This window comes from Paraburkholderia sp. BR10141 (assembly GCF_056155635.1).
The window spans coordinates 1-113,902 of record NZ_JBMIQH010000004.1; the positions used below are offsets into that span (position 1 = coordinate 1).

At 65.8% G+C, this 113,902-nt stretch carries 100 protein-coding genes and 2 tRNA genes (1 of these 102 cut by a window edge); 44 read left to right on the top strand and 58 right to left on the bottom strand.

From position 1 onward, the window contains the following. From dnaA to gyrB, 3 genes are all read left to right on the top strand, one after another. On the top strand, nt 1–1,252 hold a 1,252-nt coding region (gene dnaA, locus ACOJB8_RS06575), incomplete at its 5' end, for a chromosomal replication initiator protein DnaA (RefSeq protein WP_475011654.1). 275 nt (nt 1,253–1,527) lie between these two features. Continuing rightward, nucleotides 1,528–2,631, top strand: coding sequence for a DNA polymerase III subunit beta (gene dnaN, locus ACOJB8_RS06580; protein WP_028203240.1), 1,104 nt, complete (start codon nt 1,528–1,530; stop codon nt 2,629–2,631). Between the two features lie 113 nt (nt 2,632–2,744). Further along, nucleotides 2,745–5,219 (top strand): DNA topoisomerase (ATP-hydrolyzing) subunit B, encoded by a 2,475-nt coding sequence (gyrB, locus tag ACOJB8_RS06585; RefSeq protein WP_342949136.1) that lies wholly within the window; start codon nt 2,745–2,747, stop codon nt 5,217–5,219. A gap of 75 nt (nt 5,220–5,294) precedes the next feature. Here gyrB and ACOJB8_RS06590 read toward each other — a convergent pair whose 3' ends face one another. The 5 genes from ACOJB8_RS06590 to adh form a co-directional block, all read right to left on the bottom strand. Next, entirely contained in the window at nt 5,295–5,966 is a 672-nt protein-coding gene (locus ACOJB8_RS06590) for a SagB/ThcOx family dehydrogenase (protein ID WP_069264568.1), read from the bottom strand. Between the two features lie 176 nt (nt 5,967–6,142). Next, nucleotides 6,143–6,271 carry a hypothetical protein gene (locus ACOJB8_RS06595; protein WP_475011656.1) on the bottom strand — a complete coding sequence of 43 codons (129 nt, stop codon included), beginning with the start codon at nt 6,269–6,271 and terminating at the stop codon, nt 6,143–6,145. A 275-nt stretch (nt 6,272–6,546) separates the two neighbouring features. Beyond that, nucleotides 6,547–7,026 carry an AraC family transcriptional regulator gene (locus tag ACOJB8_RS06600; RefSeq protein ID WP_342949134.1) on the bottom strand — a complete coding sequence of 160 codons (480 nt, stop codon included), beginning with the start codon at nt 7,024–7,026 and terminating at the stop codon, nt 6,547–6,549. 103 nt (nt 7,027–7,129) lie between these two features. After that, a complete protein-coding gene (locus tag ACOJB8_RS06605) occupies nt 7,130–7,510 on the bottom strand; it encodes a DUF779 domain-containing protein (RefSeq protein ID WP_342949133.1) in 381 nt (126 codons plus the stop codon). 102 nt (nt 7,511–7,612) lie between these two features. Further along, nucleotides 7,613–9,133, bottom strand: coding sequence for an aldehyde dehydrogenase (adh, locus tag ACOJB8_RS06610; protein ID WP_368682668.1), 1,521 nt, complete (start codon nt 9,131–9,133; stop codon nt 7,613–7,615). A gap of 328 nt (nt 9,134–9,461) precedes the next feature. Here adh and ACOJB8_RS06615 point away from each other — a divergent pair, with 328 nt between their 5' ends. Together ACOJB8_RS06615 and ACOJB8_RS06620 are read left to right on the top strand one after the other, a co-directional pair. Beyond that, the gene (locus tag ACOJB8_RS06615) at nt 9,462–9,656 is read left to right on the top strand and encodes a hypothetical protein (RefSeq protein ID WP_069264575.1); all 195 of its coding nucleotides are present in this window, start codon (nt 9,462–9,464) and stop codon (nt 9,654–9,656) included. Between the two features lie 332 nt (nt 9,657–9,988). Next, nucleotides 9,989–10,246: a hypothetical protein gene (locus ACOJB8_RS06620; RefSeq protein ID WP_069264577.1), complete on the top strand. Its 258-nt coding sequence runs from the start codon at nt 9,989–9,991 to the stop codon at nt 10,244–10,246. 70 nt (nt 10,247–10,316) lie between these two features. Here the strand turns inward: ACOJB8_RS06620 and ACOJB8_RS06625 are convergent. Next, nucleotides 10,317–10,392: transfer RNA gene (locus ACOJB8_RS06625), tRNA-Lys, on the bottom strand. Nucleotides 10,393–10,654: 262 nt separating this feature from the next. Here ACOJB8_RS06625 and ACOJB8_RS06630 point away from each other — a divergent pair. Together ACOJB8_RS06630 and ACOJB8_RS06635 are read left to right on the top strand one after the other, a co-directional pair. Next, nucleotides 10,655–11,059: a PaaI family thioesterase gene (locus ACOJB8_RS06630; RefSeq protein WP_028203232.1), complete on the top strand. Its 405-nt coding sequence runs from the start codon at nt 10,655–10,657 to the stop codon at nt 11,057–11,059. Between the two features lie 48 nt (nt 11,060–11,107). Beyond that, nucleotides 11,108–11,986 (top strand): patatin-like phospholipase family protein, encoded by an 879-nt coding sequence (locus tag ACOJB8_RS06635; protein WP_069264579.1) that lies wholly within the window; start codon nt 11,108–11,110, stop codon nt 11,984–11,986. 63 nt (nt 11,987–12,049) lie between these two features. Here the strand turns inward: ACOJB8_RS06635 and ACOJB8_RS06640 are convergent, their stop codons facing one another. Next, nucleotides 12,050–13,063: a D-2-hydroxyacid dehydrogenase family protein gene (locus tag ACOJB8_RS06640; protein ID WP_368682669.1), complete on the bottom strand. Its 1,014-nt coding sequence runs from the start codon at nt 13,061–13,063 to the stop codon at nt 12,050–12,052. 427 nt (nt 13,064–13,490) lie between these two features. Between ACOJB8_RS06640 and ACOJB8_RS06645 the strand changes: the two genes are divergently transcribed. After that, on the top strand, nt 13,491–15,341 hold the full coding sequence (locus ACOJB8_RS06645; RefSeq protein ID WP_342949130.1) for a phosphoenolpyruvate carboxykinase (GTP): 1,851 nt from the start codon (nt 13,491–13,493) through the stop codon (nt 15,339–15,341). A gap of 315 nt (nt 15,342–15,656) precedes the next feature. Next, entirely contained in the window at nt 15,657–16,766 is a 1,110-nt protein-coding gene (locus tag ACOJB8_RS06650; RefSeq protein ID WP_069264585.1) for a LysR family transcriptional regulator, read from the top strand. A gap of 107 nt (nt 16,767–16,873) precedes the next feature. Here the strand turns inward: ACOJB8_RS06650 and ACOJB8_RS06655 are convergent, their stop codons facing one another. From ACOJB8_RS06655 to dprA, 3 genes are all read right to left on the bottom strand, one after another. Next, nucleotides 16,874–19,531: a DNA topoisomerase III gene (locus ACOJB8_RS06655; protein WP_069264587.1), complete on the bottom strand. Its 2,658-nt coding sequence runs from the start codon at nt 19,529–19,531 to the stop codon at nt 16,874–16,876. Between the two features lie 257 nt (nt 19,532–19,788). Then, nucleotides 19,789–20,166 carry a thioredoxin family protein gene (locus ACOJB8_RS06660; RefSeq protein WP_342949129.1) on the bottom strand — a complete coding sequence of 126 codons (378 nt, stop codon included), beginning with the start codon at nt 20,164–20,166 and terminating at the stop codon, nt 19,789–19,791. A gap of 96 nt (nt 20,167–20,262) precedes the next feature. Further along, a complete protein-coding gene (gene dprA / locus ACOJB8_RS06665) occupies nt 20,263–21,525 on the bottom strand; it encodes a DNA-processing protein DprA (RefSeq protein WP_475011661.1) in 1,263 nt (420 codons plus the stop codon). A gap of 285 nt (nt 21,526–21,810) precedes the next feature. Here dprA and def point away from each other — a divergent pair, with 285 nt between their 5' ends. The 4 genes from def to htpX all read left to right on the top strand — a co-directional run bounded on the left by def (nt 21,811) and on the right by htpX (nt 25,113). Then, nucleotides 21,811–22,314, top strand: coding sequence for a peptide deformylase (gene def, locus ACOJB8_RS06670; RefSeq protein WP_322031547.1), 504 nt, complete (start codon nt 21,811–21,813; stop codon nt 22,312–22,314). A gap of 55 nt (nt 22,315–22,369) precedes the next feature. Further along, complete coding sequence (fmt, locus tag ACOJB8_RS06675) at nt 22,370–23,365, top strand: methionyl-tRNA formyltransferase (RefSeq protein WP_475011665.1); 996 nt, start codon at nt 22,370–22,372, stop codon at nt 23,363–23,365. A gap of 112 nt (nt 23,366–23,477) precedes the next feature. After that, complete coding sequence (locus tag ACOJB8_RS06680) at nt 23,478–24,128, top strand: LysE family translocator (protein ID WP_069264599.1); 651 nt, start codon at nt 23,478–23,480, stop codon at nt 24,126–24,128. Between the two features lie 130 nt (nt 24,129–24,258). After that, nucleotides 24,259–25,113 (top strand): zinc metalloprotease HtpX, encoded by an 855-nt coding sequence (htpX, locus tag ACOJB8_RS06685; protein ID WP_069264601.1) that lies wholly within the window; start codon nt 24,259–24,261, stop codon nt 25,111–25,113. A 55-nt stretch (nt 25,114–25,168) separates the two neighbouring features. Here htpX and ACOJB8_RS06690 read toward each other — a convergent pair whose 3' ends face one another. Continuing rightward, entirely contained in the window at nt 25,169–26,335 is a 1,167-nt protein-coding gene (locus ACOJB8_RS06690) for a hypothetical protein (RefSeq protein WP_368682673.1), read from the bottom strand. Nucleotides 26,336–26,568: 233 nt separating this feature from the next. Between ACOJB8_RS06690 and rsmB the strand changes: the two genes are divergently transcribed. The 10 genes from rsmB (at nt 26,569) to ACOJB8_RS06740 (ending at nt 35,993) form a co-directional block, all read left to right on the top strand. Next, a complete protein-coding gene (gene rsmB / locus ACOJB8_RS06695) occupies nt 26,569–28,107 on the top strand; it encodes a 16S rRNA (cytosine(967)-C(5))-methyltransferase RsmB (RefSeq protein ID WP_475011671.1) in 1,539 nt (512 codons plus the stop codon). Next, nucleotides 28,104–28,697, top strand: a complete 594-nt coding sequence (locus ACOJB8_RS06700; RefSeq protein ID WP_069264766.1) for a DUF4390 domain-containing protein — start codon at nt 28,104–28,106, stop codon at nt 28,695–28,697. The genes rsmB and ACOJB8_RS06700 overlap by 4 nt, the downstream gene beginning before the upstream one ends. Continuing rightward, nucleotides 28,687–31,107 (top strand): sensor histidine kinase, encoded by a 2,421-nt coding sequence (locus tag ACOJB8_RS06705; protein WP_069264607.1) that lies wholly within the window; start codon nt 28,687–28,689, stop codon nt 31,105–31,107. Before ACOJB8_RS06700 ends, ACOJB8_RS06705 begins: the two co-directional genes overlap by 11 nt. Beyond that, nucleotides 31,108–31,806, top strand: coding sequence for a response regulator transcription factor EsaR (esaR, locus tag ACOJB8_RS06710; protein ID WP_069264609.1), 699 nt, complete (start codon nt 31,108–31,110; stop codon nt 31,804–31,806). Between the two features lie 94 nt (nt 31,807–31,900). Then, a tRNA-Phe gene (locus tag ACOJB8_RS06715) sits at nt 31,901–31,976 on the top strand. 266 nt (nt 31,977–32,242) lie between these two features. Then, complete coding sequence (gene queC, locus ACOJB8_RS06720; protein WP_069264611.1) at nt 32,243–32,974, top strand: 7-cyano-7-deazaguanine synthase QueC; 732 nt, start codon at nt 32,243–32,245, stop codon at nt 32,972–32,974. 158 nt (nt 32,975–33,132) lie between these two features. Further along, the gene (queE, locus tag ACOJB8_RS06725; protein WP_368618003.1) at nt 33,133–33,765 is read left to right on the top strand and encodes a 7-carboxy-7-deazaguanine synthase; all 633 of its coding nucleotides are present in this window, start codon (nt 33,133–33,135) and stop codon (nt 33,763–33,765) included. A 31-nt stretch (nt 33,766–33,796) separates the two neighbouring features. Continuing rightward, nucleotides 33,797–34,240 (top strand): 6-carboxytetrahydropterin synthase QueD, encoded by a 444-nt coding sequence (queD, locus tag ACOJB8_RS06730; protein WP_028203213.1) that lies wholly within the window; start codon nt 33,797–33,799, stop codon nt 34,238–34,240. A gap of 248 nt (nt 34,241–34,488) precedes the next feature. Further along, nucleotides 34,489–35,271 (top strand): HpcH/HpaI aldolase family protein, encoded by a 783-nt coding sequence (locus ACOJB8_RS06735; protein ID WP_342949122.1) that lies wholly within the window; start codon nt 34,489–34,491, stop codon nt 35,269–35,271. Further along, nucleotides 35,268–35,993: a tetratricopeptide repeat protein gene (locus ACOJB8_RS06740; RefSeq protein ID WP_083245245.1), complete on the top strand. Its 726-nt coding sequence runs from the start codon at nt 35,268–35,270 to the stop codon at nt 35,991–35,993. Before ACOJB8_RS06735 ends, ACOJB8_RS06740 begins: the two co-directional genes overlap by 4 nt. 106 nt (nt 35,994–36,099) lie before the next feature. Here ACOJB8_RS06740 and rodA read toward each other — a convergent pair whose 3' ends face one another. The 5 genes from rodA to ACOJB8_RS06765 all read right to left on the bottom strand — a co-directional run bounded on the left by rodA (nt 36,100) and on the right by ACOJB8_RS06765 (nt 42,717). Next, nucleotides 36,100–37,266 (bottom strand): rod shape-determining protein RodA, encoded by a 1,167-nt coding sequence (gene rodA, locus ACOJB8_RS06745; protein WP_133183262.1) that lies wholly within the window; start codon nt 37,264–37,266, stop codon nt 36,100–36,102. 9 nt (nt 37,267–37,275) lie between these two features. Then, nucleotides 37,276–39,750 carry a penicillin-binding protein 2 gene (gene mrdA, locus ACOJB8_RS06750; protein WP_342949121.1) on the bottom strand — a complete coding sequence of 825 codons (2,475 nt, stop codon included), beginning with the start codon at nt 39,748–39,750 and terminating at the stop codon, nt 37,276–37,278. Between the two features lie 101 nt (nt 39,751–39,851). Continuing rightward, nucleotides 39,852–40,364 (bottom strand): rod shape-determining protein MreD, encoded by a 513-nt coding sequence (gene mreD / locus ACOJB8_RS06755; RefSeq protein ID WP_069264625.1) that lies wholly within the window; start codon nt 40,362–40,364, stop codon nt 39,852–39,854. Further along, nucleotides 40,364–41,482, bottom strand: coding sequence for a rod shape-determining protein MreC (gene mreC, locus ACOJB8_RS06760; protein ID WP_342949120.1), 1,119 nt, complete (start codon nt 41,480–41,482; stop codon nt 40,364–40,366). The genes mreD and mreC overlap by 1 nt, the downstream gene beginning before the upstream one ends. Before the next feature lie 191 nt (nt 41,483–41,673). Next, nucleotides 41,674–42,717 (bottom strand): rod shape-determining protein, encoded by a 1,044-nt coding sequence (locus ACOJB8_RS06765; RefSeq protein ID WP_004189550.1) that lies wholly within the window; start codon nt 42,715–42,717, stop codon nt 41,674–41,676. A 429-nt stretch (nt 42,718–43,146) separates the two neighbouring features. Here ACOJB8_RS06765 and gatC point away from each other — a divergent pair, with 429 nt between their 5' ends. The 5 genes from gatC to ACOJB8_RS06790 all read left to right on the top strand — a co-directional run bounded on the left by gatC (nt 43,147) and on the right by ACOJB8_RS06790 (nt 48,455). Next, nucleotides 43,147–43,446 carry an Asp-tRNA(Asn)/Glu-tRNA(Gln) amidotransferase subunit GatC gene (gatC, locus tag ACOJB8_RS06770; RefSeq protein WP_028211911.1) on the top strand — a complete coding sequence of 100 codons (300 nt, stop codon included), beginning with the start codon at nt 43,147–43,149 and terminating at the stop codon, nt 43,444–43,446. Nucleotides 43,447–43,637: 191 nt separating this feature from the next. After that, a complete protein-coding gene (gatA, locus tag ACOJB8_RS06775) occupies nt 43,638–45,128 on the top strand; it encodes an Asp-tRNA(Asn)/Glu-tRNA(Gln) amidotransferase subunit GatA (RefSeq protein WP_321922849.1) in 1,491 nt (496 codons plus the stop codon). Between the two features lie 2 nt (nt 45,129–45,130). Then, nucleotides 45,131–46,606 (top strand): Asp-tRNA(Asn)/Glu-tRNA(Gln) amidotransferase subunit GatB, encoded by a 1,476-nt coding sequence (gene gatB / locus ACOJB8_RS06780; RefSeq protein ID WP_069264770.1) that lies wholly within the window; start codon nt 45,131–45,133, stop codon nt 46,604–46,606. Nucleotides 46,607–46,752: 146 nt separating this feature from the next. Continuing rightward, nucleotides 46,753–47,589 carry a PPK2 family polyphosphate kinase gene (locus ACOJB8_RS06785; protein WP_069264629.1) on the top strand — a complete coding sequence of 279 codons (837 nt, stop codon included), beginning with the start codon at nt 46,753–46,755 and terminating at the stop codon, nt 47,587–47,589. An 86-nt stretch (nt 47,590–47,675) separates the two neighbouring features. Further along, nucleotides 47,676–48,455, top strand: a complete 780-nt coding sequence (locus ACOJB8_RS06790) for an exodeoxyribonuclease III (RefSeq protein WP_069264632.1) — start codon at nt 47,676–47,678, stop codon at nt 48,453–48,455. A gap of 30 nt (nt 48,456–48,485) precedes the next feature. Here ACOJB8_RS06790 and ACOJB8_RS06795 read toward each other — a convergent pair whose 3' ends face one another. The 8 genes from ACOJB8_RS06795 to argB form a co-directional block, all read right to left on the bottom strand. Beyond that, the gene (locus ACOJB8_RS06795; protein WP_475011687.1) at nt 48,486–49,595 is read right to left on the bottom strand and encodes a M48 family metallopeptidase; all 1,110 of its coding nucleotides are present in this window, start codon (nt 49,593–49,595) and stop codon (nt 48,486–48,488) included. After that, nucleotides 49,592–50,986 (bottom strand): AmpG family muropeptide MFS transporter, encoded by a 1,395-nt coding sequence (locus ACOJB8_RS06800; RefSeq protein ID WP_342949117.1) that lies wholly within the window; start codon nt 50,984–50,986, stop codon nt 49,592–49,594. The genes ACOJB8_RS06795 and ACOJB8_RS06800 overlap by 4 nt, the downstream gene beginning before the upstream one ends. Before the next feature lie 81 nt (nt 50,987–51,067). Beyond that, on the bottom strand, nt 51,068–51,676 hold the full coding sequence (gene metW, locus ACOJB8_RS06805; RefSeq protein WP_069264642.1) for a methionine biosynthesis protein MetW: 609 nt from the start codon (nt 51,674–51,676) through the stop codon (nt 51,068–51,070). Next, nucleotides 51,673–52,818: a homoserine O-succinyltransferase MetX gene (metX, locus tag ACOJB8_RS06810; RefSeq protein WP_069264645.1), complete on the bottom strand. Its 1,146-nt coding sequence runs from the start codon at nt 52,816–52,818 to the stop codon at nt 51,673–51,675. The genes metW and metX overlap by 4 nt, the downstream gene beginning before the upstream one ends. Before the next feature lie 312 nt (nt 52,819–53,130). After that, the gene (locus ACOJB8_RS06815) at nt 53,131–53,721 is read right to left on the bottom strand and encodes an HdeD family acid-resistance protein (protein ID WP_069264647.1); all 591 of its coding nucleotides are present in this window, start codon (nt 53,719–53,721) and stop codon (nt 53,131–53,133) included. Between the two features lie 65 nt (nt 53,722–53,786). Further along, a complete protein-coding gene (slmA, locus tag ACOJB8_RS06820) occupies nt 53,787–54,473 on the bottom strand; it encodes a nucleoid occlusion factor SlmA (protein ID WP_342949116.1) in 687 nt (228 codons plus the stop codon). 45 nt (nt 54,474–54,518) lie between these two features. Continuing rightward, complete coding sequence (locus ACOJB8_RS06825) at nt 54,519–55,262, bottom strand: pyrimidine 5'-nucleotidase (protein ID WP_069264776.1); 744 nt, start codon at nt 55,260–55,262, stop codon at nt 54,519–54,521. Between the two features lie 52 nt (nt 55,263–55,314). After that, the gene (gene argB, locus ACOJB8_RS06830; protein WP_069264651.1) at nt 55,315–56,214 is read right to left on the bottom strand and encodes an acetylglutamate kinase; all 900 of its coding nucleotides are present in this window, start codon (nt 56,212–56,214) and stop codon (nt 55,315–55,317) included. A gap of 321 nt (nt 56,215–56,535) precedes the next feature. Between argB and ACOJB8_RS06835 the strand changes: the two genes are divergently transcribed. Continuing rightward, complete coding sequence (locus tag ACOJB8_RS06835) at nt 56,536–56,772, top strand: cysteine-rich CWC family protein (protein ID WP_069264653.1); 237 nt, start codon at nt 56,536–56,538, stop codon at nt 56,770–56,772. On the opposite strand, the gene ACOJB8_RS06840 is transcribed toward ACOJB8_RS06835, so the two are convergent. Beyond that, nucleotides 56,762–58,423: a hypothetical protein gene (locus ACOJB8_RS06840; protein ID WP_475011696.1), complete on the bottom strand. Its 1,662-nt coding sequence runs from the start codon at nt 58,421–58,423 to the stop codon at nt 56,762–56,764. The genes ACOJB8_RS06835 and ACOJB8_RS06840 overlap by 11 nt on opposite strands. Nucleotides 58,424–58,540: 117 nt before the next feature. Between ACOJB8_RS06840 and ACOJB8_RS06845 the strand changes: the two genes are divergently transcribed. Together ACOJB8_RS06845 and ACOJB8_RS06850 are read left to right on the top strand one after the other, a co-directional pair. Then, complete coding sequence (locus ACOJB8_RS06845; RefSeq protein WP_475011700.1) at nt 58,541–59,974, top strand: ATP-binding protein; 1,434 nt, start codon at nt 58,541–58,543, stop codon at nt 59,972–59,974. Nucleotides 59,975–59,992: 18 nt separating this feature from the next. Further along, the gene (locus tag ACOJB8_RS06850) at nt 59,993–60,535 is read left to right on the top strand and encodes a response regulator transcription factor (protein WP_069264661.1); all 543 of its coding nucleotides are present in this window, start codon (nt 59,993–59,995) and stop codon (nt 60,533–60,535) included. A 68-nt stretch (nt 60,536–60,603) separates the two neighbouring features. Here ACOJB8_RS06850 and hslU read toward each other — a convergent pair whose 3' ends face one another. The 9 genes from hslU to ACOJB8_RS06895 all read right to left on the bottom strand — a co-directional run bounded on the left by hslU (nt 60,604) and on the right by ACOJB8_RS06895 (nt 70,034). Next, a complete protein-coding gene (hslU, locus tag ACOJB8_RS06855) occupies nt 60,604–61,953 on the bottom strand; it encodes an ATP-dependent protease ATPase subunit HslU (protein WP_069264664.1) in 1,350 nt (449 codons plus the stop codon). Between the two features lie 36 nt (nt 61,954–61,989). Next, nucleotides 61,990–62,526, bottom strand: coding sequence for an ATP-dependent protease subunit HslV (hslV, locus tag ACOJB8_RS06860; protein WP_238465739.1), 537 nt, complete (start codon nt 62,524–62,526; stop codon nt 61,990–61,992). A 339-nt stretch (nt 62,527–62,865) separates the two neighbouring features. Further along, on the bottom strand, nt 62,866–63,285 hold the full coding sequence (dksA, locus tag ACOJB8_RS06865; protein WP_028203189.1) for an RNA polymerase-binding protein DksA: 420 nt from the start codon (nt 63,283–63,285) through the stop codon (nt 62,866–62,868). A gap of 592 nt (nt 63,286–63,877) precedes the next feature. After that, complete coding sequence (locus ACOJB8_RS06870; RefSeq protein ID WP_475012074.1) at nt 63,878–64,948, bottom strand: CobW family GTP-binding protein; 1,071 nt, start codon at nt 64,946–64,948, stop codon at nt 63,878–63,880. A gap of 221 nt (nt 64,949–65,169) precedes the next feature. Continuing rightward, entirely contained in the window at nt 65,170–66,384 is a 1,215-nt protein-coding gene (locus ACOJB8_RS06875; protein ID WP_069264671.1) for a class I SAM-dependent rRNA methyltransferase, read from the bottom strand. Between the two features lie 63 nt (nt 66,385–66,447). Beyond that, a complete protein-coding gene (gene xerC, locus ACOJB8_RS06880; protein WP_368603814.1) occupies nt 66,448–67,350 on the bottom strand; it encodes a tyrosine recombinase XerC in 903 nt (300 codons plus the stop codon). Nucleotides 67,351–67,407: 57 nt separating this feature from the next. Further along, the gene (locus tag ACOJB8_RS06885; RefSeq protein WP_069264673.1) at nt 67,408–68,091 is read right to left on the bottom strand and encodes a DUF484 family protein; all 684 of its coding nucleotides are present in this window, start codon (nt 68,089–68,091) and stop codon (nt 67,408–67,410) included. Nucleotides 68,092–68,221: 130 nt separating this feature from the next. Further along, the gene (gene dapF, locus ACOJB8_RS06890) at nt 68,222–69,088 is read right to left on the bottom strand and encodes a diaminopimelate epimerase (RefSeq protein WP_342949112.1); all 867 of its coding nucleotides are present in this window, start codon (nt 69,086–69,088) and stop codon (nt 68,222–68,224) included. Nucleotides 69,089–69,146: 58 nt separating this feature from the next. Continuing rightward, nucleotides 69,147–70,034 carry a lipid A biosynthesis lauroyl acyltransferase gene (locus tag ACOJB8_RS06895; RefSeq protein WP_342949111.1) on the bottom strand — a complete coding sequence of 296 codons (888 nt, stop codon included), beginning with the start codon at nt 70,032–70,034 and terminating at the stop codon, nt 69,147–69,149. 272 nt (nt 70,035–70,306) lie between these two features. Here ACOJB8_RS06895 and metK point away from each other — a divergent pair, with 272 nt between their 5' ends. Continuing rightward, nucleotides 70,307–71,497: a methionine adenosyltransferase gene (gene metK, locus ACOJB8_RS06900; RefSeq protein ID WP_028203182.1), complete on the top strand. Its 1,191-nt coding sequence runs from the start codon at nt 70,307–70,309 to the stop codon at nt 71,495–71,497. A gap of 123 nt (nt 71,498–71,620) precedes the next feature. Here the strand turns inward: metK and ACOJB8_RS06905 are convergent, their stop codons facing one another. Next, nucleotides 71,621–71,989 (bottom strand): hypothetical protein, encoded by a 369-nt coding sequence (locus ACOJB8_RS06905; RefSeq protein WP_069264679.1) that lies wholly within the window; start codon nt 71,987–71,989, stop codon nt 71,621–71,623. Between the two features lie 525 nt (nt 71,990–72,514). Here ACOJB8_RS06905 and ACOJB8_RS06910 point away from each other — a divergent pair. Then, nucleotides 72,515–73,276: a phytanoyl-CoA dioxygenase family protein gene (locus tag ACOJB8_RS06910; RefSeq protein ID WP_342949110.1), complete on the top strand. Its 762-nt coding sequence runs from the start codon at nt 72,515–72,517 to the stop codon at nt 73,274–73,276. 22 nt (nt 73,277–73,298) lie between these two features. Here ACOJB8_RS06910 and ACOJB8_RS06915 read toward each other — a convergent pair whose 3' ends face one another. After that, nucleotides 73,299–73,505 (bottom strand): DUF3185 family protein, encoded by a 207-nt coding sequence (locus ACOJB8_RS06915; protein WP_069264683.1) that lies wholly within the window; start codon nt 73,503–73,505, stop codon nt 73,299–73,301. A 234-nt stretch (nt 73,506–73,739) separates the two neighbouring features. On the opposite strand from ACOJB8_RS06915, the gene mgrA reads away from it, so the two are divergent. Further along, nucleotides 73,740–74,783, top strand: a complete 1,044-nt coding sequence (gene mgrA / locus ACOJB8_RS06920; RefSeq protein WP_342949109.1) for an L-glyceraldehyde 3-phosphate reductase — start codon at nt 73,740–73,742, stop codon at nt 74,781–74,783. Nucleotides 74,784–74,952: 169 nt separating this feature from the next. Next, the gene (locus ACOJB8_RS06925) at nt 74,953–75,981 is read left to right on the top strand and encodes a fatty acid desaturase family protein (protein WP_475011713.1); all 1,029 of its coding nucleotides are present in this window, start codon (nt 74,953–74,955) and stop codon (nt 75,979–75,981) included. Between the two features lie 138 nt (nt 75,982–76,119). Here the strand turns inward: ACOJB8_RS06925 and ACOJB8_RS06930 are convergent, their stop codons facing one another. From ACOJB8_RS06930 to ACOJB8_RS06950, 5 genes are all read right to left on the bottom strand, one after another. Further along, complete coding sequence (locus tag ACOJB8_RS06930; protein ID WP_028203177.1) at nt 76,120–76,305, bottom strand: hypothetical protein; 186 nt, start codon at nt 76,303–76,305, stop codon at nt 76,120–76,122. A 368-nt stretch (nt 76,306–76,673) separates the two neighbouring features. Next, on the bottom strand, nt 76,674–77,915 hold the full coding sequence (locus ACOJB8_RS06935) for an MFS transporter (RefSeq protein ID WP_475011715.1): 1,242 nt from the start codon (nt 77,913–77,915) through the stop codon (nt 76,674–76,676). 104 nt (nt 77,916–78,019) lie between these two features. Next, nucleotides 78,020–79,576, bottom strand: coding sequence for an efflux transporter outer membrane subunit (locus tag ACOJB8_RS06940; protein ID WP_475011717.1), 1,557 nt, complete (start codon nt 79,574–79,576; stop codon nt 78,020–78,022). Beyond that, nucleotides 79,573–80,835: an efflux RND transporter periplasmic adaptor subunit gene (locus ACOJB8_RS06945; protein ID WP_475011719.1), complete on the bottom strand. Its 1,263-nt coding sequence runs from the start codon at nt 80,833–80,835 to the stop codon at nt 79,573–79,575. The genes ACOJB8_RS06940 and ACOJB8_RS06945 overlap by 4 nt, the downstream gene beginning before the upstream one ends. 10 nt (nt 80,836–80,845) lie before the next feature. Further along, nucleotides 80,846–84,028 (bottom strand): efflux RND transporter permease subunit, encoded by a 3,183-nt coding sequence (locus tag ACOJB8_RS06950; protein ID WP_475011722.1) that lies wholly within the window; start codon nt 84,026–84,028, stop codon nt 80,846–80,848. Nucleotides 84,029–84,575: 547 nt separating this feature from the next. Between ACOJB8_RS06950 and ACOJB8_RS06955 the strand changes: the two genes are divergently transcribed. After that, on the top strand, nt 84,576–84,788 hold the full coding sequence (locus ACOJB8_RS06955) for a hypothetical protein (protein ID WP_069265225.1): 213 nt from the start codon (nt 84,576–84,578) through the stop codon (nt 84,786–84,788). A gap of 125 nt (nt 84,789–84,913) precedes the next feature. Next, on the top strand, nt 84,914–85,966 hold the full coding sequence (locus ACOJB8_RS06960) for a serine/threonine protein kinase (RefSeq protein ID WP_410860160.1): 1,053 nt from the start codon (nt 84,914–84,916) through the stop codon (nt 85,964–85,966). A gap of 15 nt (nt 85,967–85,981) precedes the next feature. Here the strand turns inward: ACOJB8_RS06960 and ACOJB8_RS06965 are convergent, their stop codons facing one another. Continuing rightward, a complete protein-coding gene (locus ACOJB8_RS06965; protein WP_475011726.1) occupies nt 85,982–87,940 on the bottom strand; it encodes a DUF3857 domain-containing transglutaminase family protein in 1,959 nt (652 codons plus the stop codon). A gap of 452 nt (nt 87,941–88,392) precedes the next feature. On the opposite strand from ACOJB8_RS06965, the gene ACOJB8_RS06970 reads away from it, so the two are divergent. Both ACOJB8_RS06970 and ACOJB8_RS06975 read left to right on the top strand, forming a co-directional pair. Beyond that, on the top strand, nt 88,393–89,793 hold the full coding sequence (locus ACOJB8_RS06970) for an L-lactate MFS transporter (RefSeq protein ID WP_069265223.1): 1,401 nt from the start codon (nt 88,393–88,395) through the stop codon (nt 89,791–89,793). Nucleotides 89,794–89,806: 13 nt separating this feature from the next. Next, the gene (locus ACOJB8_RS06975) at nt 89,807–89,935 is read left to right on the top strand and encodes an MFS transporter small subunit (RefSeq protein WP_069265222.1); all 129 of its coding nucleotides are present in this window, start codon (nt 89,807–89,809) and stop codon (nt 89,933–89,935) included. 176 nt (nt 89,936–90,111) lie between these two features. Here ACOJB8_RS06975 and ACOJB8_RS06980 read toward each other — a convergent pair whose 3' ends face one another. The 13 genes from ACOJB8_RS06980 to ACOJB8_RS07040 form a co-directional block, all read right to left on the bottom strand. Next, the gene (locus ACOJB8_RS06980) at nt 90,112–91,134 is read right to left on the bottom strand and encodes an XdhC family protein (protein WP_475011735.1); all 1,023 of its coding nucleotides are present in this window, start codon (nt 91,132–91,134) and stop codon (nt 90,112–90,114) included. Beyond that, nucleotides 91,107–91,679, bottom strand: coding sequence for a CoxG family protein (locus tag ACOJB8_RS06985; protein WP_368603788.1), 573 nt, complete (start codon nt 91,677–91,679; stop codon nt 91,107–91,109). Before ACOJB8_RS06985 ends, ACOJB8_RS06980 begins: the two co-directional genes overlap by 28 nt. After that, entirely contained in the window at nt 91,670–92,980 is a 1,311-nt protein-coding gene (locus ACOJB8_RS06990; RefSeq protein ID WP_368603789.1) for a vWA domain-containing protein, read from the bottom strand. The genes ACOJB8_RS06985 and ACOJB8_RS06990 overlap by 10 nt, the downstream gene beginning before the upstream one ends. 5 nt (nt 92,981–92,985) lie before the next feature. Beyond that, complete coding sequence (locus ACOJB8_RS06995) at nt 92,986–93,873, bottom strand: AAA family ATPase (protein WP_368618024.1); 888 nt, start codon at nt 93,871–93,873, stop codon at nt 92,986–92,988. A 76-nt stretch (nt 93,874–93,949) separates the two neighbouring features. Beyond that, complete coding sequence (locus ACOJB8_RS07000) at nt 93,950–94,747, bottom strand: FAD binding domain-containing protein (protein ID WP_324162975.1); 798 nt, start codon at nt 94,745–94,747, stop codon at nt 93,950–93,952. Nucleotides 94,748–94,760: 13 nt separating this feature from the next. Beyond that, nucleotides 94,761–97,151: a xanthine dehydrogenase family protein molybdopterin-binding subunit gene (locus tag ACOJB8_RS07005; protein WP_475011749.1), complete on the bottom strand. Its 2,391-nt coding sequence runs from the start codon at nt 97,149–97,151 to the stop codon at nt 94,761–94,763. Nucleotides 97,152–97,165: 14 nt separating this feature from the next. After that, on the bottom strand, nt 97,166–97,663 hold the full coding sequence (locus tag ACOJB8_RS07010) for a (2Fe-2S)-binding protein (protein WP_342949615.1): 498 nt from the start codon (nt 97,661–97,663) through the stop codon (nt 97,166–97,168). Between the two features lie 435 nt (nt 97,664–98,098). After that, complete coding sequence (locus tag ACOJB8_RS07015; protein WP_342949614.1) at nt 98,099–99,517, bottom strand: amino acid permease; 1,419 nt, start codon at nt 99,515–99,517, stop codon at nt 98,099–98,101. Nucleotides 99,518–99,840: 323 nt separating this feature from the next. Further along, complete coding sequence (gene rqpR, locus ACOJB8_RS07020; RefSeq protein ID WP_069265214.1) at nt 99,841–100,497, bottom strand: response regulator transcription factor RqpR; 657 nt, start codon at nt 100,495–100,497, stop codon at nt 99,841–99,843. Then, nucleotides 100,494–101,516, bottom strand: a complete 1,023-nt coding sequence (locus tag ACOJB8_RS07025; protein WP_475011758.1) for a sensor histidine kinase — start codon at nt 101,514–101,516, stop codon at nt 100,494–100,496. The genes rqpR and ACOJB8_RS07025 overlap by 4 nt, the downstream gene beginning before the upstream one ends. Before the next feature lie 407 nt (nt 101,517–101,923). Further along, nucleotides 101,924–102,694 (bottom strand): ferredoxin--NADP reductase, encoded by a 771-nt coding sequence (locus tag ACOJB8_RS07030; protein WP_266231559.1) that lies wholly within the window; start codon nt 102,692–102,694, stop codon nt 101,924–101,926. A gap of 785 nt (nt 102,695–103,479) precedes the next feature. Beyond that, the gene (locus tag ACOJB8_RS07035) at nt 103,480–104,280 is read right to left on the bottom strand and encodes an endonuclease/exonuclease/phosphatase family protein (RefSeq protein ID WP_069265212.1); all 801 of its coding nucleotides are present in this window, start codon (nt 104,278–104,280) and stop codon (nt 103,480–103,482) included. A gap of 54 nt (nt 104,281–104,334) precedes the next feature. Then, nucleotides 104,335–104,835, bottom strand: coding sequence for a hypothetical protein (locus ACOJB8_RS07040; protein WP_428996026.1), 501 nt, complete (start codon nt 104,833–104,835; stop codon nt 104,335–104,337). Between the two features lie 571 nt (nt 104,836–105,406). Between ACOJB8_RS07040 and ACOJB8_RS07045 the strand changes: the two genes are divergently transcribed. The 3 genes from ACOJB8_RS07045 (at nt 105,407) to ACOJB8_RS07055 (ending at nt 107,540) form a co-directional block, all read left to right on the top strand. Then, the gene (locus tag ACOJB8_RS07045) at nt 105,407–105,715 is read left to right on the top strand and encodes a DUF4148 domain-containing protein (RefSeq protein ID WP_342949612.1); all 309 of its coding nucleotides are present in this window, start codon (nt 105,407–105,409) and stop codon (nt 105,713–105,715) included. 201 nt (nt 105,716–105,916) lie between these two features. Continuing rightward, nucleotides 105,917–107,023, top strand: coding sequence for an NAD(P)/FAD-dependent oxidoreductase (locus ACOJB8_RS07050; protein WP_069265210.1), 1,107 nt, complete (start codon nt 105,917–105,919; stop codon nt 107,021–107,023). 205 nt (nt 107,024–107,228) lie between these two features. Next, entirely contained in the window at nt 107,229–107,540 is a 312-nt protein-coding gene (locus tag ACOJB8_RS07055; RefSeq protein WP_069265209.1) for a high-potential iron-sulfur protein, read from the top strand. Between the two features lie 80 nt (nt 107,541–107,620). On the opposite strand, the gene ACOJB8_RS07060 is transcribed toward ACOJB8_RS07055, so the two are convergent. Further along, complete coding sequence (locus ACOJB8_RS07060) at nt 107,621–109,135, bottom strand: amidase (RefSeq protein WP_069265208.1); 1,515 nt, start codon at nt 109,133–109,135, stop codon at nt 107,621–107,623. Between the two features lie 167 nt (nt 109,136–109,302). Further along, nucleotides 109,303–110,001, bottom strand: a complete 699-nt coding sequence (locus ACOJB8_RS07065; RefSeq protein WP_368618028.1) for a dienelactone hydrolase family protein — start codon at nt 109,999–110,001, stop codon at nt 109,303–109,305. A 265-nt stretch (nt 110,002–110,266) separates the two neighbouring features. Here ACOJB8_RS07065 and ACOJB8_RS07070 point away from each other — a divergent pair, with 265 nt between their 5' ends. Next, a complete protein-coding gene (locus ACOJB8_RS07070; protein WP_475011763.1) occupies nt 110,267–111,418 on the top strand; it encodes an NAD(P)H-dependent flavin oxidoreductase in 1,152 nt (383 codons plus the stop codon). A 570-nt stretch (nt 111,419–111,988) separates the two neighbouring features. Further along, nucleotides 111,989–113,134 carry a branched-chain amino acid ABC transporter substrate-binding protein gene (locus tag ACOJB8_RS07075; protein ID WP_342949610.1) on the top strand — a complete coding sequence of 382 codons (1,146 nt, stop codon included), beginning with the start codon at nt 111,989–111,991 and terminating at the stop codon, nt 113,132–113,134. 116 nt (nt 113,135–113,250) lie between these two features. On the opposite strand, the gene ACOJB8_RS07080 is transcribed toward ACOJB8_RS07075, so the two are convergent. Then, nucleotides 113,251–113,902, bottom strand: partial view of an MFS transporter gene (locus ACOJB8_RS07080; protein WP_368618030.1) — the 3' portion only. The gene runs 569 nt beyond the window's last position; only the last 652 of its 1,221 coding nucleotides appear in the window; its start codon lies off the right edge, out of view; it ends in the stop codon at nt 113,251–113,253.

The window sequence follows — 113,902 nt, forward strand, 5'->3', positions numbered from 1 at the left end:
CATGAGCGCAGCCGCCGCGCCGCAGCCGGCCGCCGTGACGGGCGGGACGGGACTCGCGGGCATGGTGCATGCCGCGTCGGCCGCCGCCGCGCAGGCCACGGCCGATGACGCCGCCGACCTCGACCTGCCGAGCCTCGACGCCAACGAAGCCGCCGCCGGCCGCCGCACATGGCGTCCGGGCCAGGGCGCGGCTGCGGCCGCTTCGAGCGGCGAGCCGGACCCGACCTACGAGCGCTCGAAGCTCAACCCGGTGCTCACGTTCGACAACTTCGTGACGGGCAAGGCGAACCAGCTCGCGCGCGCGGCCGCCATCCAGGTCGCCGACAACCCCGGCATCTCGTATAACCCGCTGTTCCTCTACGGCGGCGTGGGCCTTGGCAAGACCCACTTGATCCACGCGATCGGCAACCAGCTCCTGCTCGACAAGCCGGGCGCGCGTATCCGCTACATCCACGCAGAACAGTATGTGTCCGACGTGGTGAAGGCCTACCAGCGCAAGGCATTCGACGACTTCAAGCGTTACTACCACTCGCTCGACCTGCTGCTGATCGACGATATTCAGTTCTTCTCGGGCAAGTCGCGCACGCAGGAAGAGTTCTTCTACGCGTTCGAGGCGCTCGTCGCCAACAAGGCGCAGGTGATCATCACGAGCGATACGTATCCGAAGGAAATCTCGGGTATCGACGACCGTCTGATCTCGCGCTTCGACTCGGGCCTGACCGTGGCGATCGAGCCGCCGGAGCTCGAAATGCGGGTGGCCATTCTGATGCGCAAGGCGCAATCGGAAGGCGTGAGCCTGAACGAGGACGTGGCGTTCTTCGTCGCGAAGCACCTGCGCTCGAACGTGCGCGAACTCGAAGGCGCGCTGCGCAAGATCCTCGCGTATTCGAAGTTCCACGGCCGCGAGATCTCGATCGAGCTGACCAAGGAAGCGCTCAAGGACCTGCTGACGGTGCAGAACCGCCAGATTTCGGTCGAAAACATCCAGAAGACGGTGGCGGACTTCTACAGCATCAAGGTCGCCGACATGTATTCGAAGAAGCGCCCGGCGAACATCGCGCGCCCGCGCCAGATCGCCATGTATCTGGCCAAGGAGCTCACGCAGAAGAGCCTGCCGGAAATCGGCGAGTTGTTCGGCGGCCGCGACCACACCACGGTGCTGCACGCCGTGCGCAAGATCGCCGATGAACGCACCAAGGACGCCCAGCTCAATCACGAGCTGCACGTGCTCGAGCAGACGCTGAAGGGGTAAGACGCATCAGGCGGCAGCGCAATGGCCGGGCGGACGTCGTATCCCGAAAGGTTTGCCCTGTTTATTTCGCGGATCGCCCCCAATTTAGGGAAGTGGTCCGTTTTCAGGCACAATATGGGTTTAACCGCCCGGCGGTCCGGGGCGGGAACCACCGCCGCGGCCTGTGCCGCATTAACCGCCTGAGCGGCGCCAAAGCCGCGTGACTTTCGTGGGGTCACGTCGGCAAAACCGGCGCCAGGCGGGCGCGCAGTCCGTCACATCAACGAAGGAACTCTATGCAACTGGTCAAGACCGAACGCGATAACCTGCTGAGGCCGCTGCAAACGGTGAGCGGCATTGTCGAACGCCGCCATACGTTGCCGATCCTCGCCAATCTGCTGATCACCAAAACCGGTTCCGACGTCTCGTTCCTGTCGACCGACCTCGAGTTGCAGATCACCACGACCGCCGACTTCGGCGTCGGCAACGACCAGGTGGCCACGACCGTCGCCGCACGCAAGCTGCTCGACATCCTGCGCGCGATGCCCGACGGCCAGGTCACGCTCACGCTCGCGGACAAGCGCCTCACGGTGCAGTCGGGCAAGAGCCGCTTCGCCCTGCAAACGCTCGCCGCGGACGAGTTCCCCACGGTGGCGCAGGCCAAGGACTTCGGCGCGAACCTCGCGGTGCCGCAGAAGACGTTCCGCCAGTTGCTCGGCATGGTGTATTTCGCCATGGCGCAGCAGGACATCCGTTACTACCTGAACGGCATGCTGCTCGTCGTGGACGGCGACCAGCTCATGGCAGTCGCCACCGACGGCCATCGCCTCGCGTTCTCCTCGATGAAGATCGAAGGCTCGTTCGCGCGCCAGGAAGTCATCATCCCGCGCAAGACCATTCTCGAACTCCAGCGCCTGCTCGAAGACATCGACGACGTGCTGAAGATCGACATCGGTTCGACCCAGGTCAAGTTCACGTTCGGCCAGGTCGAGCTCGTCTCGAAGCTCGTGGAAGGCAAGTTCCCCGACTTCCAGCGCGTGATCCCGAAGGCGCACAAGAACACCTTCCAGATCGGCCGCGAAGAACTGCAACGCTCGCTGCAACGCGCGGCGATTCTCACGTCCGACAAGTTCAAGGGCGTGCGCTGCATCATCGAGCCGGGCCAGCTCAAGATCATGTCGACCAACGCCGACCAGGAAGAGGCGCAGGAAGAGCTGGAAATCGCCTACCAGGGCGACACCATCGACATCGGGTTCAACGTCACGTATCTGCTCGACGTACTCGCGAACCTGAAGGTCGACACGCTGGAAGTGAGCCTCGGCGACGCCAGCTCCAGCGCACTCATCACGATTCCCGAGAACGAGGAATTCAAGTACGTGGTGATGCCGATGCGCATCTAAAAAGCGCGACAGAAGAAGAACACCAGGGGGCGCTGCGCCCCTTTGGCGTTTTTATGGCTTTTTGAAAAAGTCTCGAGCAGTAACACAGGCAGTACGCAGAACCGGAAAATTCCATGACTGATACGAACAACTCGCAACCCGACAACAGCAGCTATGGCGCCTCGTCGATCCAGATCCTCGAAGGTCTGGAGGCAGTGCGCAAGCGGCCCGGGATGTACATCGGCGACACGTCGGACGGCACCGGTCTGCACCATCTCGTCTTCGAAGTGCTGGACAACTCGATCGACGAAGCCCTCGCCGGCTACTGTAACGACATCCGCGTGGTGATCCACGCGGACAACTCCATCTCGATCACCGACAACGGCCGCGGCATTCCCACGGACGTGAAGATGGACGACAAGCACGATCCGAAGCGCAGCGCCGCCGAAATCGTCATGACCGAGCTGCACGCGGGCGGCAAGTTCGATCAGAACAGCTACAAGGTCTCGGGCGGCCTGCACGGCGTGGGCGTGTCGTGCGTAAACGCGCTTTCGAGCTTCCTGCGTCTCACCGTGCGCCGCAACGGCAAGAAGCACTTCATGGAATTTCACCGTGGCGTGCCGCAGAACCGTGTGCTCGAAGAGCGCGACGGCCACACGGTCTCGCCCATGCAACTGCTCGGCGACACCGAAAATCGCGGCACCGAAGTGCACTTCATGGCCGACGAAACCATCTTCGGCAGCGTGGAGTACCACTACGACATTCTCGCCAAGCGTATTCGCGAGCTCTCGTTCCTGAACAACGGCGTGCGCATCCGCCTGACCGACCAGCGCACGGGCAAGGAAGACGATTTCGCTTTCGCGGGCGGCGTGAAGGGCTTTGTCGAGTACATCAACAAGGCCAAGCAGGTCCTGCACCCGAACATCTTCTACATCTCGGGCGAGAAGGACGGCGTGGGCGTCGAAGTGGCGATGCAGTGGAACGACAGCTACAACGAAAGCGTACTGTGCTTCACAAACAACATCCCGCAGCGCGACGGCGGCACGCACTTGACCGGTCTGCGCGCGGCGATGACGCGCGTGATCAACAAGTACATCGCCGACAACGAAATCGCCAAGAAGGCCAAGGTGGAAACCTCGGGCGACGACATGCGCGAAGGTTTGTCGTGCGTGCTTTCGGTGAAGGTGCCGGAGCCGAAGTTCAGCTCGCAGACGAAGGACAAGCTGGTTTCCTCGGAAGTGCGCGCGCCGGTCGAAGACGTCGTGGCGAAGGCGCTCGAAGAGTTCCTGCTCGAAACGCCGAACGACGCGAAGACCATTTGCGGCAAGATCGTCGACGCCGCGCGCGCGCGTGACGCCGCGCGCAAGGCGCGCGAAATGACGCGCCGCAAGGGCGTGCTCGACGGCGTGGGCCTGCCTGGCAAGCTCGCCGACTGCCAGGAAAAGGATCCGGCGAAGTCGGAGGTTTATATCGTCGAGGGCGATTCGGCAGGCGGCTCGGCCAAGCAAGGCCGCGATCGCAAGTTCCAGGCGATCCTGCCGCTGCGCGGCAAGGTGCTGAACGTCGAAAAGGCTCGCTACGACAAGCTGCTGTCTTCCGAGCAGATCGTCACGCTGATCACCGCGCTCGGCTGCGGCATCGGCAAGGACGACTACAACCTCGACAAGCTGCGCTATCACCGCATCATCATCATGACCGACGCGGACGTGGACGGCGCGCATATCCGCACGCTGCTGCTCACGTTCTTCTATCGCCAGATGCCGGAGATGATCGAGCGCGGCTACGTGTATATCGCGCAGCCGCCGCTGTACAAGCTCAAGGCGGGCAAGGACGAGCGTTATCTCAAGGACGATTCGGAGCTCAACGCGCATATGCTGCGTCTCGCGCTGCAAGGCTCGGAGCTCGTGCCGAACGAAGGCGCGACGCCGATCTCCGGCGACGCGCTTGGTGAACTGGCGCGCTCGTACCAGCTTGCGCGCGGCGTGGTGGATCGTCTCTCGCGTCTGTACGACGAGCGTGCGCTCGAAGCGATCATGGACGGCGTGGCGATCGACCTGTCGAGCGAAGCCTCGACCGAGGCTTCGGCGCGTGCACTCGAAGCGCAGCTGCGCGACGATCCGCTCAAGCCTGAAGTGAGCGTCGTGCCGATGTACGACCAGGTGCGCGAGCAACGTTCGCTGCGCGTGGAGCGCCGCCATCACGGCAACGTGAAGGTCTCGGTGATCGACGAGGAGTTCCAGCTCACCGCCGACTATCAGCAGCTCGTGAACACGGCCAATACCTTCAAGGGTTTGATCGGCAAGAACGCCGTGATCAAGCGCGGCGAGCGCAGCATGGCCGTGAACGACTTCAAGAGCGCGATGAAGTGGCTGATCGCCGACGCCGAGCGCAACGTGTCGAAGCAGCGCTATAAGGGGCTTGGCGAGATGAACCCCGGGCAGCTGTGGGAAACGACGATGGACCCGACGGTGCGCCGTCTGCTGCGCGTGCAGATCGAAGACGCGATCGCTGCCGACGGCATCTTCACGACGCTCATGGGCGACGACGTCGAGCCGCGTCGCGCGTTTATCGAAAGCAATGCGCTGCGGGCGGGGAATATCGACGTTTGATCGTCTACGCCTGCATTGAACAACAAACGCCCGGTTTCCCGGGCGTTTGTTTTTTGTACGGCCTCACGCCGCAACTCAAGCCGCGAAACCCACCGGGATGACATAGACGACGCTCTGCCCGGCAGGCAAACCGAGCGCGTGCGCTGCCTGCGGCCCATCGACCGCGCCCACGGGCACGGCGACGAGCCCGAGCGCAACGGCCTGCAGCAGCATGTTCTGGGCGGCGTGCCCGGCCTCCAGATCGCTATACACGCCGGCTCTCCCCCCATACCGCTGCTTGAGCCGGCCGGGATCGGCAGCCACCACGATCAAGGCCGGCGCCGCCCCGACAGACGCCTGGTTGAGTGCAAGCGCTTGCAGCTTGGGGCGCATGTCGGGCGTCGCTCGCGTCTGCGCGCGGTGGCCTTGAGGCACGTAGTGCATCACCTCTGCGGCGGTCACCATGTAGAGTTCAAGCGCAAACAAAGCGCCGGCCGAAGGCGCCGCGCGCTTGCCGTCCGGGCTGGTCACGCCCTGGCCGGCCCACAGCAGCTGGCCGATGGTCTCGACAGGCAACGCGTCGGACCGGAACCTGCGTACGGACCTGCGCCGCTGGATGGCATCCTCGAGAGAGACCGTGCCGGAGACTTTGGGCTTGGGCAGTGCGATCTCATTGGTGTACTTCGCCGGGCTCTCCTGCGCCTGGCTGGTGGAAACCTGGGTCATTGCGCCCGCAGCCAGCGCGGCCAGCAGTTCACGGCGTTTCATCCGGCGCCTCCATGAGTGACGGAGCAGGCCTCGACGGCCTTCGCGATTTTCACTATTTCACGTTTTCGAGCGACACCCGGACCATGGCGCAATTCGATCAATAGTCACCACTGGCCCACTCGCAGAAGTTATAGACCGTAAATTCGAGATTGCGAGGTCCGATTCAACATCGCGATTTACAGCAGCGAAAAAGCGCCCTTGAAGGCGCCATTTTTTTGCGTGGAAGACAGCGGCAATTCGCGTTCTGCACTATCCACAGCCCCCAGCGGATAACTGCCGGAAAACCCCTGGAAATCACTGTGCATGAATCGGGGATAACTTCGTCTGCACGCAAACTGTGGAAAAGTTGCCAGCAGCTGCCTCGTGTTGTCCCGTTAACGCCCGCACGGTTATGGTTTTTCCACAGCCTTGTTTACTCAATGGTTTTCCGGGGTTATCCACAGAATACCCAGGGGCTTGTTAACTATTACTACGTTTACGTATACATACGTTATTAAAACCTTAGAACCCTCGCATCGGAAACGAAGATGCCGCCGTAAACGTCCCGGCGGCATCGTTCGAAGTGTGCGAATCGCCTGCCTTATGCGAGCGGGATATAAAGCTCCGTCTTCAAATCGTCCGGCGCCGCCTCATCGGGCGTATTCAGATAAACCTCGAACGAAGGCGCCGAAAAGTCCGGCGTGCGTCCGAGCTTATTGAGCCCTTCGTTGTAAAACCAGATCCAAGCCTGGCCTAGCGCCTGATACGGCCCCTTGTGCAGCATCATCGCGTGCTCGCCGCCACGCAACTGGAACTTCTCAACGGGCGCCACGATCTCCACGTCGGTTTCGTGCCCCAGATGCAGCGCCGCTTTCGAGCGCAGCTTCGACTCTTCGACCGTATTGGGATCGTCGTAATAGATGCCGACCATCTTCGAGCCGGACGTGCGCACGTTGCGCTCGCCGAGCCATTGCGCGAGCGTGTAGAACGCGTCGCCGATCTTCATGTACGGACCCACGTGGCTGACGGCGAGCAGGTCCATCGGCTCGAGGGTGAGGAGTTTCACGTCGTGGTTTTGCATGATGGCGTCTCCTGGTACGATGGCCGCGCGATGGCGCAGCGCCTGCGAACCAAGATAGCACCACGCCCGGTGCGACGCCCCTGGCGTGCCGGGCGCTCGAGCGTCACAAACTCACGCGTGTCACCGGATGCGCCTCGAGCCACGCGTTCTCTTCGTCGTCGTAGAGCCGCGAGCGCGTGAGAAAGCGCAGGCCCGTGGGTCGTTCGAGCGAAAACATGCCGCCGTTGCCTGGCACGGTGTCGATGATGAGCTGGGTGTGCTGCCAGTATTCAAACTGCGCCTGGGTCATATAGAACGGCATCCCGCCGATTTCTCCCAACTGCACGTCGGCATTGCCGACCATGAACTCGCCGACGGGAAAGCACATGGGCGCGCTGCCGTCGCAGCAGCCGCCCGACTGGTGAAAGAGCAGGGCCCCGTGCTCGCGCGCCAACTGCTCGATCAGCGCGAGCGCGGCCGGCGTGGCGGTAACGCGTTCGACCATGTCGTGACGCTCCTCTCGAGAGGCTACGAAGGGGGCGTCGCGCGCAATTGCGGCCTCTCGATCGCCAACCAACGCGCGCGACGCTCAGGGCACGCAGTGCGTTCAGAAGAACCCGAGCGGCTGCTCGCTATAGCTCACGAGCAGGTTCTTCGTCTGCTGGTAGTGGTCGAGCATCATCTTGTGGTTCTCGCGCCCGATGCCCGACTGTTTGTAGCCGCCGAACGCCGCGTGCGCCGGGTATGCGTGGTAGCAGTTGGTCCACACGCGCCCCGCCTGGATCGCGCGCCCGAAGCGGTAGGCACGCGTGCCGTCGCGCGTCCACACGCCTGCGCCGAGGCCGTAGAGCGTGTCGTTGGCGATTTCCAGTGCTTCCTCTTCGGTCTTGAAGGTGGTGACGGACACCACGGGTCCGAAAATCTCTTCCTGGAAGATGCGCATCTTGTTGTGGCCGCGGAAGACAGTGGGCTTCACGTAATAGCCCTCGCCGAGTTCGCCGGCGAGGCTGTTGCGCTCGCCGCCAATCAGGCACTGCGCGCCTTCCTGCTTGCCGAGGTCGATATACGAGAGGATTTTCTCGAGCTGCTCCTGCGAGGCCTGCGCGCCGATCATCGTCTTCGTGTCGAGCGGGTGGCCTTGCTGGATCGCCGCGACGCGCTTGAGGGCGCGCTCCATGAAGCGGTCATAGATCTTCTCGTCGATGAGCACACGCGACGGGCACGTGCACACCTCGCCCTGGTTGAGCGCGAACATCGCGAAGCCTTCGAGCGCCTTGTCGAAATAGCTGTCGTCATGGTCGAGCACGTCGGCGAAGAAGATGTTCGGGCTCTTGCCGCCGAGCTCCAGCGTCACGGGAATGATGTTCTGGCTCGCATACTGCATGATGAGGCGGCCCGTGGTGGTTTCGCCCGTGAAGGCGATCTTGGCGATGCGCTTGTTCGAGGCGAGCGGCTTGCCGGCTTCGAGGCCGAAGCCGTTCACCACGTTGAGCACGCCGGCCGGCAGCAGGTCCTGAATCAGCTCGGTGAGCACGAGGAACGATGCAGGCGTCTGCTCGGCGGGCTTGAGCACGACGCAGTTACCGGCCGCGAGCGCGGGCGCGAGCTTCCACGCGGCCATGAGAATCGGGAAGTTCCACGGAATGATCTGGCCGACCACGCCCAGCGGCTCATGGAAGTGATACGCGACCGTATCGTGATCGATCTCCGAGATGCCGCCTTCCTGCGCGCGCACGCAGCCCGCGAAATAGCGGAAGTGGTCGGCGGCGAGCGGGATGTCGGCGGCGAGCGTTTCGCGCAGCGGCTTGCCGTTGTCGATGGTCTCGGCCACGGCGAGCTTGTGGAGGTTCTGCTCGATGCGATCGGCAATGCGGTTGAGGATATTCGCGCGCTCGGTGGGCGAAGTCTTGCCCCAGGCGGCTTTGGCCTTGTGTGCGGCGTCGAGCGCGAGTTCGATGTCGGCTTCGCGCGAGCGCGGGATGGACGTGAACGCGTGACCGGTGATCGGCGAAATATCGTCGAAATACTCGCCGCCGAGCGGCGCGACCCATTCGCCGCCGATGAAGTTGCCATACTGCTTCTTGTACGGGAATTCGGTGGTCAGGAATTGCATGTCCGCGTGATTCATCTGCGTGCTCCTCTGTGTTCTCGATCTCGATATGGATGGACGCGGCGAGGCCGCGCTACCGCGGCACGCTAACGCGAGAACCATGCCAGCGCGGCGGCGCAGCGACGCTTTGCCGGGCGGTCGAGGCCCAGCGCGTCATGCCGCGCGAATGCGCTGCGCGCGAGCCTTCAGGTCGGAGAAAGGATTGCGTCAGGCCGGAACAGAAGGGCGGCCAACTGCTCAGGAAGTGAACAGCCTGGGAGCGTAATTGCGGCGGGAGTCGGAGATTTGCGGCGCGCGGGCCGCACTTGCGGTAGGCTTTGCACCCGTAACAGTCAGGAGAGTTTGCATGTCGAGTACATTCGTTTGCCGCAACCAGTCGTGCGGCACCCCGTGGGAACAGAGCGAGGTCGTGATCAAGAACGAAGGGCAGGGGCCCTTGTTCCGGTGTCCGCTGTGTGGCGCCCGTAACTATCTGGAGCAGTTCGAAGACGACGACGGCAACGTCGTCTATGAACAGGTGGACGGCAAGCCGTTCCTCTGAGCGCTGGCGGCTGGACGATCTGGATAGCGAGCGTGATGCCGAAGAGAGTCCGAAAAGCGAAGCATGCGGAGCGGACTTCGATGGTCCGGATTCCGAAGTTTTTCGCCATCCATGGCGTCTCGGACCTGGCAAGCGTGGAAAGTGAAAGACCGGCTTGCCGGTGACCGGCGAAGCGCAAGCGTCGGGCAGCTAGGCGCCGCTTTCAGCGGCGTCCATCCCCAATTTAGTCGGACTATTGGTTACCTATCTATACGGGTAGGCTGGCGAGCGCCCCGGAGCGTCCTACAGTACTTCATACGATAAGAAACCACGGCAGGACAACGGGGAAGGCCATGACATTCGTCGAACAGGAAATCGCGCACATCGCGCGCGTGATGCCACCGTCGCTGGCTGGCGATTTCGAAATGCCGGTGATGGGTGTCGCGTACTGGCGCAAGCGCTTGCACGCGCTTCTCAAGCAAAACCATCTAACCCACGTTCAGCTTTCGACCGTCGATACGCTGCTGCGCCAGCTCGACGGCTTCGAGGCGCTCGGCCGCTGGCTGCCGCGTCCGAAGCGGACGTCGCGTCATGTGAGGCGCGTGAAGTAGTTCAGGCCCGTGGCCGCGGAGAAATGCAAAAAGCCCGATCGCAAGGATCGGGCTTTTTGGCTGAATTCGCTGGTGGGGCGTGAGTGACTCGAACACTCGACCTACGGATTAAGAGTCCGCTGCTCTACCAACTGAGCTAACGCCCCCAACAGAAGAAAGATTATGCAGGACTTTTCCGGGCTTGGCAAGTCCCTTCTGCAAATTATCTGAAAATAGTTTGTCGATGCGGTGCAGGCTCCGTATGCGCGAGCGTTTGTGCCTTTACCACGGGCGCCGTGCCGTCCCGGTATGATGTCGCCACGCTTGGGTCAAACCAGGTTTCGAGCTAGTCGCTGTGCACCGCCCCGGTTCGCCAAGGTCGGCTGCGATCGGCTGGAAACGTCGCACGGCAATCCACAAAGGCAAACGATGGACGACAACGCAATCGACGCGCTGCTGGAGCGCGTGCTGGCCCCTTGGGTGCGCGCGCTCGGGATGAAGCCCGTCGAGGTCTCGGAAGACAGCGCCACCTTGCGCCTGCCGTTTTCCGGCGAGCTGCGCCATTCGGGCGGCGTGATCTGCGGCCAGGTGTTCATGGCGGCGGCGGATACGGCCATGATCGTCGCGATCACGGCCGCGCTCGGCGGCTTCAAGCCCATGACGACTGTTGCGCTGAACACCAATTTCATGCGCGCGGTGCGCAAGGGCGACGTGCTCGTGACGGCGCGCGTGCTGCGCATGGGCCGCAATCTGGTGTTCGGTGAAATAGAACTCTACGACGAAGACGGCCGCATGGCCGTGCACGCGACCTCGACCTACGCGCTGCTCGATTAAGCTTGGCGCTTCCGATCGGTTCCGGTCGCTTCGAAGGACGTAGAAGGCATGTTCGATCAGGTGGTTTTCGCCGGCGGCGGCAATCGCTGCTGGTGGCAGGCGGGGTTCTGGGACATCGTCCAGCCCGAGCTGCGCATTCGCCCGCGCGTCATTACGGGCATCTCGGCGGGCGCGGCCACCGCGTGCATGCTCTACACGCGCGACGCCGACTGGGTCATGCGTTATTACGAGGAAGCGCTGCGCCACAACAAGCGCAACGCCTACTGGGGCAATCTGTTGCGCGGCGAGTCGGTGTTTCCGCATTACCGCATCTATCGCCAGGCGTTGCTCGACATCTACGGCGAGCCGTTCACGCAGCTTCAGGACGCGCCTGAGATCCGCATCGGCGTGTCGCATGTGCCGCGTTGGCTTGGCGCGCGCAGCGCCGTGGCGGCGGGTCTCATCGCGTACAACATCGAAAAACATATCCGCAAGACGCTGCACCCGACGCTCGGGCGCAGGCTCGGGTTTCATCCGGAATTCGTGACGGCGCAGGAATGCGCGAGCGTGGAGGATCTGGCCGATCTCATCCTGCAGTCGTCATGCACGCCGCCGTTCACGCCGGTGCTGCGGCGTGACGGCCGACCGGTGCTCGATGGCGGGATGGTCGACAACGTGCCGGTCGGCGCGCTCGACGACACGCCCGGCCGTGTGCTGGTGATGGTGACGCGGCTCTATCCGCGTCCGCAGATGTTCGTGGTGCGGCATCAGGCAACGCAGGGCGTGCAGCAGCGCCTTTACGTGCAGCCTTCGGCCAGGGTGCCGATCTCGAGCTGGGACTACACGAGCCCGCAGCAGATGCAGCACGCGTACAACCTCGGCCGCGTGGACGGCGAGCGGTTCCTCGCGCGTTTGCCCGAGGTCATGGAAGCGGCCGCTCACGCCTGAGCGCACGCGGCCGCATCGAAATCAGACGGAAAGTCGCACGAAGGGCGGCGCGCGCCGCCCCGCTTACTTGCGGCGGCCGCCCTGCAGCGCCTCGGGGTTCGCGACGCTCGCGTGATCGCCCGCGTCGAACGCGAGGATGTTGCGGAACGCCCCGCTGAAGTACAGCTCGTAGCTCTCGCGCTCCACATAGCCGATGTGCGGCGTGCAGATCACGTTTTCCATGCGCAGCAGGCTGTAGCCCTGCAGGATCGGCTCGCTCTCGTACACGTCGATCGCGACCATGCCCGGCCGGTTGTGCGCGAGCGCGCCGAGCAGCGCGTTTTCTTCCATCAGCTCCGCGCGGCTCGTGTTGACGAGCAGCGACGTGGGCTTCATGCGCAGCAGGTCCTCCTGCTTCACGATCCCGCGAGTGTCATCGTGCAGGCGTAGATGTAGCGACAAGACGTCGCTCTCTTCGAACAGCGCCTCGCGGCTTGCGGCGGCTTCGTAGCCGTCGGCGCGCGCCGCTTCGAGCGAATGCTCGCGGCCCCATACCAGCACGCGCATGCCAAAGGCCTTGCCGTAGCCGGCCACGAGCCGGCCGATCTTGCCGTAGCCCCAGATGCCGAGCGTTTGCCCGCGCATCACCTGGCCGAGGCCGAAGTTGGGCGGCATCGCCGAGGTCTTGAGGCCCGACTGCTGCCACGCGCCCTGCTTGAGGTTGGCGACGTACTGCGGAATGCGGCGCTGCGCGGCCATGATGAGCGCCCACGTGAGTTCGGCGGGCGCGACGGGCGAACCGGTGCCTTCGAGCACGGCGATGCCGCGCTCGGTACAGGCTTCGATGTCGATGTGCGGACCGGCCTTGCCCGTCTGGCTGATCATGCGCAGATGGGGGAGCTTGTCGAGCAGTTGCGAGGTGATGCGGGTGCGTTCGCGAATCAGGACGAGCGCGTCGACTTCGGCGAGGCGGCTGGCGAGTTGGCCGAGGCCGCGGACCGTGTTGTTGAAAACCTTGACCTCGTGGTCGGCGAGCAGTTGAAAGCAGTCGAGCTTGCGGACGGCGTCCTGGTAGTCGTCAAGGATGGCAATTTTCATGGCGGCGGGTTGTTTTGCGTGTTTTGCATCGCGCCTTTCGTAGCGCGACTTCGGTGTTCATCTGGTGGTTATCCCACTATGCAGCGCCGGGAAGGCTGGTATGAATATAGGGAGCCTTCACGTCGCTCGCCGCGTGCAGCAGCAGGCATTGCAATTGCGCAAGCCCGAGGCTACGCACGCAGGTTTTTGACGCGGCAATCAGCCGCGAATTCGCAACTTTTAACAGCTTGTCGGGCTCCGATGCAAGCCGCTTTACAGACGGTTTCGAACCCCAGGCTAGAGGACCTTGACGACCTGCCCAACTGCGCGAACCGATTCGCATGTTGATCTGCCATCGACATCCGGTTCGCAATGAGTTGCGCCTCTCGCGTGCAGCGTTGAAAAGGGCCGATTCTCGTTTTACAGCCCTAAAAATGGAGACAGCTCGATGAACCATCCCGATTACCAAGCCCAGGCCGCCGCACAGGTGCCCGCCTGGGTCCGGCACCGGAAACTGGTCGACTGGGTGCAGAAAATCGCAGCGCATACGCAGCCCGATCGCATCGTCTGGTGCGATGGCTCCCAGGAAGAATACGACCGCCTGTGTGCGCAGATGGTCGAGGCCGGCACGATGCGCCGCCTTAATCCGCAGAAGCGTCCGAATTCGTATCTCGCCTGCTCCGACCCCTCGGACGTCGCGCGCGTGGAAGATCGCACCTTCATCTGCTCGCCCACCAAGGAAAATGCCGGCCCCACCAACAACTGGGTCGCGCCCGCCGAAATGCGCGCGACGCTCGACGGCCTGTTCGCAGGCTCGATGCGCGGCCGCACGATGTATGTCGTGCCGTTCTCGATGGGCCCGCTCGGCTCGCCCATCGCGCATATCGGCGTGGAGCTTTCCGATAGCCCCTACGTGGCCGTGAACATGCGCATCATGACGCGCATGGGCCGCGCCGTGTACGACGTGCTCGGCGAAGACGGCGCATTCGTGCCGTGCGTGCACAGCGTGGGCGCGCCGCTCGCAGCGGGCGAGCAGGACGTGCCGTGGCCGTGCAACAAGACGAAGTACATCGTCCACTTCCCGGAAACGCGTGAGATCTGGAGCTACGGCTCGGGCTACGGCGGCAATGCGCTGCTCGGCAAGAAGTGCTTCGCGCTGCGCATCGCTTCGACCATGGGCCGCGACGAAGGCTGGCTCGCCGAACACATGCTCATTCTCGGCGTGCGTTCGCCGGAAGGCCGCAAGTACCACGTCGCGGCGGCGTTCCCATCGGCGTGCGGCAAGACCAACTTCGCCATGTTGATTCCGCCGCCTGCCATGAACGGCTGGGAAATCACCACGATCGGCGACGATATTGCGTGGATCAAGCCCGGCGCCGATGGCCGTCTCTACGCCATCAACCCCGAGGCCGGCTACTTCGGCGTGGCGCCGGGCACCGGTGAGAAGACCAATTTCAACGCCATGGCGACGCTCAAGGAGAACGTGATCTTCACGAACGTTGCGCTCACCGACGACGGCGACGTCTGGTGGGAAGGCATGACCGACGAACCACCCGCGCACGCGATCGACTGGCTCGGCAACGACTGGACGCCCGCCATCGGCAAGGAAACGGGCCGCAAGGCCGCGCATCCGAACGCGCGCTTCACGGCGCCCGCGTCGCAGTGCCCGTCGATCGATCCCGAGTGGGAGAACCCGAAGGGCGTGGCCATCGATGCGTTCATCTTCGGCGGCCGCCGTTCGACCACGGTGCCGCTCGTGACCGAGGCGCGCGACTGGACCGAGGGCGTCTACATGGCCGCGACCATGGGCTCGGAGACCACGGCCGCGGCCGCGGGGCAGCAGGGCGTGGTGCGGCGCGATCCGTTCGCGATGCTGCCGTTCTGCGGCTACAACATGGCCGACTACTTCGGGCATTGGCTCGACGTGGGCGAGCGCCTCGCCAAGGCCGGTGCGACGGTGCCGCGCATCTTCTGCGTGAACTGGTTCCGCAAGGGGCCGGATGGCAAGTTCGTGTGGCCGGGCTTCGGCGAGAACATGCGCGTGCTCGAGTGGATGGTGCGCCGTATCGAGGGCAAGGCCATAGGCGACGAGCATGCATTCGGCGTGTCGCCGCGCTACGGCGACCTCGACTGGAGCGGCCTGAACTTTACGCAGGAGCAGTTCGAACAGGTGATTTCAGTGGACGCCGACGCCTGGCGCGCCGAACTCGCGCTGCACGCCGAGCTGTTCGACAAGCTCGCTCATGGGTTGCCGCAAGTGTTGAAGGATGCTCGCAAGACGCTGGAAACGCGTCTCTAATGATGTAATGTGAGCGCTCACTATCTGGATGGCCGCCCGAGGGCGGCCATTTTTATTTCCGGGGTCGAATGCATTGGTGCGCTGCAGAGGCACGTCTGTTCGGCGTTAGAGCGACTATTTCGCTGCAACGCGCAAAATTGTTTCGTTCGAAGTAATAATCGGACCTCTGTTAATGCATTTTGGGGTGCAGTCGAAGAAATCGTAAAGAAAATAAGGGCTTCGGAGGCAACTTCTGCACGATTTCTGCTGTCGTAGGAGAATTCGCGGTTTCCTCCGCTGATTAACAGCGGGGTAGTAACAGGCAGGAGTTGTCTCATGGATCATTTGCAGTCGATGCGAGTATTCGTCAAAGTGGCCGACCTCGGCAGTTTCGCCCGGGCCGCTTCCGCGATGGATATCTCCAACGCAGTTGCGACGCGGCACGTTGCCGACCTCGAAGGTCGACTCGGCACGCGTTTGCTCAACCGCACGACCCGCAGTCTCTCCCTGACCGAATCGGGTCAGGTCTATCTCGAGCGCGCCCGCCAGATCCTCGATGAGCTCGAGGATGTCGAACAGATGGTCGTCGCGCGCAATCACGAACCTGTCGGCACGCTGCGCATCGTCGCGCCGGTCGTGTTCGGGCTCCATAACCTCGCGCCGGTGCTGCAGACCTACACGCAGCGCTATCCGCAGGTCATTCCCGACGTCACGCTGGTGGACCGTCAGGTCGATCTCGTCGAAGAGGGCTTCGATCTGGGCGTCGTGACCGCACGCCAGATGCGCAGCGCCAGCATCGTCACGCGCCGCCTCACCACGGGTTGCATGACGGTTTGCGCGACGCCCGCGTACCTCGAAAAGCACGGCACGCCCACGCGCCCCGAGCATCTCATGGAGCACCCGAGCCTCTCGCTGCCCTCCGAGTACTGGGGGGACGAGCGCGTCTTCACGGGTCCGGACGGCGAAATCCGCGTGCGTCCGACCAATGTGATCGTGGCGAACAACACCGAGATGCTGCGCCAGTTCGCCCTGCTCGGCATGGGCATCGCGATCCTGCCGAGCTACCTGATCGGTCGCGACATGACGCGCGGGCGCCTCGTGCGGCTGCTTGGCGACTATCGTCTGCCGCAGGTGGAGATCAACGTCGCGTATCCGAGCCGGCGTCACCTGCCGGCCAAGGTGCGCACGTTCATCGACCATCTCGTCGAGCACTTCAGCCAGACGCCGAACAGCCAGCTTGGCGAGCAGTGGGTCAAGGACGGTCTTGCACGTCCGGCAGTGGCGGCTCGCAACGGCGTTGCGGGCGACGACTACGATGGCGTGCAGCCAGCGCCGGGCGGTAGCCTGCACGACAGCGAGCACAACGGCACGGACGGCGAACGCGCGCCGAAGGCGGCGCGCGCTTCGGCAGCGCGTACCCGGACTTCGGCGATCTCGCCGCTATAAGCCCGATATCGCCGTTCATCGGTCGATAAAAAAGGCGTAGCTTCGAGAGAAGCTGCGCCTTTTTGCCTGTTGCGAGCGGGCCGGCGACGGCCCGGGAAGGGACGGCTTTACGACCCTGTCTTGCGCGCCGGCGTCTTGCGGGCGGCAGTCTTGCGCGCCGGTGCGGCTTTGGCGGCCGCCGTCTTGCGCGCGGGCTTCGCCTTGCCTTCTTCGGCCGAATCCGCCGCGTCGTTCGCGGCATCGTTCGTCGCCTCAGCCGAGGCAGCCGACTTCTTCGCGGCCGTCTTGGCCGCCGTCTTCGCGCTCGGCTCCTTCTTCTCGAACTCGAAGCCGATCTTGCCGTCCGGCTGTTTGACGAGGAAAGCCTTGAAGTTGCGGCCCGTACGCGACGACTTGAAGTTGGTCAGCAAGTCGGTGCGGCCTTCGGCAAGCAGCTTGGCCATCTGGTCGCGCGCGATCTCCTGCTGCAGGATCACCTTGCCCGAGCGGAAGTCGCAGGTCTTCGGATTCGCGACCGAGTGCTCGCACACGTAGCTCATGCCGTGCTCGTACACGCGTGCCTTGCACTTCGGGCACGCGCCCACCGGCTCCTGCTGCGAGAAGTCGGGCGCTTCGCCGTCTTCGGCGCCGGAGTCCTGGCCGAAGTCGAACTCGAGCTTGTAGTTCTTGATTTCGTCGTCGAACGAGAGCTTGAGGATGGCAGAGAACGGCCGGCCCATCTTGCTGCGGAAGCCCGAGAGCGGGCCGATCGTCTTGTTCTGCAGCAGTTCTTCCACTTCGGGGATTTCGAACTGGCGGCCGCCCGGAATCTTCGAGATCGAGAACTCGCACTTCGTGCAGGCGAAGCGGCGATAGTTTTCCTTCACCTGACCGCCGCAATTCGGACACGGCGTTTGCAGCGTCGCGTAGTCGCCGGGGATCGTGTCCGAGTCGTATTCCTTCGCGCGCTTCACGATGGTCTGCGTCATGCGGGCGATTTCCTGCATGAACGCGTCACGCGGGAGTTTGCCGCGCTCCATCTGCGAAAGCTTGTACTCCCATTCGCCGGTGAGTTCCGGCGCGGTCAGTTCTTTCACGCCGAGACCCCGCAACAGCGTCATGAGCTGGAACGCCTTGGCCGTCGGGATCAGTTCGCGGCCTTCGCGCACGAGATACTTTTCGCCGAGCAGACCTTCGATGATCGCCGCGCGCGTGGCCGGCGTACCCAGGCCCTTGGCGGCCATGGCCTCGCGCAGCTCTTCGTCGTCCACGAGCTTGCCCGCGCCTTCCATGGCCGAGAGCAGCGTCGCTTCGTTGTAGCGCGCAGGCGGCTTGGTCACGAGTTGGTGCGCCGCGATCTTGTCGGTCTTGACCTTCTCGTCCTTCTTCACCGGCACGAGATTGGCGTCGTCGCCGCCCGCGTCGCGGCCATAGACCTGCAGCCAGCCCGGCTCGACCAGCACCTTGCCTTCGGTCTTGAAGTGATGCCCTGCGACTTCGGTGATACGCGTGGTGACACGATATTCCGCCGCCGGGAAGAACACGGCGAGGAAGCGCTTCACGACGAGGTCGTACAGCTTCTGCTCGGGCTCCGAGAGCGACTTCGGCGCTTGCAGCGTGGGGATGATGGCGAAGTGGTCGCTGATCTTCGAGTTGTCGAAGATGCGCTTGTTCGGCTTCACCCAGCCCTTGTCGAGCACCTGCTTGGCGTGCGGCAGGTAGTTGTTGCTCTCCTTGAGCATCTCGAGCGTCTCTTTCACCGTGCCCATGTAATCCTCGGGCAGCGCGCGCGAGTCGGTACGCGGGTAGGTGAGCACCTTGTGCTTTTCGTACAGCGCCTGAGCGAGGCCGAGCGTGTTCTTGGCAGAAAAGCCGAAGCGGCCGTTCGCTTCACGCTGCAGGCTCGTCAGGTCGAAGAGCGCGGGCGAGAGCTGGGTGGACGGCTTCGATTCCTCGCTGACCGTGCCTTCGCGGCCATGGCAGGCCGCAACGATGGTCTCGGCGGCCGGCAGGCTCCAGAGGCGCGAATCGCGCTTTTCCGGATCGAACTCGTCCCTCTTGAATTTCGGGTCGTACCAGCGGCCTTCATAGAAGCCGCTCGCGCAGACGAACTCCGCACGCACTTCCCAATAGTCGCGCGGGATGAAGCGGCGGATTTTCTCTTCGCGTTCGACGACGATCGACAAGGTCGGCGTCTGAACGCGGCCAACCGTCGTGAGGAAGAAGCCGCCGCCCTTGCTGTTGAAGGCGGTCATCGCGCGCGTGCCGTTGATGCCGACGAGCCAGTCGGCTTCCGAGCGGCAGCGGGCGGCGTCGGCGAGCGGCTGCATGTCGTGGTCGCTGCGCAGGTTCGCGAAGCCGTCGCGGATCGCCTGCGGCGTCATCGACTGGAGCCACAGGCGCTGGACCGGCTGCTTCGCCTTCGCGTGCTGCGCGATCAGGCGGAAGATCAGCTCGCCCTCGCGCCCCGCGTCGCAGGCATTGATGAGCTGCGTGACGTCCTTGCGCTTCATCAGCTTGTTGAGCACCTTGAGCCGCGATTCGCTCTTGGCGATCGGGTTCAGGTCGAAGTGCGGCGGGATCACGGGCAGGTGAGCGAAGCTCCACTTGCCGCGCTTGACCTCGTATTCTTCCGGCGCTGCGATTTCCAGCAGATGGCCGACTGCCGACGAGAGTACGTAGTCGTCGCTCTCGTAGTACTCGTCATGCTTGGTAAAACCGCCCAGCGCGCGCGCGATGTCGTTCGCGACGGACGGCTTCTCGGCGATGATCAGAGCTTTGGACATGACTGGTTGCTTGTGGGTGTATCCGGTTGGCGCCCCGGGGCCGATGCCGCCTGAATGGGCGCTTGGGCGCGATGCCCGGCGTTGCTGCCCCGCTCGGGGGGCCGTTCTCGACCGCTTTATAGCACATGGCGCGTCGGCGTCGATTTTTGCGTCATCTCATGACGACACCCGCGCACCCGCCAGGGCGCCCAATCATAAGGGCGCGCCAGGCCGCGCGGCAAGCGGTGTGCCTGATCGGGGTCAGATGCTGGGTGCGCTCAAACCGCGCTCAGGACGGGGCGCAGCTTGGGCGCGTCGGACACGCCCGGTAGCGCCGTGAGGTCCGAAAGCATGCGCTCGACCACGGCGGCGTGCGGCAGGACCGTGCCGAAAAAGCGCGTGGCGTGACCGTCCTCGATCAGGATGGTCGGGAAGTTCTCGACATCGAGATCGTCGAAGCGGTCGGCATGGGTTTCGATGTCGATGTACGCAAAGCAGACATCGGGATGCGCCTCGGCGATGCGGTCGAACGTGGCACGGTAGTCGCGGCACGTCCCGCACCATTGCGCGCACAGGCACGCGACGAACAGCGTGTCCTGATTGCTGACGCGCTCGGCGATCTGGTCGGCGTCGGTGTCGAGGTCTAGCGCGGGCATGGTCGTTCCTTGCGTTCTCTTATATATAGAGCGGGGTATTTGGCGCGAATGTATCACGGCGACGCGTGAGCGGTGATGCTCCCCCAATCCGCGGCATCAGCCGCGCGAGGCCCGCACGAACCAGCCGCCGGGCAGGGCGTCGAGGTGTCCCGCGAGCTCGAGTTGCAGCAGCGTGCCTTGCAGCACCGCTTCGGCCATGTCGGTGCGCTGCGCGAGGATTTCAACCGTGGCGGGCGCGTGACCGAGCGCTTCGAGGAGGCGCCGGGCTTCAGCGCCAAGGCTGGCGGGCGATTTTCGTGCTTCAGCGCGATGCGCAGGCGGCGGCTCGGGACGGGGGAACTCGAGCGCCAGCTGTGGCGTCTCGTTTGCGTCGTCGCGCGGCATGCGATCGAACGGAACGGAGACCTTCTCGCGGCGCTGTTCCCGCGGCGACACAGGCGTGCGGCCTGCACTCGAGGGTTGCCCGACATCGAGCGCATCGAGTACCTCTTCGGGCGATTCGACCAGCTGCGCCCCCTGCTTGATGAGCCCGTGGCAGCCGCGCGTGAGCGGCGCGTGAATCGAGCCGGGCAGCGCGAAAACGTCGCGTCCCATTTCGTTGGCGAGCCGTGCCGTGATGAGCGAGCCGGAACGTTGTGCGGCCTCGACCACCACCACGCCTTCGACGAGCGCGGCAATCACGCGGTTGCGCTGCGGAAAGTTCGCGGAGCGCGCCGGGGTGCCGAGCGGCCATTCGGAGACGAGCGCGCCGTGTGCGGCGATCTCCACGGCGAGCGGATGATGGGCCGGCGGATAGACGAGATCCGCGCCGGTGCCGGTCACGGCGACGGTGCCGCCCTGCTCGTGGAGTGCGCCGCGATGGGCGGCGCCGTCCACGCCGAGCGCGAGCCCCGACACGACGGTGAGACCCGACGCGGCGAGAGTGCGTGCGAAGCGCGCGGCGTCCTCGACGGCCTGCGGCGTGGCGTTGCGGCTGCCCACGATGGCCACCGCGCGTGTGTGCAGCAGCTCGAGCCGGCCCTTTGCGTAGAGCAGCGGCGGTGGATCGGGCATATCGAGCAGGCGGGCCGGATAGGCCGGGTCGGCAAGCGTGATGAGCGCGTTGCCGGGCGCCGCGCGCCACGCCTGCAGGGCATCGAGTCGTGCCGCGAAGTCCGGCCGGGGCTCGGCCAGGGCGGCATGGGCGGCTTGCGCACCCGCCACCGCGGCGAGTGCGGCGAACGGCTGGGCCAGCACGTGTTGGGGCAGGCCGAACGCGCCGAGCAGCGCACGCAGCGCAGCGGGCCTCAGGCCGCGCGCGAGGGCGAGGCGCAGCCAGGCGGCCAGTTCTTCGGCAGACAGCGGCAAGGTCGTCGGCATTGCGTTCCCCGGGCGCGGACGGTTTGCCGCACCTCGTGATAAAATTTTCACCATCCGAAATACACCGTGGCGTCCTTACCCGTGGCATTGCGCGCACGCCTTCGCGCGCAGCGCGTCCGCACGGGCGATACGCGCGTTCAACGTTGAATTGCGGCCCTTTCGTCCGAATATGAGGAGATATCCTCCCTATCCGGCCTGGGACCCGCAAGCTGGCCGAATGGCCAGGCCGCGCATCGTTCCCTGTGCCAGGCTCTTTCAGGCGCCCAACGAGAAACCCGTCAAATCATGGCTCTACTGAACATTCTTCATTACCCGGACAAGCGTCTGCACAAGGTCGCAAAGCCGGTCGAGGCGGTCAACGACCGCATCCGCAAACTGGTCGCCGACATGGCCGAAACCATGTACGCCGCGCCGGGCGTCGGTCTCGCGGCCACCCAGGTCGACGTGCATGAGCGCGTCGTGGTGATCGACGTGTCCGACGCGCACGACGAACTGCGCGTGTTCATCAACCCGGAAATCATCTGGTCGAGCGACGAGCGCGAAGTGCACGAGGAAGGCTGTCTTTCCGTGCCGGGCATCTACGATGAAGTCGAGCGCGCGGAAAAGGTGCGCGTGCGCGCGATGAACGAAAAGGGCGAGACCTACGAGGTGGACTGCGAAGGGCTGCTCGCCGTGTGCATCCAGCACGAAATGGATCACCTGATGGGCAAGGTGTTCGTCGAATACCTGTCGTCGCTCAAGCAGACGCGCATCCGCAGCAAGATGAAGAAGCTCGAACGCGCGATGTAATCGCGATCTGACTTGTCTCTTTCTTCATCAACCCGCCGCCACGCACCGAGCGCCCATGAGCCACACCCTTCGCGTCATCTTCGCCGGCACGCCGGAATTCGCCGCCGCGGCGCTCGCGGCGATTCACGAAGCGGGCTTTGCCGTGCCGCTCGTCCTGACCCAGCCGGACCGCCCGGCAGGCCGCGGCATGAAACTCCAGGCAAGCCCGGTCAAGCGCTATGCGCAGGAGCACGGCATGGCCGTCGCCCAGCCGCCGTCGCTGCGCCGGACCGGCAAGTATCCGCAGGAAGCCGCCACGGCGCTGGACCTGCTGCGCGCCACGCCGCACGACGTGATGGTGGTCGCAGCCTACGGGCTGTTGCTGCCGCAGGAAGTGCTGGATATCCCGCCGCGCGGCTGCATCAACATTCATGGGTCCATCCTGCCGCGCTGGCGCGGTGCGGCGCCGATTCATCGCGCGATCGAAGCTGGCGACACCGAAACCGGCATCACGCTCATGCAGATGGACGCGGGGCTCGACACCGGCCCGATGATCTCCGAGGTGCGCACGCCGATCGCGCCGGGCGACACCACGGCGACGCTGCACGACCGCCTCGCGCAACTCGGCGCGCAGCTGATCGTCGACGGGCTCGTCGCGCTCGAGCGCGACGGTGCGCTGCCCGCCACGCCGCAGCCGGCCGAAGGCGCGACTTACGCCGAGAAGATCGGCAAGCAGGAAGCCGCGCTCGACTGGCGCCGGCCCGCGGTGGCGCTCGCGCGGCAGATTCGCGCGTTCGACCCGTTCCCGGGCGGCGCGGCCACGCTGGACGGCGCGCAGCTCAAGCTGTGGGCCGCCGAGCCGGTCGAGCGTCCGGCGGACGCGGCCGGCGAACCGGGCGAGATTCTCGAAGTCAGCCCGGCGGGCGTGGTGGTGGCCTGCGGCGAGGGTGCGCTGCGCCTCACGCAGCTGCAAAAGCCGGGCGGCAAGCGGCTGCCCGCGCGCGAATTCCTGGCCGGTATGCCGCTGGCGGCGGGGCAGCGGTTCCAGCTGCCGGAGACCCCGGCGGCCTGAACCCGGGCTCGCGCCAGCGCGTGAAAACGCGCCGCCAGGCAAAGTGCTGCGCGGTTCCCGGCGCGCTAGAATCAATGGCGTTTGAAGCGCGTTTTTCGATTTTGAGGTTGGCATGCTCGGCATTACCCATTTCGGTTTCTTTCTCGTCGCCGTATTTCTCCTGAACGTGACGCCGGGGCCCGACACGGCCTATATCGTCGGCCGCAGCGTCGCGCAGGGCCGCGGCGCGGGCCTCGTTTCCGCACTGGGTATCTCGGCGGGCTGCTGCGTGCACACGCTCGCCTGCGCGTTCGGTCTGACCGCGCTGCTCGCGGCGTCGGCCACGGCGTTCACGGTCATCAAGATCGTGGGCGCGATCTATCTCGTGTATCTCGGCGTGCGCCTCGTTCTCACGAAGCACGAAGTCAGGCCCGCCGAAGGCGCCCCGCAGGCCACGGCCCCTGCCGCCGCGCCGCGCCCGCTGCGTCAGCTGTTCGTTTCGGGTTTCTGCACCAACGTGCTCAATCCGAAGGTGGTGCTGTTCTTCGTTTCGTTTTTCCCGCAGTTCGTGACCACGGGGACGGAGCACAAGGCGCTCGCTTTCCTCACGCTCGGCGCCGTGTTCATGCTGATGAGCACGGTCTGGAACAGCTTCGTCGCGTGGGTGGCGGGCAGCGTCACGCAGCGCTTCTCGGGCAAGCCGGGCGTCAAGAAGTGGCTCGATCGCACGGTCGGCTCGGCGTTCGTCGGGCTGGGCCTGAAGCTCGCGACCGCCACGCGATGAGATTGAATTTTTCGCATCTGCCCATATCTAACAAATCGCTTACAATGCGCTCGCTCAAAGCTAGCTGACCGGCTGGCGGCGGGCGTTCAACGATCGATTTGATCCCCTGGTGGGTGAAGGAGCACAGCACATGTTCAACTGGGTCAAAACCGCGATGTTGATGGCCGCGATTACGGCCCTTTTCATCGTGATTGGCGGGCTGATCGGCGGGCATCGCGGGATGGTGCTGGCGCTGTTCTTCGCGCTCGCCATGAACTTCTTCTCGTACTGGTATTCGGACAAGATGGTCCTGCGCATGTACAACGCGCAGGAGGTCGACGAGACCACGGCGCCGCAGTTCTATCGCATGGTCCGCGATTTGTCCACGCGGGCGGGCCTGCCGATGCCGCGCGTCTACCTCATCAACGAAGATGCGCCCAACGCCTTCGCCACCGGCCGCAATCCCGAGCACGCAGCGGTCGCGGCGACCACGGGCATCCTGCGCGTGCTGTCCGAACGTGAAATGCGCGGCGTCATGGCGCACGAGCTGGCGCACGTGAAGCACCGCGACATTCTGATCTCGACCATCTCGGCCACCATGGCCGGCGCGATCTCGGCGCTCGCCAACTTCGCGATGATCTTCGGCGGCCGCGACGAGAACGGCCGTCCCGCGAACCCCATCGCGAGCATCGCCGTGGCGCTGCTCGCACCGATCGCGGGCGCGCTGATCCAGATGGCGATTTCGCGTGCGCGCGAATTCGAGGCGGACCGCGGCGGCGCCGAGATTTCCGGCGATCCGCAGGCGCTCGCTTCGGCGCTCGACAAGATCCACCGCTACGCGCAGGGCATTCCGTTCCCGGCGGCCGAAGAGCATCCGGCCACGGCGCAGATGATGATCATGAATCCGCTGTCGGGCGGCGGCTTGCAGAACCTCTTCAGCACGCACCCGTCCACGGAAGAGCGCATCCGCCGCTTGATGGAAATGGCTGCAGGTGGCCAACGCTAACGCGACGACCGGTAGCCGGTGACGAAAAAAACGCCTCCTCGGAGGCGTTTTTTATTCAGCCCGTCGCCGCGGCGTCGCCGTCCATATGTCGGGCGCCCGCTCGCGCCGAAACCCGCAACGCCCGTTGACGCAGCGACACCACGAAGAATACGAAATAAACGCCGATGAACCAGGACACGTCGAGCGCGTAGTAGACGTGCCCGAACTTGACGACGATCCACGCGGCGATGAACGCCAACGGTACGGCGTAGAAAAACACGCGATCCATCCGGTTGTCTTCTTTGCTGCTCTGGAAGAGCGAAACGTAGCAGCACGCAAAAAACGGCGCGATGTCGTATTCCTTCATTCTCGGATTCAGCGCGAGACAGAACGCGAGCACATAGAACAGCCTGCCAGGCACGCTTGCGTTTTCAGCAACCATGAGCCGCCGCCCGCGCAATGGATTGACCGCGTACATGAATAGCGCCACGACCACCAGCTCATAGAGCAGTACGTCGTCCAGGGTCGACAGCGCACGCACGTGTTGTTCGAGTATCCCGAACAGCACGAGTCCGGAATCGTTCTGGGCGAGCATCTGCCAGCGCAGCAGGGTTTCGAAGTCGGTCCACAGGCGCGGTTCCAGCGCGAGCTGCGCGATGGTTGCCAGCGCAACGCACAAGGGCACGGCGATGAAATAGCGCATGCCTTTGGGGATAAAAAAGAACACGACGGCGTAGGTCAGGAAATAGATCTTGATGGAGGCAAACAGGGCGATGAAAAAAGCCAGCGCGCAATACTTTGCCGTCGCGCCACGGCTGTCGTGCGAAGCCGAAGCCGCATAAAAAAGCGCAATGATCAGCAGGTGGCCGAAGATCGCAAAATTGCCCGTGAGGATGCCTCCCACGCCCGCGCCGCCGGTCAGAAACCCAAGCGCGCCCGCGACGATGAAATCCGCATGCCTGATGCTGTAGGCCAGATAGATCAGCGACGCGACAACGAATGCCAGATAGAGCCAGTGAAACGGCACGCGCGAGAACAGATTCAGGAAGATGGGCGGATAGATGAAGGGGAATCCGTGCGGAATATATGGATTCGCGCCGCGCTTGAATTGATCCAGCGCGTACGCGTACACCTTGTAGTCCCAGAAAGGCGAGAACAGCTTTCCCCGTCCCTGCTGGTACACAGAAAAGAGAGCAACGAAGGCGAGGAACGCGAAGTCTTGTTTCTTCCCGAGTCGTTTCATGATGGCCGCTACGTCGCAGGGAGGAGGGGCGTTTTCTGTCGCCATCATGAGGCGAGCGGTTAGTCGGTATCCGCCAATATGTATCCCTGCGCTTGCCTTGCTATCCGCGCGCTGGCGCGGTGCCGTCAACGGGAATCGCGCCGGCTCGCAGTGTTGCGCGCTCGCCACGCTACAATGGCTCGCTTGTGCATTACTGACGCCGCGACTCACAGCGGCCCGCATCCGGTTTCTTCATGACATCCAGCCCATCCCGGCGACCCGGCAAGCCGTCTCAAGGCAAAAAGAGTTCCGCATCGCCCGCGCGCCAGCAGGGCGCGGCGCCGGCGCGCAGCCACGCCGTGCACCTGGCCCCCGATTCGCTGGGCTTTGCGCTCGACCAGGCCGCTCATGCGGTCGGCGCGGTGCGCGCCGGTTCGGCCTTGCCCGCCGCGCTCGCGAGCGCCTTCGCCGCCTTGCCCGCCGACGTCGCGCCGCAGGCTCGCGGCGCTGTGCAGGACATCGCCTATCGCACCATGCGGCGGCTCGGCACGGTCGACTGGCTGATCCGGCAGCGCGTGAGCAAGGCGCCGCCGCCGCTCGTCGCGAACCTGCTCGCCTGCGCGCTGGCGTTGCTCGCCGAGGACGAGGCGAGCGCCGCCTACACGCCGTTTACGGTCGTCGATCAGGTCGTGCGCGCCGTGGGCGCGCGCCGCGAGATCGCCTTCGCGAAGGGGCTCGTCAATGCGGTACTGCGCGGATTTTTGCGCGAGCGCGACACCGCGCTTGCCGCCGCCCAGGCCGATGAAACCGCCCACTGGAACTATCCGCGCTGGTGGATCGACGCGGTCCGCGCCGCGTGGCCCACGCAGTGGCAGGCGATTCTCGCCGCGGGCAACACGCAAGGCCCGCTCACGCTGCGCGTGAATGCGCGCCGCACGAGCGCCGCCGATTACGTCCAGCGGCTCGCCGCCGACAACATCGCCGCCACGCAGATCGGCGAACACGCCGTGCGTCTGGCCGCCGCGTTGCCGGTGGATCGCATCCCCGGGTTCCTCGCGGGCGACGTGTCCGTGCAGGACGCCGGCGCGCAAGTGGCCGCACAAATCCTCGGCGTGTGTGACGGCATGCGTGTGCTCGACGCGTGCGCGGCGCCCGGCGGCAAGAGCGGCCATCTGCTCGAGCTTGCCGACATCGATCTGGTTGCGCTCGAAAGCGACGCCACGCGCGCTGCGCGCATCGGCGAAAACTTCGCGCGCCTCGGTTTCGCGCAAGACGATCCCGCGCACCCGATGCGGCGTGCATCGATCGTGGTCGGCGACGCGGGCAATCCTGCCGCGTGGCATGACGGCGAAGGCTTCGATCGCATCCTCGCCGACGTGCCATGCTCGGCCTCGGGCATCGTGCGCCGTCATCCGGACATTCGCTGGCTGCGCCGCGAGAGCGACATCCCGGCGCTTGCCGCCGAGCAGCGCCGCATCGTCGATGCGCTGTGGCCGCTCGTGAAGCCGGGCGGCGAACTGCTGTACGTGACCTGTTCGATCTTCCCCGAGGAAGGCGAGGCGCAGGCGCGCTGGTTTGAAAGCACCCATGCGGATGCGGTACGATTGGACGCCCCGGGGCAACTGCTGCCCGAGGCATTCGGCGCGCCGGCCCGGGGGCCAGAAGACGGCGCAGCCGGCGAAGCGCGGCACGATGCTGCTGCAAAGGCCGAAGTGACGACGACTGTCTTTCCCGTTCCCGATCGCACCGCAGATCACGACGGATTCTTCTACGCGCGCTTTCAGAAACGGTGACCATCAAACGCTTCTTCCCGCTGCGGTTCGCGGCCCTGATCTGGCTGGTGCTTGCCGTCGTCGGCTTCGTGGCCGCCGCGCCGGCGCGCGCCGACTCGATCTCGGTGCAGCGCGCGTCGCTCCAGGCCGACAGCAACGGCTGGAGCCTCGACGCCCGTTTCGACTTCGACCTCAACAGCAGCCTGGAAGACGCGGTCAACAAGGGCATTCCGCTCTACTTCACCACCGACTTCGAGCTCACGCGCGCGCGCTGGTACTGGTTCGACGAACAGCCGGTGAGCGTTTCGCAAAGCATTCGCCTGTCGTTCCAGCCGCTCACGCGCGAGTACCGCGTGTCGAGCGGCGGTCTGCAGCTCGGCTTCTCGACGCTCGCAGAAGCGCTCGCGGTCATCAAGCACGTCACCTCGTGGCACGTGATCGATCGCAACGACGTGCACGCCGGCGAAACGTACACGGCCTCGGTGCGCATGCAGCTCGACGTCGCGCTGATGCCCAAGCCGTTCCAGATCGACGCCGTGAACAACCGCGACTGGAACCTCGCTTCCGACTGGAAGCGCTTCAACTTCACGGTGACCGAACGTGCTAAATAAAGTACGCCGCGCCACCAGCTTCAGCAGCGTCGTCGTCAAGCTGCTCGTCTCCACCGTCGCGTTCACCGCGACGCTGCTGCTCGTCCTGCTCGCCGCGGCGAGCGCGAACACCGAGTTCTTCGACCGCTACTATGGCTGGCTCTACGCGGCCAATATCGTCGTCGCGCTGATCTTCCTGTCGGTGGTCACGGCGCTCATGATCGTGATCGTCGTGCGCTTGAGGCGCGGCAAGTTCGGCACGCGGCTGCTCGCGAAGCTCGCGTTCTTCTTCGCGCTCGTGGGCGTGGTGCCGGGCGGCATCATCTATATCGTTTCCTATCAGTTCGTCTCGCGCTCGATCGAGTCGTGGTTCGACGTGAACGTGGAAACCGCGCTCACCGCCGGCCTGAATCTCGGCCGCGGCATGCTCGACGCCTCGCTCTCCGACCTGCAAACCAAGGGCCGTCTGATGGCCGAGCAGATCGCGAACGGCGATTCGGCAGGCACGACGCTCACGCTGCTGCGCGCGCGCGACCAGTTCGGCGTGCAGGACGCGATGATCGTCGAGCCGGTGCGCAGCATGTCGGGCGCGGCGCCCGACATGCACGTGGTGGCGCAGGCGTCGAGCAACTTCTCGTCGCTCATGCCCGCCGACATGCCCACGGCGCTCATGATCGATCAGGCGCGCGGGCGCGGCTATGCGGCAATCGAAGGCGAAGTGGACGGCGACCCGCATCAGCTTGGCTCGAAGGGCGCGCTTCGATTGCGGGTGGTCACCCGCATTCCCGATGCGAACACAACGGATCTGCAGCCGGTCGAGCGTTTCCTGCAGCTCGAGCAGCCGGTGCCGGCGGCGCTCGCGCGCAACGCCGACGCCGTGCAGCGCGCGTATCGCGAGTACCAGGAGAAGGCGCTCGGCCGCACGGGCCTGCGCAAGATGTATATCGGCACGCTCACGCTCGCGCTCTTTCTCGCCACTTTCGTCGCGATGATGCTCGCGCTCGCCCTCGGCAACCAGCTCGCGAGGCCGCTCTTCCTGCTCGCGCAGGGCACGAAGGAAGTGACCGAGGGCGACTACACGCCCAAGCGCGAAATCAAGTCGCGCGACGAGCTGGGCTTCCTCACGCAGTCGTTCAACGCGATGACGCGCCAGCTTTCCGAAGCGCGCCAGGCCGTGGAGAAGAACCGCGTCGCGCTCGAGCATTCGAAGGCGTACCTCGAGAGCATTCTCGCGAACCTCACGGCGGGCGTGTTCGTGTTCGACCGGCAGTTCCGCCTCACGACGGCGAACCCCGGCGCGGAGCGCATTTTCCGTCAGCCGTTCCAGACGCAGCTCGGCGTCGCGCTCGATCACATCGGCGCGCTCACGGAGTTCGGCGCGATGGTGCGCAAGGCCTTCGCCGACCAGGAAGCTTCGCGCGGCGATGGCGATCAAGAGCGCGGCCATTGGCAGCAGCAGTTCTCCGTGCCGATTCCGGGCGAGACCGATCCGCTCACGCTGCTCGTGCGCGGCGCGCGCCTCGTATCCGACACGGGCCGCGACGCGGGCGACATGCAGACCTCGGGCTACGTCGTGGTGTTCGACGACATCTCCGACGTGATCTCGGCGCAGCGCTCGGTGGCGTGGGGCGAAGTCGCGCGGCGTCTCGCGCACGAGATCAAGAATCCGCTCACGCCGATCCAGCTCTCGGCCGAACGCCTGCAGATGAAGCTCACCGACAAGCTCGCGCCCACCGACGCCGAAGTGCTCAGGCGCGGCGCGACCACCATCGTCAATCAGGTCGCGGCGATGAAGCAGATGGTCGACGACTTCCGCGATTACGCGCGCACGCCGCCGGCGGTGCTCGCGAACCTGCAGCTCAATGAACTCGTGAGCGAAGTGCTCACGCTCTACGGCGCGGAAGAAGGCAAGAGCGCGATCAAGGTCGAGCTCTCCGAATTGCCCGTGATACGCGGCGACGCGACACAATTGCGTCAGGTGATCCACAACCTGCTGCAAAACGCGCAGGACGCGGTGGCCGACACGCAGAATCCTCGCGTGACGCTCGAGACCCGCGCCGTAGAATACGGGGACCCCGACGCGCAAGGACGCACGCGCGTGGCGGTTCGTCTCACGGTATCGGACAACGGCCCGGGTTTCCCGGCGCGCATTCTCACGCGTGCGTTCGAACCCTATGTGACGACCAAGGCCAAAGGAACAGGACTCGGGCTTGCGATGGTCAAGAAGATCGTCGACGAGCACGGCGCGCGCATCGACATCCGCAATCGAATGAGAGCGGGCGATGTGATCGAAGGCGCGCAGATCTCGATTCTCTTTCTCCAGTTGGCAGACGATGCCGCCACGCCCGGACCCGGCCGATCCGGGGAGGGGCAGGCGCGTGCCGAAGCGGAGCAAGGATCAAAAGCAACAGTGCAGACAAGGGCAGCGTAAATGGCAACCATCCTAGTGGTAGACGATGAAATGGGCATCCGGGAATTGCTCTCGGAGATCCTCAGCGACGAAGGACACGTCGTGGAGCTCGCGGAAGATGCGCAGCAGGCGCGCGACTTCCGGCAGCGCCACGTGCCGGATCTCGTGCTGCTCGATATCTGGATGCCGGACACCGATGGCGTGACGCTGCTCAAGGAATGGGCCGCGCAGGGCCATCTCACGATGCCGGTCATCATGATGTCGGGGCACGCGACCATCGACACCGCCGTCGAGGCGACGAAGATCGGCGCGCTCAACTTCCTCGAAAAGCCGATCGCGCTGCAAAAGCTGTTGAAGGCGGTCGAGCAGGGGCTCGCGCGCGGCACGGCCGCGCCGGTCGCGCCGGCCACAGCGGCGGCAGCGGGGAAGACGGCGGCGGGCGGACCCGCGGTCGTGGCATCGGCGGCGGCGCTGCCGGTACTGGGCGCCGACGGCGTCCATGGCATGCAGGCGGCGGCCACGCAAACGGCATCGATCTCATTCGACATTCCGCTGCGCGATGCGCGCGACGCGTTCGAGCGCGCCTACTTCGAGTACCACCTCGCGCGCGAGAACGGCAGCATGACGCGCGTGGCCGAAAAAACGGGGCTTGAGCGTACGCACCTGTATCGCAAGCTCAAGCAGCTCGGCGTGGACCTCGGCAAGAGCAAGGGCGAATGAACGCGTGCAGGTGAGCGGCGCGGACAGGCGCGTCAATTTTGCGAAAGCCACTTGGCAAGCGCTGATTTCACCGCTATAATCTTCTTTCTTCGTTGGCCCGGTAGCTCAGTTGGTAGAGCAGCGGATTGAAAATCCGCGTGTCGATGGTTCGATTCCGTCCCAGGCCACCAGAATGCAGCCCCAGGAGATCGTTCGATTCCTGGGGCTTTTTCGTTGTGCGCGTTGTCCAGCGTCTTGAACTCCAGACATCGACGGTATCCGAGGTATAAGGGTGCGCCGATGCCCGTAGAAGGGCCCCGGCCTATACTGCATGAGCCGGCGCGGGGGTTGTCCCTGCCGGCCCGCCGGGCGCCAGGCGACAAAAGCGGGCAAGGAAGCCAGCAAAGCGCCAGCAACGAAAGCATTCGCGCGGAAACCTCATACACGGAGTTTCACGGTGACTCGAACAGAAGCCAAAGGCGCGCTCGTCCTGTTTTCCGGCGGCCAGGATTCGGCCACGTGCCTTGCATGGGCGCTCGACCGCTACCAGAGCGTCGAAACGCTCGGCTTCGATTACGGCCAGCGTCATCGCGTCGAACTGGAATGCCGCGAGGGTTTTCGCGCGGCGATCGCCAGCACGTTCCCCGAGTGGGGCGAGCGTCTCGGCGACGATCACATGATCGACCTCTCGGTGCTCGGCTCGATCAGCGACACGGCCATGACGCGCGAGATCGAGATCGAAACCGCCGCGAGCGGCTTGCCGAACACCTTCGTGCCGGGCCGCAACCTGATGTTCATGCAGATCGCCGCGGCGATCGCTTATCGTCGCGGGCTCAAGGTCCTCGTGGGCGGGATGTGCGAAACCGACTTCTCGGGCTATCCCGACTGCCGCGACGACACGATGAAGGCGCTGCAGGTGGTGCTCAATCTCGGCATGGACACGCGCTTCGTGCTGGAAACGCCGCTCATGTGGCTCGACAAGGCCGATACATGGCGCCTCGCCGAAAAGCTGGGCGGCGAAGCGCTGGTGGATATGGTCCGCGTGGAAACGCACACCTGCTACCTGGGCGAGCGCGCGGAGCTTCACGCGTGGGGGTTCGGCTGCGGCGAGTGCCCGGCGTGCAAGTTGCGCAAGCGCGGGTATGAAGCGTATCTCGCCGGCGAGAACGTGACGGAAGCCCCGGCCTGAGTGTTAGCCTCGGGCCGCGCGCGTCACTTTCGCGGTGAATGAATACGGCCAGGGCCGCGCACGGGCGGCGCGCCCCCCCGCCGACACGATGATTTCGCGCCCGAGACCAACCGGCTTTGCACGCGCCTTGCGCGCATGAGCCAGAACCAGGCTGCACGATGACTTACGCGGTAAAGGAAATTTTCTACACATTGCAGGGCGAGGGCGCGAACGCCGGGCGTCCGGCCGTGTTCTGCCGGTTCGCCGGCTGCAATCTCTGGTCGGGCCGCGAGGAAGATCGCGAGCAGGCCGTTTGCCGCTTCTGCGACACCGACTTTGTCGGCACCGATGGCGAGAACGGCGGCAAATTCCGCACGCCGGAAGAACTCGTCGCGCAGATCGCCTCGCTGTGGCCCGAAGGCGAGGGCAACCGCTTCGTGGTCTGCACGGGCGGCGAGCCGATGCTGCAGATCGACCAGCCGTTCGTCGACGCGCTGCACGCCGCCGGTTTCGAGATCGCGATCGAAACGAACGGCTCGCTGCCGGTGCTGGAAACGATCGACTGGATCTGCGTGAGCCCGAAGGCCGACGCGCCGCTCGTCGTCACGAAGGGCAACGAGTTGAAGGTTGTCGTGCCGCAGGAAAACCAGCGCCTGGCAGAGTACGCGAAGCTCGATTTCGAGTATTTTCTCGTGCAGCCCATGGACGGCCCGTCGCGCGACCTGAACACGAAGCTCGCCATCGACTGGTGCAAGCGCCATCCGCAGTGGCGCCTGTCGATGCAGACCCACAAATACCTGAACATTCCCTGATTCACGCGAATTTACCTGAAGAAGCGCCGTGCTGACGATCACCCGAAAACTCGAATTCGACGCGGGCCACCGCATCCCCGACCACCGCAGCCAGTGCCGTAATCTGCACGGCCATCGCTACGTGCTCGAAATCACGCTGGAAGGCGACCTCGTCGAAACCGAGGGCGCGCCCGACCGCGGCATGGTGATGGACTTCGCCGACGTGAAGTCGCTCGCGAACCAGCATCTCGTCGATCTGTGGGATCACGCGTTCCTCGTCTTCGCGGGCGATACGCAGGTGCGCGGCTTCCTCGAAACGCTGCCGGGCCACAAGACGGTCGTGATCGACCGCATTCCGACCGTGGAAAACCTGGCCGCCATCGCGTTCGACATTCTCGCGAACGTGTACGACGCGCACTATGGCGTGAATCTGCGCCTGCACAAGCTGCGCCTGTACGAGACGCCGAACTGCTGGGCCGAAGTCACGCGCGACTGACGCGAGCAGGACCCCGCCTCAGTCGTTTCACCCGCCGCTTCACCCTCGCTCCGACGACCCGCGCAAGGCGGGTTTTCCGTGCCGACCGCCAGGTTTTTGTCGCGGTATGATCATTGCCGCTAGGCCTGCGCATCCCGCGCGCGGCCCGACAAACACATAACGGAGCGAGACCTGCCGGCTGCCGCGCTGCCGGGCGACACCGCCCGCGCCTGGCGCGTGCGCCCCGCGGCCTCGCCGGGAGCACGGCGATGAGCACCTTCACCAATCCCCTCAAGGAACGCCTCAAGGAGGCGGACGCGCTATTCGGCTTATGGCTTTCGATGGGCAGCGAGACCGCCGCCGAGGCGCTCGCGCACGCCGGCTTCGACTGGCTGTTGATCGACATGGAGCACACGCCCAACGACAGCGCCGACACCATCGCGCAACTGCGCGCCATCGCGGCCGCGCATCTGCCCACCGAGCCCGTGGTACGTCTGCCGGACAGCGAGCCGTGGCTCGTGAAGCATGTGCTCGACGCGGGCGCGCGCACGGTGATGTTCCCCAACGTGGCCTCGGCTGAGGAGGCCGCACGCGCTGTGAGTCTCACGCAGTACCCCGACGCGCGCACGCCCGGCGGCCAGCGCGGCGTGGCGGGCGTGGTGCGCGCGGCGGCCTACGGCATGCGGCGCGATTACCTTCAGGGCGCGAACGCGCAGATCGCGACGATCGTGCAGATCGAGTCGGCGGCGGCACTGGCCGAAGTCGAGAAGATCGCGAAGGTGCCGGGCGTCGACTGCCTGTTCGTGGGTCCCGCCGATCTGGCGGCGAGCCTCGGCCATCTCGGCGACTCGAAGCATCCGGACGTCGTCGCCGCCGTGCAGCGCATCGTCGCGGCCGCGCGCGAGGCGGGCGTCGCGGCAGGCATCTTCGCCATGGATGCGCCCGCCGCCAGGCAGTATCGCGAGATGGGTTTCAGCTTCATCGCCCTGGCCGCCGACGTGATATGGCTCGTGCGCGCGACACGCCAGGCGCTGCAGGAGGCGAGATCATGAAGCGTCCGAAAGCGCTTTTCGGGCGAGCGCGCGCGCTCGCCATCGGCTGTCTCGCGGCCGCTGCGCTCGGTGTGAGCGGAGTGACGGCAGCCGCCGACGCCGCGAGCGCCACCGCGGGCGCGGAGTCCGATCCGCAAACGGCCAACGCCGTTGCCGACTACAACGCGGGCAACCTCAGCGCGGCGCGCGCCGAGTTCCTGGCGGCGGCCGAGCGCGGCAACCGGCTGGCGGAGTTCAACTACGCGATGATGCTCGTGAACGGCGAAGGCGGGGCCGCCGACGTGGGCGAGGGCCGCAAGTGGCTGCGCAAGGCGGCGGACGCGAACATGTCGCACGCGCAGTACGTGTACGGCAAGATGTACGACGACGGCGACTTCGTCGAGCGCGATCCCGTGCAGGCGCACCAGTGGTTTCTCAAGGCGGCGAAGCAGGGTCACGTGCAGGCGGAGCTGGCGCTCGCGAACCAGTACCTCGACGGGCGCGGCACCACGCGCGACAACAAGCAGGCGTTCTACTGGTACAAGAAGGCCGCCGAGGGCGGCGACATGACCGCGCAATACGTGACCGGCTCGTTCTACGAGCGCGGCGGCGACGGCGTGCCGAAGAACCTCAACGTCGCGCGCGCGTACTATGCCGCCGCGGCGGCGCAGGGCGATCCCGTGGCGCGTTTGAAGTACCAGCAGTTGAGCGCGCAGCTGATGAAGTCGGCGCCCACCCAGTAAGCGCCAGCAAGCGACCGCGAAACGAAAACGCGCCGGGCATGCCGGCGCGTTTTTTTTGGTTGCTTCGATCTCTGCGATCGGGCGGGCATAGCTGCCCGCCGCGCCTTCAACTCTGCATCAACCGCTTCTGGCGTCCCACGCTCATGATGAGCCCGATCGCCACGCCGAGTGTGGTGAGCGCCGTGCCGCCATAACTCATGAACGGCAGCGGCACGCCCACCACGGGCAGGATGCCGCTCACCATGCCGATGTTGACGAACGCATAGGTAAAGAACGCCATCGTGAGCGAGCCGGCCAGTAATCGCCCAAAGAGCGTCGAGCCGTTCGCGGCGATATAGAGCCCGCGCGCGATCAGACACATATAGAGCGTGAGCAGCACGAGGCCGCCCGCGAGGCCGAACTCTTCGGAGAACACCGCGAAGATGAAGTCGGTGTGCTTTTCGGGGATGAACTCCAGGTGCGACTGTGTGCCCTTCAACCAGCCCTTGCCGAGCGGGCCGCCCGAGCCGATCGCGATCACGGCCTGGATGGTGTGGAAGCCCTTGCCGAGCGGATCGGAGGTCGGGTCGAGCAGCGTGCAGATGCGGTGCTTCTGGTAGTCGTGCATGAGCGGCCAGTTCACCTGCGGCTGGCAGATCTTGTCCTGGAACGCCGCGATCGAGGCCACCGCGATCACGCCTGCGATCAGCACCGGCACGATCAGCTTGAACGAGAGCCCCGCGAAATAGATGACGAAGAGGCCCGACGCGAACACGAGCACGGCGGTGCCCAGGTCCGGCTGCTTGGCGATGAGCCCCACCGGCACGAGCAGAATCACGAAGCCGACGACGAAGTCATACCAGCGCATCACGCCTTCGCGGCGCTGGTAGTACCAGGCGAGCATGAGCGGCGTGGCGATCTTGAGGATTTCCGAGGGCTGAATCACGACGCCGACGTTGATCCAGCGCTTTGCGCCCTTGCGCGTGAGGCCGAATAGCGCCACGGCGATGAGCAGCGCGATGCCGAACGTATAGATCGGCACCGCGAAGCGCATGAGCGTGTTGGGCGGCACATTGGCGAGCGCCCACATCAGCACGAAGGTGAGCATGATGTTGCGCAGCTGGTCTTCCACGCGGCCCGGCACGTCGAGGCTCGCGCTGTACAGCGTGACGATGCCCACGCACAGCAGCAGGAACACGGTGAGCGCGAGCGGTCGGTCGAAGCCGAGGAACATCTTGCGCAGCGTGTCGAGCACCGCGCGCTTGTCGATCTTGTCGAACTGAAGGAAAGGCATGGTGGTTCCTTACTCGTCGATGCCGCCCGTTGCGGGCTTGGGCGGCGGTGCGAGCGTAGCCGCGTCGCTCGCGCTGGCGGGGCGGTGCGGGCGATGGGGGCCAGGGCCGAAGTGGCGGGGCACGGAGGCGGGCGCGGGGCGGGCGGCACCCGTGTCCGCCGTGCCGCCGGTGCCGCCGTTCACGGCGTCGGTTGTGGCGGGCGCATCGGGGCTAACGTTCTGGCGTGGCTTGCGAGTCTTGCCGACGGCGCTGCTTGCGGGCGTAGCCCGCGCCGCCGCGCCGGGGGCCGCAGCCGCAGCGGAGGCAGGCGCAGCAGCGGCCGCGCCCGAGGCTTCCGAAGCCGCCGCAGCAGCAGCCGAAGCAGCCGCAGCCGCAGATGCCGCGCCGGGAATCGGCAGCGGCGTGAAGCCGGCTGCGACCCGCACCGGCTGTGCGGCCGGTACGGCCGGTGTGGCCGGGGCAACGCCCGAGGCCCCCGCGGCTGCTGAAGCCGCCGATGCCGCCTCAGGCGGCGCGCCGATCACGGGCGCGGACGCGTCCTCCGTGGCCGAAGCCGCCGCGCTCACGGCCGCCTGCTCGACGCCGGGCTTGAGCCGGTCGACGAGCCAGTAATCCAGCACGCGGCGAGCGATCGGACCTGCGGCCTGTGCGCCCCAGCCGCCGTTTTCGACGATCAGCGCGACGGCGATCTGCGGCTTCTCGGCCGGCGCGAACGTGATGAAGAGCGCGTGGTCGCGCAGATTTTCGGCGAGCGCATGCGCCTTGTACTTGCCGCCCTGCAGCGAGAAGACCTGCGCCGTGCCGGTCTTGCCCGCCGAGGTGTACGGCGCGTTGCGGAACACCTGGTAGGCCGTGCCCGAGGGATTCATCGTCACGTTTTCCATGCCGCGCTTGACGACGTCGATATCGGCCTGGCTCACGTTCAGGCGCCCGCTTTCGCTCGGCACCGTGAGGCGCTCCTGCTTCGTGATCGGATTCTCGATCTCCTTCACGAGGTGGGGCTTCATCAGAATGCCGTTGTCGGCGAGCGTGGCCGTGGCATGCGCGAGCTGCAGGATCGTGAACGAGTTGTAGCCCTGGCCGATCCCGAGGCTGATCGTCTCGCCCTCGTACCAGCGCTGCTGCTCGGGCTTGCGGTACGCCTTGCGCTTCCATTCGGTGGAGGGCAGGATGCCGCGCGCCTCGCCCGCGATGTCGATGCCGGTGAGCTGGCCGAAGCCGAGCGGCTTCATGAAGTTGGCGATGTTGTCCACGCCCAGGTCGTGCGCGAGCATGAAGAAGTAGGTGTCGTTCGACACCATGATCGCGCGGTTCATGTCGATCCAGCCCTGGCCCGAGCGCACGTCGTTGTTGAAGCGGTGGCCGCCGAACATGTAGTAGCCGGGGTCGGAAAAGCCCCACTGCGGCGTGCGCTTGTGCAGCGTGAGCGCGGCGAGCGCCATGAACGGCTTGTAGGTCGAGCCCGGCGGGTAGGTGCCGTGCAGCGGACGGTTCAGGAGCGGGTGATCGGGCGAGTTGTTGAGCTCGTCCCAGGTCTGCTGGTCGATGCCGTCCACGAACGAGTTCGGGTCGAAGCTCGGTGCCGAGACGAACGCGAGAATGTCGCCCGTCGAAGGCTCGATCGCGACGAGCGCGCCGCGCTTGCCCGCGAAGGCCTGCTCGGCCACCTGCTGCAGACCGATGTCGATCGACAGCACGAGGTTGTTGCCGGGCGTGGCCTGGGTGCGCGAGAGCGTGCGCACGGGGCGCCCGCCCGCCGTCACTTCCACTTCCTCGAAGCCGGTCAGGCCGTGCAGCTCGGTTTCGTAGCTTTGCTCGACGCCGATTTTGCCGATGTAGTCGGTGCCGTTGTAGTTGTTCGCGTCCAGACGCGGATCGTAGTGCTCGGGATCGCTGTCGTTCTTGTCGGAGAGGTCGTCGATGCGCTCCTGGTCGCGCTGCGAAATCCGGCCGATATAGCCGATCACGTGCGCGGCCGTGGGCCCGAGCGGATATTGGCGGAACAGGCGCGCGCGCACTTCCACGCCGGGGAAGCGGAAGCGCTGGGCGGTGAAGCGCGCGACTTCGTCGTCGGTGAGGCGCGTGCGGATCGGCAGGCTCTCGAAGTTCTTCGAGTCTTCGAGCAGCTTCTTGAAGCGGCGGCGGTCGCGCGCATCGATCGGAATCACGGTCGAGAGCTCGTCGATCGTGTTGTCGAGCGTGTCGGCGAGCTTCGAGGGCGTGATTTCGAGCGTGTACGCCGAGTAGTTCTTGGCGAGCACGACGCCGTTGCGGTCGGTGATGATGCCGCGGTTCGGCACGATCGGCGCGACGGAAATGCGGTTTTCGTCGGCCTGCAGCGAATACTTGCTGTGGTTCCAGACCTGCAGATAGAGGAAGCGGAACGCGATCAGCCCGAAGCAGACGAACACGAACAGCCCCGCCGCCGCGACGCGCAGGCGGAACTTCGTGAGCTGCTGCTGGGTGTCCTTGAATTCGGTCATGCTGTCAGACCCAGGCGCCGCGGTTCCAATCGCGAGGAACGGCGGGCCGGGGTGCGTAAGAGGTAGTCAAGCGATTCTTCCAGCGGCGGGCGGCGGGCCGCTCAAATGGGCCGGGTGTCGTCGGGATCGACGGGGCGGCGCTGCGGCAGGAGCAGCAGCACGCTCGCGATCGGCCAGAGGATCGCCTCGACGAAGCCGCTGATGAGATAACCCCAGCCAGGAAACGAAGCGCCCATCAGCAGGCGGATCACGAACGGCACGACCTGCGCGCCGACCAGCATGGGCGTGACGGCGAACATCTGCAGGCCGATCGACATCCACAGCACGCGGCGGTGAATGGTGATCGCGCCATAGGAAAGCAACGTGTACGCGAGCGCGTGCTCGCCGAGCAGATTCGCGTTGTGGACGTCCATGAGGAGCCCGAGGAAGAACGCGACGCCCATGCCGACTTTGCGCGGCTGGTGAATGTTCCAGAACAGCAGCACGAGCGCGACGAAGTCGGGCACGCCGGGCAGCTTGCCCCAGGGCAGCAGGTTCAGCAGGAACGCCGCCGCGAGGCTGAAAACGATGAAGTACGGATTGACCGGCTGCAGAATGTATTGCGGACGCGGCATCAATGGCCCCCTTTCTCGACGGCCTTCGCTGCCTCTTCGCGCAGGCTTTCCCTGGGCCGCTTTTTCTCCGCCGGCTTCGTGTCTGCTGCGGCTGCATTCGCTGCGGGCTTCGCCTGCTGCGCCGGAGCCGGGGCCGCGCCCGATGCGGCGGCGGCGGGCTTCGCCTTCGCGTCATCGGCCTTCTTGTCAGCCTTTTTGTCCGCGGCCTTGGCGGCCTTCTTCTTCGCGTCCTTCGCCTCGGCGGCCGCTGCGGCTTCCTCGGCGGCGATCGGGTTGGGCGGCACCTGCGGCACATAGTGCAGCACGAGCACCTGGCGCGCCCCGCGCACGGCGGCGAGCGGCAGGCAGACCACGCGTGCGAACGCGGTATCGGCCTGCTTGTCGACGCGCAATACCTTCGCGACCGGCAGCCCTTGCGGATAGATGCCGTCGAGTCCGCTCGTCACGAGTTCGTCGCCCACTTGCAGATCGGCGCTGATCGGCACGAAGCGCAGATCGAGCAGGTCGCCCTTCGCCGTGCCATAGATCACACTGCGCAGACCCGTGCGCACGACTTCGACCGGCACGGCCTGGTCCTTGTCCGTGACGAGCGTGACTTCGGACTGCATGGGGAACACGCGTGTGACCTGGCCGATCACGCCGTCTTCGCTCAATACCGGTGAGCCGTTCTGCACGCCCTGCTGCGAGCCGCCGCCGATCACGACCTTCTGCGTGAACGGGTCGCGCGTGTCGTACTGGATCTCTGCAGGCGTGGTTTGCGCGCCGATGCGCTGCGAGAGCTGCAAAAGCGCGCGCAGGTGCGCGTTTTCGGCGGCGAGCGAAGCGGCCGCGTTGGCCTGCTGCGAAAGCTGAAGATTGCGCACGTGCAGCTGGGTGTTTTCGGTGCGCAGCGTGGAACTCGTCACGGCCAGATCGGCGGCGCCCATAAAGAAGTCACGCGGCACGAGGGCCGCGCGTTGCAGCGGGTAGAGACCCGCGCCGAGCACGCCGCGCACGATCTCGAGCGTCTTGAAACGCGCGTCGGAGACGAGGAGCGCGAGCGACAGCACGACGAAGAAAATCAGCCGTGCGAGTGCCGATGGGCCCTGTTTAAAGAGGGGCGGCGGACTGTATTCCATGGTCGGCGCCGGGGGCGTGTGCGGTTCGGTGAAACAGAGGGTGTAACGGAGGGCACAACGAAGTGTGAATCTTCGGCGCCCCGCAGGACGTCCCGTTGCGGGCGCCGTAACGGCGCGCGCGCCGCCACGCCATCAGTGGCGCGACGACGCCGAAACCGCGCCGCGGGCGAGCGCAGCGGTGCGCGGCGCGCTTACTCGTACGAGAAGATGCTGCCAAGCTTGTCCATGCGCTCGAGCGCCATGCCCGAGCCGCGCACCACGCAGGTGAGCGGGTCTTCGGCCACGAGCACCGGCAGACCGGTTTCTTCGGCGAGCAGGCGGTCCAGGTCGCGCAGCAGCGCGCCGCCGCCCGTGAGCATCATGCCGCGTTCGGCGATGTCGGCGCCCAGTTCCGGCGGCGTTTGTTCGAGCGCGATCTTCACCGACGAGACGATCTGGTTCAGCGGGTCGGTGAGCGCTTCGAGAATTTCGTTGCTCGAAATGGTGAAGCTGCGCGGAATGCCTTCCGACAGGTTGCGGCCCTTCACTTCCATTTCCTTGACTTCGGAACCCGGGAAGGCCGAACCGATTTCCTTCTTGATGGCTTCGGCGGTTTGTTCGCCGATCAGCATGCCGTAGTTGCGGCGGATGTAGTTGACGATCGCTTCGTCGAACTTGTCGCCGCCCACGCGCACCGAGCCCTTGTAGACGATGCCGCCGAGCGAGATCACGCCCACTTCGGTCGTGCCGCCGCCGATGTCGACGACCATCGAGCCCGTGGCTTCCGAAACCGGCAGGCCCGCGCCGATCGCAGCGGCCATCGGCTCTTCGATGAGGTACACCTGCGAGGCGCCCGCGCCGTGCGCGGCTTCCTTGATCGCGCGGCGCTCGACCTGGGTCGAACCGCACGGCACGCAGATGATGATGCGCGGCGACGGCGAGAACATGCGCGACTCGTGCGCCGTCTTGATGAACTGCTTGATCATCTGCTCGGTGACGGTGAAGTCGGCGATCACGCCGTCCTTCATCGGGCGGATGGCTTCGATGTTGCCCGGGACCTTGCCGAGCATCTGCTTGGCTTCCTTGCCGACTGCCTGAATCGTTTTCTTGCCGTTCGGGCCGCCTTCCTGGCGAATGGAGACGACCGAGGGTTCGTCGAGGACGATGCCCTTGCCGCGCATGTAGATCAGGGTGTTGGCGGTGCCGAGGTCGATCGCCAGGTCGTTGGAGAAGTAGCTACGCAGAAAACCGAACATTCAAAAATCCTGTCTCGCTTGTGGCCGTCCTTCCAGCTTGGTGGGCGAGGGCGGCAGCGGAAAAATTCACAGCCTCAGGGCGATATGCTCCACCACGAGAGCACTCCGAAATCACGGCGGAGGGCGTCGCAAGGGGCGCCACGAGGGGCCTGAGACTGCGGGGATAGTTACCGGAGGCAGCCTGGCTGCGCCGCCCGTTTGATCTTGTCTGGCCGCATTGAGTTGCGTACAGACCTGAAAGGCGGATGCAAGGCGGTCCGGGTTTGGGTCGAACGCGTAATGATACCTTATAATTTTGCCTGTTTTGCAGGATCCGGAAGGCAGTTTTTGACCTCATCGAAGCTTTCCTCCCGAGCCGGATCCGGCGCGATAAACCGCTGTTGCAGCACCGATTTCCGCACTGCCGCAGCCCCTTTTTCCGGTGACCGCATGGCCCTGACCCTGAACGATGTGAAGCGCATCGCGCATCTTGCGCGCCTCGAACTGGCCGACGCCGAAGCCGGCAATACGCTCGAACGCCTGAACGGCTTCTTCGGCCTCGTCGAGCAGATGCAGGCCGTGGACACGACCGGCATCGCCCCGCTCGCCCACCCGATCGAGCAGATCGAGGACGTCGCGTTGCGTCTGCGCGAGGACGCCGTGACCGAAATCGTGGACCGCGAAGCGCTGCAGCGTCCCGCGCCCGCGGTGCAGGACGGACTTTACCTCGTACCGCGCGTGATTGAGTAAGCGCGCAGCATTTTTTCGCCATTTCGAAATCTTTCGAGTCGTCGGAACAGTTCGAAACGGCACGGACTCCCGAATTTTCCGGGGTTTTCCGGGTAGCGGCCCACACGTTTGCCAACGTCGGTCGAGCGGCTCCCGGACGGCGCAACGATCGGATTTCGACCACGCCGTGACGTTCTTCCAGGAATCACGCAATGCATGACAAAAGCTTGACCGAACTGCGCGCCGCGCTGGCTGCGAAGGAGTGCTCCGCAGTCGAGCTGGCCCAGCACTTTCTGGGCCGGATTGAAGCGCATCAAGACCTGAACGCCTTCGTCGACGTCAATCCCGAGTTGACGCTCGCCCAGGCGAAGGCCGCCGACGCGCTCCTGCACTCGGGCCACGCGGGCCCGCTCGCGGGCATTCCGCTCGCGCACAAGGACGTGTTCGTCACGCGCGGCTGGCGCTCGACCGCCGGCTCGAAGATGCTTGCAAACTACGTGAGCCCGTTCGACGCGACCGTGGTCGAGCGGCTCGAGCGCGCGGGCATGGTCTGCCTCGGCAAGACCAACATGGACGAATTCGCGATGGGCTCGTCCAACGAGAACTCGCATTTCGGCGCCGTGAAGAACCCGTGGGACACGAAGGCCGTGCCGGGCGGCTCGTCGGGCGGTTCCGCCGCGGCCGTCGCCGCGCGCCTCGCGCCCGCCGCGACCGGCACCGATACCGGCGGCTCGATTCGCCAGCCGGCGTCGTTCACGGGCGTGACGGGCATCAAGCCCACCTACGGCCGCGTCTCGCGCTACGGCATGATCGCGTTCGCCTCGTCGCTCGACCAGGGCGGCCCGTTCGCGCACAGCGCCGGCGATTGCGCGCTGCTTCTGAACGCCATGGGCGGCTTCGACGAGCGCGACTCGACGAGCCTCACGCACGAGCACGAGGACTACACGCGCTTCATCGGCCAGACGTGGAGCCAGGACGCCAGCGCCGACAAGCCGCTCGCGGGCCTGCGCATCGGCCTGCCGAAGGAATACTTCGGCGCGGGTCTCGCCGACGACGTGCGCGCCGCCATCGACGCCGCGCTCAAGACGTACGAGTCGCTCGGCGCCACGCTCGTGGAAGTCACGCTGCCGAAAACCGAGCTGTCGATTCCCGTGTACTACGTGATCGCCCCGGCGGAAGCCTCGTCGAACCTCTCGCGCTTCGACGGCGTGCGCTTCGGCCACCGCGCCGCCGAATACCGCGATCTGCTCGACATGTACAAAAAGTCGCGTGCCGAGGGCTTCGGCCCCGAGGTGAAGCGCCGCATTCTGGTGGGCACCTACGTGCTCTCGCACGGCTACTACGATGCGTACTACCTGCAGGCGCAGAAGATTCGCCGCATCATTGCGCAAGACTTCCAGGAAGCGTTCAAACAGTGCGACGTCATCATGGGACCGGTCGCGCCGAGCGTGGCATGGGACCTGGGCGCCAAGGGCGACGATCCGCTGCAGATGTACCTCGCGGACATCTACACGCTTTCCACGAGCCTCGCGGGCCTGCCCGGCATGAGCGTGCCGTGCGGCTTCGGCGCGGGTGCGAACGCGCAGCGACCCGTCGGTCTGCAGATCGTCGGCAACTATTTCAACGAGGCCCGCATGCTGCAGGTCGCCGACGCCTTCCAGCGCGCGACCGACTGGCATCGCAAGGCGCCGGCAGGGGTATGAACATGGCAACACAGTGGGAAGTGGTGATCGGTCTGGAGACGCACGCGCAATTGTCGACGGCGTCGAAGATCTTCTCGGGCGCATCGACGCAGTTCGGCGCCGCGCCCAACTCGCAGGCCTGCCCCGTCGATCTCGCGCTGCCGGGCGTGCTGCCGGTGATGAACCGCGGCGCCGTGGAGCGCGCGATCCAGTTCGGCCTCGCGATCAACGCGACGATTGCGCCGCGCAGCATTTTCGCGCGCAAGAACTACTTCTATCCGGACCTGCCGAAGGGCTATCAGATCAGCCAGTACGAGATTCCGGTCGTGCAGGGCGGGCAGATCACGATCCAGGTCCCGGCCAACGAAAAGGCCGGCAAGGAAGCCTACGAGAAGACCGTCAACCTGACGCGCGCGCACCTCGAAGAAGACGCGGGCAAGTCGCTGCACGAAGACTTCGCGGGCATGACGGGCATCGACCTGAACCGCGCCGGCACGCCGCTGCTCGAAATCGTCACGGAACCCGAAATGCGCAGCGCCGCCGAAGCGGTTGCGTACGCGAAGTCGCTGCACACGCTCGTCGTGTGGCTCGGCATTTGCGACGGCAACATGCAGGAAGGCTCGTTCCGCTGCGACGCGAACGTCTCCGTGCGTCCGGTCGGCCAGAAGGAGTTCGGCACGCGCGCCGAGATCAAGAACCTGAATTCGTTCCGCTTCCTCGAAGAGGCGATCCAGTACGAAGTGCGCCGCCAGATCGAGCTGATCGAAGACGGCGGCACGGTGGTGCAGGAAACGCGCCTCTACGACCCCGACAAGCGCGAGACGCGTTCGATGCGCAGCAAGGAAGACGCGCACGATTACCGCTATTTCCCCGACCCCGACCTCATGCCGCTCGTGATCGATGCCGCGTGGGTCGAGCGCGTGAAGGGCGAGCTGCCCGAGCTGCCCGCGACGATGCAAACGCGCTTTGTCGAGCAGTACGGCGTGACGCCGTATGACGCGAACGTGCTCACGTCGAGCAAGGCAATGGCGGCTTACTTCGAAGCCGTGGTGGCGAAGGCGGGCGCGGCGCAGGCCAAGGCCGCCGCCAACTGGCTGATGGGCGAAGTCTCGTCGCAGCTCAACCGCGAAGGCCTCGACATCGCCGCTTCGCCGGTCTCGGCCGCGCAGTTCGCCGTGCTGCTCGCGCGCATCGCCGACGGCACGATCTCGAACAAGATCGCCAAGGAAGTGTTCCAGGCGATGTGGGACGAGAAGGCCGCCGACGAAGCCGCTGCCGATCGCATCATCGAAGCGAAGGGCCTCAAGCAGATCTCGGACACCGGCGCGCTCGAAGCGATCATCGACGAGGTGCTCGCCGCGAACCAGAAGTCGGTGGAAGAATTCCGCGCCGGCAAGGAAAAGGCGTTCAACGCGCTGATCGGCCAGGCGATGAAGGCCACCAAGGGCAAGGCGAACCCGCAGCAAGTCAACGAGCTGCTGAAGAAGAAGCTGGGCTGAGTTTGGGCGGGTTTGAGTAGCGTGCCGCCCTGATTCGGGCATGCTAGCGAGGCGGCGTCGTGCGTAGCAGCGCGGCGCCGCCTTGCCGCTTCAGGCGGGCTGCGGCGCTGGCGCCGTCAAATTCACGAGAGAGAGGAGAACAACGCATGTCCCACATCCCGAGTCTCGACAGTTACCGCGTGCCGTACTTCAGCGACAAGAAGGCGGAGACGTTCTCGCTCAACGCGCTCGACCCCGCCGCGAAACCGTTCTCGACCGGCAGCAAGGACGGTGACCGCGACCGGCTCGCCGAGATCGGCAACCAGCTCGACATATTGCAGGAGCGTCTGCATTCGCAGCGCCATCAGCGCGTGCTGCTCGTGTTGCAGGGCATGGACACGAGCGGCAAGGACGGCACGATCCGCGGCGTGTTTCACGAGGTCGATCCGCTCGGCCTGCGCATCGTGCCGTTTCGCGCGCCGACGCCCATCGAAGCCGCGCGCGACTTTCTCTGGCGCGTGCACCTGCAAGTGCCCGCGGCGGGCGAGCTGGCGATCTTCAACCGCAGCCACTACGAAGACGTGCTCGTGCCGCGCGTGATTGGCCAGATCGATTCGGCCGAGTGCGAGCGCCGCTACCGGCAGATTCGCCATTTCGAGGCGCTGCTCGCCGAGAGCGGCACGTCGATCATCAAGTGCATGCTGCACATCTCGAAGGACGAGCAGCGCAGTCGCATCCAGGCGCGCATCGACGACCCCACCAAGCACTGGAAATTCGACGTCTCCGATCTCGAAGCGCGCAGGCATTGGGACGCCTATCAGGCCGCGTACCACGACGCGCTCGCGGCTACCTCCACGGAATACGCGCCGTGGTACGTGATTCCCGCGAACTCGAAGTCGCATCGCAACCTCATGGTGGCCGAACTGCTGCTGCGCCTGATGGACAGTCTGAAACTCGAATTTCCGCCGGCCAAGGCCGAACTCAAGGGTCTCAGGATCGACTGAGACCGACCGTATTCCCTCGCGCGGCGCGGTGCAGTTCCGCTTCGGCGCGCCGTGCGAGGCAACGCACAATCAAGAGGAAAGAAGACATGTTGCGTGTGATCACCGCGAATCTGAACGGCATCCGCTCGGCGGCGAAGAAAGGCTTTTTCGAATGGTTCGGCGAACAGAAGGCCGACGTGCTCTGCGTGCAGGAAATCAAGTGCTCGCAGGACGACATGACCCCGGAATTCCTCGCCCCGCACGACTTCACGGGCTACTTCCAGCATGCGGTCAAGAAGGGCTATAGCGGCGCGGGCGTCTATTCGCGCCACGAGCCCGACGAGGTGATCATCGGCTTTGGCAGCGAGGAGTTCGACCCGGAAGGGCGCTATGTGGAAACGCGCTTCGGCAAGCTTTCGGTGATCTCCGTGTACGTGCCTTCGGGCTCGAGCGGCGACGAACGGCAGGCCGCGAAGTACCGCTTCATGGACGAATTCATGCCGCATCTCGCGGAACTCAAGCGTGAGCGCGAAGTGATCCTGTGCGGCGACGTGAACATCGTCCACAAGGAAATCGACATCAAGAACTGGAAGGGCAACCAGAAGAACTCCGGCTGCCTGCCCGAAGAGCGCGCATGGCTCACGAGCCTCTTCGACGACGTGGGCTACGTGGACGTGTTCCGCACGCTCGACCCGCGCCCCGAGCAATACACGTGGTGGAGCAACCGCGGCCAGGCGTATGCGAAGAACGTGGGGTGGCGAATCGACTATCAGATCGCGACGCCCGGCATTGCGCACAAGGCGAAAAAGACCTCGATCTTCAAGGACATCAAGTTCAGCGACCACGCGCCGCTGACCATCGACTACGACCACAAGGTCAAGAGCTGACGCTCACACCGGCGCGCTGTGAAACCGCTTTCAGGGCGCCGAGACCACCTTGCGCTTTTGCACGGCCGGGATGCCCTCGTAGTCGGGCAACTCGGCGAGCGGCTTGCCCATGGCCTTTGCGTAGAGCGGCATCATGTCGGCGAGGCGCTTGGCGATATCGGCGCGTCGCGCCGGCGTGTACGGATGCACGTAGATGAATCCCTGGTCGCGGTCGGCGCGCGTCGCCACCGCGAGCTTGTCCCACAGCGTGAGCGCCGCGCGCGGATCGAATCCCGCGCGCGAGGCGATATCGCTGCCGATGACGTCGGCTTCGGTTTCGTCGGCGCGGCCGTAGTGCATTTCCACGAGTTGCGAGCCGATACCGAGCGGAAACACGCCGAGGTCCGCGAGCCCGAATAGCTGCGGCACAGAGCCCGATTCGATCTGCGCGGCCTGTTGTTCGCCCAGGCGCTCGCGCACGTGCTCGCGCACTGCATGCGCGATCTCGTGGCCAAGCAGCATGCCGAACTCGTTGTCGTTGAGCTTCACGCGATCGAGCAGGCCGCCATACACGACGATCTTGCCGCCCGGCAGCGCGTACATGCGGATGTCGTTCGAGCGGATCACCGCCACTTCCCACTTCCAGTTCTTGACGCGATCGCCCCACTTCAGCGAGTAAGGCGCGAGCCGGTCGACGAACGCCCGCACGCGCTGCACGTGCGGATCGCTTTCGGCATAGAGGCGGTTCGAATGGGCCGCGCCGCGCACGATCTCGTTGAACTCGGCCGTGGCCTGCGCTTCGAGCATCGGCGAGGGAATCAGATTGCGGTACACGGCGGCGTTGCCGAAGCGCACCACGCGGCCCGTGTTCGGCGCGCCGGGGGCGACGCTGCCCGGCGTAGCGCTCGCGTTTGCGCCGATGTTTGCTGCGCCGTTCGTGTTATTCGCCGGGTTGGTCGCGCCATTGCCTGCTGGCGGCAGTGCAGGATTGCCTGGCACGGCGGCGGGGGCGTTCGTCGCGGCGGGGTTCTCGGCAGCCCACGCATTCCATGCGCCAAGCGCCGGCCAGGCGGCGGCGAGCGCCAGCACGAGCGCACGCGCGCGCGCGCCGCTGCGCTGCAGCGCACGCGGGCTTTGCGCGACGGTCTCATGCGTGCTCACGACCGGACTCTCCACGGGGCAATACGAATGAGCAGGAGCATACCCGGTACCGCGAGCACCGTGCAGACGATGAAATAGTCGAACCAGCCGATCTTCGCCACCACGTAGCCGCTCGCGGCGGAGGCCAGCGTGCGCGGCACGGAGGCGAGGCTCGTGAAGAGTGCGAACTGCGTGGCGGTGTAACGCGGATCGGTCGTGCTTGCAATATAGGCAGTGAACGCAGCGAGCGTGAGTCCCGTTGCGAAGGTCTCGAAACCGTACACGAGCGCGAGCGCAACGGCGCGCGGATCGAGCGTGAACTGCACGGTGGCGCCGAAGAGACCTGCGGCCCACGAAACCGCGTGGCTCACGGCGAGCACGGCATCGTAGATGGCGGCGAGCGAGGGCGAGCCTGCGCCGAGCTGCGCGAGCCACGCGAAACCCAGAGTGGAAATCATTTGCAGGAAGCCGAAGATCCACAGCCCGCGCCCAATGCCGATCTTCACGAGCGCCACGCCGCCGATAATGCCGCCCGCGAGGCTCGCGCCGAACGCCGTCATCTTGGCGATCACGCCGATCTCCGTGCGCGAATAGCCGATGTCGAGGAAGAACGATGTGGACAGGGTCGTCGCCATCGTATCGCCGAGTTTGTAGAGGAAGATAAACGCGAGCACAAAGAGTGCCGCGGCGAGACCGTCGCGGCGCACGAATTCGGCGAACGGCTGCACGATCGCTTCGCGCAGGTTCTTCGGCGGCGCGCCGTGCACTTCGGGCTCTTTCACGACGAGCGTCATGATCATGCCGGGAATCATGAACGCCGCCGTCACGACGAATACGGTGCTCCACGGCAGATGATCGGAGAGGATCAGCGCGAGCGAGCCCGGCACGAGTGCCGCGATCTTGTAGGCATTCACGTGCACGGCGTTGCCGAGGCCCTGCTGCGTATCAGTGAGCAGTTCGCGCCGGTAGGCGTCGATGGAGATGTCCTGGCTCGCGCCGAAGAACGCCACCAGCGCGGTGAGCGCGGCAACCGTCCAGATCGAATCTTTCGGCGAAACGTAGCCGAGCGTGCCGATGGCGAGCGCCACGAGAATCTGCGTGACGAGCATCCAGCCGCGCCGCCGCCCCGGGCGCCAGCCGGGCAGACGCGGCACGTAGCGGTCCATGAGCGGCGCCCAGACGAACTTCCAGGTGTAGGGGAACTGGATCAGCGCGAAGAGGCCGATCTCCTTGAGATTGACGCCCTCCGAGCGCAGCCACGCCTGCACCAGATAGACGAGCGTGAAGAGCGGCAGCCCGGAGGTAAAGCCGAGGAACACGCAGATTAGCATGTGCGTATTCAGATACGCACGCCAGCCGGGGTGGGATTCGTGAGCGGTAAGAGCGGGTGCCTCGTGGGGCGGATTCTGCATGTCGTCGTTAGCGGCGGCGGTGTTGGGTGCGGTTCCAGGTGAACTGGTCGGGCAGAAAAACACGCGACGCCGCGCACGGCGTCATTTTTTTCTCACGCGATAGACCGCAAGACTACCACGCCAGTTCACACCCCAACGAACGGTCTGACCCCCATGGAGCACGGCGCGGTCGAGAATTTCGATGCCCACTTCGGGCGCGAGCGCCTCGAAGTCCTTCACCGTGAGAACACGCACGTTCGGCGTGTTATGCCACTGGTAGGGCAGCGACTTCGAAACCGGCATGCGTCCGCGCATGACCGAAAGCCGGTGCGGCCAGTAGCCGAAGTTCGGGAACGAGACGATGCACTCCTTGCCCACGCGCGCCGTCTCGCGCAGGATGGCGGCCGTCTGGTGAATGGTCTGCAGCGTTTGCGAGAGGATCGCGAAGTCGAAGCTCGCGTCCTCGAACAGGCGCAGGCCGTCTTCCAGATTCTGCTGGATCACGTTGATGCCGTTCTTCACCGAAGCGAGCACGCCCGCGTCGTTGATCTCGATGCCGTAGCCCGTGCACTCCAGTTCCTCGGTGAGCAGCGAGAGCAGCGAGCCGTCGCCGCAGCCGAGGTCGAGCACCTTCGCGCGCGGTTCGATCCAGCGCGCGATGGTGCGAAAGTCGGGACGGGCGGAAAGACTGTCGAAAGCGCTCTGGTTCATGCGCCCACCTCAGCAGCAATACGTTCGTAGTAAGCGCGCACCACATTGTGATAGCGCGCGTCGTCGAGCAGGAAGGCGTCGTGGCCATGCGGCGCGTCGATTTCCGCGTAGGTGACCTGGCGCTTGTGATCGAGCAGCGCCTTCACGAGTTCGCGCGAACGCGCGGGCGCGAAACGCCAGTCGGTCGCGAAGCTCGCCACGAGGTATTTCGCCTTCGTGTGCGCGAGCGCGCGCGTGAGGTCGCCGTCATACGCCTTCGCGGGATCGAAGTAATCGAGCGCACGCGTGATCAGCAGGTAGGTGTTGGCGTCGAAGTAGTCGGCGAACTTGTCGCCTTGATAGCGCAGGTACGACTCCACTTCGAATTCCACGTCGAAGTTGAAGTTGTAGGCGTTCTCCGCGCCTTCCGCGCGGCGCAGCGCCCGGCCGAATTTCTCGGCCATGTCGTCGTCGGACAGATAGGTGATGTGGCCGATCATGCGCGCCACGCGCAGGCCGCGGCGCGGCTTCACGTGGTGGGCGTAGTAGTCGCCGCCATGGAAGTCGGGGTCCGAGAGGATGGCCGAGCGCGCGACTTCGTTGAACGCGATGTTCTGCGCCGAGAGCTTGGGCGTGGAGGCGACCACGATGCAGTGGCCGAGACGATCCGGATAGCGCAGGCTCCATGCAAGCGCTTGCATGCCGCCAAGGCTGCCGCCCATCACCGCGGCGAACTTCTCGATGCCGAAGCGATCGGCCACGCGCGCCTGGGCGTCCACCCAGTCCTCGACGGTCACGACCGGAAACTTCGCGCCATAGGGCTGGCCGGTGGCCGCGTCGAGGCTCATGGGGCCGGTCGAGCCGAAGCACGAGCCGAGATTGTTCACGCCGATCACGAAGAAGCGGTTGGTGTCGAGCGGCTTGCCCGGGCCCACCATGTTGTCCCACCAGCCCACGTTTTTGGGGTCGTCCGCGTAGACACCCGCCACGTGGTGCGACGCATTGAGCGCGTGACAGACGAGCACCGCGTTGCTGCGCGCGGCGTTGAGCGTGCCGTAGGTTTCGACCACGAGGTCGTACCCGGCCAGCGCCGTGCCGTTCTGCAGTTGCAGAGGCTCGTCGAAATGCAGTGTTTGAGGAGCGACGATGCCGATCGATTCCATTCGTTCCGCCTTGGTTTTTCGGGCGGCTAAACGGTGTCGGCGGGCGCGGAGTGCGAAAGGGTTGGCGCAGCTGACGACCTCTTTAGCCGCATTTATATCGAACTCCCGGGCCCAGGCCTTGAGAGTTCACGCGCCCGCAATCGAGTCAGCAAATCGGCGCGTGGGTATTGCAAAAGGAACGCAGAGTATATCGGAAAAAGTGCAAAGCGACGCGGCGCACGGGAAAGGCGGCCCGGGCGGCGCGCTGCCGCCCCGGCGCTTTTGCACCGTCCCTTCACGTGCCCGCGCACCGCGCGAGGCCGCGAAGTCTTATCACTTGCCGGGCGCGGACGGATTCGCGTTGCGCCAGCGCCGCAGCTGCAAGGCCGCGATGATCATCAGGAGGCCGTAGAGGACCGCATAGGCGGCGATCACCCAGATCAGCGAGAGCGCGCCAGCACCTGGGAACATCGCGAAGAAAAAGCCCACCGTGGCCGAGAGCAGCCCCGAAATCCCGACCGCCCACGGATGCGCGATGGCGTGCCGGTACTGGATCGCGTAGACGATCTCGAAAATGCCCGTGAAGAACGCCCAGACGCCGATGATCATGACGAGAACGATGGCGGTCTCGCCGGGCCAGAAGAACGCCACGAGGCCCGCGATCACGCCGATCAGACCGATGACGATGTAGGTCCAGCGCCGCGTGCCGCCGCCGCGCGCCCCGTAGATGAGCGCGAACGCGCCGTCGACGAGGGCGTAGGCGCCCCAGACGATGGCGAGCGTGAGCACGGTGAGGCCGGGCAGCGAGAAGGCGAGCACGCCGAACACGATGGCGGCAATGCCTCGCGCAATGAGCCAGCCCCAGTGGGCGGAGAGGCCCATCAGGATGGGCGGCAGGCCGAGGGGAGGAACGGGACGGTTCATGCGACGGTTCTCCTTCCTGTTAGCGACGCGAGCCACCGCCACGGAACAACGCCGCCGCGGCCGCGCTATTGAAGAATGATGCGGATCTGCTCGTCGGCGTGTTCGCTCGGTGAACGCGTGAAGCCGCTTTGCGCGTAGCGATGCCAGCAACCAATCACATAGCGCACGACCAGATTCGCACGGACCGTTGGATCGTATCCCTTGGCGGCCGGCTTCGCGTTGACATGGTCAGACCCCGAAATTGCCTTGCGCTCGGCTTCCTGGGCGAGGTCTACGCGCAGGCACTGGCGCAGCGACGCCTCGACGCGATCGAGCATCTGGTTCACGCGCTCGGCGAGGCGCTCATGCTCGCCCACGAGGGCTTCGCAGGTCAGTACGCGGGTCATGCCGGCGTTGCGCGTGGAAAAGTTGACGAGCATCAGCGCGATCGCACGCGCCTGCAGGACGCCGCTCGGCTCTTTTTCGACGATCTGGTTGATGAGCCCGAAGAGCGTCTGCTCGATGAAATCGATGAGGCCCTCGTACATCTGGGCCTTGCTCGCGAAATGGCGATACAGCGCGGCCTCGGAAACGCCCAGGCGCGCGGCCAGCGCCGCGGTGGTGATCTTCTCGCCGCGCGGCGCCTCGAGCATGGTGGCGAGCGTCTGGAGAATGTGGATACGGCGTTCGCCCGGTTTCGGGCGGGGGGCGCGGCGGGCCGCGCCCGGCGAATCTGCTGCTTCGACTGCTTCACGCGTTTGTGTCGGCTGCATGGATATCGTCCCTGGCGTTGGCCTCTGGGTTGGCGCTCCCCCGTTTTACTTCGAGCGTCCCGACTGCAGGCCTGGTTTCAGGGATTTTAGCGAACGAATGCGACGATCGACATAGTGTGGTCTGCCGGTGCCCGGCAGATGCGCCGGCAAATGCCCGGTGATCCAGACGGTGCGGATGCCGAGGCGCCGGTAACGCTTGAGATGGCTGCGCGTGTCTTCGATCAGGATCGCATCGGCGAGCGCCACGCCGGCCCGGCGCAGCGTGCCGCGCAGCATCGCGCAATCGGGCTTGGCGCGCCAGTAGCTGCGCGAGCGCATGCCTTCGATGGCGATCACGCGCTCGAACAGCCCCTCGATGCCGAGCGCCGCGAGCACCGCGTGCGCGTAGTCTTCGGGGCCGTTGGTGAGCACGATCTTGCGCCCGGGCAACGCGGCGAGCGTGCGGGCGAGGCCGCGCTCGGCGTGCAGCATGCCGTGCAGGTCGTCGAAGGTGTGCACGACCTTGAGAAAGTCGTGCGGGTCGATCGGATGATGGCGCGTGAGGCCGAGCAGCGTCGCGCCGTAGCGGCGCGTGTAGCTCGTGCGCAGGTGATTGGCTTCGTCGCGGCTCACGCCGAGCGCGTCGATGATGTACTGCGTCATGCCGGCGTTGATGGCCGGGAAGATTGCGCGCGACGCGTTGTGCAGCGTGTTGTCGAGGTCGAAGAGCCAGACGGGAGTGCCCACTTTGCGGGCGACGCGGCGCGGCCGGCGCCGGGCACGCCTGGCATGAAGGCTGGAGTCGGTCATCGCGGACGTGAGACGCGGCGGCGGCACGGCGCCGCCGCTGGGAGGAAGGCGCTTAGTGCGAGCGGATCATCGTGCCGAACGGCTGTTCGGTCAGGATTTCCAGCAGCACGGAGTGCTCGATGCGGCCGTCGATGATGTGCACCGAGCGCACGCCGCTCTTGGCCGCGTCGAGCGCCGACGAGATCTTCGGCAGCATGCCGCCCGAGATCGTGCCGTCTTCGAAGAGGGCGTCGATCTCGCGCGCCGAGAGGTCGGTGAGCAGATTGCCCGCCTTGTCCATCACGCCCGGGATGTTCGTCATCATCACGAGCTTTTCGGCGTTGAGCACGACGGCGAGCTTGCCCGCCACGAGGTCCGCGTTGATGTTGTACGAGAGGCCGTCTTCGCCGAAGCCGATCGGCGAGATCACCGGAATGAACGCGTCGTCCTGGAGCGCCTTCACGACCGCCGGGTTGATGGCCTCGACTTCGCCCACCTGGCCGATGTCGATGTACTGACCGGGTTTGTCGCGGTCCGGCATCATCAGCTTGCGCGCGTGGATCAGGCCGCCGTCCTTGCCGGTCAGGCCGACCGCGTGGCCGCCGAAGTGGTTGATCAGCGTGACGATGTCCTGCTGCACCTCGCCGCCGAGCACCCACTCGACGACTTCCATGGTTTCTTCGTCGGTCACGCGCATGCCCTGGATGAACGTGCCTTGCTTGCCGATCTTCTTGAGCGCCGTATCGATTTGCGGGCCGCCGCCGTGCACGATGACCGGATTGATGCCCACGAGCTTGAGCAGGATGACGTCGCGCGCGAAGCCCTGCTTGAGCCGCTCTTCGGTCATGGCGTTGCCGCCGTACTTGATGACGACGGTCTTGCCGTGATACTGGCGAATGTAAGGCAGCGCTTCGGCCAGAATTTCGGCTTTCAGGGTGGGGGCGATCTGCGAAAGGTCGATGGGCTCGGACATGGCGGCGGAGACTTGGACGAAAAACAGACGAAACTCGCGGACGAAGATCCGCGGACGAAGAACGCGGCCGCAAAACGGTCGAAACAGGGCGGATTGTACAGGACTGGCGCGGTGCAGCAGGGAAAACGGCGGGGAAAACGACGGGCACCGGACGCTTCGCGAGGCACATGCGCAACACGGGCGCGAGCGCATCGGCGCGCCGCAAAACGGGGCGAAATCGGCTGGGAAACGCGGGCGTGAAAAGCGAGGTGCAAGACGCGCGCGCGGGCTGTGGCATCATCTTCCTGTCGCCAACCCATGGCTTCGAGAGGAGTGCGCGCCATGACCGCCTCCGCCGTGCCCGCCACCGGCATGAAAAGCGCCCGCTGCCCCCGCTGCGGCAACAGCTTCGATTGCGGCAGGAACACCGAACCGTTCGATTGCTGGTGCAAGTCGCTGCCCGCCTTGCCCGCGAGCGAACTGGACCCGCGCGGGCGCTGCCTCTGCCCCCAATGCCTCGCGGCGGCGGCGGCGCCGGCAGCGAGCGACGCGCCGAAGGGCAGGAGCGCTATGCCGTGAAGTGCGTGCTGCGTTGCGCAGCGTGCGCGAGCGCCGCGAGATCGGCGCTCACTTCGTCGAGCACGGGCTCCCACTGTCTGAACGCCTGCTGACGGTACAGCCGGGTATTCGGATACCACGGACTGTCGCGTCGATCCAGCAGCCAGACCCAATGCGGATTCACGTCCAGCAGCACCCAGGCGCGCTTGCCGAGCGCGCCCGCAAGGTGTGCGCTCGACGTGCACACGGAAATCACCAGGTCGAGCGCGTCGACGAACGCGGCGGTGTCGTCGAAGGTCTTCCACTGGGCGCTGAAGTCGGTCACCTCGAAGCCCGCTTCGTGCGCCGCGGCGATGTCCTGTTCCGCGCCGGGCTGCAGCGAATAGAACGCCACGCCCTCGATGCCGCCGAAATGCCGGGCATACCGCTCGAGTCCGATGCGACGAAACGGATTGCGCTTGTGCGTGAGGCTGCCCGTCCACGCGAGCCCGACCTTCAGACGCTGTTCGACCGCCAGGCGCTCGCGCCAGCGCGCCGCCGACTCGGGATCGGCCTTGAGATAACCGGTGGGGCCCGGGACAGTCGCTTCTTCAGTACCGAATATCAGCGGCAGGCTCAACAGCGAGACTTCGCAATCGTAGGGCGGCAGGTTTTCGACGGGGCCGCCCGCGCAGTACAGGTCGCAATGGCGGCCCAGGCTGCGCGCGAGCAGCGCGCCCATTTGCGGAAACGAATTCCAGACGAGCCGGCCGCCTTCGCGACGCACGCGTTCGGCGAGCATGGGCACGTAGCGGCAGAATTGCAGCAGGTCGCCCATGCCCTGTTCGCCCCACACCAGCAATGTGCGGCCCGCGAGCGGCTCGCCTCGCCACTCGGGCTTCGGGAACACCGGGCGGCCCATGGCCAGTTCGCTCGAGCCCTGCCAGCGCAGCTCGTGTCCGGGCCAGCCTTCGGCATAGTTGCCGCGCAGAAGCTGGATCATCGACAGGTTCGAACGTAGCGATGCGTCGTTGGGCGCATACTGGCAGGCGGCGCGCGCGGCGCGTTCGACCTCGTCCCACTGCTGCGTTTCCTTGCAGGCCATCGCATGGTTGTTCAGAGCGAGTGGGCTTTGCGGCGCGAGTTCGAGCGCGCGGCGGCTGGCGTGGAGTGATCGCGCCGCGTCGGTATCGGTTGGGAACACGCGCGCCAGGTTGATCCAGGCGTTGACGTTGTCGGGCTCTTCGGCGACCGTTTCTTCGAGCAGCTGCAGAATCTCGCGGTCTCCAAAATTGATCTGCATCAAAGCTATTGCAAGATTGTTGCGCAGATTTGGAAACGTACGCGCGATTCCCAGCGCGTGGCGGTAAGGTTCTACCGCTTCGGCGTGACGGTTTGCAAACTGCAGCGCGAGGCCCGCTGCGAACCACGCGGCGGCCCGCTCCGGTGCGAGCCGGGCAAGCGCGGCGCTCAGGCGTATGGCTTCTTGCGCCAGCGCGCTATCCTGTGCGCGAGCGGCGATGAGGACGAGCGTGTCGTCGTCCAGGCCGCGCAGCTCGGCGCGCGTGGCGGCCAGCAATTCGTGTGCGGACGCATCGGTCGCCTCGTCGGTCCCACTGGCGGTGGCAGCGTCGATGAAATCGAGAAAGAGATTGCGCACAGCGTGGAGTACGTCAGGGGGCGAGGCTTGCATTGTTCCGTCTTGCTTGTCAGAAAGCGCCGAAGCAAAAGTGGTCGGCGGATGACATGGATTGAAGCAAACCCTTTCAAGATGATGAATCAGATAAGTCTTAACCGGTAAACTGACAGCATGCATCGCATAACCGTCAGTGCTCGCGTCAATCTCAGCCATCTGTTCTGGCTGCGCAGTCTCGCCATCATCGGCCAGCTCTGCACGATCGCGTTCGTGCAACTCTTCATCGGCGTGCAGTTGCCGTTGGCCGCCATGCTGTTCGTGATCGCCATGGAAGTGGCGTTCAACGGCGTGACCTGGCTGCGCGTCACGCAGGATCGTCCCGAATCGAATCTCGAACTGTTCGGCCAGCTCTGGGTCGATCTCGGCGCGCTTTCCGCGCTGCTCTTTCTCTCCGGCGGTACGACCAATCCGTTCGTCTCGCTGTACCTGCCCTCGCTCGCCATCGCGGCCGCCGTGTTGCCGTGGTATCTCACCGCCTGGCTCGCGGCCTTCGCAGTGGCCTGTTACGTGCTGCTCGGCTTCGATAACGTGCCGCTCAATCTCGACAATCCCGCCAACCTGTTCGACTACTATCGCGCGGGCATGTGGGTGAACTTCATGGTGAGCGTGTGCCTGATCGTGTGGTTCGTCGCGCGCATGTCGCGTGCGCTGCGCCAGCGCGACACCGCGCTCGGCGACGCGCAGCAGCGCCTGTTGCGCGACGAGCGTGCCGTGGCGCTGGGCGTGCAGGCCGCCACCGTGGCGCACGAGATCGGCACGCCGCTCTCGACCATCGCCATGCTCACCGAGGAGCTGCGCGACGTCGCGCGCACGGACAAGGGCCTCGAACCGTATGCCCCCGACCTCGAACTGCTCGACAAGCAGATCTCGCTTTGCACCTCGGCGCTCGCACGACTCAGAAGCCGCGCCTCATCCACCGGCGCGCGCCAGCTCGTGAGCGAATGGCTCGGGCCGTTCGTCGAGCAATGGCGCCTGCGCCATCCGCACGTGAAGTTCGAACTCCTCGACAATGGACTGAACGACTTCGCCCTCGACGACGCCGTCGCCGTTGGCCAGATCCTCACCATCCTGCTCGACAACGCCGCGCGCGCCAGCCGCGATTTCGTGACGCTGCGCGCCTATGCGGCCGCGCGGGCCGGCTACGTCGATTTCGAAGTTTGCGATGCCGGGCCCGGCATTCCGTCCTCGCTGCGCGCTTCGCTGGGCGCCGCGCCCGTGGACAGCACCCAGGGCGGTCACGGCGTCGGGTTGTATCTGGCGTTTTCGTCGGCGGCGCGGCTTGGCGGCTCGATCGAACTCAACGACGTCACGCTGCCCGGCAGCGCGTCGGGCGAAGTGAGCGGCGCGGATGACGAGACGTCGACCGGCGCCGTAACCGGCGGCGGCACGCGCACGCGCCGTCCACGCGGCACCCGTGCGGTGCTGCGCTTGCCGGCGAAGCAGGTCAAGGCGGGTCAGGCGAACCCCGCGGCGGCGCGCGAAGGCGCAGCGCCCGCGGGTTCGGAGATTGGATCAGGCGAGGGGCCGACCCGGTCCGACGCCGCGTAACAACACGGAGAATCAGGCATGAGCGATATGAGTTTTCTGGTCATCGACGACGACGAAGTGTTCTCCGACATCCTCACGCGCGGCCTCACGCGGCGCGGCTTCGAGGTGAAGCAGGCACACAATGCGGAAGAGGCGATTCGCTTCGCCAATCAGCAGAAGTTTTCGCAGATCACCGTGGACCTGCATCTCGGCAACGACTCGGGCCTGTCGCTCATCGCGCCGCTGCGCGAACTGCAGCCGGACGCACGCATGCTCGTGCTCACGGGCTACGCAAGCATCGCCACAGCGGTGCAGGCCGTGAAGGACGGCGCGGACAACTATCTGGCCAAGCCCGCCAACGTCGAGATGATTCTCTCGGCACTCCAAAGCGATGCGAGCGCCGTGCAGGCCGAAGAGGCCATCGAGCACCCGGCGCCGCTCTCGGTCGCGCGCCTAGAATGGGAGCACATCCAGCGCGTGCTGGCCGAGCACAACGGCAACATTTCGGCCACGGCGCGCGCGCTCAACATGCACCGCCGCACGCTGCAGCGCAAGCTCGCGAAGCGCCCGGTGCGCCAGTAAGCACAGTCCGGAGCGGTAAAAGAAAAGGGACCCCGCGGGGTCCCTTTTTCATGCGTCATGCGTAACGTTTAGAGCACGTAACGCGACAGGTCTTCGTCCTGCGCCACTTCGCCGAGCGCGCGGTCGACATAGGCAGCGTCGATCGTCACGCTCTTGCCCGCGTGATTGCCGGCCGCGAACGAGACATCTTCCAGCAGCTTCTCGATCACCGTGTACAGACGGCGCGCGCCGATGTTCTCGGTCTTCTCGTTCACGGAGAAGGCGATTTCCGCGAGGCGGCGAATCCCGTCTTCGGCGAAATCGAGCTGCACGTCCTCGGTGGCGAGCAGCGCCTGATACTGCTTCACGAGGCTCGCGTCGGTCGCGACCAGAATCGCTTCGAAGTCCTTCACGGAGAGCGAGTCGAGTTCCACACGAATCGGGAAACGGCCCTGCAGCTCGGGAATCAGATCGCTCGGCTTCGAAAGATGGAACGCGCCGCTCGCGATGAACAGAATGTGATCGGTCTTCACCATCCCGTATTTCGTGTTGATGGTCGTGCCTTCCACGAGCGGCAGCAGATCGCGCTGCACGCCCTGACGCGAAACTTCGCCACCGCTGCCTTCGTTGTTGCGCGAGGCGATCTTGTCGATTTCGTCGAGGAACACGATGCCGTTCTGCTCGACGTTCTGCACGGCCTTTTGCTTGACCTCTTCGTCGTTGAGCATCTTGCCGGCTTCCTCGTCGGTCAGCAGCTTGAGCGCTTCCTTGACCTTCACCTTGCGGCGCGTTTTCTTGCCGCCGCCGAGATTGGCGAACATCGAGCGGATCTGCTCGGTCATGTCTTCCATGCCCGGGGGGCCCATGATGTCCATGCCCACTTGCGGCTGCTCGACGTCCAGCTCGATTTCCTTGTCGTCGAGCTGGCCTTCGCGCAGGCGCTTGCGGAAGGTCTGGCGCGTGGTGTTGTCGCCGCTTTCGGCGTGGCTCGCCGCATCGGACGAACCGAAGCCTACCGGGCGTGCCGTCGGCAGCAGGATGTCGAGGATACGGTCTTCGGCCTGATCCGTGGCCTTGCTGCGCACCTTGCGCATTTCCGTTTCGCGCGTCTGCTTCACCGAGATTTCGATGAGGTCGCGCACGATGCTATCTACGTCGCGGCCCACGTAGCCCACTTCGGTGAACTTGGTCGCTTCGATCTTGATGAACGGCGCGTCAGCGAGCTTCGCGAGACGACGCGCGATTTCGGTTTTGCCGACACCCGTCGGCCCGATCATAAGGATGTTCTTCGGCGTGATTTCCTGGCGCAGCGGCTCGGCGACCTGCTGGCGGCGCCAGCGGTTGCGCAGCGCGACGGCCACGGCCTTCTTCGCGTTCGCCTGGCCGATGATGTGCTTGTCGAGTTCCGAGACGATCTCGGCGGGGGTCATGGTGCTCATCCTGATTCCTTCTCGTCGGTACGGTCGGTTGGCGAGTTATTCGATGGTTTCGATCACGCGGTTGTGATTCGTGTAGATACACATGTCGCCCGCGATCTCGAGCGATTTTTCGACGATCTCGCGCGGCGAGAGTTCGGTGTTCTCCACGAGCGCGCGGGCCGCGGCCTGCGCATACGCGCCGCCCGAACCGATCGCGCAGATGCCTTCTTCGGGATCGAGCACGTCGCCGTTGCCGGTGATCACGAGCGTGGTGGTCGCGTCGGCGGCGATCAGCATGGCTTCGAGGCGGCGCAGCATGCGGTCGGTGCGCCAGTCCTTGGCGAGTTCGACGGCGGCGCGCGTGAGGTTGCCCTGATGCTTTTCGAGCTTGGCTTCGAAGCGGTCGAGCAGCGAGAACGCGTCGGCGGTGCCGCCGGCGAAGCCGACCATGACCTTGCCGCCGTAAATGCGCCGGACCTTCTTCGCGCCACCCTTCATGACGATGTTGCCGAGGGTGACCTGGCCGTCGCCGCCGAGCGCGACCTTGTCGCCGCGCCGCACGGATACGATCGTCGTGCCGTGAAATTGCTCCATGTGCGTTCCTTTTTACCGTTGATGCCGGGTTGGATGCGAAGGTGGTATGCCTGCCGCTTTCGGGTGGGCGCCGCGGTGCTCGCGCGCCGTGCACGCTGCGGGCGCGGCCGCCCTGAATCCGGGCGCGTCGCGCGCGCTTCTCGCGCGCCGCGAGCGCATATCACCTGGAGTTTAGGGCGGCGATGGGCATATCAAGGGCCGCGGGCGCAGAAAACGGCACGGCGGCTCGGTGGCGCCGCGGCCACGCGCAAAAGAAAAAAGCGCACGGGGCTCCGTGCGCTTCGACAGGGAAGGCAAGTCGCTAGCCGCGCAAGCAGGGCTTCGCGGCCAGAATAAAGCTCAATCGCCGAACAGCTTCTGGCGCAGTTCGCGTCGCTCTTGCGCTTCGAGCGAGAGCGTGGCGGTCGGGCGCGCGAGCAGACGCGGGATGCCGATCGGCTCGCCCGTTTCTTCACACCAGCCGTAGTCGCCGGAATCGATGCGCGCGAGCGATTGCTGCACCTTCTTGAGCAGCTTGCGTTCGCGGTCGCGCGTACGCAGCTCGAGCGCATGCTCTTCTTCGATGGTCGCGCGGTCGGCCGGATCGGGAACGATCACGGTTTCGCGCAGATTCTCGGTGGTCTGGCCCGCATTGCGGAGGATTTCCGCCTGCAGCTGTTCGAGCCGGTTCTTGAAGAAGGCGAGCTGATCCTCGTTCATGTAATCCTTGTCGCTCATCTTCAGGATTTCGGCTTCGGTCAAGAGTCGTTTCGTCGTCATCTGGCTTGCTTCTTCAATGAGTGAGGCAAAACTGGCACATCTTGCCTGCACTTTTGTGTTGCCCGCAGTGGCCGCGGTGGCCGTTACCAACCTTTACCACTTTGCCAGGCGCAGTTACCGCGCCGTTATATGCGCGCTGGCGGGCACGGACGATGAACTGTCGTGACGCCCGAAGCGCCGCTGCGGGGCCGAACTCCTCTGGAAACCGGTCATCAGATGCTTGTGAGGCATATATCGTACCGACTGCGCGCTGCGACGCGATGCGCTGCCGGCGGGGCGTCCCTCGGGAATTCCGGGGCACCTCTCTTCCAGTGGGGCCGTATTGTAACCGAACCGCAAACTCGCGCCGCAAGCGGGAAATCCCTGCTGCCACCCGCCTGTCGCCAGGCCGTTTGCGCACCGGTCGATATCCAGAAAATATAACGCGCCAATCGTGAAAAAGCGATGGTCGGGTACGTTATTTGACGCACAGAACCGGAAGGAATGCTTTGCGCCGGCCGCAAACCTGGCGCCGGCGCTGCGTCGCAGTGCAAACTCCAGACGAAAACGCCCGGCAGCGAGCCGGGCGTATCGGGAAAAGCGGGGGAGCCGCTCAGGCGAGGCAGGCGTCGAGCCCGTCGGTGATGAGGTCCTGCGGCAGTTCGATGCCGATGAACACCATCTTGCTGCCCTTCTTCTCGATCGGCAGCCACTTGGCGGCCAGATCGCTGCCCATCATCTGGTGCACGCCCTGGAACACCACCTTGCGGTCCACGCCTTTCATGTAGAGCACGCCCTTGTAGCGCAACAGGCGCTCGCCGTAGATCTGCAGGATGCCGCCGAGGAAGTCTTCCAGGCGGTTCGGATCGAACGGACGGTCGCTGCGGTAGACGAACGACTTGATCTTGTCGTCGTGGTGCGCGTGATGGTGGCCTTCGTGGTTGCACTGGCCGTGATCGTGGTCGCAATCGGCGTGATCGTGGTCATGCGCGTGGTCATGGTCATGATCGTGATGCGCATGAGCGTGATCGTCTTCGGCGAGGAAGTCGGGGTCGATTTCGAGCTTCGCGTTCAGGTTGAAGCCGCGCAGGTCGAACACTTCCTTGATGTCGGCCTCGCCGAAATTGACCTGGCGGATCTGCGCCTTCGGATTCATGTGCAGCACGCGATGGCGCAGATCGGCGAGTTCATTCTCGTCGACGAGGTCGGCCTTCGTGATGAAGAGGCGGTCGGCGAAACCGACCTGGCGCTGCACCACTTCGTGCTCGTCGAGCTGATGGTTGCCGTGCTTGGCGTCCACGAGCGTGATGATCGCGTCGAGCAGGAATTCGTCGGCGATCTCGTTATCCATGAAGAACGTCTGCGCGACCGGGCCCGGATTGGCGAGGCCGGTGGTTTCGATCACCACGCGGTCGAAGTCCAGCTTGCCGTCGCGCTTTTGCTGCGCGAGATCGCCGAGCACGCGCGCGAGGTCGCCGCGAATCGTGCAGCAGATGCAGCCGTTGCTCATCTGGATGATCTGCTCGGTGCTGTCCTGCACGAGGATTTCGTTGTCGATGTTCTCTTCGCCGAACTCGTTCTCGATCACGGCGATCTTCATGCCGTGCTTCTCGTTCAGGATGCGCTTGAGCAGCGTGGTTTTACCGCTGCCGAGAAAGCCGGTCAGGATGGTGACGGGAATCATGCTGGTTGCCATGCTGTCTGCCTGGTAGGTGTTCGAGGGGTACGTTCAGGCGCGCCGCTTCGTGCTGTCGCTGCCTTCGAGTGTTACAACATAACTTCCTATTGAAACATATCTGCGCCGCGCCCGCATGCGGCGGCCGGGCGTGAGACCCAATCGGGGCGCGAACAGGCGGCCCGAAAGGCGTTCCGGCGCGGCGCCGAAAAGCCTCAAGTAAGGCCGTCTCAGGCGATTTGCAACAGCAGGCCTTTCAGATATTCGCCTTCCGGGAATGCCGTGAGCAGCGGATGATCCACGCCGGCGCCAAGGCGCTTGAGGATACGCGCGTCCACCCTGGCGTCGGCGGCGGCGCCGGCCACGATCTTCTGGAACAGCGCCGAATCGATCGCACCCGAGCACGAGTACGTGAACAGCAGACCGCCCGGACGCAGCAGCTTGAAACCCGTGAGGTTGATGTCCTTGTAGGCGCGCGCGGCGCGGTCCACGTGTTCGCGCGAGGCCGCGAACTTGGGCGGATCGAGCACCACGAGATCGAAGCGCTCGCCATCGTCGTAGAGGCGGCGCAGCGTCTTGAAGGCATCGGCGTCGAGCCAGGCGGCGAGCGCGGCGTCGAAGCCGTTCGCCTCGACGTTTTTCTGCGCGGTGGCGAGTGCTTCGCCCGAGGAATCGATCGACACGACCCGTTTCGCACCGCCCTTCATGGCCGCGAGCGAGAAGCCGCCGGTGTAGCAGAAGCAGTTGAGCACCTCGCGCTCGCGCGCGTACGTCTGCACGAGCGCGCGGTTGTCGCGCTGATCCACGTAGAAGCCGGTCTTGTGCCCGTTGCGCACGTCCACGTGATAGCGCACGCCGTTCTCGCTCGTGATGATCGTGGCCGGCGGTTCGTCGCCTGCGAGCAGGCCCGTGATCTGTTCGAGCCCTTCCTTCTCGCGGATCGACACGTCCGAGCGCTCGTAGACGTTCGGGCAGCCCGTGGCCGACGTGAGCGCGGCGACGATCGCCTCCTTCCACGCCTCGACGCCCGCCGCCATGAACTGGCACACGAGCTGGCCGCGGCCGCTTTGCGCAACATCACCGCCGTCTTCGATGTAGTAATCGACGATCAGGCCAGGCAGGCCGTCGGCCTCGCCGAAGATCAGGCGCACCGCGCCCGTGCCGCTCACCATCGCGCGGCGGTCGGCCACGGCGCGCTGCACGCGTCGCTTGAAGAACGCGTGGTCGATGGGCTCGTTTTCGTCGAAGCTCCACACGCGTGCGCGAATCTGCGAATGCGGGCTGTAGGCGGCGCGCCCGAGGAAGCGGCCGTCGGCCGAGCGCACGATCACGGTCGCGCCTGGCGCGGGCTTGCCTTCCACGCGGTCGATCGCGTTCGCATAGACCCACGGATGGCGGCGCAGCAGGGATTTTTCTTTGGACGGCTTGAGGGTGACGATATTCATGATGGCTTCGATGCTGGGTAACGGCACTCGTGTCGCGCAGCGTTGCACGAGCGCCGTGGCGTATCAATCGCGCTTCTTGGCGCGTGGATGCGCGGTGTCGTAGACCTTCGCGAGATGCTGAAAGTCGAGCGACGTGTAGACCTGGGTTGCCGAGATGCTCGCGTGGCCGAGCAGTTCCTGCACGGCGCGCAGGTCGCCGCTCGACTGCAGCAGGTGGGTGGCGAACGAGTGCCGCAGCACGTGCGGGTGCACGTTCGCGGGAATGCCCGCCGCGATGGCGGCGCGCTTCACGCGCTCGCGCACCACGCCGGGCGCCATGCGGTTGCCGCGCACGGAGAGAAAAAGCGGGGCGTCGTCGTGCTTCACGAAGGCGCTGCGGGCGGCGAGCCAGGCGTCGAGCGCGTCGAGCGCCTTGCGCCCGACCGGCACCATGCGGTGACGGTTGCCCTTGCCCAAGACCTCGACTTCGGCGGCGTCGCGCTTGAGCCAGCCCGCCGATTCGTAGCCGTCACGCTTGACGTAACGCACGTCGAGTCCCACGAGTTCGGCGAGCCGCAGCCCCGACGAGTAGAACAGCTCGAGCATCGCGCGGTCGCGCAACGCCTCGGGGCCGCCTTCCTCTGTGCCGGCGACGGCAGGCGCTTCCATGAGATGCGCGGCGTCGTCGACGGAAAGCGCCTTCGGCAGCGTTTTGGCGCGCTTGGGCGCACGCACGGCGGCCACGGGATTCGCGTCCATTTCGATGCGCCCCGCGAGCCAGCGATAGAAGGCGCGCCAGGCCGACAGCCGGTGCGCGATCGAGCGCGCCGAGAGGCCGCCCGCGTGCGCGCGCGCCACCGCGCCGCGCACTTGCGCGGCGGTGACCGTTTCGAGCGGCTTGTCGCTCGCGAGCTTCTTCAGCTCGTCGAGTTCATGCGCGTAGCCGCGCAGCGTGTGCTCCGAGAGCCGCCGCTCGTGTTCGAGCATCGCGAGATAGTCGGCGATCGGATCGGTTGGGTTCACGTTGGGCGGCTTCGGTGTGCGTCAGTGCGGCAGCAGGCGCGAGAGCGCCGCGCTCGCCAGTGCACCGATCTGCGTGAGAAAGTCGGTGGCCATGCCTTCGTGGAAGCGGCGCGGGTCGGGCGAGCCCATCACCAGCAGGCCGAAAGCTTCGCCCCCTGGCGCGTCGTTCGAGGCCACAGCGGGGGCGCGCAGCGCGATGATCGCGACCGATTCGGCGGCGCCTTCACTCGAGTCGAGCCATTGCGCGGCCTCGAAGCCGGTGTTCGCGCCGCAATACGGCGTGTCGAGACTGTTCGCGAAGATACGCACTTCCTCGCCGGTATGGCGCGCGAAATCGGCCTGGCTGTAGGACTCGGCGACGTCCCAGACGCGCAGCGCGGCTTGCGGCATGTCGAACACGTCGCGCAGGTTCTGCGTGATCGAGCGCGGCAGCGCGTACGGGTCGCGCTCGGCGATCATGCGCGTGGTCCAACGGTTGAACTTCGCGGCGATCGAATCGTTCTCGTGGCCGTAGCGCAGCAGCTCAGAAAGACGCCGCTCGAGATGCTTGTTCTTCTCGCGCAGCATTTCCATCTGGCGCTCCTGCAGCGAGACGGCAGCCTTGCCGTGCGGATTGCCTAGCTTGATCGTCGCGAGCAGTTCGGCGTGCTCAACGAAAAAATCGGGGTGGGCGAGCAGATAGTCGGCAACTTCGCGATCGTTCATGTTGTGGACGCGTTGTAGTTGTGAGGTGCGCACGGCGGCGCGCAGTCTGTCATGCGGTTGATTGTTTTCGAGTATTCGTGCGGCGCGACGTTCTCTCGTTGCGCGCGCCGTACGAGGCCGATGTTGCGTGTCAGTCGGCCAGCTCGATCTCGCCTTCGAACACCGTGGCGGCCGGGCCCGCCATGGTGAGCGCGGCGGATTCGTCGCGCGCGCCGTCCCAGGCGATGGTCAGCAGGCCGCCGTGGGTATGCACCTTCACGGGCGTGTCGAGCAGCCCGCGGCGAATGCCCGCCGCCACGGCCGCGCATGCGCCCGTGCCGCACGCGAGCGTTTCGCCGGCGCCGCGCTCGAATACGCGCAGCTTCACTTCGTGGCGCGAAACGATCTGCATGAAACCGGCATTCACCTTGTTCGGGAAGCGCGCATGCGTTTCGATGACCGCGCCTTCGGCTTTCACCGGGTACGCCTCGACGTCGTCGACGACCTGCACCGCGTGCGGATTGCCCATCGAGACGACCGACACCCAGCGCCGGGCGCCGTTCACGTCGAGCGGCCAGAGCGTGTCGTTGCCTTCGCGGCGGCCTTCCAGGCCGTTCGCGTTGAACGGCACGTGCGCCGGCTCGAACTCCGGGCGGTCCATGTCGACGACGACTTCACCGTTTTCCTGCACGACGAGCGTGATCGTGCCCTTCTGCACCTGCACGCGCACGCGATTCGAATCGGTGAGCTTGCGATCGCGCACGAATTTCACGAAGCAGCGCGCGCCGTTGCCGCAGTGCTCCACCTCGCCGCCGTCGCAATTGAAGATGCGATAGCGGAAGTCGACGCCTTCCACGGTCGGCTTCTCGACCAGCAGCAACTGGTCCGCGCCGACGCCGAAGTGGCGATCGGCGAGCGCGCGCACACGCTCGGGCGTGAGCGCGAGGTCCTGGCTGTAGCCGTCGAGCACGACGAAGTCGTTGCCCGCGCCGTGCATCTTGGTGAATTTGAGTTTCATGCCGGTATTGTAAGCGAGGCCCGGGCGAAAACCCGGGCCCGGGTCGTGTGCGCAACGCTCATTGATAGACGCTCGGCTCGCCTGGCGGGCGCGTCTTGAAGCGCTTGTGGACCCAGTAATACTGCTCGGGAATATGCGGAATCTGTTCTTCGAGGAAAGCGTTCATGCGGCGCGCGTCGAGATCGTCGTCGCCGGTCGGATAATTTTCCCAAGGTTTGAACACTTTCAGCCGATAACCCTTGTAATTGGGCAACACCTCGCCGATGAACGGTACCACCTGCGCATGACCCACCTTCGCCAGACGCCCCACCGCAGTCAGCGTGCACGCCGGCACACCGAAGAAGGGCACGAACGTGGAATTGCGCATGCCGTAGTCCATGTCGGCGCCGAGCATCACGGGCTTCTTGTCGCGCAGCCAGCGCAGCACGGCGCGCGCGCTGTCCGCGCGGCTCACCATTTCCGCGCCGAAACGGCTGCGTCCCGCCTTGGCCGCGGCTTCGAATTCCGGGTTCGAGAACGGCTGGTAGAGCGACCCGCACGGCCGGTGCAGCGAGTAGTTCAGAAACATGGAGCCCGCCTCGATGCCCACGAAATGCAGGCCGAGAAAGAGCGTCGGCGGCAGGTTCGGATCGGTGAGATCGATCTCGCTGTCGAGTTCGACGATCTTTTCGAGCTTCTTCGCCGAGGCGAACCATTGCACGCTGCGCTCCATGTAGCTGCGAATGGCGTGGCGAAAGTGCAGCCCCGCCACTTCCTCGCGCTTTTCGTCGCTCCATTCGGGGAAGCACAGGCGCAGATTCGTATGAACGACGCGCTTGCGCCGGCTCGGGATCTTGTAGAGCAGCCAGCCGAGGCCGTCGCCCAGACGCGCGACGAAGCCATAGGGCAGGATCGCGAACAGCTTGAGCAGGCCGATGGCGAAACGGGAGCCGAGTTTGCCTATCATGCGGCAACTCCGCTGCAGGGCTTGCGAACTGTGAAGGGGGCGATGAGCGGCACGCGGGAGAGACTCTGCGACAATTTAAGGAAGTCGCTATAATAAGGGCTTCGCCGAGTTAATAGACAACTTGCGGGGCGAAGCCGGTGGGCTGTGAACTGCGCGTAATCGAACGCGAATCATGGCAACCGGGCAGCAATTCCGCTAAAGCGTCGCCGCTTCAAAGCTCCCGAAGCTGGCTACGTGAACTCAACCGTCACCAGCTACAAGGAGCTAGACACGTGGCAAACGACTATTTCTTCACCTCCGAATCCGTCTCCGAAGGCCATCCGGACAAGGTCGCCGACCAGATCTCGGACGCGATCCTCGACGCCATCCTCACGCAAGACAAGTATTCGCGCGTTGCAGCGGAAACGCTGTGCAACACGGGTCTCGTCGTGCTGGCCGGTGAAATCACCACGACGGCCAACGTCGACTACATCCAGGTCGCGCGCGACACCATCAAGCGCATCGGCTACGACAACACCGACTACGGCATCGACTACCGCGGCTGCGCGGTGCTCGTCGCTTACGACAAGCAGTCGCCGGACATCGCCCAGGGCGTGGACCGCGCGCACGACAACAACCTCGACCAGGGCGCCGGCGACCAGGGCCTGATGTTCGGCTATGCGTGCGACGAAACGCCCGAGCTGATGCCGCTGCCGATCCACCTGTCGCACCGTCTGGTCGAGCGCCAGTCGAACCTGCGCCGCGACGGCCGTCTGCCGTGGCTGCGTCCGGATGCGAAGTCGCAGGTCACGATTCGCTACGTCGACGGCCGGCCGCACGCCATCGACACCGTCGTGCTCTCCACCCAGCACTCGCCGGACATCGACCTCGGCACGCTGCGCGAAGCCGTGATCGAAGAAGTCATCAAGCCGGTGCTGCCGGCCGAGTTGATCAAGGGCGACATCAAGTTCCTCGTGAACCCGACCGGTCGCTTCGTGATCGGCGGCCCGCAGGGCGATTGCGGTCTCACGGGCCGCAAGATCATCGTCGATACGTACGGCGGCGCAGCCCCGCACGGCGGCGGTGCGTTCTCGGGCAAGGATCCGTCGAAGGTGGACCGCTCGGCAGCCTACGCCGGCCGTTATGTCGCGAAGAACATCGTGGCCGCCGGCCTCGCGTCGCGCTGCCTGATCCAGGTGTCGTACGCCATCGGCGTGGCCGAGCCGACCTCGGTCATGGTCAACACGTTCGGCACCGGCAAGGTTTCGGACGCGACGATCACGAAGCTCGTGCGCGAACACTTCGACCTGCGTCCGAAGGGCATCATCCAGATGCTCGACCTGCTGCGCCCGATCTACGAAAAGACCGCCGCTTATGGCCACTTCGGCCGTGAAGAGCCGGAATTCTCGTGGGAAGCGACCGACAAGGCGCTGACTCTGGCCGAAGCCGCCGGCACGGAGCCGGTGAGCGCAGCCGTCGCGTAAGCGTTCGCATAAGCCGGCCTCGCGCCGGCTCAAGTGAAGCAAGCGAAGAAAAACCCCGCAGGGCGCAAGCCCGTGCGGGGTTTTTGTTTTCTGCGGATCGCGCGGCGTGGCTCGCGCGCGGACTCAGCGCATCGCGAAGCCGAACCAGCCCGCACTGCTCGCGGCCATCCGGCGCGGCTTGCGCGTGCTGCGCGCCACATGAACCGTGGAAGGCGCGGCGAGCGTGCGCAGCGGTGCATTCGGACGATACAGCAGCGTGCGCAGCGAGAAGTGACGCGAGCCCGAGCGCATGCGCAGCACGGCGAAGAACGAGTGGAACCAGCTGCGCATGCCGTCGACAGGCTTCGCTTCGCGCACTTGTTGCGTGAGCGCGCGGGTGCGGGCGGCGTGGTGTCGCAGTGCGCGCACCAGGTGACGGCGGGCTGGGCGTGCCGCTTTCAGGGCAGTGTGGGCGGCGTGGGTCATGCGTTGAGTATCGAAGAGGGTATGCATGGCGGTTGAGCAATCGGGTTCGAGGTGCGCCTTGCGCGACGCTTTGCATCGAGCAGCAAACGTGCCTGTCTTTCAGGGCGTCACGATGTCTGTGGACGGGAGACGGGCCGCATGGCGCGGCGTAGGACGCGACGCGACGGATTCTTCTGTTGGAGCACCTTGTGTGGCAAGGCGTTCACGGCGATCCGTCCGTGCGATGAGAATTCGGCGAAGTCGAACAACATCGCGACAGGCTACACGCGAATCGTGACCGCAAAAAGTCGGTTAATACCCGGCCCTGCGCGTCTTTGATGCACACGATCCCGCCCTTTGTCTTCATCGCGGTGCGCGTGCGCCATTCGCGTGCGGCTCGATCCGAGGCGCGCATGGAGCCACTTCGTGTGAGCGCGTGGTCCTTCCCGCCGTGCCGGCACGCTTTACAATCGATGAGTCGGCGCGCGCCGACGCCTCAGCCTTATCGTTTGACGAAGCGACGAACGCAGGCTGCGGCCCTTGCTCGCATCGAGATCGCATAACGGAAGTCCCATGTCAGTCCATTCAAAGAAAGAACAGGTGCAGGCGCTGCGCGAGCGCGGCTTCGTGGTCGTGCCAGGGCTCGTTTCGCCCGAGCGCTGCGAGGCGATCAAGCGGGTTGCGCAGGAGCAGTTGCAGGCGGCTGCGGCGCCGCTCGAATTCGAAGCCGATTTGCGCTACCCCGGCGCGCCCGAATCGAAGGCCGCGCCCGGCGGCCACACGGTGCGGCGCCTGCTCGACGCCTACTCGCGCCACGCGCTGTATCGCGAGTGGGCCACGTCGCCGGAAATCGCGGGGTGGATGGAGCTGTATTTCGGCGAGGAGCCGGTCCTCTCGCGTGCGCATCACAACTGCATGATGACGAAGCACCCGCACTACGGCAGCCTGACGGGCTGGCACCGCGACGTGCGCTACTGGTCGTTCGAGCGCGACGACCTCGTGTCGGTCTGGCTCGCGCTCGGGCCGGAGAAGATGGAAAACGGCGGCCTGTGGTTCGTGCCGGGCTCGCACGACGCGCCGTTCACCTCGGACAGGTTCGACGCCGCGAAATTCTTCCGCGCCGACCTGCCGGAGAACAAGGCGTGGATCGATCGCGCCATCGCCCCGACGCTCGCCGCCGGCGATGTGGTCTTCTTCCACTGCAACACGCTGCATTCGGCGGGGCAGAACCAGAGCGATCAGGTGAAGTTTTCGCTCGTGTACACCTATCACGGCGCGAGCAACGTGCCGCTGCCGGGCACGCGCTCGGCCTCGAAGCCCGAGGTGAGGTTCTGAGGCGATGCAGCCGTGCTCTTCGTTAGCGCCGACGCCCCGACATCGCGAGCCCGGTGATGCCTGCGAGCGTCGCGGCGATGCCGCCCCCAATCAGGAGGATCGTGCGATTGGTGGGCGCGCCGGTAAAGAGGCGCGACATGTCGTTCGCGAACGAATGGAGCGACTGGCCGCCGAAGTACAACAGGACGACGCCACAGGCGATGAGCGCGATCGAAATCGCTTTGGCCATGAACAACCTCTCGCAAAGGATGGACGCCGCAGTGTAGGCGAGCGGCCGCGGCGCGTCCAGGGTGCGGTTTTTTCACCGGCCTGACACGCGCTCTCCATCGCCTTTCCCGCATAGTGGGCATCTGCACGGCTTGGGCGGATTGGCTAACATAGCTGCCTCACGCGAGCGTCGCGCCCCACGGCACGTCGCGCCCATCCCTTCGCTCACTTCCCGTTTTCGCCGAGGATTCAGATCATGGCTTACGAAGCAGCCTCAGAACGCTATTCGGACATGCAGTACCGCTTTTGCGGCAAGTCGGGGCTCAAGCTGCCCGCGCTGTCGCTCGGTCTGTGGCACAACTTCGGCGACACCACGCCGATCTCGACCCAGCGCGACATCCTGCGCACCGCGTTCGATCTCGGCATCACGCACTTCGACCTCGCGAATAACTACGGGCCGCCGTACGGCAGTGCGGAAACCAACTTCGGCCGCATTTTCAAGGACGATTTCCGTCCTTACCGCGACGAACTGCTGATCTCGTCGAAGGCGGGTTGGGACATGTGGCCGGGCCCGTACGGCCAGGGCGGCGGCTCGCGCAAGTACGTGCTCGCGAGCCTCGATCAGAGCCTGCAGCGCATGGGCCTCGACTACGTCGACATCTTCTATTCGCACCGCTTCGACGTGGAAACGCCGCTCGAAGAGACGGCGGGCGCGCTGGCCACGGCCGTGCAGCAGGGCAAGGCGCTCTATGTCGGCATCTCGTCGTATTCGCCCGCGAAGACGCGCGAAATGGCGCGACTGCTCGCCGAATACAAGGTGCCGCTGCTCATTCACCAGCCGTCGTACAACATGCTCAACCGCTGGGTCGAGGAAGAACTGCTCGACACGCTCGAGGACCTGGGCACGGGCAGCATCGCGTTCACGCCGCTCGCGCAGGGCGTGCTCACGAACAAGTACCTGAACGGTGTGCCCGAAGACGCGCGCGTGAACCGTCCGGGCGGCGGCTCGCTCAAGAGCGAGCACCTGAGCGAGCAGAACATCGAGCACGTGCGCAAGCTCAACGACCTCGCGCTGCGCCGCGGCCAGAGCCTCGCGCAGATGGCGATCGCCTGGACGCTGCGCGGCGGCCGCGTGACCTCGGCGCTGATCGGCGCGAGCCGCGCGGAGCAGGTGCGCGAGAACGTCGCGGCGTTGAAGAACCTCGAGTTCTCGAAGGAAGAACTCGCGGAGATCGACCGCTATGCGACCGAAGGCGGCGTGAACCTGTGGGAGAAGCCGTCGACCGATCAGCCCATCTGAGCGGCACGCTTCTGCCTGCTTGCCGGCGCAAGGAACCGCCTCCTCGCGAGGCGGTTTTTTATGCGCGAACGATAGGCCTTACATCGGCCGTGGCCGCGCGGCGCGCCGTTCTTCGCTTTGTCATGTGGCCCTGCTAACGTCGCGGCAGCCTTTGCCGCGAGGAATCACCATGGAGTTCTTGAGCGCCGAAACTGAAGCGCTTTCCCCGTCCGCCACCCGCGCTGAACCCGCCAGGCGGCCAACCCACTCGCCCCAGCCCGCGACGGCGGCTCGCACCAACGCCGCGCTGATCGCATTCGCGTTCACCGCGCTCTGCTACGAACTCGTCGGATTGCCGCTCTTGCTGGACGCAACGGGCGGCCCGACGCTCGCCTTGCTGGCGACGCTCGCCCCCGTCGTGCTCGCCACGCCGATCCACTGGGGCCTCATTCACGAAGGTATCCACGGACAGCTGGCGCGCGACCGGCGCGTGAACGAATGGCTCGCCCGCGCGCTCGCGATCGGTCTGGCGATGCCGTTCGACGCCGTGCGTTTCGGACACCTGATGCATCACCGCTTCACGCGCGAGCCGTTCGACCGCCCCGATGTGCACGACACGCATGGGGCGAGCGGCCCGCGCTGGCGTCGTCGCGTGGCGTACTACGGGCGGCTGATGGGTGGTCTCTACCTCGCCGAATTGCTGCTGCCGCTCTTGGCGTTCATGCCGGGGCGGCTCGCGCGCGCCATCATCGAGCGCGGCGTGGGCGCGCATGGCCGCGAAGGCGTGCAGGTGCAGCGGCTCTTCGCGAACCACGCCACCGATCCCGTGAGGCGCCGCCGTGCGCGGCGCGACTGGCTTGCGTCGCTCGCCCTCTATGCGGCTTCGTTCGCGCTCTACGGCAAGGCCTGGCCCGTGCTGCTCGCGGCGATGTATCTGCGCGGACTGTGGCTCTCGCTCGCCGACAACCTGCCGCACTACGGCGTCGCGCTCGACGAACCGGGTCGCGCGCGGGATTTTCGCGTGCCGCGTGCGCTGGGCGTGCTGCTGATGAATCACCATCTGCATCGCCAGCATCATCTGCGTCCGACGCTGCCGTGGACAGCGCTCCCCGCGCTAGCACACGCCGAAGAGGCCGCAGGCGCGTCTGCGCGAACGGGCTATCTGGCCGCTGCGTTGCGTCAGTTCAAGGGCTTGCAGCCGGGCGTCGATCCCGGCTGAGGAGGGGGCAAGCGAATGCCGCGCGTGCGCGCAAGCCGCGGCGCTTCGAGCCGCGAGGATTCCGCTTCGTCGCTTCGTCGGTTCGCGCGTCTGCGCATCGCGAGCCGCCGTGCGTAGGAAGCGTGCGCCAAACGTCCGCTACATCAGCGCCGGCAGTGTCTCGACGAGTGCAACGGCCGCGAGTACGCCGATCAGCGCGCCGATCACGCGCAGCGTGTTGTGTCTGAATTCCGTTGCGCACGGCACTGCGCCAAGAAAGAGCGCGCCAGCGAGGGCCATCGGGATGATCATCACGAAATCGCCGATCGTGAAATAACCTTCCATGCTTGTCTCCTGTCGATCCGGAGTGAGTGCTTCAGCACTGACTCCGGTCCCATGCAGGGGTTGCGTATCGTATGGGCGACGAAGGCTCGCAATGGTTGTCGTTCTCGTCGCCATGCCAATGGCATGGCGCTGCGGCCCCGGGCCTGAAATCGAGTATAGGTGAGGCCGGCGAGCGCGGCGGCGCGCGTGAACGCCGCGAGGCTTTCCGTGAATCTCCTGTCGCGCCGCAAAAGCCCGCCAGAGACGGAGTTCCGCTGCGGTGCGATGCGCGCGGCGTGCAAATCGCCAGTCGTCTGAATATTACGGACGCCTTTCGATTGCGCACGGCACACAGAGGCGCGGGTGCGAACGTTGCATGCCGCGCGAGCTCAGGCCGCTCCGGCGCGCTCGCGCGCGCGCAAGGTGAGCGCGAGTGCTAGGCCCACGGCCAGCAGCACGATCACGAGGCCGGCCACGCCGCCCCAGCCTGCACCGGCCCAGAAGTGTCCGCCGATCGAACCCATCACGCTCGAGCCGAGGTAATAGGCGAGCAGGTAAAGCGCAGCCGCCTGGCCCTTCGCTTCGCGCGCGAGGCGCCCAACCCAGCCGCTTGCTACTGCGTGCCCCGCGAAGAAGCCGATGGTCAGGCAGGCGATGCCCGCGGCAATCGCCGTGAGCGGCGCGAACAGCGTGAGCACGACGCCCGTGAGCATCAGCGCGAGACTGGCGATCAGCACGCGGCCGCGCCCGAACGTGTCGGCCATGCGGCCCGACCACGGCGAGGCGACCACGCCTGTCAGGTAGACGAGGAAGATCGCGCCGATGGCCGCCTGGCTCATGTGATAAGGCGCCGCGATCAACCGGTAGCCGATGTAGTTGTAGAGCGTGACGAAGCTGCCCATCAGAACGAAGCCCATCACGAACAGCATGGGCAGACCCGGCCGCGCGAAATGGCGCAGCAGCGCCGCGCGATGATGCGCGAAACCGAGGCCGCTCTTCGGCGCGAAGTGGCGCGAGGGCGGCAGCAGCGAGCGGAACGCGAACATGGAGGCGAGCCCGAGCACCCCGATCACGGCCACGGCCGCACGCCAGCCGAACAGATCGGTGACGATGCCCGTGATCACGCGCCCCGCCATGCCGCCGATAGCCGTGCCGCCGACGTAGAGGCCCATCGAGAGACCGAGACCGTCCGGGTGCATTTCCTCGGCGAGCCAGGCCATGGCCACCGCGGGCACGCCGCCGAGCGCGATGCCCAGCAGCGTGCGCAGCACGAGCAGCTCATGCCAGTGCGGCACGAAGGCGGTGGCGAGCGCGAGCAGCGACGAGGCGCACAGCGATGCGGTCATCATGCCGCGCCGGCTCCAGCCTTCGGAGACGAAGCCCGCGACGAAGATCGCAACGGCAAGCGCGGCCGTGGTGAACGAGAGCGAGAGGCTGCTCTGCGCGGGGCTCACGCCGAAGGTCTGGGAGAACGCGGGCAGGAGCGGCTGCACGCAGTAAAGAAGCGAAAAGGTGGCGTAGCCGGCGAACAGCAGCGCGAGGCTTGCGCGCCAGAATGCGGGGGTGCCGCGTTCGATGTACGGAACGGCGGAGGGCGCGGAAGTGCGCGGGGCGCCCGGTGATGCAGTCACGACAGGATCTCCAGCAATATGGCAAAGGCGCAACGATACGCCTGTTGGGCAAATGGCGTTGTCGAGCGCCGCAGGCCGGGTGCCTGGCGTGACCGCGCGGCCGTTTAGCCCGGCGCGCGCGAGGCGCCGGGCTGCGCGCTGCGAGCGGCGGCCGGCGCAGCGCCTTGCGGCCCGCTGGCGGGCTGCGCTTTGTGCGCATCGTCCGGGTGGACCAGCGCCGCGTCGCTCGGCAAGTCCGCCGCGTTCCAGCCGCCGCCGAGCGCCTTCACGAGCGCGACGCTCGCCGCCATGCGCCGGCGCGAGATCGCCACGGCCTGGCGTTCGTTGGTGAGCGCCGTGGTTTGCGCGACCACCACGTCGAGATAGGTGATCGCACCGCCTAGATAGCGATTGTTGATGGTGACGAGCGTGCGCTGCGCGGCATCCACCGCGCGGTCCTGGGCGTTCGCCTCCTGCTCCAGCACGCGCAGCGCCGCGAGGTTGTCCTCGACCTCGCCGAAGGCGTCGAGCACTGTCTGGCGATACTGCGCGACGTTCTCGTCGTACTGCGCGCGCGCTTCGTTGCGCACCGCCTCGCGCCCGCCGAAGTCGATCAGCGTGCCCGCGAGCGTCGGCCCGAGCGACCAGAAGCGCGCGGGCGCGACGAGCCACTGGCTGAAGTTGGTCGCCTCAAGGCCGCCCGTGACCGCGAGCATGAGGTTCGGGAAGAACGCCGCCGTCGCCACGCCCACCTGCGCGTTCGCGGCGGCCACACGGCGCTCTGCGGCCGCGATGTCGGGGCGCCGTTCGAGCAGCGTCGACGGCACGCCCGGCGGGCTCGCGATCGCGCGCACCGCGTAGGCTTCCTTCGGCGCGGCAGCGAGTGTGAACGTGGAAGGCGACTGTCCGGTCAGGATGGCGATGGCGTGCTCGAGCTGCGCGCGCTGAACGCCGAGATCGATCGCCTGCGCCTCGGTGGTCTGCAGCTGCGTTTGCGCCTGGCCCACGTCGGCGTCGGTGGCGATGCCGCCCGCGTAGCGGTTCTGCGTGAGTTCGAGCGATTCGCGGTAGGCCTTGATCGTGTCGTCGAGCAATTGCCGTTCGCGGTCGATGCCGCGCAGCTCGAAGTAGTCGGTCGCGAGTTCGGCCTGCATGGAGAGCAGCACGGCCTGCATGTCGGCGGCGCTCGCCTGTGCGTTCGCCTTGGCGGCCTCGACGTTGCGCGCGACGCGGCCCCAGATATCGGGCTCCCATGTGGCGTCGATGCCCACGGAGTAGTCGTTGATCGTTTGACCGGCCTTCGACGTGTACAGGAGATTCTGCGAGGTGCGGTAGCGCGAGAAGTCGCCGCTCGCCGTCACGAGTGGGAAAAAGCTGGAGCGCTGCTGCGCGACGTTCGCGCGCGCCGCGCGAAAGTGCGCCTGCGCGGCCTGCACGTTCTGGTTCGCGCCTTCGACCTGGGCTTCGAGCGCGTCGAGCGTGGCGTCCTCGTAGATTGTCCACCACGCGCCGCGCGAGGCGCTATCGGCGGGCTGCGCAATCGTCCAGCCCGTGCCTTCGAGTTCCTTGAACGTCGCGGCCACGGGCATGGTGGGGCGCACGTAGTCGGGGCCCACCTTGCAGCCGCCGAGCGCCGCAAGCATGGCCAACGCGCACAGTCGAATCCGCGCGTGCTTCATCATTCGCCCTGCGCCTGCGCGCTGTTGCCCGTGTTCCTGCCCGCGCCACTCGCACCGCTCGCGCCATGCGCCGCATCGGCCTCGTGCTCGCCGTGCGGCTGCACGATGCGCACCGGCGTGCCGTCGACGATCGCGTCCTGCGGATTGACGATCACGCGCTCGTCGCCGGAGAGCCCCGCCGCTACCGCCACCCGCGTGCCGAAGTCGGTGCCGAGCGTCACATTCACGAGCTTCACGCGATTTTGCGCATCGACGGTCGCCACCTTCACGCCGTCGGGGCGGAACAGGAAGGCGTTGCCGGGCAGCGTGATCGGCGTGGCCGAACCGTCGAGCGCGAAGTGGACCTGCGCGTAGGCGCCGGGCAACAGTTCGCCGCTGCGGTTGTCCACATCGACTTCGACCAGCATCGTGCGCTGCTGCGCGTCGACGGCACCCGCCGTGCGCGCGACGATGCCGGGAAAGTGCTTGCCCTGCTCTTCGTTGAGCGTGAGATACGCATGCTGCTGCACGCGGATCTGCTGCGCGTAAGCCTGCGGCACGTTCGCGTACACGCGCAGACGGTCGGCCTGCGCAAGATGGAACAGCTCCTTTTGCGAGGTGCCGCCGTTGCCCGCGTCGATGAGTGCGCCCACGTCCACGTTGCGCGCCGTGACGATGCCGTCGAAGGGCGCCGTCACGCGTTCGTACGACTGCAGCTGCGAGAGCCGTGAGACGTTGAAGCGCGCGGAGTCGAGCGTGGCCTTTTTCGCGAGCATGTCGCCGACTTTCTCGTCGGTGTCCTGTTTTGCCACCGAGCGCGTTTGCAGCATCTGCGTCCAGCGGTCGGCCGTGGTTTTCGCGAGCGCGTAGTTCGCTTCGGCGTTGGCGAGATCGGCGCGCGCGGCGCGCAACTGGTCGTCCACTTCGGGGGCGTCGATTTCGGCGAGCAACTGGCCCGCCTTCACGTGCGCGCCGATGTCGAAGTACCACTTGCGCAGATAGCCGCTCGTGCGCGCGTAGATCGGCGTGTCGAGAAACGCCTGCACGTTGCCGGGCAGCACGAGGTCGAGCGCGCGCGTCGAGCGCTGCGGCGTGACGACCTGCACGGTCAGCGTGCTCGCGCTCTTTGCCTCGCGTTCGAGCGCCGCATGCGCGCTATGGCGCGACCAGATGCCCTGCGCCGCGAGGCCGAGCACGATGAGCGCGGCGAGCACAAGGGGCCAGCGCCGCGATCGATGAGGCGACGGCTCTTGCGGCGAAGGCGTTTGCGAATGATTCGTCATGACAGGGTATTCATGATTTGGGCACCACGTTTTCACTGGCGCGCTGGCGGCGCTCGCCGAGCTTGCGGTAGATGAGCGAGAACACCACGGGGACGAAGATCAGCGTGGCGAGCGTGCCCACCGCGAGGCCGCCGATCACGGCGCGCCCGAGCGGTGCGTTCTGCTCGCCGCCTTCGCCCAGGCCGATGGCCATCGGCACCATGCCGATCACCATGGCGAGCGCGGTCATGAGCACGGGGCGAAAGCGCGTGTAGCCCGCTTCGATCGCGGCGCGCGCCGCATCGCCGTGCAGGCGCAACTGCTCGCGCGCGAAGCTGATGACGAGAATGGAGTTCGCCGTGGCGATGCCGATACACATGATCGCGCCCGTGAGCGCGGGAATGGACAGCGTGGTGTGCGTGAGGAACAGCATCCAGACGATGCCCGCGAGCGCGCCCGGCAGCGCGGTGATGATGATGAACGGATCGAGCCACGACTGGAAGTTCACGACGATCAGCAGATACACGAGCACGATCGCGAAGACGAGCCCGCCGAACAGTCCGGAGAACGAATCGTTCATCGTCTGCACCTGGCCGCGCAGCTTGATGCTCGACGTCTTCGGCAGTTCGCCGCGCGTCTGGTCGACGATCTTCGCGATGTCGTCGGAAACGGCGCCCAGGTCGCGCCCGTCGGCGGTGCCGTAAATGTCGATGGTGGTCTGCGCGTTGTAGTGCGTGACCACCGCGTCGCCCGAGATGCGCTGCATGCTCGCGAGCGAGCCGAGTATGTTGCTGCGCCCGTTCGCGGTGAGTGGAATGTTGGCGAGCGATTGCAGCGAATCGATCGTGTATTGCGGGGCTTCGGTGACGACGTTGTAGCTCACGCCGTTGATCGGGTTGAGCCAGAACGTGGGGGTGGTCTGCTGGCTGCCCGAGAGTGTGATGAGCAGGTCGCTCGCCACGTCCTTCTGCGTGAAGCCCGCCTGCTGCGCGCGCGTGCGGTCCACGTCGATGAAGATGCGCGGCAGGTCCGCGGGCTGCTGGATGCGCGCGTCGACGAAACCGGGCACGCCGCGCAGCCGAGCGAGCAGCTTCGCCGCGAACGCGCGGTTGCCGGCCACGTCGCGCCCGACGATCTGCACATCGATGGGCGAGGGCATGCCGAAGTTCAGCGTCTGGCTCACGATATCGGCGGGCAGGAAGGCGAATTGCACGCCCGGAAACTCGTCGTTGAGCGTGTGCCTCAGGAGGCGCACGTAGCCGGCGGTGGGGTGATGGTCCTCGTTCAGCGAGATCAGCACGTCCGCGTCGGACGTGCCGATGGTGCCCGTATTGCTGTACGAGAGGTTGATGCCCGAGACCGGCAGGCCGATGTTGTCGATGATCGAATGCAGCTCACCCGGCGGAATCAGCGTGCGCACGCGCTTGTCGATACGGTCGACGAGCACGGCGGTTTCTTCCACACGCATGCCGGTTTTCGCGCGCACGTGCAGCGCGATGGTGCCCGCATCGACCTGCGGAAAGAAGTCGCGCCCGAGGAACGGCATGAGCAGCAACGACGCGCCACAGCAGGCGAGAAACGCCACCACGAACCACACGGGATGCTTCACGCGCGCCGTGAGAAACCCGCGATAGCGCTCGCGCAGCCCCTCGAAGCCGCGCTCGAACGCGAGGTGCACGCGCATGAACGGATTGCGCGTCGTGCCATGCGTGTGATGCAGGTCGGCGGCCTTGCGATGGTGGCGCATCAGGTACTTCGCGAGCGTGGGAACGAGCGTACGCGAGAAGAAGTACGACGCCAGCATCGCGAATACCACGGCTTCCGCGAGCGGAATGAAGAGGTAATGCGCCACGCCCGTGAGCAGGAACATCGGCACGAACACGATGCAGATGGAGAGCGTGGAGACGAGCGTGGGGATCGCGATCTGATGCGCGCCGTCGAGAATCGCCTGTTCCAGCGTCTTGCCTTGCTCCAGTTGCTGGCTGATGTTCTCGATCGCGACCGTTGCGTCGTCAACCAGAATGCCGACCGCGAGCGCGAGCCCGCCCAGCGTCATGATGTTGATGGTCTCGCCGAGCGCCGCGAGCACGATGACCGAGGTGATCATCGACAGCGGAATCGAGATCGCGATGATGAGCGTGGCGCGCCAGTTGCCGAGAAACAGCAGGATCATGAGCGCCGTGAGCGCGGCGGCGATGAGCGCTTCGCGCAGCACGCCCTGCACGGAGGCGCGCACGAACAGCGACTGGTCGGCGACCGGATCGATATTGAGCGACGGTGGCACGAGATTGCGCAGCGTCGGCATCATTTCCTTGATGCGATCGACGATCTCCAGCGTCGACGTGTTGCCGCTCTTGTTGATGGTAAGAAGTGAGGCGCGCTGTCCGTCCACGCGCACGATATTGGTTTGCGGCACATAGCCGTCGCGCACGTGCGCCACGTCGCGGATGTAGATCGTGCCGCTCTCCGTGGTTTTCACGGGAATGTCGTTCAGGCCCGCTAAGCTCTCGGGGCTTGCATTCATCGTCACCGAATATTCGGTTGCGCCGATTTTGGCCGTGCCCGAAGGCAGGATGAGGTTTTGCGCGCTGATCGCGTTCACCACGTCCATGGGCGAGAGATTGTGCTGCTGCAGCGCGCGCTGGTTGATGTCGACCATGATCTGCCGCTGCTTGCCGCCATAGGGCAGCGGCGCGGAGGCACCCGGCACGGTCGCAAGCTGCGTCTTCAGGAAGTTGTTACCGTAGTCGAACAGTTCCTGCTCGGTCAGCTGCGGCGAAGACAGCGACAGGCGCAGGATCGGCACCGTCGAGGCGTTGTAGCGCAGGATGAACGGCGGCTGGATGCCGGGCGGCAGCGAGCGCAACTGCGCCTGTGACAGCGCCGTGACTTCGGCGAGCGCTTCCTGGATATTGGCATGCGGCTGGAAGAAGATCTTCACGACCGCGATGCCGTTCAGCGACGTCGATTCGGTGTGCTCGATATCGTTCACCGCCACGGAAAGGCCGCGCTCGTAGTTGAGCACGATGCGCTTTTCCATCTCGTCGGCGGGCAGACCCGTGTAGGTCCAGATCACCGAGAGCACCGGAATGTCGATGTTCGGGAAGATGTCCGTGGGCGTGCGCAGGATCGTCAGCGGCCCGACGATCAAAAGCAGCAACGCGAGCACGACGAACGTGTACGGGCGCTTGAGCGCGAGTCGAACGATCCACATGGAACGGCGGGTTCCTTCGCTGGTGGCGGAGTCTGGCTCGCGCGGCTGGTCTGGCCGCGGTGGCGAGCGTTCAGGTTATCGGTATCGTGGCGGGCTGTTGTGGCGCGCGTGCGGTCTTTGCCTGTGCTGCGCCGGGCCTTTGTGGTGCACGGTTGGGACAGGACTATAGCGCCACTCACCTTGCATCAGCGTACTTTTTCAGGGACTGCCCTAGCAAGGTCGCGAAGAATGGGGTTTACCATCTGTTACAGTCAGGTTTTCGTAAGATGCGTGAGCGAAGCAGGGCGGGGCTGTGGCGGCACGAGGCGCCAAATGCATGCCGCCGTTGATACACCCCCCTATTTTTTCGCTTTGCTCGCGCGCTCAAACAGGCAACAATGGGGTTGCCAAGGGTCCGGCCGTGCTTAAGCGCGCGGCGAGAGCGGGTCGCCCGAGGCGGGTTTGGATGCGCGCGCAACTGATCGTGCGCATCGGTTTTTTTGTCAGCATGCCGACCGGACTTCCTTCGAGGGAGCCGGCGAAGGTAGCGAGGTAACGGGGAAACATCATGCAAATCGGTTCTATTGTCCGTTCCGTTCATATCGCGGTGCCACAGGGTGCGCGCGGCATCGTGATGCGCATTCTCGGCGACATGGCGATGGTGACGTGGTATGCCGGGGAGCCCGGCACGTCGGCGCAGCTCAATACCGAGCCCTTTTTTCTCGAAGATCTGATCGATACGGGCGAGCACGTCATGCCCGCCGGCGCGCAGATCCACTGAGTCTGGGCCGTGTGACACGTTGACGAGGCGCCCTGCGTCTCGTCGCAGGGTTGTGCGCCGCGTTTGTGTTCATCATGTCTGCCGTGCGCAGCGATTGCTCGCCGGCACTGCCCGCAAGAGGCACAATTGCGGGTATGAATTACGATCCTTCTCCTGTCCCGGGCGGCCCTTCCGGTCCCGGCGACCAGCAAGCCGCGCCGTACGCGCGCCTCACGCCCGAATGCGTGCTCGACGCCGTCGATGGCGTGCTGATCCCGGCCGAGCGCCGCACGGATGGCCGCATGCTCGCGCTCAACAGCTACGAGAATCGCGTGTACCAGGTGGGCGTGGAAGACGGCCCGCCGCTCATCGCCAAGTTTTATCGCCCTGAGCGCTGGAGCGACGAGGCGATACTCGAGGAGCACGCATTCGTCGCCGAACTCGCCGCGCGCGAGATTCCGGCCGTGCCTGCGCTCGCCTTCGAAGGGCGCACGCTGCACGAGTTCGACGGGTATCGCTTCTCGCTGTTCGAGCGGCGCGGCGGCCGCGCGCCGGATCTCGACCGCAGCGACACGCTCGAATGGCTCGGCCGTTTCATCGGGCGCATTCATGCCGTGGGCGCAACGAGGTCGTACGAGGCACGCCCCACGCTCGACATTCAGTCCTACGGCTACGAGCCGCGCACGTATCTGCTCGAACACGGCTTCGTGCCCGAGGACGTGCGCGAAGCATGGCAGGCCGCGGTGACGCTCGCGCTCGAAGGCGTGGAGGCGGCCTTCGAGCGCGCGGGCGAGGTGCGGTCGTTGCGCCTGCACGGCGACTGCCATCCGAGCAATGTGCTCTGGACCGACGCCGGCCCGCATTTCGTGGACTTCGACGACAGCCGCATGGGTCCCGCTATCCAGGATTTGTGGCTGCTTTTGCCCGGCGATCGCGCGGGCGCTTCGCGTGCAATGGCCGATTTGCTCGCGGGTTACGAGGACTTCTGCGAATTCGAGCCGCGCGAGCTGCATCTCGTCGAAGCGCTGCGCACGCTGCGCCTCATCCACTACTCGGCCTGGCTCGCGCGCCGCTGGCACGATCCCGCGTTTCCGGCCGCCTTCCCGTGGTTCAACACGCAGCGCTACTGGGAAGAGCGCATTCTCGAACTGCGCGAGCAGATCGGCGCGATGCAGGAAGGACCGCTCTGGCCCGTGTGAACGTCGTGCGCCGGCTCACTGCGCGCTCGCCGGACTATCCAGCGCGCCGCCCTGGGCCGACGGCTTGACGATCAACTGCGCGCGCAGGTCGCGCGCCATCGTCTCGAACGCGGGGCGCATCTGCGCGAAATCGTCGGCGCTGCATACGTCGCTCGCGAAATGCGTTTGACCCGTACGCGTGACGCGCAGCACATTCGCCTGCGGGTCGAGCGCGTAGTGCGAACTGAAATCGATGAAACGGTTGTCGGCGTGCTGCGGCATGGGGACGTCGAGTACGCGCATGCCCGGCGGCAGCACGATGCGCGTGCGCTCGGTCACCACCACGTTGCGGCACATGAAGGGCTGCGTGCGCCGCGATTCGCCGAGCCAGTAGCGCAGATTCGCGTCGAGCCCGCCCACGAAGCTCGTGAGCGTGGGCACGGGCGTAGTCATTTCCGGATCGACGAAACCGTCGAAGGTGCCCGTGAGCGTGAGCACGAGCGGACCCGCCGTGGCGTCGAGCGGGCTGGAGGCGAGCGTGGCGTTGCCGCGCAGGTTGGCGTTGCGCAGCTCCCATTGCAGCGACTCCTCGCGCTGCGCGGGCGTTTGCAGGCGCAGCACGCTGCGCGTCTGTTCGGCGGACCAGCCCTCCGACTGCAAGCGGTAGATGAAGCGCGCCGAGCCGTCGGGCGCGACCGTGATGTCGAGATCGCTCTCGCGCGTGGTCGTGGCCGTGGCGGGCGTGCGGACCTGCGTGCCGTCGCCGGCGAGCACGGCCTCGCGGTCCATGTCCGTCGACGGCAAATAGCCGAACTCGATGTTGCTCGCCGTGGAGTCCGCGAACATCTGCAGATCGGGCAGCCAGGTGATGACGTGATTGATCACGCCGAAGCCCGGCACGCTCGGCAGCGTATAGACCGTGCCGCTGTTCACGAGCGCCGGCGTGCTGCGGATGCCGACGGCCCCGAGCAGCGCGCCGTAGAGTGCGACGTGGTCCTTGCAATCGCCGTAGCGGTTCGCGAGCACGTCGGTTACGTGGTGCGGCACGATCTCGCCGCGCCCGATATTCATCGCCACGTAGCGGATGTTGCGGCGCACCCAGTCATAGAGCGTTTGCGCTTTGGCGCGCGGCGTATCGTCGTGCGCCGTGAGCGTCTGCGCAAGGCGCACGATGGCCGGGTCGCGCACGGTCGGATCCGCCGCCGCCTCGCGATAGACCGTCGCGAAGGCCGCGTAATCGGGAAAGGTGGACACCATCAGCCGGTCGCCGTAGCTCACGTAGGCGACCGAGCCATATTCGAGGCGCTCGAAGTTCGACTTGTCGTAGCGGTACTCGTAGCGCGTGCGGCCGTTCACGGTGGCGGGCGGCAGCACGGTGAAGCCGCGCGCGTCGGCGTGGAGCGGCACTTTCGCGGGCAGGTCGTAGATCACGCGAAAGCGGTGCGTGGGCGCGAGGTCGGGCGGCGTGAAGTCGCTGAACCAGCCGGGCACGAGCGGCACGCGCTGGATCTTGCGCCACGTGAGATGCACGCGCGCGCCCGGCTCCACGGCGGGGAACACGATCACCTTGTCCTGCACGTCCTGGAACATCGGGGCGTCGAACGAGCGCACCTCCTGCACGTCGCGGATCTGCTCGGGGCGCACGTCGTGTCGCCCGCCCTGGGCGTCCTCGGTCCACGCTTCGAGCACCTCCACGTGGGCCATTTCGCGGTTGAACCACACGTAATACTGGCCCGCGCGCGCGATGCCGGCCTCCGTGTTCACGCGCAGCGTGAGCGAGTCGAGCTTGGTGTACGAGCCGTCCGCGTTGACGGTGAAGGTCTGCGTTTCCGCTTCGTTGGTGTAGGGCGCCTGCGCGGCGCTGCCTGCCGGACTCAGCGTGCCCGCTTCGAGCGGCACCGGCGTGAGCTGCGCCACGCCCGGGCGCAGGTCGGCGGCGAAGGTTCCCGTGACGGGGCCGAGCACGGCTAGGCAAAGAGCGAGAGCGAGGCGCATGGGGGGCTCGGCAGGTGGCGGGTCGCAGATAGGCGCTACTTCTGCCACTTAAAAGTCATGCAACCCGCTTGTCAAGCGGATGGCCCGCACACCGCCCGCAGGGGGCCCTGAATCGAGTGTTGAGTCTAAATGCTGGGCCGCGCAACGACATGCCCGCCTGCAACGTTCTCCGCGGCGTCATAGGTCCCCCCCCCCCGATTTGCTGCGCACGCAACAATCGAGGAAACACGGCGGCGCGCGGGCCGTTGTAGGGCATATGTATGTTTACCTCATATTGCCAAGGAGGCGGTTGGGGACTAAGGTTCGTGCAGCCGTCAAGCGGCAATTAAGTGTTCTATGCGTTTGCGCATATAAAGAGCACGAAAGACCACGCCTACCAACCGCCATTTTGGATGGGACCAGAGCGAGCGCTTACCCCGCGCTCTCAACCTCTGGTCGATTCGGGAGATCCCATGAGCAGCGTTGCAGATTCGACGCGCGGTGCGCAAAGCGCACCTTTCTTTTCCAAAGAGGCGACCATCGCCCCGCCGGGCTTTTCGCGCTGGATGGTGCCGCCCGCGGCGCTGGCCGTGCATCTGTGTATCGGCCAGGCCTACGCGTTTTCCGTGTTCAACGCGCCGCTCACGAAGGTGATCGGCATTACGCAGTCCGCGGCCGATGACTGGTCGCTCACCACGCTGGGCTGGATTTTCTCGCTGGCCATCGTGTTTCTCGGCCTTTCCGCCGCGTTCGGCGGCAAGTGGCTCGAACGCGTGGGCCCGCGCCGCACGATGTTTACCGCGGCGTGCTGCTTTGGCGGCGGTTTCCTCGTTTCCGCGCTCGGCGTGTATCTGCATCAGATCGCGCTGCTCTATCTCGGCTACGGCGTGATCGGCGGCATCGGCCTCGGGCTCGGCTATGTCTCTCCGGTTTCGACGCTGATCCGCTGGTTCCCCGACCGCCGCGGCATGGCAACGGGCCTCGCGATCATGGGCTTCGGCGGCGGCGCGATGATCGCCGCACCGCTCTCCGTCATGCTGATGAAGCACTTCGCGAGCGACACGAGCGTGGGCGTCGCCCAGACCTTCGTGGTGCTCGGCGTGGCCTACTTCATCTCGATGACGATCGGCGCCATCACCATCCGCGTGCCCGCGCCGGACTGGAAGCCGGCGGGCTGGACGCCGCCCGTCGTGGCGAAGAAACTCGTGTCGAACCAGCACGTCCATATCGACCAGGCGCTCAAGACGCCGCAGTTCTACCTGATCTGGCTCGTGCTGTTCCTCAACGTGACGGCCGGCATCGGCATTCTGGGTCAGGCCTCGGTCATGATCCAGGAAAGCTTCAAGGACACCGTGAGCGCCGGCGCGGCGGCGGGCTTCGTCGGCCTGCTCTCGCTCTTCAACATGGGCGGGCGCTTCGTGTGGGCGTCGGCCTCCGACTGGGTGGGCCGCAAGAACACCTACTTCATCTTCTTCGTGTTCGGCGCGGTGCTCTATTACGCGGTGCCGCAGTTCGCGCAGAGCGGCAACATCGTGTTCTTCGTGCTCGCGTTCTGCCTGATTCTCTCGATGTACGGCGGCGGCTTTTCGACCGTGCCCGCGTATCTCGCGGATATGTTCGGCACGGCGTTCGTCGGCGGCATTCACGGCCGTCTGCTCACCGCGTGGGCCGCGGCAGGCGTGGCGGGCCCGGTGCTCGTGAACTACGTGCGTGCGTATCAGGTCGCACACGGCGTGGCGAAGGCCGATGCGTACACGATGACCGTGCACATCATGGCCTCGCTGCTCGTGGTCGGCTTCATCTGCAACCTGCTCGTGCGCCGCGTGGACGCGAAGCATCACATGAGCGAGACGCAACTCGCCGCCGGTAAATAAGGAGGAACGCGCAATGTCTACCCAAGCTGCCCCGAAATCGTCGAACAAGACGCTGATGGCGATCTTCTGGCTCTACGTGCTGGTGCCGCTCGTGTGGGGCGTGACCAACACGCTCACGCAGGCGATGAAGCTGTTCGGCTGATGCCGTGACGCTCAGGTGAAGCGAGGCGGCGCAAGCCGCCCGCCAGAAACACCCTATTGCGGGCCGCCGACGAAAGTCGCGGCCCGCAGTTTTTTGGGGGGCATAGTAGTGACACGAGCGCGAGACAGACGACGACGGGCGCTCACCTCACGCGTGAAGGCGGTCGCGCAGCGGCCTCACACGTCGCACGTCGATCCCGCGCCTGCTGCGTGTTCGCGCGCGGCCTTTGCGCCTTCCACCTGGAGAATGGTCGGCAGCGAGACGCCATTCTTCGCCGCCGTGACCTCCGCGAGGATCGACACCGCGATTTCCGGCGGCGTGCGGCTGCCGATGTAGATGCCCACCGGCCCATGCAGCCGCGCGAGTTCCGCTTCGCTCAGGTCGAATTCCTTGAGCCGCTCGCGCCGCGCCGCGTTGTTGCGCCGTGAGCCCAGCGCGCCGACGTAGAACGCGGGCGTCTTGAGCGCTTCCATCAGTGCGAGGTCGTCGAGCTTGGGGTCGTGCGTGAGCGCGATCACGGCGCAGCGTTCGTCGAGCTTCATGTCGAGCACCGTGTCGTCGGGCATCGTGCGCACGAGCGCCGTGCCGGGCACGTCCCAGGTGTCGGTGTATTCCTCCCGCGGGTCGCACACCGTCACCTGGTAATCGAGCCCCACCGCGATCTGGCAGAGATAGCGCGAGAGCTGCCCCGCGCCGATCACCAGTATGCGGTAGCGCGGCCCGTGGATCGTGAGCAGGCGCACGTCGTCGAAGTCCACGCCATCGGTCGCTTTCGCGGGGCCGAGCGTGGCGCGGCCGGTCGCCATGTCGAGTGTGCGCGCAACGAGTTCGCCGCGCTCGACGGTTTCGAGCAGTTCGCGAATGCCCGAGGCCTCGGAGAGCGGTTCGAGCACGAGCTGGATCGTGCCGCCGCACGGCAGTCCGAAACGATGCGCCTCTTCCGCCGTGATGCCGTATTTGACGGCTTCGGGCTTCACGATCGTCACGCCTTCGCGGCGCACGCGGTCGATCAGATCGTCCTCGATGCAGCCGCCCGACACGGAGCCGACCACGAGGCCGTCGCCGCGCACCACGAGCATCGCGCCCTCGGGACGCGGCGACGAGCCCCACGTTTTCACCACTGTCACCAGCAGCGCGCGGTGCCCTGCGTCGAGCCAGCGCACGCTGGATTTCAGGACTTCGAGATCCACGCTGTCCATGATCGTTTCCTCTTCGGTGTTTCCTCTGCGCCTTCGCCTTGCGGCTGGCCTTCTGCGTCGCCCGCGGCGGGTTCCGCCGTCTCGTCGGTATTTTCCTGCGCGCCGCCGCCCAGCTGTTCCCCGAAACGCTTGAAAAACTCGCCGGCGATCTTGCGCGCCGCGCCATCCACGAGCCGCGAGCCGATCTGCGCGAGCTTGCCGCCCACCTGGGCGTTCGCGGTGTAGGTGAGCGTGGTCGATTCGTCGCCGGCGGATTCGAGCTTCACGTGTGCGTCGCCCTTGCCGAAGCCTGCGGCGCCGCCCTGGCCCTCGAAGACGATCGTGTAGCTGTTCGGCGCGTCGATATCGGCGAGCTGCATGCGGCCTTTGAAGCGCGCCTTCACCGGGCCCACCGCGGCGGTTAGCGCGACGGCGTAGGCGTTCTCACCGTCGGCTTCGATGCTTTCGCAGCCCGGTATGCACGCCTTGAGGATCGCCGTGTCGTTGAGCGCTTCCCAGGCGCGCTGTTGCGGCACCGGCAGCGTGTGGCTTTCGGTCAGCTCCATCGTGTGTCTCCTTGTGCCGGGCGCGCCTCCAGAGTATGCAATGCGCGTGCCGGTTTTGGCAGATGAGTCGCCAGATGCGTTGCTGCACGAGGCGCGGGCCCGATCGGCGCGGCTTCGCACAAGCTGCGCGCAAACGCTTCGAGGCTGTCGAGATTGTGGACGGGGTAATGCGCGTCGACGTGGGGCAGCATCGCCTGCACGCCGCGCGCCTTGGGCGCGAAATCGCGGTAACGCAAGAGCGGATTGAGCCAGATCACGCGATGCGCGAAGCGGTGCAGGCGCGCCATCTCTTCGCTGAGCAGACCGCATTCATCGTGATCGAGCCCGTCGGTGACGATCAGCACTGTCGCGCGCCCCCCGAGCATGCGGCGCGCCCAGCGGCGGTTGAATTCCGCAAGCGTGGCGCCGATGCGCGTGCCGCCGGACCAGTCCGCGACCTGGGTGGCGAGCTGGGCGAGCGCGACGTCGGGGTCGCGTTCGCGCAGCGCGCGCGTGGCGTGGGTCAGGCGCGTGCCGAACAGGAACACTTGCAGGCGTTCGCGCGATTGCAGCAACGCATGGCAGAAGTAGAGCACCGCGCGCGAGTAGCTGCTCATCGAGCCGGAAATGTCGAGCAGCAGCACGAGTGGCAGCTTGCGTTCCACCGGCGCGCGATATTTCCACACGGTCCAGTCGCCGCCCGCGCGTACCGCATGGCGCGCGCTCGCGCGCAGGTCGGCGTGGGTGCCGCGCGACGATGCCTTCAGGCGCCGCGTGCGAACGGTGGCGAGCGGCAGGCGGCGCGCGCGGATCAGGTGGCGCAGCGTGCGCCATTCGTCGGCGGTGAGCGTATCGAAGTCGCGCTGGCGCAAGCGCTCTTCGGCGCTGAACGTGGCGTGTGCGCGCAACTCGTGTTCTTCGTGCGAGGGCGGTGGCTTCGCGCCCGGGCGATGGGCAGGGCGCGCCGCGAGCGCGTCGGCGAGGCGGTTGTTGCGGCGCGGCGGCGGCACGCCGCCTTGCACCTTCGGCAGGAGCAGCGCGCGCAGCTTGCCTTCGAAATCCGGATCGCGCCAGAACAGCGCGAACGCCGCGTCGAAGATCTCGCGCTCGTCGGGCGCGCTCGTGAGGAGCGCGGCGAGCGCTGCGTGCACGTCGTCGCGGCGGCCGAGGTCGATGTGGCGCAGCGCGTCGATCGCGTCGACGGCGCGCGAAGGCGACATCGGCAAGCCCGCGCCGCGCAGCACGCGCACGAAATGCACGACGTTGCGCGCGAACACGGGCGCGAGCGTGGGCATGGCGGCGGGCGATGTGGCGCGGGGCATCGTCCTCACTCCGCGAGCGCGAGCGTTTGCGCGATGCGTTGCGCGTCGAGCTGCGCGAGGTCGTCCTGGTACTTCAGCAGCACGCCCAGCGTATCCTGCACCGACTGGGGATCGAGTTCCGTCACGGCGAGCGCGCTAAGCGCGCGGCACCAGTCGATCGTTTCCGCAATGCCGGGCGCCTTGAAGAGATCCATCGTGCGCAACTGGTGCACGAACGCCACGGCGCGTTGCTGCAAATCCGCGGCGGTTTCAGGCGCGCGCGCGGCCACGATCGCGAGTTCGCGTGCACGGTCCGGGTAGCCGAGCCATTGATAAAGGCAGCGCCGCTTGAGCGCATCGTGCACTTCGCGCGTGCGGTTCGACGTGATCACGACGAGCGGCGGCGTGCTCGCGCGCACGGTGCCGTATTCGGGAATCGATACCTGGAAGTCCGAAAGGAGCTCGAGCAGGAAGGCTTCGAACGGTTCGTCGGCGCGGTCGATTTCGTCGATCAGCAGCACGCGGCGCGCGCCCGGGTTTTGCGGGTCGGGTTGCAGCGCCTGGAGCAGCGGGCGCTTGAGCAGAAATTCGTCGCGATAGAGCGTGTCGTTGCGGGGCTTTTCGCCGGCGGCTTCGGCCAGTCGCAGCGCCATGATCTGGCGCGGATAGTCCCACTCGTACAGCGCGCTGGCTGTATCGAGTCCTTCGTAGCATTGCAGGCGCAAGACCGTCGTGCCGAGCATCGCCGCCGCGGCCTTCGCGAGTTCGGTCTTGCCCACACCTGGCTCGCCTTCGAGAAACAGCGGGCGTTCCATGCGCAGCGCAAGAAAGAGCGCCGTGGCGAGTTCGCGGCTCGCGAAATAGCCGCGCGCTTCGAGTTGTGCGAGGGTGTCGTCGATCGAGGCGGATTGCATGCGGGATTCTGGCAACGCGAATCAAAGGCGGCGAGCGCTCCCGTGTTCACCTGGAAGCGCTCGCCCTCGGGACAGCCTAGCCGTTGGCCTTCGCCACCGCGCGCGCCGCGAGCACCGGGATGAGGTGCGCGCGATAGGCCGCGCTCGCGTGCAGGTCGGTGTTGAGGTCGTCGGCGGGCATCTTCACCGCGCGTGCGGCTTCGGGCGCGAAGTTGGTCTTCAGTGCGCTTTCCAGCGCACCCGCGCGAAATACCGAAGGCCCGGCGCCCGTGACCGCCACACGCACCTCCCCGGCGTACTTTGCGACGAACACGCCCGCGAGCGCGAAGTGCGAGGCCGGATTGCGAAACTTCTCGTAGGCCGCGCGTTCGGGCACCTGGAATTCGACGGCCACGATCAGCTCGTCGGGTTCCAGCGCCGTTTCGTACATGCCGAGGAAGAAGTCGTCCGCTGCGATGCGCCGCCGGTCCGTCACCACCGTCGCGTTCAGCGCGAGCACCGCCGCGGGATAGTCGGCGGCGGGATCGTCGTTCGCGAGCGAGCCGCCGAGCGTGCCGAGCGCGCGCACCTGGCGGTCGCCGATCATGCCCGCGAGGTCCGCGAGCGCCGGCAGCGTGTTGCGGATCTGCGCGTTCTCGGCGACGTCGGCATGGCACACGGCCGCGCCCACTTTCACCACCTTGCCGTCCACCTGCACGGCTTTCAGCTCGGGAATGCGCGTGACGTCCACGAGCGTGGTGGGCTGGGCGAGCCGCAGCTTCATCGCCGCGAGCAGGCTCTGGCCGCCGCCGAGGAATTTGGCGTCGGCGTCGGCCGCGAGGGCTTTCACGGCGCCTTGCGCGTCGCTGGCGCGCTGATAGTCGAATGCGTACATGGAGCGCCTCCGCTCAAGGTTGCGAAGTGGCCTGCGCGGCCTGGATCGCTTGCCATACACGATGCGGCGTGGCCGGCATCTGCAGGTCCTTCACGCCTAGCGGCGCGAGTGCGTCCAGTATCGCGTTGATGACGGCGGGTGGCGAGCCGATCGCGCCGGCTTCGCCGCAGCCCTTCACGCCGAGCGGATTGTGCGTGCACGGCGTGCCTTTCGCGGTTTCGACCGTATACGAAGGCACATCCGACGCGTGCGGCATCGCATAGTCCATGTACGAGCCGGAGAGCAACTGGCCACTCTCGTTGTCGTACACGCACTGCTCGAGCATCGCCTGGCCGATCCCCTGGCCGAGACCGCCATGCACCTGGCCTTCGACGATCATCGGGTTGATGACGTTGCCGAAGTCGTCGACCGCGGTGAAGCGTTCGATGCGCGTCTCGCCCGTCTCGGGATCGACTTCGACTTCGCAGAGATACGCGCCCGACGGATAGGTGAAGTTGGTCGGATCGTAGAACGCGCTTTCGTCGAGGCCGGGTTCCAGCGTCTCCAGCGGATAGTTGTGCGGCACGTAGGCGGCGAGCGAGATTTCCGCGAAGGTCTTCGTGCGGTCGGTGCCCGCGACGCGGAACATGCCGTCGGCGAACTCGATGTCCTCCGCGCCCGCTTCGAGCATGTGCGCGGCGATCTTCTTCGCCTTCGCCTCGATCTTGTCGAGCGCCTTCATGATGGCCGAGCCGCCCACCGAGATCGAGCGCGAGCCATAGGTGCCCATGCCGAACGGAATGCGGCCCGTGTCGCCGTGCACGATCTCGACCTGTTCGATCGGCACACCGAGGCGATCGGCCACGACTTGCGCGAACGTCGTCTCGTGGCCCTGGCCGTGACTGTGCGAGCCTGTGAACACGGTGACGGAACCGGTCGGGTTCACGCGGACCTCGCCCGCTTCGAAGAGGCCCGCGCGCGCGCCGAGCGCACCCGCGATGTTCGACGGCGCGAGCCCGCATGCCTCGATGTAGCACGAGTAGCCGAGACCGCGCAGTTTTCCCTGCGCCTTCGATGCGTCGCGGCGCGCGGCGAAACCCTTCACGTCGGCGAGCTCCAGTGCGCGCCCGAGACACGCTTCGTAGTCGCCCGTGTCGTAGGTGAGGCCAACGGGCGTGGCATACGGGAAGCTCTTGATGAAGTTGCGGCGGCGGATTTCGGCCGGGTCGATGTTCATCTCGCGCGCGGCCGTCTCCACGAGACGTTCGACCACGTAGGTCGCTTCCGGACGCCCTGCGCCGCGGTACGCATCCACGGGCACCGTGTTCGTGAACACGGCCTTCACCTCGGCGTAGATCGCGGGCGTGGTGTACTGGCCCGCGAGCAGCGTGGCGTAGAGGATGGTCGGCACGCTCGAAGCGAACGTCGAGAGATACGCGCCCATGTTCGCCGTGGTGTGCACGCGCATGGCGAGGAACTTGCCGTCCTTGTCGAGGGCGAGTTCGGCCTTGGTCACGTGGTCGCGGCCGTGCGCATCGGAAACGAAGGACTCCGATCGTTCGGCGGTCCACTTCACCGGCCGGCGAATTTTCTTCGCGGCCCACGTGAGCGCGACATCTTCGGCATACAGAAAGATCTTCGAGCCGAAGCCGCCGCCCACGTCGGGCGCGACGATGCGCAGCTTCGTTTCCGGCAGCCCGAGCACGAACGCGGCCATCAGCAGGCGCTCGACGTGCGGGTTCTGGTTCGCCACGTACACGATGTAGCTGTCGTCGTGCTGCGAGTAGCTCGCGTTCACGGCGCGCGGCTCGATGGCGTTCGGTATCAGCCGGTTGTTGACGATGTCGAGCGTCGTCACGTGCGCGGCCTGTGCGAAGGCGGCGTCGGTCGCGGCCTTGTCGCCGTGGCCCCACGTGTAGCAGGTGTTGTTCGGCACGCCGTCGTGTACGAGAGGCTGGCCGGCGTCGGCGGCATGCGCCGTGTCGACGGCGGCAGGCAGCTCTTCGTAATCGACCTCGACCAGTTCGGCGGCATCCTTCGCGGCCTTGACCGAATCGGCGATCACGAGTGCGACCTGGTCGCCGACGTGGCGCGCTTTCTCGTGCGCGATCACGGGATGCGGCGGCTCGTTCATGGGCGTGCCGTCGATGCTGTGGATGAGCCAGCCGCACGGCAGGCCGCCCACGTTTTCCGCGGCGAGGTCCGCGCCGGTGAAGACCGCCACGACGCCGGGCGAGGCCTTCGCGGCATTGACGTCGATGCGCTTGATGCGCGCATGGGCGTGCGGCGAGCGCACGAACACGGCGTAGGTCTGTGCGGGCAGCACGACGTCGTCGGTGTACTGGCCGACGCCGGTGAGGAAGCGGAAGTCTTCCTTGCGCTTGACGGGTGCGCCGATCATGCGATTGGGTTCGGGTGCGTTCATGGTGGCCTCCCGAGTCACGCCGTCGTGGCGGCAGCGGGGGCGCCGGTGCGCATTGCCTGCGCGCCCGCGGCCACGGCCTTCACGATGTTGTGATAGCCCGTACAGCGGCAGAAGTTGCCGTCGAGTCCTTCGCGTATGTCGCTTTCCGTGAGGTCGGGATTGGCGGCGGCGAGCGCGGTCGCGCACATCACCATGCCGGGCGTGCAGAAACCGCATTGCAGGCCGTGGCATTCGCGGAACGCGGCCTGCATGGGGTGCAGCTCGCCATTTTTCGCGAGGCCTTCGATCGTCGTCACCTCCATGCCGTCGCACTGCACCGCGAGCTGGTTGCACGACTTGATCGCGCGGCCGTTCAGGTGGACGGTGCAGGCCCCGCATTGGGCAGTATCGCAGCCGACGTGCGTGCCGGTGAGACGCTGCTGTTCGCGCAGGAACTGGACCAGGAGCGTGTGAGGTTCGACCTCGGCGGTCACGGGCGCGCCGTTGACCGTGAGGCTAATACTGATCGCCATTGATTGTCTCCAATGTCGACCGGAGCACGGCGCTGCGTGTGGCTCCGGTCCCATGCCAGATGATGGGATAGAGACCTGCCTGGGCCCGCTTTTTTACACTGAATCGACCGCTATAACCGCCCGTGGGAAAACTCGCCCGTTTAACGCGTTGCGCCTCAACGCGCGCGCAACGCACGGCGCCACGCAAACCACGCGGGGCGCTTCGGGCGGATCGAACCATTGCGGGTGGAGCGGAATCTGGGTCCGGCTGGTGCCTTGCTGTTCAGTGAAGCCTGGGGTGACGCCCGGACAGTAAAGCACAATTTGCCGAATTTCGCTGCGCGGAGTTTTACCCTCCAGAATGCTTGCGGCCAGCAAAAAAAACGGCCCGCCTCGATGACTCGGGCGGGCCGTTGCGTTGCAGTGCAGCGATGAGTCACCGCGAGATCACGCGCATCAGTCGTGATGCACGTGCTCGTGCGGTGCGTGCGCGAGACGCGAATGGCGACGCGAGTAGCCGAAGTAGACGATGAGGCCGAACGCGGTCCAGACCAGGAACGCGACCCACGTGAGCGGCTGGAGATTGATCATGAGGAACAGGCACGAAGCGACCGCGAGAATCGGCACCACGGGCACACCCGGGCAGCGGAACGCGCGCGGCAGGTGCGGGTGCGTACGGCGCAGCACGAGCACGGCGATCGACACCATCGAGAAGGCGGCGAGCGTGCCGATGTTGATGAGTTCGGCGAGCACGTTCAGGGGCACGAGCGCGCCGATCAGACCAAAGAAAATGCCGACGAGCCAGGTCGTGAAGAACGGCGTGGCGAAGCGCGGATGCACCTTCGAGAGCTTCGCGGGCAAGAGACCGTCGCGCGACATCGCAAAGATGATGCGGGTCTGGCCGTAGCTCATCACGAGGATCACGGTGAGCATGCCGAGCACGGCGCCCAGATCGATGAAGCCCGCGACCCAGTTTTCGCCCGCCACCTGCAGCGCGAACGAGACGGGGTGGCCGACATGGGCGAAGCGCGGCGAGGGCACGATGCCGGTCACGACCGCCGCCACGGCGACGTAGAGCACCGCGCACACGGCGAGCGAGGCGATGATACCGATGGGCAGATCGCGCTTGGGGTTCTTTACTTCCTCGGCGGCGGACGACACCGAGTCGAAGCCGATGAACGCGAAGAACATCACGGCCGCGGCGCCGAACACGCCGCGCCAGCCGTTGGGCATGAACGGATGCCAGTTCGCGGGGGTCACGTGGAACACGCCCACGGCGATCACGAGCACCACCACGGTCACCTTGATCGCCACCATGATGTTGTTGATGCGCGTGGATTCGCGCACGCCCACGGAAAGCAGCCCCGTGATCGCCATCATCACGAGGAAGGCGGGCAGATTGAAGAGCGTGTGCACGCCGGGCACGGCGTCGGGCGCGGCCGAGAGCGCGGCCGGCAGCGTGAGGCCGAAGCCCGAAAGCAGCGACTGCAGGTAGCCCGACCAGCCCACCGAGACTGCGGAAGTGGCGAGCCCGTACTCGAGCATCAGGTCCCAGCCGATCACCCACGCGGCCAGCTCGCCGAGCGTGGCGTACGAATAGGTGTAGATCGAGCCGGCCACGGGAATGGTCGAGGCGAACTCGGCGTAGGCGAGCGCGGCGAAGCAGCAGGCCACGGCCGCGATCAGGAACGCGATCATGAGCGCCGGGCCGGCCTGCACGGCGCCGGTGCCGGTCAGCACGAAAATGCCGGTGCCGATGATCGCGCCGATGCCGAGAAAGGTGAGGTCAAGTGCGCCGAGTGCTTTTTTCAGGCCGGCGCCCTGGGCGCTTGCCTGCAACATGTGCTCGACGTTCTTCTTGCGAAAGAGGGACATTTGGCGGGGAACTCCACGTAAAACGCGCGAAGGCGAGGAGCTGGAGCGGTGGTTGACCCGTGGTTGACCCATGATTGACCTACGCCCGCCTGCGCCGGCTTCGCGTGCCGGATGCCTTTGGGGGAAACCCTAAATTTTAGCGGAACTCGCGCGCGAGACCGGTCGAGCAGGGTCGGAAACGTTCGTTCGACGCGGACGATTCCGCCGCAATCCGCGACGCCCGCGCGCGATCCTTGCGGGGACCCGCGCAAACGGCGAGATTCATTTCCGGATCAACGGGTTGTGGCGAAAGGCCGCCTTGATGCCGCAGGGGCGCCGCAACGTCAGGCGTTGACGGTAGGCGAAAGGTCGACGAGCCGGTTGCTCATCACATAGAAGGTCAGCTCGGCGTTATTGGTGAGCTTCATCTTTTCGAGCAGGCGGGTACGGTAGACGCTCACGGTCTTCACCGACAGCGAGAGCGCGTGCGCGATGTCGGTGAGACGCTTGCCCGAGGCGAGCATGCACAGCGTCTGGTATTCGCGGTCCGAGAGCTTCTCGTGCGGCAGTTGCTCGCCGTCCACCAGCACGTAGTCGGCGAGTGCTTCGGCCATGGCCGGGCTCACGTACTTGCGGCCCGCGGCGACCTGCTGGATCGCGGAGATCATCTGCGCGGCGTCCACCGTCTTCGACAGATAGCCGGCCGCGCCCGCCTTCAGCGCGCGCACCGCGTATTGATCCTCGCGATACATCGAGAACATCAGCACTGGCACGCGCGGCGCCTTTTTCTTGGCGCGCTTGAGCACCTCCACGCCATTCATGTCCGGCAGCGAGATGTCGAGCAGGACCACGTCGCACACATGCTTCGCGATCGCGGCCAGCGCCTCGGCGCCCGTTTGCGCTTCGATCACCTCGGTGGCAATGCCGCGGTCGAGCAGCAACTGGCGAACGCCCTGGCGCACGACGGCATGGTCATCGACGAGCAGGATGCGATGGGTCATGAGCGGGCGCCTTGTTTCATGAGGAGGGGCGAGGCGGAATGGACGGCGCCGAGCAGCGCGTCCCAGGCGAAGCGCGCGCGCACGGTCGTGCCGCGTGGGGCGGCTTCCTGCAGTGCGTCGTCGTCGTGCGCGTGCGTGATGCCGCCCTTGACGGCGCGCAGCGAGCCGCCGAAGGCGGCGCAGCGCTCGCGCATGCCGGCGAGGCCGTAGTGGCCGGTGCGGCTCGCGCCTTTGTCCGTGCTGTCGTCGCCATGACCGTTCGTCAGGCTGCGGCGCGTGCGGCCCGCGGCGCGCGCGAGGCCGATGCCGTCGTCGGCGATGGTGAGCGTGAGGTGGCGCGCCGTGCTTTCGAGCCGCACCTCGGCGCACGTGGCCTGCGCGTGGCGCGCCACATTGGCGAGCGCCTCCTGGGCGACGCGGAACACGGCGAGCGCGGCCTCGGCGGGCAGGCGGGCAAGGCGCGCGTCGTCGCCGGCGCCGGCTACGCTTGCGGCGAGGCCCGTGCGCGCTGCGAAGCTGTGCACCCACGACGAGAGCGCCGGTGCCAGGCCCGCGTCGAGGTGCGGCGCGTGCAGGCCGTCGAGCACCTGGCGCATTGCGCCGGTGGCGGCTTCGAGCGAGCGGGCGACGAGCGCGAGCGCCTCGGCGCATTGCGGCGGGGCATTGGCGGGCAGCCAGGTGTGGACGTTGGCGAGCGCGAAGTGCGTGGCGGCGAGTTCCGCGCCGACGCTGTCGTGCAGGTCGCGCGCGAGCTGGTGGCGCACGGCTTCGTCGGCGTGAATGGACTGGGCGGCGCTGCCGTGGGCAAGCGTGCGGCTCGCGCGGCGGCGTGCGCCGCGCGCTGGCGCGGCAATCTGCCGATGTGCGCGCTCGAGGCCTTCGAGCGCGGCCACCGTGGCCGCCTCGTCGGCGGCAGCGGACCAGGCGAGGAGGGCGAGGCCGTCGACGCCATGAGCGGCGCGCGGCGCATCGCCGGCGGGCGTGCGCGCGTTCGGCGCGGCGTATCTCGACGTATCCATCATTCCCCCGTTCAGGAAGCGGTTCCTGCTGTCAGACGTCCGTCGGGATTTTGGCCTCCCCGCGTGACGGCGAACAGCACGGCGCAGCGTAACGAAATTTACAACCAGTAACAACCTGGCTCTGCCCCTGGACACGTATGAGTGTGTCCAATATTGCGTTGCGATAATATCTTAAAAAAAGAAAAACTTCAGGCTGGACAAGGGTTAGCGGCCAAACTTCAGGTGTAGCATGAGGTCGCAGCGGTTTGTCATGTAGGAAAAATACTGACAGGAAAGGTATCGCATTTGTGTGACAACTGTAACTGCGTCAACGACAAAATACAGGGCCAATTAAAAATGCGCAGGCGAAAAAAAACCGGAGCACGAGGCTCCGGTTCTTCTTGTCGCGAGCGACCTGAGGTGGGCGCTTAGCCGACGAACGCCTTTTCCACCACGTAGTGACCCGGCTGGTTGTTGCTGCCTTCCGTGAGGCCGGCCTTTTCCAGCAACTCGACGGTGTCGCGCAGCATGTGCGTGCTGCCGCAGAGCATGATGCGGTCGCGCTCGGGCGAGAACGACGGCAGATCGAGGTCTTCGAACAGCTTCTTCGTGTCGATCAGCTCGGTGATCCGACCGCGGTTGTCGAACACTTCGCGCGTGACGGTCGGGTAGTACACGAGCTTCTCGCGCACGATCTCGCCGAGGTATTCATGCTCGCGCAGCTCTTCGGTGATGAAGTCCTTGTACGCGAGTTCGTCGACGAAACGGCAGGTGTGCGTGAGCACGATCTTGTCGAAGCGGTCGTAGATGTCCGGGTCTTTGATGATCGACATGAACGGTGCGAGGCCCGTGCCGGTCGAGAGCAGCCACAGCACCTTGCCGGGCAGCAGGTTGTCGGCCACCAGCGTGCCGACGGGCTTCTTGCCGATCAGCACCTTGTCGCCGATCTTCAGGTGCTGCAGGCGCGACGTGAGCGGGCCGTCCGGCACCTTGATGCTCAGAAACTCCAGATGCTCTTCGTAGTTGGCGCTCGCGAGCGAGTACGCGCGCATCAGCGGCTTGCCGTCCACTTCGAGGCCGACCATGGTGAACTGGCCGTTATCGAAACGCAGGGCCTGGTCGCGCGTGCAGGTGAAGCTGAAAAGCGTGTCGGTCCAGTGATGGACGCTCAGAACGGTTTCTTCGGTGAATTTGCTCATGGTTCCTGAAGTGCGAAACAAGCGCCGCCTGACTGCGGCGATCCTGCCGGCCTGCTGTCCAGTACAGCGTAGCTTTGACGATATGCCCGGGACCCGTCGGCCTGGCTTTACGCCACGGCAGGCAAGTCCCTGTTGTTTTGCCAGTTTGCCCCGCTGCGAACGGGGCGCAATCCGCTATTTTACCGCGCTCGCGCCGCAAGGACCCGGTCGATCCTGCTTGTCGATCTGCCTGGACCGGGTTGGGTCCGCTGCGCGGCAAGGGAGGGTGGCTCGCTGCGGCGGTGTGCTGGCGTCCGCGCGCGGGCGCAACACGCTTTCGCGGGGACGGCTGGCGACGGCAAAAGGGGGCGGCGGGTCAAACTTCACCCGGCCTCGCGGGCCGGAGCGGAGCTTGCCAGGACCCGCGAGAGCGGGTTCTCCTGCTGCTGGCGGCACGCGCCGGATTGCGAAAACGCGATCGGCTTGTGCGAATTTTCCGCTAAATGATACCGGAAGGTCTGACAGCCCGCAGCATTGACCCTGCTGGCGGGGCTGTTTCGGCGCGGGTTTTAGGCGCCGATGCGCGCGCAATGGCGCCATTTTCGACGCTGCAGCGGTGCTGCGACGGTGCGCCGCGGCGCGCGAGACAGCGTGGCGAAGTAATGCATCTGAGGAGACCTGACGAAACGCGCGGCGCGCGCGACGCGACATATTAGCGCGGGCTTGCACGCGCCGTGGGCCGCGATCGGGGGAGTGGCGCGCGGATGCTTCGGTGGAACCGCGCGCCGCCATTGCTGCCTGGTGCGTCAGTCTTCGAGCCGCAGGCGCGCCATATACGGCAGATGATCGGAGAGCCAGGCGGTCTCCTGCGCGGGCTGGATCAGCTCGACGGGCTTGAGGCCCCGGACGAACATCTTGTCGAGCGCGAGCGCCGGCGAAAAGGCCGGAAAGGTGCGCGCCGGCTCGCCGAGCAGCGTCGCGACTTCCTGCAGCCCATGCTCCGCGAAAAGCGGCACGGAATCGTTGCGCCAGTCGTTGAAGTCGCCCGCCAGCACGAGCGGCCCCTGCGGCGCCTCCTTCACGATCCAGTGCGCGATCCAGTTCATCTGCCGCAGCCGCGCGCTGCGGGTGAGCGCGAGGTGCGCGCACAGCAGCGTGACGGACTGGCCGGCTATGTTTGCGCGCGCAACGAGCAGCCCGCGCCGCTCGAAGCGGTGCGCAGAAATGTCCCAGCGTCCGCCCAGATCGAGCGGATGCGGCGAAAGAATCGCATTGCCGTGCCGCCATGAAGGCTTGAACACGTTGGGCCCGAGGGCGATCTGCAATTCGAGCGCGGTGGCGATTTCGGTGGCCTGGCAGTGCCAGACGTCGTCGAGCGGGTCGCCCAGCTGCGCGCCGAAGGCCGAGGCGAGCACCGGCTGCGGCAAGCGGCGGGCCATCGCTTCCTGGAGAAACCAGGCGTCGGCATGGGTGGACTGCACCCAGCGCCGCATCGCCTCCCAGGCCTCGAAGCCCAGCGGCGAGCGGCCCTTGTGCAGATTCCAGCTCACGGCGACGAAGTCTTTGCTCAGTGAGGTGTCGATGAGCGGTTGTTCGGGATTTCGCATGCGTTTTTTTCTAACGGATTGGGTCACGCCGGGTCGTGCATTGAATTGTTGCGGTCACTGTGCGGATGCGGACGGCGGCGCGAGCGTTGCGCGTACCCGGTACGCAAGCGAGGGGTTCTGGTCGACGATCTGCCAGGTCACCCACTGCCCATCGGGCACGATCAGGCCCGGGTGGCTCGCGTTCACCTGGCGCGGCTGCGGTGGCAGCCGGCAGCCTTCGGGCGTAGTCGGCACGGTGTCGTTCTCGAGGGTTTCCTGCGCGTCGACCGACAGGACCACCAGGTTCGCACGAACCTGCAGCGGCGAAACGGTGATCGTGCGCGACAGATCGATGCTGCCGGCCGGCTGATCCTTGCAGCCCACGCGGTGCGAGACGACCTTGTGATGCGTGTCCGTGTGCGCCTGGCCGATCGAGGTCGTGCCATTGAACGCGTCGATTTGCTGGCCGTCGCGCATCACCTGCAGTTCCCACTGGACAGCGCCCTGCGTGACAGGAGCGGGCGCACCGGCGGTCCCGGCTGGTGCATTGGGCGGCGGCGGGGGCGGTGGCGTCACCGCGCGTGAGGGCGGCGGCGGGGGAGGCGGAGGTGGCTCCGCCGGCGCTTGCGTGCCCGGCAGGATGGGCGGCTCCGAAGGCGTCGTATAAGCCGGCTGCGCCGTTGTTTGCGCCAGCGCGCACACGCTCGTTCCGGCGAGGGCGGCCAAGAGCAGCAGGGCAAGGCAATGTTTCCACAACTTCATATAGGTGGCTCCGTGCACGGCGCCGCGCGAGGCGACAGTGTCGGCAACGCTACGGCGGGGCGGGTACGTTCTGACCATCGATCCTATACCGGGTTCGCAAACGCCGGACCGCAGCGGTTCATCAGAGATGGGGGCGCGGCAGGCGCGCTTCAACCATCGCGCGCCCAGTGATTGGTTATTGAAGCGCAACAAACATAAATAACTTGGGGTGTTCTGTCGAAAATTGTTGTCGTGGCTGCAACGCTGACTTGTTCCTTATCGGGATGGCTTTTCGATAGCCCGTGTTTACACTGGCTTCCACGCGCCAAACGCGTTGTCCGGATTCCGCCGGCTGGCCAGCATCGGTTGCAAAGCTTGCCGGGCATCGTCTCGAAGGAGCATCGCCATGAAGCAGTCCGTTACGCTTGCTGTCCTGCTGGTCAGCGCCGCCACCGCTCTTGCCACTGCGCCCGCGTTCGCCGGCGGCGATGCGGCGACGCCGGCGGTTCAATCGCTTCCCGTCGCGGCGGTCGCCACGAACGCCCCGAAGACGCGTGCCGAGGTGAAGGCCGAGCTGGCCAGCGCCCGTGTTCACGGTGAACTGAGTCTGGACCCGAATTCGCCGGCTTATCCGCAGCAATACGCGATGGGCGGCTATACCGCGCCTCGCGAGCAGGCCGCGGGCTTCTTCCGCGCACACAACATCGCCAACTGACGCTTCGGCGCATGCGCGCCGACAGCCCTGCTCTGTTCCCTTCCGCTCTTTCCTTGCGAGAGTCTGGCGTAGCCTCCCCGCCGGGCGGCGTACAATTTTTGTCAGGCGGCGGCGCGCGTAGTGCGCTGCCCACCCCATGGCAGAGAGGATCGCGGTGCGGCCGGCTTGCCTGCCGGCGCTGCGAAGGCGGGACGCAGGGACATGGACCAGATCGAATGCGTGGTGATCGGCGCGGGCGTGGTCGGCCTCGCCGTTGCGCGTGCGCTTGCCGCGCGCGGGCGCGAGGTGATCGTGCTCGAAGCCGCCGAGGCCATCGGCACCAGCACCAGTTCGCGCAATAGCGAGGTGATTCACGCCGGGCTCTACTACCCGCGCGGCTCGCTCAAGGCCACGTTGTGCGTGCGCGGGCGCGAAATGCTCTACGAGTACTGCGCGTCGCACAATGTCACGCACGCGCGCTGCGGCAAGCTGCTCGTCGCCACGGCGGCGAACCAGATTCCGCAACTCGAGGCGATTCGGGCGCGCGGCAAGGAAAACGGCGTGTTCGACCTCACGCGCATCAGCGGCAGCGAGGCGCTCGCGCTCGAACCGGCGCTCGAATGCGTCGCGGCCGTGTACTCGCCGCAAACCGGCATCGTCGACAGCCATCAGCTCATGCTCGCGCTGCAAGGCGACGCGGAGCGCGACGGCGCCGTGATCGCGCTGAAGTCGCCGGTCGAGTCGATCGATGCGCTGGGCGGCGGCTTCACGGTGCGAACCGGCGGCGACGCGCCGATCGACATTCGAGCCACCTGCGTCATCAATAGCGCAGGCCTCTATGCGACGAAGCTCGCCAAACGCATTCGCGGGCTCGACGCGCGCCATGTGCCGCCGTTCTATCTGGCGCGCGGCAATTACTTCAGCGTTTCGGGTCGGGTGCCGTTCTCGCGCCTCATCTATCCGATGCCCAACGACGCGGGCCTCGGCGTGCATCTCACGCTCGATCTGGGCGGCCAGGCGCGCTTCGGCCCCGACGTCGAATGGATCGATGCGGTCGATTACGACGTCGATCCCCGCCGCGCCGATTCCTTCTACGCGCAGATCCGCACCTACTGGCCGGCGCTGCCAGACGGCGCACTGCAGCCCGCTTACGCGGGCATCCGCCCGAAGCTCTCCGGGCCGGGCGAACCCGCCGCCGACTTCATGATTCAGGGCGCGGCGTCGCACGGCGTGCGCGGCCTCGTGAACCTGTTCGGCATCGAGTCGCCGGGGCTCACGGCTTCACTGGCGATCGCACAGCGCGTGTGCGAGATGGCTTCGTTCGATTGATCGGGCTTTGCGCCCTTCTTCCGCCGAGCGGCATCATGCCGCTCGCTTATCTCCGGCATTGCAGCGTCACCGGGGCTTGCTTCGCTGTTAAGCTTCTTCGCGACGCCGCCACCAGAGCGGCTCAGAGGCATGCGCGGCACGCGTCACACCATAGCGCCGCGCGAAAACCCAGCGAACGAATCGCCACAATACTGGAGTGAGTCATATGAAATCGTCCCGCCGCAGCTTTCTGATTACGAGCATCGGCGTCGCGTCGACGCTCGCGCTTTCGCGCCAGGCCTTCGCCGACGCGCCCAAGGCTGCCGAATCCGATCCCACCTCCCAGGCGCTCGGCTACAAGCTCGACGCGACCAAGGTCGACCGAGCGAAGTTCGCGAAGTACGCCGCCGGCCAGGACTGCAGCAACTGCACGTTCTACCAGGGCAAGGCCACCGACGCGTTCGCGCCGTGCCCGATGTTCGGCGGCAAGCAGGTCGCGGGCAAGGGCTGGTGCAGCGCTTATAACAAGAAGGCGTGATGGAACGGTGCGGGCACTGCAACGCGTAGACCCCACACGCTTCGCTGCCCGCGCACGTCGTTCATGAAAGCGCGAGCGCGCTAGCGCCGCGCCTGCAGCAGCGGCGGCCGACGGTTGAACCACGGGCGCGCCGCCTCCAGTTGCGCCGCGAGGCGCAGCAACAATGCGTCGTTGCCCTCGCGCGCGGCGAACTGAACGCCGATCGGCAGCCCACGAGCGTTCCATGCGAGCGGCACCGACATCGACGGCTGGCCCGTCAAGTTGAAAAGCTCTGTGCAGCCGGCCCACGCGAATGCCTTGTTCGAGGCTTCGGTCAGCAGCTTTCTCATCAGCACTTCCACCGGCATGGCCGTGACCGCGCGCATCTGGATGCGCTCGCTCTGGCTTGGCTTCAGTTCGCCGATTTTCACCGGCGGTGCCGCGAGCGTCGGGCACAGCAGCACGTCGTAGCGCTTCATCAGGTCGGCGAGCTGCGCCGTGATGCGCTGCTGTACGTCGAGCGCCGCGGGCAGCTCGCGCTCGCCGAGCTTCTGGCCGATGTGCGCCATGGCCCAGGTTGCGATCTCGAACTCCCGGCGGTGCGGCTTCGTGCCCGTGATGTCGTCCGCGTGCAGCACGTACTGCTCGGCCACCACCGACCACAGCATCAGGAACGCCTCGCGCGCCTGTGCGTAATCCACGGGGAGCGAAAACGGCTCCACGCGATGGCCGAGCGACGTGAGCAGTTCGGCGGCATCGTCGAGCGCGCTGCGCACTTCGGGCGCGAGTGTGTCCGCGAACATCGGCTCGGTCAACAGCGCGATGGCGAGCGGCTTCGAGCCGTCGAGCGGGGCGCGCGCGGCGGCGAGGAAGGTGCCGGGCGCGCCGGCAGGCAACGCGGGGTCGCCGGCGATCAGGTCGAGCATCAGCGCGCTGTCACGCACGCTGCGCGACACCGCGAGATCGACGCCGAGTGCGCCGGGCGGGGGCGGCACGTCGGACGCCGGCTGGAACGCGCGCGACGGCTTGAAGCCGAAGAGCCCGCAGCACGACGCCGGAATGCGGATCGAACCGCCACCGTCGGACGCGTGCGCGAGCGGTACGATGCCTGCCGCGACCGAGGCGGCCGCGCCGCCGCTCGAGCCGCCGGGCGTGTGATCGAGGTTCCACGGGTTGCGGCAGGGGCCGAACAGCTCGGGTTCGGTATAGGGCATCTGCCCGAGCTCCGAGGCGCTGGTCTTGCCGAAGATATTCAGGCCCGCGGCGCGAAAACGCGCAACCACGGGCGCGTCGGCGGTGGGAATGTAGTGGCGGTAATGACGGCTGCCGAGCGTCATCCGCAGCCCGGCCACGGCCGCGCCGAGGTCCTTGACGAGAAACGGCACGCCGGCGAGCGGCCCTTCGCTCAGCGCGCTCACGCCGTTGCCGGACGCCTCGATGCGCCGCGCGCGCTCGCGCGCCGCTTCATAGTCCTTGAGGACGATGGCGTTGATCGCGGGATTGGCGGCTTCCGCACGGGCGATGGCGGTGTCGAGCAGCTCGCGCGCGCTCACCTCGCGGCGGCGCACGAGATCGGCGAGGCCGATGGCGTCGTATTCCAGATAGTCGGATTGCAAGGCGCGCACTCCTCGTCGTCGGGTTGGGGCCGGGCTTGAGCGATACGGCTACGCAAGGAGTGTAAGCGGGCGGCGCGCCTGCGGGGTTTGTCGTTGCGCGCGCATCGATGCAGCAAGGCGTGCGCAACGACGGCCGGGCGACAACCGTCGTCGCCGCCCGAAGGGTATTACAGATGCTCGGCCAGGAAGCTCAACGTGCGGCCGTGCGCGAGCGCCGCAGCGTGCTGGTTGTACGAGGCGCGCACCGAGCAGTTGAAGCCGTGATCGGCGTTCGGGTACAGGTGGAACTCGGCGTTCAGGCGGCCCGCGAAGCGCTCCTTCACCTGGCCCACCGCCGACAGCGGAATGCCGTGATCGAGTTCGGCGTAGTGGAAGAGAATCGGCTTGGTGACCTTGTCGGCGAGATCGAGCTGATTCTGGATGCCGCCGCCGTAGTAGGACACCGCCGCATCCACCGAACCGCTGGCGGCCGCGAGGTAGGCAAGACGGCCGCCGAAGCAGTAGCCGATCGCCGCGACCTTGCCCGTGCACTCGGGCAGCGCGCGCAGCGCAGCCGCGGTCGCGGCGATGTCCTCGACCACGAGGTTGACGTCCGTCTTCTGCATCAGCGCGATGCCGCGATCGCGGTCCGCGCCCACGTAGTCGAGCTCGACGCGCGGGGCCGCGCGCCAGAACACGTCGGGGGCGATCGCCACGTAGCCGTCGAGCGCATATTGCTCGACGACGTCGCGGATGTGCCCGTTCACGCCGAAGATCTCCTGCAGGATGACGATGCCCGGTCCCTTGCCGCCCCTGGGCAGCGCGAGGTACGCGCCGAAGCTGTCATTGCCGGCGGGAATGTCGATCCATTTGGTCGAAACGCTCATGTTGTTTCTCCGTCTTCATCAATGAGTCATGCGACGCGCCGCAGCGCTCAGGCAGGCGGCTCGCACACTGCCCGCGGCGCGTCGCGAAATCGGGGAGCCAGTTTGCCATAGGCCCTTGAACCTCTGCAGCGCACGCCACGGAAAACGCGTTCTCGCAAGCGGATCGTAATGATCTCGATTATTCAATTTTCGGGCAGGAGGGCTTTGGCTAGAGTCGGTAGCGATTGCATCGTCATCGCTCATTCAGCCATACAAGGATCGCCTCATGAGTTCTACTCCCGCGTTGCGCACGTCGCCCGACTTTTCCACGCCGTTCAGCCGCCGCTTCGGTTTGCGCCTGCCGCTCGTGCAGGGGCCGATGGCGGGCGGCCCGACCACGCCTGCGCTCGTCGCGGCGGTGTCGAACGCGGGCGGGCTCGGTTTTCTCGCCGGGGCGGCGCTCGCACCCGAAAAGATCGCGAGCGAAGTCGCCGCGATTCGCGCGCTCACCGACAAGCCCTTCGGCGTGAATCTCTTCGTGCTCGACCCTGCGAATCCCGACGAAGCCACCGTGCGCCGCGCGCTCGAAGCGATCGATCCGGTGGCGGCCCAGCACGGTTTGCCGCCCGGTGAGGCGCTCGCACGTTACGCGCCCGACTTTCGCGCGCAACTCGACGCGGTGATCGAGCTGCGCGTGCCGGTGGTGAGCTTCACGTTCGGCCTGTTGCCCAAGTCCGACGTCGCGCGCCTGCATGCGGCGGGCAGCTACGTGATGGGCACGGCCACTCACGTGGCCGAAGCCATCGCGTGGCGCGACGCGGGTGCGGATGCGATCGTCGCGCAAGGTGCCGAAGCGGGCGGGCACCGCGGCACGTTCATCGGCGAGGCGCCGCACGCGCTCATCGGCACGATGGCGCTGGTGCCGCAACTCGTCGATGCGGTCGATGCACCAGGTGCGGTCGGCCTCCCGGTCCTGGCGGCGGGCGGCATCATGGACGGGCGCGGCATCGTCGCGGCGCTCGCGCTGGGCGCGCAAGGCGTGCAGATGGGCACCGCGTTTCTCGGCAGTGCCGAAAGTGCGATTCCCGCTGACTGGAAGGCGCGGCTGCGTGCGTCGACGGATACCGCGACCTCGGTCACGCGCGCAATCACCGGACGCCACGCGCGCGGCATTCGCAATCCGCTCATGCAGCAGCTCGAGGCTCGGCCCGAGACGGTCGCGCCGTACCCCGTGCAAAACGCGCTCACGCAGCCGTTGCGGCAACGCGCGGCGCGCGAGAACGACGGCGATTATCTGTCGCTGTGGTCGGGGCAGGGCGCACCGCTTTCGCGTACGCGCGAGGCCGGTCTCGGCGCCGCGCAAATCGTCGCTGCGCTCGATGCCGAATGGCGTGCTGTGTCAGGCAAACTACCCGGCAAACTGAGTCACGACGCGTGAGGCAGGTAGCCGCATGAGAGGCGAGTCCGCAACGCATCGGCGTGCAAAATTAATCGAATGCTTACTTGAACCGGCACGCGCAAAAAAGTGCGTTCCGGGCGTCCGTGCGACTCGCAAACGTTATCGCGAATGGGAGGGGTTTTCATATGGTCGCACGGCACCCTGGTGTATTCCCGGAACGCGTGCGCTAACACACCAATAACTCCCGTCAAATAATCCAAAAAACGATTCGTGCGGGACCCCTCAGGGAATCTCCCAATAATTGGATCCAAAGTCCGGATGCCTTATTACATAAGGCTTGCGGTCGATTGATCAGGGTTTCGAACTGTTCTTGCAGTACGCATATTGGTACTCGCACCAATATCTGAAAAAAGTCCCCCAAATTAATTTGATCACCTACACTTGCGCGCAAGTATGGATGGGCGGCCCGCCATGAACGGACCATTCGCCATGCTGGCCAGGTGCATCAAGGATGCATCCTGCGTGGTCGTCCGCACGGGGAGCGACACGTTCGGGGCGCGGGAGCACTGGGCGATTACGTAGCTTTTGGGTTCGAAACTGGAGACTTACATGACTATCAAGCTTCACAAGCTGTTGCCGATCAGCGCTGCGGCCATTATGTTCGCGTCGTTCGCAACGGCAGCGAGCGCAGACGTTACGGTCAAGATTGGCCACGTCGCGCCGCTTACGGGTGGGATTGCGCACCTCGGTAAAGACAACGAAAACGGCGCACGTCTCGCAGTCGAAGAGATCAACGCGAAGGGCCTCATGGTCGGCGGCCAGAAGGTCACGCTTGTGCTCGATGCACAAGACGACGCAGCTGACCCGCGCACGGCCACCCAGGTCGCGCAGAAGCTCGTCGACGACAAAGTCGTTGCCATCGTCGGCCACCTGAACTCGGGCACGTCGATCCCGGCATCGAAGATCTACAGCGATGCAGGCATCGTGCAGATCTCGCCGTCGGCCACGAACCCGGCCTACACGCAACAAGGCTTCAAGACGACCTACCGTGTCGTGGCGACCGACGCCCAGCAGGGCCCGGCGCTCGCGAACTACGCGGCGAAGAACCTGAAGGTCAAGACCGTTGCCGTGGTCGACGACTCGACGGCTTATGGCCAGGGTCTCGCGAACGAGTTCGAGAAGACCGCCAAGTCGCTCGGCATGAACGTGCTGTCGCATGACGCGACGAACGACAAGGCCGTGGACTTCCGCGCCATTCTGACGAAGATCAAGGGCGAAAACCCCGACGCGATCATGTACGGCGGCATGGATGCCACCGGCGGCCCGTTCGCCAAGCAAGCCAAGCAGCTTGGCCTGCGCGCGAAGGTGCTCGCGGGTGACGGCGTCTGTACCGACAAGCTGGCCGACCTCGCCGGCGACGCGACCGACAACATCGTGTGTTCGGAAGCCGGCATGGCGCTCGAAAAGATGCCGGGCGGCAAGGAATTCGAAGCCAAGTTCGAGAAGCGCTTCGGCCAGCCGATCCAGATCTACGCACCGTTCACGTATGACGCTGTGTACATCATCGTCGACGCCATGAAGCGTGCGAACTCGACGGATCCGGCAAAGATCCTCGCCGAAATGCCGACGACGGACTACAAGGGCGTGATTGGCGAGACGACCTTCGATTCGAAGGGCGACCTCAAGCACGGCGTGATCTCGCTGTACAACTACAAGTCGGGCAAGAAGTCGCTGCTCGACGTCGTGAAGATGTAATTCGCGCTTAGCGCGTACTTACCCATTTCGCTCACGCGATTGGAAAAGCCCGCAGGTTTCGGCCTGCGGGCTTTTTTTCGTTTGGGGCTGCGCGTGACGCAGTTATCGATGCGCTTTCAGATCCCCAGCCGCCGCAGCACCTTCGGCCCCGCAAACGCCACGAGCGCCGCGCACAACGCCACCACGGCGAGCCCGACCGTGAGGTTGGTCACCTGCGCGATGCCGCCGATCACCACCGGCCCGAACAGCAAGCCGAAATAGGCGATGCCCGCGACGTGCGCGAGCCCTTCGGCCGCGTGGATACCTTTCACGCGCGCAGCGGCCGCGAACAGCACCGGCATCATGTTGGCGAGGCCGAGCCCCATCAGCGTGAAGCCCGTGAGCGCGGTGAACGAGAACGGCAGCAACAGCGCGCCGATCATGCCCGCGCACGCGAGCGAGGCGCTCGCCATCACGAGCTGCGGCGCGCCAAAGCGCGCGCGCACGGCGTCCCCGGCGAAGCGCGCCGCGGCCATGCCGCCCGAAAACGCCGCGTAGGCCGCGCTGGCGAGCGCAGGCGTGGAGAGCACCACGTCGCGCATGTAGACCGTGGCCCAGTCGTACATCGCGCCTTCGGCGATCAGAGCGATCAGCGCGATGGCGCCTAGCGCCCAGAGCGCGGGCGTGCGCCAGCGGTTGCCGGTTTTCGCGTGCTCGCCGTGCGTAGCGTGCGGCACGTGCGGCAGGACAGCCGGGCACGAGACGAACAGCACGAGCGCCGCCAGCGCC

Excerpts from the sequence above, each read along its gene's own strand:
- dnaN (WP_028203240.1), top strand. The coding sequence starts at position 1,528 with ATGCAACTGGTCAAGACCGAACGCGATAACCTGCTGAGGCCGCTGCAA.
- gyrB (WP_342949136.1), top strand. The coding sequence starts at position 2,745 with ATGACTGATACGAACAACTCGCAACCCGACAACAGCAGCTATGGCGCC.
- ACOJB8_RS06590 (WP_069264568.1), bottom strand. The coding sequence starts at position 5,966 with ATGAAACGCCGTGAACTGCTGGCCGCGCTGGCTGCGGGCGCAATGACC.
- ACOJB8_RS06595 (WP_475011656.1), bottom strand. The coding sequence starts at position 6,271 with ATGCACAGTGATTTCCAGGGGTTTTCCGGCAGTTATCCGCTGGGGGCT.
- ACOJB8_RS06600 (WP_342949134.1), bottom strand. The coding sequence starts at position 7,026 with ATGCAAAACCACGACGTGAAACTCCTCACCCTCGAGCCGATGGACCTG.
- ACOJB8_RS06605 (WP_342949133.1), bottom strand. The coding sequence starts at position 7,510 with ATGGTCGAACGCGTTACCGCCACGCCGGCCGCGCTCGCGCTGATCGAG.
- adh (WP_368682668.1), bottom strand. The coding sequence starts at position 9,133 with ATGAATCACGCGGACATGCAATTCCTGACCACCGAATTCCCGTACAAG.
- ACOJB8_RS06615 (WP_069264575.1), top strand. The coding sequence starts at position 9,462 with ATGTCGAGTACATTCGTTTGCCGCAACCAGTCGTGCGGCACCCCGTGG.
- ACOJB8_RS06620 (WP_069264577.1), top strand. The coding sequence starts at position 9,989 with ATGACATTCGTCGAACAGGAAATCGCGCACATCGCGCGCGTGATGCCA.
- ACOJB8_RS06630 (WP_028203232.1), top strand. The coding sequence starts at position 10,655 with ATGGACGACAACGCAATCGACGCGCTGCTGGAGCGCGTGCTGGCCCCT.
- ACOJB8_RS06635 (WP_069264579.1), top strand. The coding sequence starts at position 11,108 with ATGTTCGATCAGGTGGTTTTCGCCGGCGGCGGCAATCGCTGCTGGTGG.
- ACOJB8_RS06640 (WP_368682669.1), bottom strand. The coding sequence starts at position 13,063 with ATGAAAATTGCCATCCTTGACGACTACCAGGACGCCGTCCGCAAGCTC.
- ACOJB8_RS06645 (WP_342949130.1), top strand. The coding sequence starts at position 13,491 with ATGAACCATCCCGATTACCAAGCCCAGGCCGCCGCACAGGTGCCCGCC.
- ACOJB8_RS06650 (WP_069264585.1), top strand. The coding sequence starts at position 15,657 with ATGGATCATTTGCAGTCGATGCGAGTATTCGTCAAAGTGGCCGACCTC.
- ACOJB8_RS06655 (WP_069264587.1), bottom strand. The coding sequence starts at position 19,531 with ATGTCCAAAGCTCTGATCATCGCCGAGAAGCCGTCCGTCGCGAACGAC.
- ACOJB8_RS06660 (WP_342949129.1), bottom strand. The coding sequence starts at position 20,166 with ATGCCCGCGCTAGACCTCGACACCGACGCCGACCAGATCGCCGAGCGC.
- dprA (WP_475011661.1), bottom strand. The coding sequence starts at position 21,525 with ATGCCGACGACCTTGCCGCTGTCTGCCGAAGAACTGGCCGCCTGGCTG.
- def (WP_322031547.1), top strand. The coding sequence starts at position 21,811 with ATGGCTCTACTGAACATTCTTCATTACCCGGACAAGCGTCTGCACAAG.
- fmt (WP_475011665.1), top strand. The coding sequence starts at position 22,370 with ATGAGCCACACCCTTCGCGTCATCTTCGCCGGCACGCCGGAATTCGCC.
- ACOJB8_RS06680 (WP_069264599.1), top strand. The coding sequence starts at position 23,478 with ATGCTCGGCATTACCCATTTCGGTTTCTTTCTCGTCGCCGTATTTCTC.
- htpX (WP_069264601.1), top strand. The coding sequence starts at position 24,259 with ATGTTCAACTGGGTCAAAACCGCGATGTTGATGGCCGCGATTACGGCC.
- ACOJB8_RS06690 (WP_368682673.1), bottom strand. The coding sequence starts at position 26,335 with ATGAAACGACTCGGGAAGAAACAAGACTTCGCGTTCCTCGCCTTCGTT.
- rsmB (WP_475011671.1), top strand. The coding sequence starts at position 26,569 with ATGACATCCAGCCCATCCCGGCGACCCGGCAAGCCGTCTCAAGGCAAA.
- esaR (WP_069264609.1), top strand. The coding sequence starts at position 31,108 with ATGGCAACCATCCTAGTGGTAGACGATGAAATGGGCATCCGGGAATTG.
- queE (WP_368618003.1), top strand. The coding sequence starts at position 33,133 with ATGACTTACGCGGTAAAGGAAATTTTCTACACATTGCAGGGCGAGGGC.
- ACOJB8_RS06735 (WP_342949122.1), top strand. The coding sequence starts at position 34,489 with ATGAGCACCTTCACCAATCCCCTCAAGGAACGCCTCAAGGAGGCGGAC.
- ACOJB8_RS06740 (WP_083245245.1), top strand. The coding sequence starts at position 35,268 with ATGAAGCGTCCGAAAGCGCTTTTCGGGCGAGCGCGCGCGCTCGCCATC.
- rodA (WP_133183262.1), bottom strand. The coding sequence starts at position 37,266 with ATGCCTTTCCTTCAGTTCGACAAGATCGACAAGCGCGCGGTGCTCGAC.
- mrdA (WP_342949121.1), bottom strand. The coding sequence starts at position 39,750 with ATGACCGAATTCAAGGACACCCAGCAGCAGCTCACGAAGTTCCGCCTG.
- mreD (WP_069264625.1), bottom strand. The coding sequence starts at position 40,364 with ATGCCGCGTCCGCAATACATTCTGCAGCCGGTCAATCCGTACTTCATC.
- mreC (WP_342949120.1), bottom strand. The coding sequence starts at position 41,482 with ATGGAATACAGTCCGCCGCCCCTCTTTAAACAGGGCCCATCGGCACTC.
- ACOJB8_RS06765 (WP_004189550.1), bottom strand. The coding sequence starts at position 42,717 with ATGTTCGGTTTTCTGCGTAGCTACTTCTCCAACGACCTGGCGATCGAC.
- gatC (WP_028211911.1), top strand. The coding sequence starts at position 43,147 with ATGGCCCTGACCCTGAACGATGTGAAGCGCATCGCGCATCTTGCGCGC.
- gatA (WP_321922849.1), top strand. The coding sequence starts at position 43,638 with ATGCATGACAAAAGCTTGACCGAACTGCGCGCCGCGCTGGCTGCGAAG.
- gatB (WP_069264770.1), top strand. The coding sequence starts at position 45,131 with ATGGCAACACAGTGGGAAGTGGTGATCGGTCTGGAGACGCACGCGCAA.
- ACOJB8_RS06785 (WP_069264629.1), top strand. The coding sequence starts at position 46,753 with ATGTCCCACATCCCGAGTCTCGACAGTTACCGCGTGCCGTACTTCAGC.
- ACOJB8_RS06790 (WP_069264632.1), top strand. The coding sequence starts at position 47,676 with ATGTTGCGTGTGATCACCGCGAATCTGAACGGCATCCGCTCGGCGGCG.
- ACOJB8_RS06800 (WP_342949117.1), bottom strand. The coding sequence starts at position 50,986 with ATGCAGAATCCGCCCCACGAGGCACCCGCTCTTACCGCTCACGAATCC.
- metW (WP_069264642.1), bottom strand. The coding sequence starts at position 51,676 with ATGAACCAGAGCGCTTTCGACAGTCTTTCCGCCCGTCCCGACTTTCGC.
- metX (WP_069264645.1), bottom strand. The coding sequence starts at position 52,818 with ATGGAATCGATCGGCATCGTCGCTCCTCAAACACTGCATTTCGACGAG.
- ACOJB8_RS06815 (WP_069264647.1), bottom strand. The coding sequence starts at position 53,721 with ATGAACCGTCCCGTTCCTCCCCTCGGCCTGCCGCCCATCCTGATGGGC.
- slmA (WP_342949116.1), bottom strand. The coding sequence starts at position 54,473 with ATGCAGCCGACACAAACGCGTGAAGCAGTCGAAGCAGCAGATTCGCCG.
- ACOJB8_RS06825 (WP_069264776.1), bottom strand. The coding sequence starts at position 55,262 with ATGACCGACTCCAGCCTTCATGCCAGGCGTGCCCGGCGCCGGCCGCGC.
- argB (WP_069264651.1), bottom strand. The coding sequence starts at position 56,214 with ATGTCCGAGCCCATCGACCTTTCGCAGATCGCCCCCACCCTGAAAGCC.
- ACOJB8_RS06835 (WP_069264653.1), top strand. The coding sequence starts at position 56,536 with ATGACCGCCTCCGCCGTGCCCGCCACCGGCATGAAAAGCGCCCGCTGC.
- ACOJB8_RS06840 (WP_475011696.1), bottom strand. The coding sequence starts at position 58,423 with ATGCAAGCCTCGCCCCCTGACGTACTCCACGCTGTGCGCAATCTCTTT.
- ACOJB8_RS06845 (WP_475011700.1), top strand. The coding sequence starts at position 58,541 with ATGCATCGCATAACCGTCAGTGCTCGCGTCAATCTCAGCCATCTGTTC.
- ACOJB8_RS06850 (WP_069264661.1), top strand. The coding sequence starts at position 59,993 with ATGAGCGATATGAGTTTTCTGGTCATCGACGACGACGAAGTGTTCTCC.
- hslU (WP_069264664.1), bottom strand. The coding sequence starts at position 61,953 with ATGAGCACCATGACCCCCGCCGAGATCGTCTCGGAACTCGACAAGCAC.
- hslV (WP_238465739.1), bottom strand. The coding sequence starts at position 62,526 with ATGGAGCAATTTCACGGCACGACGATCGTATCCGTGCGGCGCGGCGAC.
- dksA (WP_028203189.1), bottom strand. The coding sequence starts at position 63,285 with ATGACGACGAAACGACTCTTGACCGAAGCCGAAATCCTGAAGATGAGC.
- ACOJB8_RS06870 (WP_475012074.1), bottom strand. The coding sequence starts at position 64,948 with ATGATTCCCGTCACCATCCTGACCGGCTTTCTCGGCAGCGGTAAAACC.
- ACOJB8_RS06875 (WP_069264671.1), bottom strand. The coding sequence starts at position 66,384 with ATGAATATCGTCACCCTCAAGCCGTCCAAAGAAAAATCCCTGCTGCGC.
- xerC (WP_368603814.1), bottom strand. The coding sequence starts at position 67,350 with ATGCTCGAACACGAGCGGCGGCTCTCGGAGCACACGCTGCGCGGCTAC.
- ACOJB8_RS06885 (WP_069264673.1), bottom strand. The coding sequence starts at position 68,091 with ATGAACGATCGCGAAGTTGCCGACTATCTGCTCGCCCACCCCGATTTT.
- dapF (WP_342949112.1), bottom strand. The coding sequence starts at position 69,088 with ATGAAACTCAAATTCACCAAGATGCACGGCGCGGGCAACGACTTCGTC.
- ACOJB8_RS06895 (WP_342949111.1), bottom strand. The coding sequence starts at position 70,034 with ATGATAGGCAAACTCGGCTCCCGTTTCGCCATCGGCCTGCTCAAGCTG.
- ACOJB8_RS06905 (WP_069264679.1), bottom strand. The coding sequence starts at position 71,989 with ATGCATACCCTCTTCGATACTCAACGCATGACCCACGCCGCCCACACT.
- ACOJB8_RS06910 (WP_342949110.1), top strand. The coding sequence starts at position 72,515 with ATGTCAGTCCATTCAAAGAAAGAACAGGTGCAGGCGCTGCGCGAGCGC.
- ACOJB8_RS06915 (WP_069264683.1), bottom strand. The coding sequence starts at position 73,505 with ATGGCCAAAGCGATTTCGATCGCGCTCATCGCCTGTGGCGTCGTCCTG.
- mgrA (WP_342949109.1), top strand. The coding sequence starts at position 73,740 with ATGGCTTACGAAGCAGCCTCAGAACGCTATTCGGACATGCAGTACCGC.
- ACOJB8_RS06925 (WP_475011713.1), top strand. The coding sequence starts at position 74,953 with ATGGAGTTCTTGAGCGCCGAAACTGAAGCGCTTTCCCCGTCCGCCACC.
- ACOJB8_RS06930 (WP_028203177.1), bottom strand. The coding sequence starts at position 76,305 with ATGGAAGGTTATTTCACGATCGGCGATTTCGTGATGATCATCCCGATG.
- ACOJB8_RS06940 (WP_475011717.1), bottom strand. The coding sequence starts at position 79,576 with ATGATGAAGCACGCGCGGATTCGACTGTGCGCGTTGGCCATGCTTGCG.
- ACOJB8_RS06945 (WP_475011719.1), bottom strand. The coding sequence starts at position 80,835 with ATGACGAATCATTCGCAAACGCCTTCGCCGCAAGAGCCGTCGCCTCAT.
- ACOJB8_RS06950 (WP_475011722.1), bottom strand. The coding sequence starts at position 84,028 with ATGTGGATCGTTCGACTCGCGCTCAAGCGCCCGTACACGTTCGTCGTG.
- ACOJB8_RS06955 (WP_069265225.1), top strand. The coding sequence starts at position 84,576 with ATGCAAATCGGTTCTATTGTCCGTTCCGTTCATATCGCGGTGCCACAG.
- ACOJB8_RS06965 (WP_475011726.1), bottom strand. The coding sequence starts at position 87,940 with ATGCGCCTCGCTCTCGCTCTTTGCCTAGCCGTGCTCGGCCCCGTCACG.
- ACOJB8_RS06970 (WP_069265223.1), top strand. The coding sequence starts at position 88,393 with ATGAGCAGCGTTGCAGATTCGACGCGCGGTGCGCAAAGCGCACCTTTC.
- ACOJB8_RS06975 (WP_069265222.1), top strand. The coding sequence starts at position 89,807 with ATGTCTACCCAAGCTGCCCCGAAATCGTCGAACAAGACGCTGATGGCG.
- ACOJB8_RS06980 (WP_475011735.1), bottom strand. The coding sequence starts at position 91,134 with ATGGACAGCGTGGATCTCGAAGTCCTGAAATCCAGCGTGCGCTGGCTC.
- ACOJB8_RS06985 (WP_368603788.1), bottom strand. The coding sequence starts at position 91,679 with ATGGAGCTGACCGAAAGCCACACGCTGCCGGTGCCGCAACAGCGCGCC.
- ACOJB8_RS06990 (WP_368603789.1), bottom strand. The coding sequence starts at position 92,980 with ATGCCCCGCGCCACATCGCCCGCCGCCATGCCCACGCTCGCGCCCGTG.
- ACOJB8_RS06995 (WP_368618024.1), bottom strand. The coding sequence starts at position 93,873 with ATGCAATCCGCCTCGATCGACGACACCCTCGCACAACTCGAAGCGCGC.
- ACOJB8_RS07000 (WP_324162975.1), bottom strand. The coding sequence starts at position 94,747 with ATGTACGCATTCGACTATCAGCGCGCCAGCGACGCGCAAGGCGCCGTG.
- ACOJB8_RS07005 (WP_475011749.1), bottom strand. The coding sequence starts at position 97,151 with ATGAACGCACCCGAACCCAATCGCATGATCGGCGCACCCGTCAAGCGC.
- ACOJB8_RS07010 (WP_342949615.1), bottom strand. The coding sequence starts at position 97,663 with ATGGCGATCAGTATTAGCCTCACGGTCAACGGCGCGCCCGTGACCGCC.
- ACOJB8_RS07015 (WP_342949614.1), bottom strand. The coding sequence starts at position 99,517 with ATGTCCCTCTTTCGCAAGAAGAACGTCGAGCACATGTTGCAGGCAAGC.
- rqpR (WP_069265214.1), bottom strand. The coding sequence starts at position 100,497 with ATGACCCATCGCATCCTGCTCGTCGATGACCATGCCGTCGTGCGCCAG.
- ACOJB8_RS07025 (WP_475011758.1), bottom strand. The coding sequence starts at position 101,516 with ATGGATACGTCGAGATACGCCGCGCCGAACGCGCGCACGCCCGCCGGC.
- ACOJB8_RS07030 (WP_266231559.1), bottom strand. The coding sequence starts at position 102,694 with ATGAGCAAATTCACCGAAGAAACCGTTCTGAGCGTCCATCACTGGACC.
- ACOJB8_RS07035 (WP_069265212.1), bottom strand. The coding sequence starts at position 104,280 with ATGCGAAATCCCGAACAACCGCTCATCGACACCTCACTGAGCAAAGAC.
- ACOJB8_RS07045 (WP_342949612.1), top strand. The coding sequence starts at position 105,407 with ATGAAGCAGTCCGTTACGCTTGCTGTCCTGCTGGTCAGCGCCGCCACC.
- ACOJB8_RS07050 (WP_069265210.1), top strand. The coding sequence starts at position 105,917 with ATGGACCAGATCGAATGCGTGGTGATCGGCGCGGGCGTGGTCGGCCTC.
- ACOJB8_RS07055 (WP_069265209.1), top strand. The coding sequence starts at position 107,229 with ATGAAATCGTCCCGCCGCAGCTTTCTGATTACGAGCATCGGCGTCGCG.
- ACOJB8_RS07065 (WP_368618028.1), bottom strand. The coding sequence starts at position 110,001 with ATGAGCGTTTCGACCAAATGGATCGACATTCCCGCCGGCAATGACAGC.
- ACOJB8_RS07070 (WP_475011763.1), top strand. The coding sequence starts at position 110,267 with ATGAGTTCTACTCCCGCGTTGCGCACGTCGCCCGACTTTTCCACGCCG.
- ACOJB8_RS07075 (WP_342949610.1), top strand. The coding sequence starts at position 111,989 with ATGACTATCAAGCTTCACAAGCTGTTGCCGATCAGCGCTGCGGCCATT.